Here is a 114328-nt window from a genome sequence, read left to right as displayed (position 1 = left end):
AGGTCGAGGTCGACATGCTGCATGCCGCGCTCGAATGCACGGCCTGGTACAGCGTCGACGGGCGGGTGCCCGACGCCTGGGACCCGTTCTCGGGCCTTTATCGCACGGCGGATGGTTGGGTGCGCATCCATGCCAACTTTGCGCACCATCGCGACGGCGCGCTCCGGCTGCTGGGGCTCGATCCGGCCACCGCCCAGCGCGCCGATGCCGAAGCGGCCATGCAGACGTGGAAGTCGATCGACTTCGAAGACGCAGCGGCCGCCAAGGGCTTGGTGGCAACCGCACTGCGCCGTTTCGACGACTGGGACGCCACCCCGCAGGGCAGGGCACTGGTGTCGCAGCCCTTGTTCAGCATCGAACGCATCGGCGATGCACCGCCGCTTGCGCTGCCGCCTCTCGCGGACGACGTACGGCCCTTGTCCGGTGTGCGGGTGCTGGACTTCACGCGCATCCTCGCCGGGCCCGTGGGCGGCCGTGCGCTGGCGGCCTATGGCGCCGACGTGATGCTGGTCAATTCACCGAAGCTGCCCAACATCGAGGCCATCGCCGACACCAGCCGCGGCAAGCTCTCGACGCATATCGATCTTCATGAAGAGGCTGGCCGAGACGCGCTGCATCGGTTGGCGAAAGATGCGCACGTCTTCCTCCAGGGCTACCGCCCCGGCGGCATTGCATCGCTGGGCTTCGGTCCGGAGGATGTCGCGCGGACTCGGCCGGGCATGGTCTATGTTTCGCTCTCGGCTTACGGAACGGTTGGCCCATGGGCGGCACGGCGCGGCTTCGATTCGCTCGTGCAGACCGCCATAGGCTTCAACCATGCCGAGGGCGAAGCCGCTGGGGGCGGCAAGCCGAGGCCCTTGCCGATGCAGATCCTCGATGAGGCGACCGGTTACCTCATCGCCATGGGCGCGGCCGCCGCGCTTTGGCGGCAACAACGCGAGGGTGGCAGTTGGCTCGTGCAGGTGTCGCTCGCACAAACCGGCCATTGGTTGCGAGGACTCGGCCGGGTGACCGATGGATTCCGTATCGAAGTGCCTGACAAGGCACCCTACCTGGAAATCTCTCCGTCAGGCTTCGGCGAACTGACCGGGTTCAGGCACAGCGCGCAGCTTTCGCGCACGCCTGCCGCATGGCCGCGGCCATCGATGCCGCCTGGGAGCCATCCGGCGGTCTGGCCCTGAGGTTGGAACGGCGAGTCGAGCCGCTTTTTCATCATCGCTTTGGATGATGACTCGCCAAGGGTGGTCGTCTAATCTCCTGCAGCACGTTGATGAGCGGGAGATTCCGGCCATGTTCAATCGCACACTTCACTACCTCCACGAAGGCGCCAAGAGGGCGTCGGTGCGCTTTTACGTCACGTTGATCGTGTTGGTTCTTCTGGCGCTGATCTGGAAGAGTCCGGCGGGGCATGTCGAGGCGGCCATACACCCGCAGCCTGCAAAGACAACCGGTTCGGTTCCGCCGGAGCCGTCGACTTTCAATTCGCTGCGCAATGCAGCGGCCAGCGGAGACGACTTCGCCAATCGCGAACTCACCGCTGCCTTGCTGGACAGGTATGACGTGAGCGGCAACTCGGATGATCTGTACGAAGCCGTGGTCTGGATCGACAGGCGGTGGGATGATGCCTCCAAGACCGAATTGGCCGCGCGCATCACCACCCAGTATTGCGGGCAGCGCGTCATTCGGTGGCACTGGCTGTGCGCATCCAACGAATAATGGGCTTTTTCGCCCGCGTGATTCTGCTGGCGGCATTGGCCGCCGTAGTCACCGCATGCTCGCGGCCCAATGACGAGCCGATGACCTATGACAAGGTCGTGAATGTGGTGCAGTCGATCGCCTACGAGCCGGATCACCTCGCCGATTTGCTCGGTCGCCGGGTCGCTCTCGATCTCCGGCGCTTTGGCACGACCACCGGCTACTACGTCGACCAGGTCCATCTGATCAGCTTCGGATGTCGCACCGAAGACGGCGATTTCGATGGCCATTTCACGGGCGGACTGCACGTGATCGCAAGGGTCGTCGACTTCGACGCACTGCCGAGCGGCGTCACGACGATCACGCTCGACAGGTGTTCCTCGACCAGGAGCCTGCCCTTCGATCGATATGCGATTTCCTCCGCTACGGCAGCAGCAACGTACGCTGCGCCTCCACGATCTCTCGCAAAAAGTCCCAGGTCGCCTTCATTCGGGCGAGATGGCGCGTCTCCGCCGGAACCGACATCCAGAACGTGCGCGTGAAGTTCGCCTCGTCGGGCAGCACGCGCCGCAAGGATTTGTCCCGTTCCGCAATGAAGGCCGGCAGCACCGCGATGCCGGCCCCCGCCACCGTCGCCTGGTGCTGCGCCAGGATGCTGGTGCTGCGCAGCGCGAAAGAGTCCGGGCGATAAAGCTCGTCCAGGTACTGGAGCTCCTTGCTGAAGAGCAGGTCGTCCACGTAGCTGATGAAGGTGTGGCCGCGCAGGTCGTCGCGCTTGCGGATGGCGCCATGCTTGGCCAGATACTGCCTGGAGGCATAGAGGCGCAGCACGTAGTCCGTCAGTTTGGTCACCACCACCGGCCCGCGCGCGGGGCGTTCGAGCGAGATCACGATGTCGGCTTCGCGGCGCGACAGATGAACCAGCCGTGGCATCGCCAAAAGGTCGATCACGAGCTTGGGATGCTGCTGCGCGAAGAGTGCCAGGTGCGGCGCCAGCACGATGGTGCCGAAGCCCTCCGTCGCGCCGATGCGTACCAATCCTGACAAGCCCTCATCGGAGGCCGGCGTCGTGCTCTCGACCGTGAGAAAGGCGCTTTCCATCGCTTCGACCTGGGGCTGCAACCGGCGGCCCGCTTCGGTCAGCCGGTGCCCGTCGGCCTCGCGCGAGAAGAGGGCGGTGCCGACCTGCTTTTCCAGCGTCTGGATGCGACGCGCCACCGTCGTGTGATCGACCGCCAGACGGCGCGCCGCCCCCACCAGGGTGCCCGAGCGCGCGAGCTCCAGAAAAAAGCGAAGGTTGTCCCAGTCCATGCGTTGCAATTATGCAGATCGGGGATGCGTATTTGTCTATTGCCATGGCAAAAGTGCAAAGCTAGCATCACCTCCTGCACCCCATTCAGGAGACAAGATTCATGGACGCCACCACCACACCCGCGACGAAGGTCGCCACCGTCAAGCTGCTCATCGGCGGCAAGTTCGTCGAGTCGAAGACCGCCGAATGGCGCGACATCGTCAATCCCGCGACGCAGGAAGTGCTCGCGAAGGTGCCTTTCGCGACGCAGGCCGAAGTCGATGCGGCGGTCGATTCGGCCAAGGAAGCCTTCAAGACCTGGCGCAAGACGCCCATCGGTGCGCGCTCGCGCATCTTCTTGAAGTACCAGCAGCTCATTCGCGAGAACATGGCCGAGCTGGCGGCGATTCTCACGGCGGAGCAAGGCAAGACACTGCCCGACGCCGAAGGCGACGTGTTCCGCGGGCTCGAAGTGGTCGAGCATGCAGCCGGCATCGGCAACCTGCAGCTGGGCGAGCTGGCCAACAACGTGGCCAACGGCGTCGATACCTACACGCTGCTGCAGCCGCTGGGCGTATGCGCCGGCATCACGCCCTTCAATTTCCCCGCGATGATTCCGCTGTGGATGTTCCCGATGGCCATCGTCACGGGCAACACCTTCGTGCTCAAGCCTTCCGAACAGGACCCGATGGTGACGATGCGCCTGTGCGAGCTCGCGCTCGAAGCCGGCATCCCGCCGGGCGTGCTCAACGTCGTGCATGGCGGTGAAGCGGTGGTCAACGCGATCTGCGACCACAAGGACATCAAGGCGATCTCTTTCGTCGGCTCGACCAAGGTCGGCACGCACGTCTACAACCGCGCGACGCTCGCCGGCAAGCGCGTGCAATGCATGATGGGCGCGAAGAACCACGCCATCGTCATGCCCGATGCCAACAAGGAGCAGACGCTCAACGCACTCGCGGGTGCCAGCTTCGGCGCTGCCGGCCAGCGCTGCATGGCGGTGTCGGTCGCGGTGCTGGTGGGCGATGCGCAGAAGTGGGTGCCCGATCTGGTCGCCAAGGCAAAGACGCTGAAGGTCGGCGCGGGCACGGAGAAGGGCGTCGACGTCGGCCCGCTGGTTTCGTGCGCTGCGTATGACCGTGTCAGCGGCCTGATCGAACGCGGCGTGGCCGATGGCGCGACGCTCGCGCTCGACGGACGCAACCCCACAGTGCCAGGCTACGAGAAGGGCAACTTCGTCGGCCCGACGGTGTTCGCTGACGTCAAGCCCGGGATGTCGATCTACGAGCAGGAGATCTTCGGCCCGGTGCTGTGCCTTGCGAATGCAGAGACGATCGACGAGGCCATCGAGCTCATCAACGCCAACCCGAACGGCAACGGCACGGCGATCTTCACGCAGTCCGGTGCGGCGGCGCGCCGCTTCCAGGAAGACATCGACGTGGGCCAGGTCGGTATCAACGTGCCAATTCCGGTGCCAGTGCCGATGTTCTCGTTCACGGGCTCGCGCGCATCCAAGCTGGGCGACCTGGGGCCTTACGGCAAACAGGTCGTCCTGTTCTACACGCAGACCAAGACAGTGACCGCGCGCTGGTTCGACGACAGCACCGTCTCGCACGGCGTCAACACCACGATCAGCCTCAAGTAAGCTCGTCCGCATGGACTTCGAGCTGACTGAAGAACAGCGCGCATTCGCGCAGACCGCGCGCGATTTCGCGCTGAGTGAATTCGCGCCGCATGCGGCCCGCTGGGATGCCGAGGCGATCTTCCCCAAGGAGGCGATCGCCAAGGCTGGCGAACTCGGCTTCTGCGGCCTCTATGCGCCCGAGAGCATCGAGGGGCTGGCGCTGCCGCGGCTCGATGCCGCTCTGGTGTTCGAGGAGATGGCCGCAGTCGATCCGTCGACGACGGCTTTCATCACCATTCACAACATGGCGACGTGGATGCTGGGCACCTGGGGCGGCCCTGCCGTGCGTGAGCAATGGGGCGCGGATCTGACCAGCGGCCGCAAGCTCGCGTCCTATTGCCTGACCGAGCCGGGCGCCGGATCGGACGCCGGCTCACTCAAGACGCGCGCCGAGTTGCACGGCAACGACTACGTCATCAATGGTGGCAAGGCTTTCATCTCGGGTGCCGGCGCGACGGACGTGTTGGTGCTGATGGCGCGCACCGGCGGTGGCGGTGCCGGCGGTATTTCGGCCTTCGCGGTTCCGGCGGATGCGCCAGGCATCAGCTACGGCAAGAAGGAACACAAGATGGGCTGGAACAGCCAGCCCACGCGCACCATCAACTTCGACAACGTGCGAGTGCCTGCGGCGAACCTGCTCGGCAGCGAAGGCGAAGGCTTTCGCATCGCCATGAAGGGGCTCGACGGCGGGCGCATCAACATCGCGACCTGCTCGGTCGGCGCGGCGCAGGGCGCGCTGGATGCGGCCCGGCGCTATCTGCATGAACGCCAGCAGTTCGGCAAGCCTCTCGCAAGCTTCCAGGCGCTGCAGTTCAAGCTCGCCGACATGGCGACCGAACTCGTGGCCGCGCGCCAGATGGTGCGCCTCGCCGCGAGCAAGCTCGACGCCGGCCATGCCGACGCCAGCACCTATTGCGCGATGGCAAAGCGCTTCGCCACGGATGCTGGCTTCAATGTGTGCAACGACGCCTTGCAGTTGCATGGCGGCTATGGTTACCTGAGCGAATTCCCGCTGGAGCGGCTGGTGCGCGATGCGCGCGTGCATCAGATCCTCGAAGGCACCAATGAAATCATGCGAATGATCGTCGCGAGAAAGCTCCTCGAAGGCGACAGCGACATCCGATGAACCCAACCCAGAACAAATGACAGATCCAGTCGTCCTCTTCAGCGAAATCAAGACAGCCACCGGCAAGCGCTTCGGCGTGGCCACCCTCAATGCGCCTGCTTCGCTCAATTCGCTCTCGGTGGCGATGGTGCGGTTGCTTATTCCCAAGCTGCAGGAATGGGCGAACGACGATGGCGTCGTCGGCGTGTTGCTCGATGCCGCGGGCGAGAAGGCTTTCTGCGCCGGCGGTGACTTGCGCCAGCTCTACCAGACGCTGCTCGAATGCGGGCCTGCGCGCAACACTTATGCGGAGTCGTTCTTCAGCGAGGAGTACGAGCTCGACTACCTGATTCACACCTTTCCGAAGCCCTTCCTGTGCTGGGGACACGGCATCGTCATGGGCGGGGGCGTCGGCCTGATGGCGGGCGCATCACACCGCGTCGTGACATTGCAGAGCCGCATTGCGATGCCGGAGATCAACATTGGCCTGTACCCCGACGTGGGCGGAAGCTGGTTCCTGCGCCGGGCGCCCGGTCGCATTGGCCTCTTCCTCGCACTGACGGCGGCGCCGCTGAATGCGGCTGACGCGATCTTCTGCGGCCTGGCAGACATCGTCGTGCCGCAGGAGCGCAAGGCGCAGCTGCTGGAAGCCGTTGCATCGAGTGCATGGAAAGGCGAGACGAAGGCAGACCGCGCGACGTTGTCACGTCTGCTGGCGCATGCCGGGGAGGGCACCGAAAAGCAGCATTCGAAGCTCAGGGAGCACTTCGACACGATCAATGCGCTGATGGCCGGCGACGATCTGCTCGATATCGCCAAGCGCCTGCGCGAGTTGAAATCGGACGATGCGTGGCTGCTGACCGCCGCCGCCACCTTCATGAAAGGCGCTCCGAGCACGGCGGCATTGTCTTTTGCGCTCTGGCAGCGCGTGCTTCACATGTCGCTGGCTGAAGTGTTCCGCCTGGAGTACTGGGCATCGCTCGGCTGCTGCGCGCACAAGGACTTTGCCGAAGGCATCCGCGCGCTGCTGATCGAGAAGGACCGCAATCCGCGCTGGAACCCGCCGACGCTCGAAGAGATCACGCCCGAGTTCATCGAAGACCACCTCCGCGTGCGCGCCGAAGGGCCGCACCCGCTGGCGGCGCTCGTCTGAGCGCCATCCAGTCCAATCATCCAAACAGTGGAGACAAGCACATGAAGATCGCATTCATCGGACTCGGCAACATGGGTGGCCCGATGGCACTGAACCTGCACAAGGCCGGCCACGCGCTCAGCGCGTTCGACCTTTCGGCCGAAGCATGCAGGAAGCTGGCTGGCGAGGGCGTGGCCATTGCCTCGTCGGCGGCCGAAACGCTCGCAGGTGCCGAAGTCGTGATCAGCATGTTGCCTGCGAGCCAGCACGTCGAAGCGCTTTACCTCGGCAGCGAAGGCAAGCCCGGGTTGATGGCGGCGATCCCCCCCGGCACGCTGGTGATCGACAGCAGCACCATCGCGGCCGCCACCTCGCGCAAGGTGGCAGAGGCGGGGGCGAAGCGCGGGGTGGCCGTGATCGACGCACCCGTCTCCGGCGGCACCGGTGGCGCGATCGCCGGCACCTTGACCTTCATGGTCGGCGGCGCGGAGGCCGATCTCGAGCGCGCGCGGCCCGTGCTCGAGAAGATGGGCGCCAACATCTTCCACGCAGGCGGCGCGGGCGCTGGCCAGACTGCGAAGATCTGCAACAACATGCTGCTCGGCATCCTGATGATCGGCACTTCGGAAGCGATTGCGCTGGGCGTCGCGAACGGGCTCGATCCGAAGGTGCTGTCGGAGATCATGCGGCGCAGTTCGGGGGGCAACTGGGCGCTCGAAAAGTACAACCCGCTGCCTGGCGTGATGGAGGCTGCACCGGCCTCGAAGGGTTATGCCGGTGGCTTCGGCACCGATCTGATGCTCAAGGATCTCGGACTGGCGCAGGAGAATGCCGCGGCAGTGCGCGCCGCGACGCCTCTGGGTGGCCTTGCGCGCAATCTCTATGCGGCGCACAGCCTCGCCGGCCATGGCGCGCTTGACTTCTCCAGCGTTATCAAGCTGGTGCAGGCCAAGGGCGGCTGAAGACCGCGCCAGCCTGGGGCTGACACGGTCGGCCTAGAGCCTTCGAGCTATTGCGAGGCAGGGGTCGCGCTTCTCACAATCGCGCCCCAGAGGATCGACAAGTAGGAGAAGGCACGCCATGGCCCAGGCAGCACGCACGAAGCCACGCGGCAACAAGAAGACCACGCCTGCAGTCGCCGCCGCGAACGAGATCGCGGCGGCGACGGCGATTCGCACGCCGGTGCCGGGCCGGCTTTTCGATGCGCGGCCCGACCGCCTGGATTTTCGCGACCTCCCTTACCGCGCCCCTTTGCGTTCGCTGCCGCCCAATTGGCCGCGCGAAACCAACGTCGCGCGCTTTCTCGGCAGCTATGTGCAAGCGGGCCTCGTGCTCGATCAGGGCCAGGAGGGCGCCTGCACCGGCTTTGGACTGGCTTGTGTCGCCAACTACCTGCTGTGGGTTGCGCACGTCGAAGTGGACCCTTCGCGGCCTTTCGACGAAGTCAGCCCACGCATGTTCTACGAGCTTGCGCGGCGCTATGACGAATGGCCCGGCACCGACTATGAAGGATCGAGTTGCCGCGGCGCCTTGAAGGGCTGGAACAAGCATGGCGTGTGCGGCCGCAAGTTCTGGCCGTATGACCTCGGCAAGGGCGGGGCCGTGAATTTCCAGCGGCCACTGGACGGCTGGCAAACCGACGCGGGCAAGCGGCCGCTGGGCGTCTACTACCGCATCGATCGCACTTCCGTCGTGGATCTTCAGTCCGCCATCTGCGAGATCGGCGCGGTGTATGTGTCCGGAGACGTACACGACGGATGGGACGACCTGCTTCGCGACACGCCGCAACCGCCCCCGATGAACCACGCCGGGTTGCCGGTCATTCCGCCGCCGGCCGATCCGATGAAGCTGGGAGGCCACGCCTTCGCGCTCGTCGGCTACAACGAGCACGGATTCGTGGTGCAGAACTCGTGGGGCAGGCGCTGGGGTGCCTCGGGCTTTGGCGTGTTGCCGTACGACGACTGGGTCGTGCATGGCACCGATGCGTGGGCCTGCGCCTTGGGGGTGCCGCTCGCACTGACCGATGCCGGCGGCAAGCCACGGCGGGTGAGCGTGTCGGGGTTTCGCGTGCCGAGCGGACAGTCGCTGGTCACTCTCGATCGTGCGACGCGCGTGCCGGACAACCCGGCGGACGATCCATGGCCCATCGACCATCCCTTCAAGGTGGCGGCCTACCAGCCATGGACGACGCCCCGCGCCTACGAGCACACGTTGGTCACCGGCAACAACGGCGAGCTCGTCGCCACGGATTTCACGCGCGGAGCGGCCGACATGACCGGGCTCGTCGCTGAAGTCGTGCATGACCGGCCCTTGGCCTGGCTCGCCAAACAGCCCGCCACCGCCAAGACCCTCAAGCTCGCCATCTACGCGCACGGCGGATTGAACTCGGAGGACGAGTCGATCCGCCGCATTCGCGTGCTCGCGCCGTACTTCGAGGCGAATGGGGTGTACCCGATCTTTCTGACATGGAAGACGGGCGCGGGCGAAACCCTCGCCGACATGACCCAGGACTGGGTTCGGAAGCTTTTCGGTGCCGACGCGGTCCGGGCTGCCGGCGTGCTCGATGCGCTGGGCGACGCCAAAGACCGGGCCATCGAAGCGCTGGCCCATGTGCTGGGCAAGGGCGTCTGGGGCGAGATGCGCGACAACGCTGAGGCGGGCGCTTCGCCGGGCAAGGGACTCGACCTCCTCTCGCGCCAACTCGTGGCGTTGGCGAGCGATCTCGCGGCCAAGGGCAGCGGGCTCGAGCTGCATCTTGTCGGGCACTCCGCCGGATCGATCCTCTTCGGGCATCTGCTGGATCGGATGGTCGCGTTGAACGCACGGGCGGCTGCCGCGCAGCAGGTTCGCGTCGCAAGCTGCACGTTGCTGGCGCCTGCATGTTCGGTTCGATTCGCCGTGCAGCACTACCTCGCTGCCGCGCAGGACGGCGTGATCGACCTGGGCGAGCTGAGGCTGCACGTGCTCTCGGACGAGAACGAAAAGAACGACGCGCTGCCTTCGCCTTCAGTGCCCGCTTACGGCAAGTCGTTGCTCTATCTGGTGTCGCGTGCGCTCGACGACGTACGCAAGATGCCGCTGCTGGGGCTTGTGCGTGCGCATGACCCCAAGTACGCCAACGACAACGATCAATGGGCGGACAGCGAACTGCCTTCGGTGCGGCAATGGCAGGCTGCATGGCCGCCGATCAGTGCTGGCGGCAAGGCACTGCTCGACGTCGTCGTCACGCCGCAGGTGGAGAACACCCGGGAGCACGGGCGCATCCAGGCGACACACGGCTCGTTCGACAACAACATCGTCGTCATGACGGAGCTTGTCCAGCGCCTTGCCGGGCGTCCGTTGGCCGGCGAGATCGAGTGGCTCGACTACTGAGGTTATTGCGGGGTCACGCGGGCGGCTTCGCCGTTGCCCTGGATGAAGACGCGCTGGCCCACGCGAAGCCCGGGAACCACCGGCTGCGTGATTTCGACCAGCACGCCGCTGTCGGTGCGAACGAAGACTTCCTGCCCTGGCATGGGCTGTGCGGCCCTGTTGGCGACCTCCGCGCCCGCCATCGTCCCGCCGATCGCCCCTGCGACCATCGCGACGTCGCGTCCCGTCCCGTTGCCGATCAGGCTGCCCAGGCCCACGCCCGTGAGACCACCGACGACCGCACCTACGCCCGTGTGTGCCGGGCTTCGGATGGTGGTCGGCGTGATCTGCTCGATGGTGCCCTGACGGATCGACATCGGCGCCGACTGTGGGCCGCCCGGTGCCGCGCATGCTGTCAGTACGAGCGCTGTCGCAATCGCCGCGATGCGGGCGTAGAGATTGAATGCCATGAAGAGTCGCCTCGTGTGTGTGACTGCTGAGGCCATAGTTTGGCGTTGATTTGCGCCCACACCAAGCATGTTCGGGCCGCTTCCTTCTTTGGACGGCATCTGCTAGCGCGTCAAATCAACGCAAGACCGGACGCTGTGCCCGCCAGTTCAGGAAGGCGCCGGCCGCCATCAGCACGCACGTCGCCAGGAACACGAACCGCATGCCGAAATGCCCGCCGACGAAGCCGCCCATGAGCGGACCGACCACCTGCCCCGTGTACTGCGCGGACACTGAATAGCCGAGCATGCTGCCCGCCGACCGCTCGGGAACGCTATGCCTGATCACATGCGCGATGCACGGCAGCAATCCGCCGAGCGAAAGGCCCATCAAAAACCGCAACACGACCAGTTGCCAGCTTGCGGTGACGAAAGCCTGCGGGATCAGCAGCGCGGCGGACACAGCAAGACAACCGACGATGACGTTCCATGCACCGACGCGGTCGGCAAGCTTGCCCAGTCGCGCCGCCGAAAGAATGCTCCCCAGCGCCGCGGCCGACATGACGAGGCCCGCCACCATGGTGGCGTGGCGGGGGTCGGCAACGAGCTGTTGCACATAGACGGTGATGATCGGCTCGATCGACATGTTGGCGAGCATCAGCAGCGTGCCCGTGATGAACATGACGACCACCGGCCGCTTGTCGTCGATGCTCGACCACCCGCCGCTCGACTTGGCCGTCTTCGCGATTCGTGGCCGCTTGTCTTCGCGAATGAGGAGGAGCGTCGCAAGAAAGGCCACGAAGATGACAGCGCCCGCAGCGAAGAAAGTCCAGCGGATGCCGATCAATGGCGGGAGGACGCCGCCGATGAGCGGCCCCGCGAGGCTGCCCGCCATGATGGCCGACGACAGCGTGCCGAGCGCCCAGCCGGAACGTTCCTTGGGCGTCTGGGTGGCAATGAGGAGAGTCGAACCCGACGCGTAACCGCCCAGGAGGCCCGCAAGCAGCCGCAGCCCCACCAACTGCCAGACGTTCTGCGCCGTGCCGATGAGCGCCATGGCCACGGCCATGCCGAGACTCGCGCGGATCAGCATCAGCTTGCGGCCGTACAAGTCGGCCAGGCGCCCCCAGAGCGGCGCAACGAAGGCCGCGGACAGGAAGGTGGCGCCATAGGCCGCGCCCGACCATTGCGCAATGCCCGCAGGGTCGGTCACACCGAGTTGCTCGACGAAGAGCGGCAGGAACGGCAGCAGCAGCGTCATCGCGACGATGGTCGTGAACGAGCCGAACATGCAGACGTAGAGATTGCGTCGCCAGTGCGAGTCTGCAGACGAGTCGAACGTGGAAGCGGAAGAGGGCGCAGAAGAGGGCGCGGAAGAGGAGATGGGCACGCAGGCATGTTAGGCCGATGGGCCTGAATCAGCCGTGCTCATGCGAGGGGGCGACCATCGTGCGGCGCGAAGGATGCTCCGACAAAAAGCCCGCCGCCTTCGGTCATTCGCCGCTGGTTCAGAAGCCCAGCGTCGGATTGCGGCGCGCTTCGTCGCGCTTGCGCTCCTCGCGCACGAGGTTGCAGCGCGGGTGTCGCGAGTATTCGGGCTTGTCGCAGTGCGCGGCTTCGCAGCGCGCGGCGAAGACGAAGTTGAGCGTCTCGCACCCGTGGCGCGGATCGAGCGCGACGGGCCGTTGCGGCGCCGCCGTGCGCGGAGGCGACCGGCGCTCGGGTGCCGGTTGATAGCTCGGAGCGGCCGGAGCTGTGGAAGCGACAGGCGGCGCCGGGGTCGGCGGCGCGACTGCGGCGGGCGGCTCCGCCGTGGGACGGGGATGAGTCGGCGCGAGCTCGAGTTCGCCCGGCGACAGCGAGGCCACCAGCGGAACGGAATCAGCAGGCGCCTGATTCGCCGGACGGGGCGGATCCGCCTTCACGGTTGCGACGGCGGAGGACGCCACGACCGTAGCCGGCGCAGTGCTCGCGACGCGCGCCGCCTTGTGGGAGCTGCGCGACGCTTGCACGTACCAGGCGACCGCCAGTGCGGCGACCAGAAGCGCCACGCCCAGCGGAAACAAGGGCTCGCGCACGGCCCGCCTGAGCATGGACGCAGCCTGGCTGGAGGGCCTGGCGGAGGCCGCTGCATCCCGGGCCCGCATCGTTTCGAGCACGGACGGCGCTGTGGGCGCAAAAGCTGGCAACTTGCGTGCGCATCCGTGACAGAACATCGCGGCATCGCGATTTTCAGTGTGGCAGGCGGCGCAGATCACGGGCATTCAAGACTCCGATGCAAGAGGCGGGATGATGATGCGTCACTTTCGATGCACGGCGCATCGATGTCTGCCAGCGGCCTCCTACTCTTTGGGGGCTGTTGGGGCGGCAGAATCGCTGGCAATAGAAACAACATTTGGAGACACTCATGCGCATGTCATCGTCCCGCCGCCTTTCGTTCAAAGAGGGCCTTGTGGCCGCCATCGCTTCCGCATTCGCGGCCGGCAGTGCGGGCGCGCAGACCTGGCCCACCAAGCCGATCCGCCTGGTTGTGCCGTTCTCGGCCGGCGGCGCCAACGACCTGATGGCGCGTGCAGCCGCCGAAGGAGCTTCCAAGGTGCTGGGCCAGCCCATCGTGGTCGACAACAAGCCAGGCGCTGGCGCCATCCTCGGCGCGGACGTCGTCGCCAAGAGCGCGCCGGACGGCTACACATTCCTCGTGAGCGCGGCGGGCGTGATCTCCAACAGCATGATCAAGAAGAGCATGCCGTACAAGGACAGCGAGCTGGTGCCGGTCGCGTTGATCGGACTTGCGCCCTCCGTGATCGTGGTGCCCGCGGACGCACCCTACAAAGACCTCAAGGAATTCGTCGCCGCCTCGAAGAAGGCGGGCAGCGGCTTCCATTGGGCGACTGCGGGCACCGGCAGCACGCCGCACTTCGTCGAAGGCATTCTCGAAACCAAGTACGGTGCCAAGCTGGACGTGGTGCCCTACAAGAGCGGTTCCGAATCCATCACCGCCGTGCTTGGCAGCCAGGTCGAGGCCACTTCGGAGGCCAGCATCGTGGTGCTGCCCTACATCAAGAGCGGCAAGCTGAAGCCGCTGGCCGGCACGTGGACCCAGCGCATTTCCGCCTATCCGCAGCTTCCGACCGCGAGCGAAGAAGGCTTCCCTGAAATCCGCATCGCGCACTGGGCCGGCGTGCATGCGCCGCGCGGCACACCCGACGCGATCCTCGACAAGATGGCCGATGCCATCGACAAGGCAATGAAGATGCCGGCCACCGTGGAGCGCCTCAAGAGCATGGGCATCGAGCCGATCGGCGGCAACCGCGCGTCATTCACGAAGTTCGTCGACGAAGAGCGCACGCGCCTGGGTGGCGTGGTGAAGGCCACCGGCATGAAGGAAGACTGATGCAGATCGTTTTGCGCGAAGACCTGCGCGGCGTCGCGACGCTGTGGCTGAATCGTCCGGCGCAATTCAACGCGCTGTCGGAAGCCATGCTGGACGCGTTGCATGAGCAACTGGATGCGCTGGCCGCCGACCCCCAAGTGCGCTGTGTGGTCATCGGCGCAAAGGGCAAGGCCTTTTGCGCAGGGCACGATCTTCGTGAGATGCGGGGCAAGCCTGAGCTTGCGTACTACCAGGCGCTCTTTGCACGGTGCAGCCGGGTCATGCAGGCGATCCAGGCGCTGCCCGTGCCCGTCATCGCGCGGGCGCACGGCATCGCGACGGCGGCGGGTTGCCAGCTGGTGGCCAGTTGCGACCTCGCCATCGCGGCGCAATCGGCCAGCTTTGCGGTGTCGGGAATCAACGTCGGCCTGTTCTGTTCGACGCCATCGGTCGCGTTGTCACGGAACGTGTCTGCCAAGCGTGCCTTCGACATGCTGGTGACGGGGCGCTTCATCGATGCTGCGACGGCGGCGGACTGGGGCCTCGTCAACCAGGCCGTTGCCGACGAGTCGCTGGACGCAGCCGTTGAACAGAAAACCGCCGAGATCATCGCCAAGAGTGCGACCGCGGTGCGCTACGGCAAGGCGATGTTCTATCGGCAGCGGCAGTTGGCGCTCGCGGAGGCATACGCTTATGCCGGGGACGTGATGGCGCGCAACATGATGGAAGAAGACGCGGGTGAAGGCATCGATGCGTTTCTGGGAAAGCGCGCGCCGAAGTGGACGTCTTGACAGGGCTCGACACCGGCCTTGCAGCGTAGAGCTGCGCGTTCGGGGCGGTGTGACTGTTTTTGCAGGCCTTCCGTGTTGTTCGCGAACGAGAAAGAATTCACGGGAATTCGTTGAATATCCTTTAGCGTCGGCGAAATAGTATTCAATGAATACTGAAAATTTGCCGCGGCAGCGCGTTGCTGCCGCTGGCGCCCCGCAGCATCAGGGGCAAGACAAAGTAGATGAATGCGAAAAAGATGCTGTGCCACGCGCTCTTGGCGCTGCCAGCTCTCCTGGGTGCTTGCGGTGGCAGCGGTGGAGGGGGAACGGACGCTGGCGGTGTTGCAGAAGGCTTGCCAATTGCGACGGTGACTGCGCATGCGCAGAAGCAAACAGGCCAAGCGAAGCCGCCTCCGGCTCCGATGGTGTCCTCCTGCTCCGTCGCCTTTTGGGGCGACTCGATCTCGGTCTTGACGGCGCCTCACTTGGGCGAGGGCCTGCAAGTCCAGCTTCGCGGCACCATTGGCGGAACCGCCGCAGCGACGGTGCCAACCTTTCTTCAAGATCCCCTCGATGCTCGCTTCGTCGTGCTGGAATACGGCACGAACGACAGCAACGGAAAGACGCTGTTCGAGTCTCCGATGCGCTCGATGTTGGAGTCGGTCAAGGCCAAGGGCCGCACGCCGGTCGTGGTGGGACTGTCGAACGCCACTCAAGGCGAAATGGCTTACCGCGCAGTGAACAACTTGAAGGGCAGCCAACTTGCGAACGAATACGGCGCTCTTTTCGTGGACTGGGCTGCTGTGCCTTGGTCGCCTTCCGACCTGATGGACGACGGTGTACATCCCGATGATGCCTATCAGCAACGCCTCGCAGGCCTATTGACGCAAGTCCTCGTAGACGCCGCGCCTGAGTGCGGGCAAAGTGGCGCGGCCGCAGCCTGAGCGGTGCGAGAACCGGCCGATCGGGCGCCGGTTCACCCTCAAGGATTCGCTGTCGTGAGTGAAAACAACCGTCCGCATCGCACGAAACCACTGTTGCCCGGCACGCCGTCTGTCCAGGAGATCAGGACCGCACGCCTGGATGCCGGACTCACTCAAGAGCATGCCGCTGCGCTCATCTGGTACAGCGAAATCACGTGGAAGCAGTGGGAGGGCGGTGTGCGCCGTATGCATCCCTGCACGTGGTGGGCGTTCCAACAACGGGCGAGCGTGCTGCGCGCGACAGCGAAGGTGAAGCAATGAGGGCAGCTACGAAGCGAAAGCCGATGGTGCGGGGCCCCTTCCACGTACGTGCATGTACGTGTGGGCCGGGATTTACGCGCTTTTGTCGACCGCCGAAGATGAAGTCGCTTCCGGCCGGCAAGTCGCATGACGTATGCGACACCGGACGGACGCAGCTTTCAGGAGGCAAGCATGAAGTCGAAGTTCATCCTCGCGCTGTGCGCAATGACACTGGTCGCCGGTTGTGTGTCGAAGCAGACCTACAACACCGAAGTGCAGAAGGCAAACACCTATGCGTCGCTCGACAAGCAACTCTCCGGAGAGCTGAGCAGCGACCAGGCACAGATCACGAATCTGCAGGACCAGCTGAAGGTGACGATGGTCAACGAAATTCTCTTTCCTGAAGGCGGCTGGAAGCTCAGTTCGAGGGGCGAGCAGACGCTCGGCAAGATCGCTCCGACGCTCTCCAATCTCCCGGGTCAGCAGATCATCGTGCAAGGATTCACCGACAACGTGCCGATCGGGCCTGAGCTGAAGTCGCGCTTTCCGTCCAATGTCGAGCTCTCGTCGGCACGTGCGGACGACGTCGTGCGCTTCCTGACGTCGAAGGGCGTGCCGCAGAACTCGATCTCGGCGCAGGGCTTCGGGGATGCGCGTCCGGTCGCGAGCAATGACTCGTCGCAGGGCAGGTCCAAGAACCGCCGCGTCGAGATCGTGATCGCGGCGGCCGGTCGTCCGTGAGGACTGCGCACGAGCGCAGGCGTCCGCCGATGGCGTGACGCAGTCATCAAACAATCCTCCAGGAGGTCGCATGGACCGTGTCGATGCGCGCAACAAAGTCGTTGCGATCGCCGCAGGCTTGGCGTGGCGAAAAGGCCATGCCCTTTGATCTCAACTTCGGAGCACACCGATGACTCTCGCCATGGATCAACTCAGTCGTCGTCTTGCCGTGTCTTTGCTTGCCGCAATGGCGCTGCTTGGCGCCGGACCAACTGTTCTCGCGCAGGACAACAAGCCCGCGCAAGAGGTGGCGCCCGCGAAGGACTTGAAGGACGAGCGCGCGCTCGCGCTGCTCAGAAGCATGAGCGACACGCTCGCGGGCGCGAAGACCTTGAGCTTCAAGGTGCGCGGCATCGTGCCAACACACTCGCCGACAGGGCAGTTCGTGAGCCTTTTCGCGTCCTCTCGGGTGGTGATGCAGCGGCCGGACAAACTCTTCGTGGAAGCGCGCGGCGACTTGTTTCCGAGCGACAGCTTCTATGACGGCAAGTCAGTCACCGTGATTGGGGTCGATCGCAAGTTCTATACGCAGCGTGACGCCGCTGGGGGCGCGATCGAGGCACTGATGAACGGCGTGCAGCCGGATTCCGACGCCACGGCGCCTTTCTTCGACTTGTTGGTTCCAGACCCGTACGCCCTCCTGACAAAGGATCTCTCGAGTGCACTCTTCGTCGGCCAGACGGTCATCGGCGGTGTGATGACTCAGCACTTGGCGTTCACCGCCCCGGGACTTGACTGGGAGATATGGATCGGTGCTTCCGACAAGCTGCCGCGCCAAATGGTCGTCTCGTACCGCACGGGCGAGAGGCAACCGACCTTCACGGTCGAAATCTCGGACTGGAAGCTCAATGCGCCGGTGCCGGCGAAGACCTTCATCGCCGCGATCCCTCCCGGTGCGGCGAGACTCGAGTTCAAGCAGATGGGTCAGGCCAAGTGACCGTGAAAAGGAGCGTAGCCATGAATCAGATCAAGACCCTCGCCCTTGCGGCCACTCTTGTGGCCGGCGTCCTGGCTCCGCTCTCCGGCGCGAATGCATGGATCGCCGCTGCGGGCGGCTGGCGAGGTGGTGCCGTGGCGGTAGGCGGCTACCACCCCTATCACCCGTACTACCGTCCTGCCGGTTGCTATGGCTGCGGCGCCGCTGCAGGTGCGGTCGCGGGCATGGCCGTGGGCGCAGCGATCGCGAGCCGCCCCGCCACCGTGGTGGTCCAGCAGCCTGTCGTGGCCGTGCAGCCTCTCCCGGTTGTGGTGCAGGGCGGCCCGCCGCTCGGTACGCAGATGGCTGCGCTACCCGGTGGGGCGCGCAGCATGGTGGTGAACGGCGCCAACTACTACCAGTCCGGCGCCACTTGGTACAAGCCTTACTTCGGCTCCAGCGGTGTGTATTACGAGGTCGTTCCGGCGCCGTGACGACGCTGGTCCGCGGCTCAGCTCAGCACAGAAGAAGCCTGAGTGACTTCGGGCGGCACATAACCCGGCGCTCCCCCGGTGTGTGGGACCAGTCGCTTCTTCGCGAGCTGCTCGCCGAGCACCTGCTTCATGCGCGCCAGCAACTCGCGTGAGTGCTCGTCAGCGTATCTCGGATGTGCGAGGTTGCGCGTCTCGGTGGGATCGGCGGTGAGGTCATAGAGCTCATACTCGTCAGCGGCGCGTTCGCTGACCTTCTCGACCTTGTTGCGGCGCATGAGACGCTCGTCGCGTACACCCGGCACTGTCCAGAACTGAGGGTTGTCGTAGTAGCGCGCCAGTTTGGCCAAGTGCTTCTGACCGTTCACGTCGACCTCGGCAACCACCATCTCGATGTGGTTGGGCTGGATGACGTTGAAGTAGGCGCCGGTCATGCGAGCCCAGATCTGGAATGGGCTCTTCGGGTGCTCGCTGCCCTCGGTGATCTCGTCGTCGGTCATGAAAAGTATCGGTTCGCGTGCCGGCGCCTGGCCGCTCCCGAGGACCACGCCCGACAAGTCGCGGCCCACGAGCGGATGCGCTTCCTTGTGCGTAGCCGCCACCTTCTTCAGTGCGGCGGCCGGATCGATGCCTGCAAGTCCCAGCAGGGTCGGAATGACGTCAGCATGGCTCGTCGGCGTGTCGATTGTCTTGGGTCCCTTGAGCAGGGGACTGGCGACCACGAACGGAATGCGGGTCGCCTCTTCGTAGGCGATGTGCCATTTCTGGTGCATACCGCCGTGGGCGCCGAGCATGTCCCCGTGATCGGTGCTGAACACCACGATCGTGTTCTCGAACTGCTTCGTGGCGCGCAGGGCCTCAAGCACGCGCGAGATCTGCTCGTCGACATTGCGCTGCATCTGGAAGTAGAACTTGCGCTGAAGCTCGACCCACGGCTGGGGCGCGAGCATCTTGCCCCAGACGTCGACATAGCTTTGCTGGGCGCTCGGCTTGGTCGACAGATCCTCGTCGTGCGTTGGCGAATTCGGAATCGAGGGAATTTCGCTGGTGTCGAAGCGCAGGCCCTGCGCCAGCCCGATTACGCCGAATATTGCGATGTCATGCGGATTGAGGAACGAGCACACCGTGAGCCAGGGTTGGTCGCTGCCGTCGGCATCAAGGCGCTTCAGCAGTGCGATGGTGTCGTCCGCCGTGAAGKGGTCGCGGAGCGTGCCGGTGTTCTGCGGCCCGAGCCCGTGGGGCTCCGGCCCGATCCACTCCGAAAAGCCGTACGGCTCCAGCAGGTCCGCCTTGAGGCAAGTGGCGATGTTCTCGGGAATCGGCGCGCCTTCCTTGGTCAGCGTCTGCAATTGTCCTTCGCCATCCGGCGCTGGCAGGTCCCTGTGGGCCACGTGCCATTTGCCCTTGTAGAAGGTCCGGTAGCCGCCAGCGCGGAACCAGTCGCCCATGGTCGGCACCGTGTCAGGCGCGAGCCAGTGCATATCCGCACTGTCCGGTCCTTTGCAAATCCCATCCGTCTGGGTGACGCCGTGCAGCGACGGATACTGGCCGGTGAACAACGATGCACGGCTGGGTGTGCAGGCTGCCGACATCGCGTAGTGGCGCTCGAACGACACACCCGCGTCGTGCAGGCTCTGCTCTCCCTTGAGCACTTCACGGCGGAAGGTCTTCAGGTCCTCGTTCTCATAGGACGGCGGAAATCGCTGCTGGTCGGTCAGGATGAGGAAGATGTTCGGCTGCTTTGGCATATACATCCCTTCGATCGATTGATCTCGCGGTCATTGACGAACCAGCTGCGCCGCGACAGAGCGCCGCATCTCGGATTGTCGAGAGGGCCGCACAGGCAGGCAATCCCGGCAGCTACCTATCTCCACGTACGGGCTCTCTGGCCAATGGGGGCTTTCGAGTTCGACTTGCTCTGACCCCGGCCTTGCTGCTGCGATCGGGCATCGGATGGATCGACGGACCGCGGCCCGTCGGATCTCGCTTCAGGCGGTCGGGCCGTCTGTCAGCGGAGTGAAGCGTGGAGCGCCGCGGGCCGTGAACTCGCCGGTTGGCCTGACGCTGTAGATGCTTCGCGCCGCGTTGTGCGGGTGCCGCGCCGCCTCGGCGAGACTCAGCACCGGTGCAAAGCACACGTCGCTTCCTTCGAGCAGCATCGACCAATGCGCCCGCGATTGGCTTGCGAACAAGGACGTGAATCGCGCCTTCAGCGTTGGCCACGTGGTCTTGTCGTACTGGGCGGACGGGTTCACATCGGCAAAACCGAGCTTCTCCAGCAGCAGTGCGTAGAACTGCGGTTCGAGTGCTCCCAGTGTGATGAAGCCGCCGTCGGCGCAGGCATAGACGTCGTAGAACGGCGAGTCGTGGAACGGGCTCGGTTCGGGTCCATCGATCTGGCCGCCGGAGCGCACCATCTGCGCGATGCCACCGAGCATGGCGAGCACGTCGACGATGGCGCCATCCACGACGCGTCCATGGCCGCTCGCACGCGCGTCGAACAGCGCGCAGGCAATGCCGAAAGCCAACCCGAGGGCACCGGCGGCATCTCCGACGACGGTCGGCGGCACCATCGGTCTTTCGCCGCGGCGGGCGGACAAGGACAGCAATCCCGTCAGCGCCACGTAGTTCAGATCGTGGCCCGCCGCCTGGGCCAAGGGCCCGCTCTGGCCCCAGCCGGTCATGCGGCCATAGACCAGCCGCGGGTTGCGCGTTGCGCAGTCGGCAGGGCCGAGCCCGAGTCGTTCCATGACGCCCGGCCGGTTGCCCTCGATCAGCGCGTCCGCGGCCGAGACCACCGCCATCGCCTCGGCGATCGCGCCCGGCTGCTTCAAGTCGAGCGCGACGACTGCCTTGCCGGCACGCATCGGGTCTTCGCCGCCGCCTCCCAACTGTGCGCGCACCGCGCCTCGCGCAGGGCGCGTGATCAGCGTCACCTCGGCCCCCATGTCGGCAAGCATGCGGCCGGCCAGCGGACCGGGGCCGATGCCTTCGAACTCGACGACGCGTACGCCTTGCAGCGGCGGGTTCATGGCGCCAGCTTTCGCGCGATCAGGTCCTTCATGATTTCGGTGGTGCCACCGTAGATGCGCTGGATGCGCGCATCCGCATACAGCCGCGCGATCGGATATTCGGCCATGTAGCCGTAGCCGCCGAACAGCTGGACGCACTCGTCGACGACCTTGCCCTGTTGTTCGGTGCACCACCACTTGGCCATGTACGCGGCCTCGTCGTCGAGCGTGCCATCGAGCATGCGCTGGATGCAGTCGTTGACGAAAGTGCGCACCACGTGCGCGAGGGTGGCGCATTCAGCAAGCTTGAATCGCGTGTTCTGGAAGTCGAACACGGTCTGGCCGAAGGCCTTGCGCTGCTGTGTGTATTCGACCGTGAGCTCGACCGCGCGCTCGATCACCGCCGCTGCCGGTACGCACAGCAGCATGCGCTCATACGGGAGCTGGCTCATCAACTGGATGAAGCCTTGGCCTTCTTTCGGGCCAAGCAACTGGTTGGCTGGCACACGCACGCCATCGAAGAACAGTTCGGCGGTGTCCGATGCATGCTGGCCCAGCTTTTCGAGGCGGCGGCCGACGCGGAAGCCCGGCAGGTTCTCGGTTTCCAGCACCATCAGCGACACGCCGCGGCTGCCCGCATCGCCGGTGCGTACCGCGACCACGAGCAGGTTGGCCGTGAAGCCGTTCGTGATGAACGTCTTGGCGCCATCGATCACGTAGTCGTCGCCATCGCGCCTGGCCCGGGTGCGCAGCGCCTTGAGGTCCGAACCGCAACCGGGCTCCGTCAGCGCAATGCCGGCCAGCAATTCACCACTGGCGAGCTTGGGCAGCCATCGCTTCTTCTGTGCCTCGGTCCCGTAGTCCAGGATGTAGTGCGCGGCAATGGTGTGAACGGCGGAGTTCGCCGGCACTTCGGCCTTGGCGAGTTCGTCTTGCACCACGAGCTGATAGGCCACCGATGCACCGGCCCCTCCGTACTCCTCGGCAAGTTCGGGCAGCATGAAGCCCATCTGCCCGAAGGGGCGCCAGACTTCGCGCGGGATGTAACCCTGACGTCGCCATCCTTCAAGGGATGGCACCAGTTCGCCGACGACATAACGGCGCACCTGGTCGCGAAAGGCTTCGATGTCTTCGTCCATCCAGCGATGGCGGTAGAGCTGTGGCAGCATGCTTCAGATCCCCGTCAGGCCGCCGCTGCACATCAGCGTCTGGCCGCTCACGTAGTCCGACTCGGGGATGCACAGCAGATACACCGCGCCCGCGGCCTCTTCGGGCGTGCCGCCGCGGCCCAGCGGGATGCTTCGCTCCATCATCGCCATCAACTCGGGGTTGACGCCGACCTTGATCTCGCGGCCCTCGATGTTGGCCGTGGACTCGCCGGCCGCACTGGTGGTCAGGCGCGTCTTGATGAAGCCATAGGCCACGCAGTTCACCGTGACGTTCATGCGCCCCCATTCCTTCGCCAGGGTCTGCGTCATGCCGACGATGCCCGCCTTGGCCGCGGAGTAGTTGGTCTGACCCGCATTGCCGAACAGCCCGGCGACCGACGAGATGTTGACCACCTTGCGCATCACGCGCTGTCCCGCCTCCGTTTCGGTCTTGCCGAGCGCGCGAATCACCGGTTGCGCGGCGCGCAGGATGCGAAACGGTGCCGTCAGATGGCAGTCCATCATGGCGTACCACTGCTCGTCGGTCATTTTCTGAATGACGTTGTCCCAGGTATAGCCGGCGTTGTTGATGATGATGTCCAGGCCCTTGTATTCGCTGACGGCAGTGCCGACGAAGCGCTCGGCAAAGTCCGGCGCCGTGACGCTGCCGACGCAGGCGACGGCCTGGCCGCCAGCCTCGCGAATGGCCTGCACGGTTTCCTGGGCTGGGTCGCTGTCGAGGTCGTTGACGACGATGCGCGCGCCTTCGCTGGCCAGCTTGAGTGCGATCGAACGGCCGATACCGCGGCCCGAGCCGGTGATGAGGGCAACCTTGCCCTCGAGTTTGCGTGTCATGTGGGATGTCTCCTGGGGTGAGGTGTTCAAGGCAATGCAACGAGTGCAATGCCCGCGATCTTGGTTTGTCCGAATTGGTTGGCGCTTTGCAGTTCGATGCGCACGCAGCGCTCGCCGTTGTGCTCGAGTTTCTCGATCACCCGACCGCTGCAGCGCATCGCATTGCCGAGGTGGGTGATGCCCTGGAAGCGCGCTTCGAACTGGCGCAAGCGGCTCTGCGGCGTCCAGCCGGTGAGCAGGCGGCCCAGCCAGGCCATGCCGAGCATGCCCTGCGCAAAGACGTCCGTCATGCCGGCACGACGTGCGACGTCGATGTCGATGTGGATCGGGTTGTGGTCGCCCGAGGCGCCGCCGAAAAGAGCCAGCGTGGTGCGATCGACAGGTGGAAGCTGCAGCGCGGGCAGCTCGTCGCCGACATGGACGGTATCGAAGGTAGGCAAGGTCATGTGAAGGTCCTTCAGTTGCGGCAGACAAGCACCGTGCGCAGTTCGGCCACGAGCTCATCGCGCTGGTTGGTCGCGCGCGCGGTCTTGACGACGAATTCGAGTGCGCCGTTCTTCTTGTCGTAGATGTCGCTGATGGATGAGCGCACCGTTACCGTGTCGCCCACGCAGGCGGCGCGGTGGTAGCTGAAGCTCTGCTCGCCATGCAGAAGCCTCGCGATGGGGATCTGCAAATCCGCGAGCATGCGCTCGGAGGCGCCGGAATCGAGTTCGGCCGCGAACAGAAAGGTCGGCGGCGCGGGCAAGTCCGGGTAGCCGGCATCGCGTGCGGCGGCCGCATCGGTGTAGACGGGATCGGTCTCGCCGATCACCTTGGCGAAGAACTGCAGCCGACTGCGCTCGATGGGCAACACCGACGCGGGCAGCTCATGGCCGATCCATTTCTTGTCGATCATGATTTCTCCCTCAGACGCGTTCGTACAGCGTGACCACGCAGGCGCCGCCCAGGCCGAGGTTGTGTTGCAGCGCCAGTTGGGCGCCTTCGACCTGACGTTGCTCGGCAGTGCCGCGCAGCTGGTGCGTCAACTCGAAGCATTGCGCCAGGCCGGTGGCGCCCAGTGGATGGCCCTTGCTGAGCAAGCCGCCCGAAGGGTTGGTGACGACCGTGCCGCCATAGGTGTTGTCGCCGTCGCAGATGAACTTCTCCGCGCCGCCCACCGGGCAGAGGCCAAGCGCCTCATAGCTCACCAACTCGTTCTGTGCGAAGCAGTCATGCAGCTCGACGACATCGATGTCTTGCGGTCCCACGCCGGCGGCCTCGTAGACCTGCTGCGCGGCCGAGCGAGCCATGCTGAAGCCAACCACTTCGCGCATGTCACCTGCCTTGAAGGTGATCGGCTGGTCCGTCGTCATGGCCTGCGCCTTGATGCGAACCTGGCGATTCAAACCATGGCGCTCGGCGAACTCGGACGAGCAGATGATTGCCGCCGCCGCGCCGCAGGTGGGCGGGCACGCCATCAGGCGCGTCATGACGCCGGGCCACATCATGGGAGCATTCAGCACGTCCTCTTCGGTGATCACGGTGCGGAAGAGGGCGAGCGGATTGTTGGCCGCGTGGCGGCTTGCCTTGGCGCGGATCTTGGCGAAGGTCTCGAGCTTCGTGCCGAACTCCTTCATGTGCGCGAGGCCCGCGCCGCCGAAATAGCGCAAGGCCAACGGCAGGTCGACGTCGGTCAGCGCCGCGGCCTGTTCGTCGAAGCGCTCGAACGGGCTCGTCCGGTCCGTGTACATCGAGCCGAGCGCGCCGGGGCTCATCTGCTCGAAGCCCAGCGCCAGCACGCACTCGGCGGCACCGCTGCCGACGGCCTGGCGCGCCAGGAAGAGCGCGGTCGAGCCGGTGGAGCAGTTGTTGTTCACGTTGACGACCGGAATGCCGGTCATGCCGACTTCGTACACGGCGCGCTGGCCGGCGGTGGAGTCGCCGTACACATAGCCGACATACGCCTGTTGAACCAGCTCATAGCCGATGCCTGCGTCGGCCAGGGCCTGGCGGGTGGCCTTGGCGGCCATCTGCGGATAGGGCTCGTTGGCGCCTGGCTTGGTGAAGGGGATCATGCCGACCCCGCTGACAAAGACGTCACGGTTCATGGAGGACTCCTGGAGGTGCTGAAGAGGGCAGCGGGATCGCGCCCTTTGAATGGTTCGATGGTAGGAATTCGTTGCCCCGCCGGCGATGACACATCGCATCGATCGCATGGCAAAAGGCATCGGCTTGCCGGGACATGCCCTGCTGTCAGGCCACTTGCCGGGATTGCGCTTGCCAGAAGGGCTCGCGCAGCTTGGTCTTGAGGACCTTGCCTGCACCGGACAGCGGCAGCGCTTCGGTGAAGACCAGGCTGCGCGGGCATTTGTAGCCAGCGATCAGCGACTTGCAGTAGGCGATGAGCGCTTCCGCGGAGGCTTCCTCGCCGGGCTTGAGAACCACCACCGCATGCACCGATTCGCCCCAGTCCGCGCTCGGAATGCCGATGACCGCGCAGGCCGCAACGGCGCGATGCTGGGCGAGGGCGTTCTCGACTTCGGCCGAGAAGACGTTTTCTCCGCCGGTGATGATCATGTCCTTCAGGCGGTCGGCGATGAAGATGAAGCCGTCCTCGTCCATCCAGGCGCCGTCGCCGGTATGCATCCACGCGTCGCGCACGGCCTGGGCGGTCATCTCGGGCTTGTTCCAGTAGCCTTGCATCACATTGGGGCCTCGCACCACGACCTCGCCGACGATTCCGCGGGGCACTTCGTTGCCCTGTTCGTCGACGATCTTGACCTGGGTGACGAAGCTGGCCCGACCGGCTGCGCGCAACTTGCCGCGTTTGCGGCCCTCCACCGTGTGAGTCCAGGCGGGGTTGATGGTGGCAACCGGCGAAAGCTCGGTCATGCCGTACGCCTGCACGAAGCTCACGCCGGGCAGCGCGGCCATGGCGCGGTCGACCAGGGCCTCCGAGATGGGCGCGGCGCCGTAGATGATGGTGCGCAGCGCGCTCAGGTCGCGCGGCTTCTGCATCGCCGCGTGGTCGACCATCATCTGGATCATGGTCGGGACCATCAACACATGAGTGGCGCGGTCGCGCTCCAGCACATCAAGGACCCCTTCGGGATTGAATGCCGGAATGATCGAATGGGTGTTGCCCTCCAGCCAGTGCGCCATGGCACAGCCCATGTCGGCAAGATGGAACATCGGGGCCGCATGGAGGTAGGTCCCCGCAGGCGAAGCGAGCCCTTCGGCCCGCGCGGCAAGCGCGGAGCTGCACAAATTGGTGTGGCTCAGCATCACGCCCTTGGGAAATCCCGTGGTGCCGCCGGTGTAGAAGATGCCGGCCAGGTCCTCGCCGCGTCGCAGGGCATCGGGCACCGGGTCCGTGATTGCGATCAGCGCTTCATAGCCGCGCATGCCCTCGGGCACCTCGCCATCGCCGCAATAGACCACTTCACGCAAGGTGCGCGAACTGCGCCGGAACTGCTCGGCCATCGGGCGAAAGGTCTCGTCGACCAGAAGGATCGTCGAGCCAGAGTCGTCCAGCGAATAGAGGATCTCTGCAGCAGTCCAGCGGATGTTGCAGGGATTGAGAACGCCACCGGCCCAAGGCACGGCCATCTGGTATTCGAGGTACCGATCGGAGTTGAGCGACAGCATCGCGACGCGATCGCCGACCTGCATGCCGAGCCCTTGCAAGGCACCAGCAAACCGCGCAACGCGATCGGCCATTTGCCCGAAGGTGCGATGGCGATCGCCACAGCGCACTGCAACGCGCTCGGGGTGTTGCTGCGCCGCCCGGTGCAGGGATTGCGTGAGATACATGGTGCTTGTCTCCATTCGGCCACGGAAAAACGTGGCCCATTGATATGCACCCGATCGTAGGAAGCGCCGGCCCCGCGCACGATTGCGCAATGCCCTGATCCGATGGCAAAAGACCTCACTCCCGCGAAGTCCGGATCACCTTCCGCTGCGGCGATAGGCTCCGGGCGCGCTGCCCGTCCATCCCTTGAAGGCCCGCTGAAAAGCCGCGCTGTCCGCAAACCCAAGCTCATAGGCCAGCGCCGCCAGCGAAATGCCGCTGGTGTTCAGCCGGACGATGGCCGTGTCGCGGCGGAGTTCGTCCTTGAGCGACTGAAACGAAGTGCCTTCGCTCGCAAGGCGCCTCTGCAAAGTGGAGGTCGACATATGCAGCGCTTCGGCCGTGGCGACAAGATCGGGCCATGCGGGCTGCGTGCCCTGCAAGTGACGTCGCACGCGCGCGCTCACAAAGTTATCGACTCGCCTGGGAACGATGATTTCGGCCTGCGCATAACGAAGTGCCGTGCGCACTTCGGCTTCCGTGCGTCGCACCGGTTCTTTCAACCAGGCAGCCTGGAACCAGAAGGTCGACCGCACGCAATCAAAGTGCAGCGGCGCAGGAAACGCCTGGCCGTAGCTACCGGCGTAAGCGGGCAATCCGAACGCGAAATCGAAGCGCTCCGCGGGGAGTTTGCCGCCGATCAACCAGGCAAGCTGGCGCCAGAACATCCGAAGAAAGAACTCGTGAAGAAAGTTCGGATAGATGACCGAAGCGTTCGTGAACTTCAGCGACAGGCCTGCCAATGCGCCGTCTTGCACAGGCTCCAGAAGCACATCGTCCTGCAGCAGCCAAAAGGCGCGAGCGATCCGGCGCATCGCCAGTTCGAGCGTTTCGGCCCCGACAGCAGACAGGGTGATCAAGCCGAGGCTGCCAGGCTTCAAGGGCCGCGACAAGAAGCCGAGGCATTCGTCGTCGAGGCGCTTCATCAGGATACGGAACAGTTCGGAGTACTGACTCGCTGTCACCCGGGCGCTGGCCTGTTGCATGAGCGAGGGAGCGATGCCGGCTTCGAGCAGGAATTCGTCGCAGCCCTGGCCGCGCGCGTGGACACCCGAAAGCATCCCCTGCACAAAGGTCATTGGAATGGTGACGGGCGGAGGCAGCATCGAATGGGGGAGGTGTCGACCTCGGTGCTCAGACGCTGGTCAATCGTCGAGTGGTGGGCGATCGAGTGGTCTGCAATCATCTTATCGCGATGAATATCACTTCCTGCAGAACGCGTCGCCGCTGCGCTTGCAGATCGCTGCGGCGGCCGCGGCGGCATCCTGGTCCATTGGACTGAGCTTCAGCGCGTTTTCCAGTGTTGCGAGCGCCAGTCGGTCCTGGCCATCGCGCTCGAGAGCCAGCGCATAGACATAAGCGAAGCGAGCGTTGTCCGGCGCAAGCTCTGCGGAGCGACGCAAGAGCACGAGTGCCTGGTCGAGACGGCGTTGGCGCAGCAGTGACAAGCCCAGGGCATGCTGGGCGGTGGCGTCGCCCGGAAACTTCGCGGCAACATCCCGCAGCAGAGATTGCGCATCGTCCTCTCGACCTTGGGCGCGATACACGTCCGCGAGATTCAACGAAGACGCCGCCATGTCCGGTGCCAGCTCGATCGCCTTGTTCAGCGCCGCCTCGGCCTCTTTCCACTTGCCCTGGTCCGCATAGAGGGTGCCGAGGTTGTCATAGGACTCCGGCCGATCGGCGTTGAACAACTGCACCTTGACGTATTCATCGACGATCGCGGAAAGCTGCGCCTGGTCTTTCGCGTCCCATCCTGCGACCGGCACACCGGCCAGCCAGCGGGCGACGGACATGCGAACGGCCTTGACCGGATCGGCGAGCATGGGGCGCAGCCATTGGGAGCGGATCTCTGGTGGCGCGGTAGCCAATGCTTCCACCGCCGTTCGCCGCACCAACGGATCGCGGTCCTGCAGCAGCTTGCCGATCTGGTTCAGCCCTTCAGGCCCCATCGCGGGCACGGCCCTCGACAACGCGCTGGCACGCGCAATCGACGATTGGCCGGCGTCCTCGAAGACCTTCGACAGCAGCGACAGCGCCTTCTCGTCGCCCTTGTCGAAGGCCGCGAATGCGGTCTGCAGCGGCGGGTGACGCGCTTCGATGCCCGGATACCAGCGCAGCAGCGCTTGCGAGGCCCACTCCGGCGACTTGTCGACATGGCATTTGTTGCAGGCGTTCGGAATGCCGGTGCCCACCGAAAGATCGGGCCGCGGCACCCGGATGCCGTGGTCGTGCCGCGGGTCGATGGACATGTAGGTCGTGGTCGGCATGTGACATGCGACGCAACTGCTGCCCTTGGAATTCAGTTCGTGGAAGGTGTGGGTCTGCGCCTCGTACTTGGCCGGCGCATGGCATTGAAAGCACACGGCGTTGCCCGGCGCGCGCAGCTGGAGCGAATGCGGGTTGTGGCAGTCGCTGCAGCTCACCCCCTTCTGGTACATCAGGCTCTGCTGGAAGGACGCGTAGTTGTAGACCTCGGCCTTCATCTGGCCGTCGGGCCAGAACAGGGACTTGTCCAGCAGCGAGGGCACGTGCGTGTCCAGCAGCGGCTTGCCATGCACGTAGTTGTCCGAGATCTGGCTGCGATGCGAATGGCATTGCGCGCACAACTGGACCTCGGCCCTGTCGGGCGATACGGCCGGGCTGCGCACCGCATTGCCGGTTTCCGCGCTGATGTTCCATTGGGCATCCTTGCGGTCCCGAAGCAGCTGCGCCAGTCCCATCGTGGCATCCGACAGCCGTGCTGCTCCTGACAACCCGGACCAGGCCACATGGCGCGACCCCGGGCCATGGCAGCTTTCGCAGCCGACATTGCCTTCAGACCACGTGCTGCCGTAAGTGCGCGTGACGACGTCGAAGTTCTTCTTGAAGTTGGTCGTATGGCATTCGGCGCACATGAAGTTCCAGTTGTTCTGGCGGCCCGTCCAGTGCAGCGGGTCGCCGGGCTTGACGTTTTGCCCTGCGTGCAGATCGAACCAGCGCTGGCCTCCCTTGCCCTGCGGGCGGGCATCCCAGGCCATCGTCAGCGCCTGCATGCCTTTGTCGGGCATCGGAACCAGGAACTGCTGCAGCGGATAGACGCCGAGTGTGTGGGTCACCTCGAACTCTTGTTCGCGTCCGTCGCGATCCTGCGTCTCGATGTAGAACTTGCCGTCGCGCTGCCGGAAACGCGACGTGATGCCAGCTTCGGTGAAAGCTTCTCCGCGGAAGGGCGCCAGCACGGTCGCGGGCGTCGCGTGCTGCATCGCCAGATCGTGGTGCGAACCTTGCCATGCCTGGCCTTGAGCTTGGTGGCAGCCCACGCAAACCTGCGACCCGACGAACCTGGCGGCTGACGAAGGCGCATCGGCGCCCGAGGCGATCTTGCGAGGCCCGGTTTGCGGCGAACCCAGCAGCCAGGCCAGCCAGGCCAGCACGAGCAACCCGGCGCCAACAGCCAGCGCAATCGCAACAAGCCGGCCTTGCTGGATGCGCACGGCGCGGGCCTCAGGTGTGAGCGTGGCGGGGGCGCGTCGTCACCCGTCCACCCGCCGCACTGCGCCTGCGCAACTTGCGCAATCCAAACACGATGGCGGCGACCAAGACGACGATCAGGAGCACCGCGGCGGCCAGAACGCCTGCCATCTGCCGAACCAGCACCGGCCAGTTGTTCTTCAGCAGCTGAAAGAGAGGGTTGTAGCCGGCGGGCGGATTGATCACGCCGTTCTGGCGGATGTAGTCGTCGTACTTGGCCAGCATGGTCTTCATCAGTTCAGGCTTCTCGGCGCTGAGATCGCGCGATTCGGTCGGGTCCGACTTGATGTCGTAGAGGTGCCATTGACCGTCGAAGAACGGCGCAACATTGCGGCTGATCTTGTAGTCGCCAAAGAACAGCGCGCCAGCTCCCGTCGCTTCGAAGCCGACCGAGTAGTCGGCGGGGTGGATCGACGGCGCATGTCCCTCCAGATAGGGCAGCATGCTCGTGCCGGTCGGACGGTTCAGCTTCTTGCCCTTGTACACGTCGCCGGGCATGGGGATGCCGGCGATGTCGAGCATGGTCGGCAGAAAGTCGGTGACGTAGGCGAACTGGTCGGTCATGCCGCCCGGCTTGATGCGCTCCGGATAGCTCACGATGAATGGCACCCGCATGCCTCCCTCCGCGGACGTGCCCTTGAAGCTCGCGAAGGGGGTATTGGACACTTCCGCCCAGTCCTGCCCGTAGTGGACATAGCTGCCCTTTTGCCCCAACGTATCGATGCCGAGTGCATAGTTCACGCGATACCAGAGCTTGAACGGCAGGTTGAGGTTGTTGAGCTCGAAGGGGTCCGCGCCGTTGTCCGACATGACCACGAAGACGGTGTTGTCCAGTTGGCCGGTGCGCTTCAGGTAATCGCGGAACCGGCCGATGTGCTGATCCGCGCTGTCCAGCATCGCTGCGAAGACTGACATCTTCTTGGCATAGAGCTTCTGGTCCTTGGCGTCCAGGCTGTCCCAGCTCTTGCGCAGCACTGTCTCGGGCAGCTTCAACCCGGCAGGCACCAGGCCCATGTCCACTTGGCGCTGGTAGCGCTCGGAGCGCAGGTTGTCCCAGCCCTGCGTGTAGCGATCCTTGTACTTGTCGATGTCCACTTCGGGTGCCTGCAGTGGCGAATGCACGGCCTGGAAGGCGAGGACCGCAAAGAAGGGCTTGTGGGTGTCCTTGCCGTCCTCGACATAGCTGATCATCCGGTCGACGTAATGCCGCGTCGAATAGAAGTCGGCGGGCAACACCGCGCGCTTGCCGTCTTCCCACCAGACGGCCTCCATGTTGAGCGGCGCGTAGACCTTGGCCTCGAAGTTGTCGGCGCCCGTCTGCTCCAGGGAGATGTACCGGTCCCAGCCTTTTGCGCCGGGCGCGTGCTCGAGTCCGTCGCCCATGTTCCATTTGCCGGCGAAGTAGGTGGCATAGCCGCCGTCGTGCATCAATTGCCCAAGACTGTGCGCGTTCGGGCTCAGGAAACCCTCGTACCCGGGCTGGCCCTTCTGGTTGTCGGCCATCACGGGGCGCAGCGAGCCTGCGCCGGCGCGATGGTGGTCAATGCCGGTGTGCATCATCGCGCGGGACGATTCGCAGGTCGATGCAGTGTGGAAGTTGGTGAACCGGACGCCGGATTTCGCGATGTCGTCGATGTTGGGTGTCTTGATCTCGCTGCCATAGGCGCCGAGGTCGCTGAAGCCGGCATCGTCGATCACCACGAACACGATGTTCGGGCGAGGCTGCGCTGGCTTGTCGGCGGGGTCGGCTGTCGCGCCGTGCACGCTCGACACCAGCAGCGCCGTGGCGGCGAGCGAACACGTCAAGCCTCGGACCTTGGCCCATCTTTTCGTCATTTGTCTGTCTCCGGTCTTTGTGCGGCAAAACGCCGGGCGGCGAACGCGCGAGATGGGAGTTTGAACACGCGGCAAAAATGTGTCCAACGCAAAAATAGCCCGAGTACATTGCGTTTCATGCAACCTGACCCGAAGCTCGCCACCGACCTGCGCCGCTTGACGCACTTGATCGCCTTGGCCGAAGAAGGTCGCTTCTCCCGCGCCGCGGTGCGCGTCCACCTGAGCGAAGCGGCCTTCGGCCGCAGCATCCGAAGCCTCGAGGATCAAGTCGGCATGCGACTGTTCGACCGTGATGCCCAGCGAGTTTCGCTGACCCAGGCCGGCCAGATGGTGCTCGAGCGTGCGCGCGCCCTGGTCTTCGACAGCAGTTGCCTGCAGCGCGACATCGAACTGATGAGGCAAGGCGATGCCGGCGAACTCGCGATCGGTGCCGCGCCCGTTCCCGCGGCCATCATCATGCCGAGCCTGTTGTCCGAGCTTGGCCGCAACAGCCCGCGGCTCGTCACGCGAGTTCGTCTCGGCAACCTGATGGCCCTGATCGAGAAGCTGGAAGCGCAAGAGCTCGATTTTTGCCTTGGCGAGCCCAGACTGCTGGCCCGTAGCAGTCGCTATTCGACCGCTTTGGTCGGTGTGCAAGGTGGGGCCCTGTTCTGCCGGCCGGGCCATCCCATCGAGCGCATCGGCAAGATCGACGTCGAGGTCCTGCGCCGCTATGGCATCGCCGGAATTTCTGCGACGCACTCCGTCATGGAGCACATTGCCGTCAGCTACGGCTTCGAATCGGTGCATGACTTTCCGCTGACGGTCGAATGCGATGACCTGAACCTGCTCGGCCGCCTTGTTGCCGAAACCGACGTGCTGGGCCTGTTGCCCGACGGGTTGACCGAGGCGAGCAGGCTGGACCTGCGCCGCCTCGACATCAAGGTGAAGGCGCCTTTGGCGGTCAACATCCACGCCATCTGGTTGAAGGGCCGAACGATGTCGCCGGCGGCGCTGCGTGCGGTGAGCCTGGCCCGGCAGATTGCGGCGAGGCAGAGCGCTTGATCCGCGCAACGGCCGTTACGGCGCAGTGTCTTCCGTTGAAGCGAAGAGTGGTCCATTACGATTGACGGTATGCGTACTGCGATCTACTACTTGCTGATGCTTCTGCTTGGATTCGCCTGGTACAAGTTCGGGCAGAGCCTGCTTCGGAAGGGCTATCGCGACGAGAACCGCGAACTCACGAAAGGACTCATGGGGCCGATGGGATTCCTCGTGACGGCCGTTGTGACGTGCGGCCTCCTGTTTGCCTTGTTGCGTGCGCTGTTTCGAGGTGAGGTGTCTTGCGTGGGCAGGGGTTGCAAGATGCAGATCTACACCTTGGCGGCACATGCTGGCGAGTACTGGGCCAACGTGTCATACCTCGCGTGGATGGTGCTCGGGCTTGGCTATGCGATGTATGTGACGTTCAAGATCTGGTTTCGAGCGCCTGAGGCCCTCGAGACAAAGCAGGGGACACGATGGCACTAGCTGAAGAACTTCCCGAGTTGTTCGAGCGCTTCGGGCGCGTGTCGGCCCGGCGCATGTTCGGCGGTCACGGCGTCTTCCATGAAGGGCGTATGTTCGGGCTGGTGATTGGCGAGCGCCTGTACCTCAAGACCGACGAGGCGAGCCGATCCGATTTCGAATCGAAAGGGATGGCGCCCTTCGCGTACATGCGATCAGGCAAGCTGACGCAGACCTCGTATGTCGAAGCGCCGCCCGAAATCTACGAAGACCGCGAGGAAGCGGCACGCTGGGCCCGCCTGGCCTGGGAGGCTGTCCTGCGCAAGGGCGGCGCGACCGTGCGACGCAAGACGGCGACTCGGAAGAAGTGATCAGAATGACGTTGTTGGCGCCGGCCTGCCAGCACAGCAGCAGAACAGCAGAACAAGAGAAGACTGCCTCACCACTCCACTGGAGTCGTTCGTGACCACCTCAAGCTGACGTCCTCATGGATGAATTGTCGAAGCTGTTCCAGGACCTGATGGCATTCGCTGCTGTCGTGGACGCCGGGGGATTCAATGCTGCAGGCGCGAGGTTCGGGGTTCCACCCTCGCGGCTAAGCCGCTCGGTCGCGGCGCTCGAAAGCAACCTGGGCGTCCATCTTCTTGTGCGCACCTCGCGGCGTTTCACAGTGACCGAAGTTGGCCGGCGAACCTACGAAGATGCGGTGAGTGTTCGCGCGCGGTTGCAAGGCGCTGCGGCCGCAGCGAGCGATTCACGCGGCGAACCCTCGGGCTTGTTGCGGGTTTTGTGTCCAATGGCGCTGGCTTCGGCCTTGGTCGGCCGTATCGCAATCGAGTTCATGATGCGATATCCCCGCGTGAAGATCGTGATCGAGTCGACCGATGGCAGGAGCCGTCCCTTCATGGCGCCAGCAGACCTGGCCATACAGCCGAGTCTGCAGCCACTTCGCGATTCGAGCCTGGTCGCACGCTGTCTGGCGAATGCGCACTACGTGGTCGTGAGCGCACCGGGTCTGGCGCACGAAATCCCGAGGATCCCGGACCGACAGACTTTCCTTGCTTTCCGGCGGTGGGATGGACGTTCTTCCCCGATCCTGCGCATTGGTCTTTGCAGCATTCCCGCCATGGCAGGCATGAGATCACCGTGGACGTGCGCTTCAGCACCGATAACCTGCTGCTCATTCGCGAAGCGGCACTGGCAGGCGTGGGTGTCGCACAGCTGCCGTATGTACTGTGCCGCCGGGACATCGAAGAAGGCCGCCTGCGCGTGATCGCGCCCGACTGGGCTGCACCTCAGGTCGGCATCTACGCGCTGTATCCCTCGCGGCGCGCCCTCACGCTGGCGGGTCGCCGGTTCATCGATGCTTTGGAAGAAGGCATGGCCTCGCTCGAACGCGATCCGCGCTGACCCGGATCGTTGCACCTCTGGAACGCTGCATTGCGGTGGCGGCCTTATGCGAAGTACGCGCGATGCCTAGCATTCTCCCTAGCCGCTCGCGCCCGGGCGGTGCATCCACAGGAGACATATGCAAACAGACGCGCTTCGCGCAGCGGCCACACGCCGGCGCTTCCTGCTCTCAAGTGCCGCACTGGCAGCCGCGCCCCTGGTGGGCTGCGGCGGTGGCGGTGATAGCGGCATCGGCATCGGTGTCGGCGGCGATGCCAATCTCGTGGCCGCAACCGCGTCCGGCAGTTTTCGCGGCCGACAGCAAGATGGCGTCACTTCGTGGTTGGGGATTCCCTATGCGCAGCCCCCTGTAGGGCCGCTACGGTTCCAGGCGCCGCGACCGGCCCAGCCTGCAACGGGAATCGTCGACGCCGCTGCTTTCGGGGCAGCCAGCCTGCAGACCGTCGGAGGCATGGTGTCCTGGATCTATCCATCGCCGGACCTTCAAAGCGAAGACTGCTTGACGCTCAACGTCTGGAGCCCATCAGGAGCTCAGCGCCTGCCGGTGATCGTCTGGTTTCATGGTGGTGGCTTCCGCACCGGCGCAACCGGTATGCCGCTCATGAACGGCAAGTTGCTTGCGCAGCGCGGTGTCATCGTGGTCACGGCCAACTATCGGTTGGGTGCTCTCGGCTTGCTGTCCCATCCGGACTTCGCCGATGCCGGCAATGGCTCGACGGCAAATTGGCAATTGCAGGACATGGACGCGGCGCTGCGATGGGTGCGCGACAACATTGCCGCGTTCGGCGGCGATCCAGCGCGTGTCTGCGTCGTGGGCCAATCGGGTGGCGCCATGCACACGGCGATGCTGGCCCAGAACCCTGCGTACCGCAGCACTTTCCACAAGGCGGTGCTGCTCAGTCCGCCGAACGTGACACCGCCGGCCTCGTTGACCATGACGGATGCAGCGGCCTACACCGAACTGCTCGCGACCAGGTTCGGTACCACGCCCCGCGGGCTGCGGGACCTGCCGGCAAAGGCGTTGCACGATGCCGAACTGGCTCAGAACGCGGTGCCTTTGCCGGCAGGATTCACCTCGGGTGCGTCACCCTACAAGCTCGCGCCCGTCGTCGATGGCAAGACCTATCTGGGCGACTGGACTCGGCGCGACTGGCCGTCGGACCTGCCTGTCGTCATCGACTACACGCTCGACGAAGGCGCTTTCTGGTGGGACCTCTACGATCCGGCGACCAACACCATGCTCACGCCGACACCTCCCGCCACGCTGCCCGCCCTGGGCGCCGCGCTGGCGGCCCAACTCGGCGGCCGAACCGACGCTGCCAATACAGTCATCGACGCGTATGTTCAAGCCGCGCTTGCGGAAGGACGGCCGACGACCCCATCGCTGCTGTGGACGGACATCTTCGGCGACCAGTTGCTGCGCAATTTCGGAACCCGCTATGCAGCGCGTCTTTCCACGGCCGGTGTGCCGGTTCGCTTTGGTTCCTACATGCACGCGGTCAAGGCGCCCGGGCGTGGCGTGCCGCACTGCGCTGATGTTCCCATGCTGTTCGGAACCTACGGACTGAACTACTACCGCGACAAGCTGGGTGCCGCACCGCAAGAGGCGCAGTTATCCAACCAATTCATGGCGGCCATGGTGTCGTTCGCCAGCGAGGCGCAACCCACGCTCGGCACAGGCGAGACCTGGCCGCTATATCGGCCCGGCACCGCCACTGCCGTGCGCTGGGGCGAAGGCGCAACAGGCGACACCGTGCTGGGTGCGGTGCCGAAGCTGAATCAATTGAAGGTCTGGGATGCTGTGTTGGGCTATTGACCTGCGGCTCTAGGGCCGGGCCTCGAAGACAAGGTTGAACGGCGTTTGCGCAGCGCGCCGAAAGCGACTGAACCCGCCTTCGCGCGCGACGGTGCCCAAGCGCTGCTCGCCGGCCTGGGCGCCAAGCCCGAGCCCCACTTCCTGCGACAGCGAGCAGGGCGTGCAGACCATCGTGGAGGCGCTGTAGTAGATGCGTCCGACCGCATTGAGGTTGTCCTCCAGCCGATCGTTGGCGAAAGGCTCGACGATCATCCACATCCCGTCCGGCGACAGCGTCTCGCGCACGTGCCTGGCCGCTCCCACCGGGTCGCCCATGTCGTGCAGGCAATCGAAGAAGGCGACGAGATCGAAATCGCGGCCAGGATACGTCTTCGCGCCAGCCACCTCGAAGCTGACGCGATCGGCGACGCCCGCCGCGGCCGCGCGCTCACGTGCAGCGTTGATCGAAGGCTCGTGATAGTCGTAGCCGATGAAGGTCGAAGCAGGGTAGGCCTGGGCCAGCACGATCGTCGAAGCGCCGAAACCGCAGCCGACATCGGCGACGCGAGCGCCTGCATGCAGCCGCTCGCTCATGCCGTCCAGCGCCGGAATCCAGCTCGGCTCCAGGTTCGCGTTGTAGCCGGCCCTGAAGAAGCGTTCCGTGCCTGTGAACAAGCTGGGGTGGTGTTCGTGCCAGGCGAGGCCGGTGCCGTCGCGAAATGCCTTTTGCACCTTGTCGATGTCGTAGAACATCGACATCAGGCATTCGAATCCGCCGCCCATGAAGGCAGGGCTGCTGTCGTCCGCCAGCACCAGTGCGGCTTCCGGCGAGAGTGCGTAGGTTTGCGCGTTCGGGTCGTAGTCGACGAAGCCGCTGGCGACCTGCGCGCTGAGCCACTCCTGTGCGTAGCGCAGACGCAGATGCGTGCGTTCGCTGAACTCATCCACCGATATCGGCCCGGCGCCCGCCATTGCCTTGTACAACCCGAGGCGATCACCCAGGATCACTAGCGGCGCACTGGCCAGCGCGCCGAACTCGGTGACCATCCTGTCGAGCAGGGCATTGAGCTTGTCGTTGTCAATTTGCTGCATGGCTTTGCTCCTCGAGGTTGCATTGGCTCTCTGTAATTCGGGCGCCGCGCTACTGCGGTTACGTCAGAAAAAAAAGCCGCAGATCGGCCCGCTGCGCATCATGGTCACTCGACCATCGCTGGCTATACTCCGGCCCGTCGCGCACACTCAGCGTGACCGGGTTTAGCAGCCCGACAAGCACCCCTGCGACGAAAGCCGCAGTGACTCTCGCAGGATCTGCGGCTCTTTCGTTCGCGCGCCATTTTTGGCGGCTCGGATGGGAGGGCTCACGCCCTGCCGGTTCTCGCAAGGGGTGCCCGGTCTGCTAACCCGTTCGAGTCGCCGCCTTCGTTTAGCAGCGGGAGCGACGGTTTTTGCAAATCGCACCCTTTGGAGGCCATTGATGGTCCACCCTACTTGCGCGCCCGCGCGCCACCCAGACGTTCCGACACAAGGCAATCTCGCCACGCTCACCCAACAAGCAGTCGGCGAAATCAACGCATTGAAGGAGGCCTATCGCGCTGCCGGATGCATCCACGGTCTTGTCGTGTCAGCGCGCACAGCACGCGACGATGAGTTCTTCACCACCCCGAACGATCTGCGCGCCCTGATCACGCTGGTCAATTCAGAATTCGAGCGTCGCCTTCAGATCGTCAAGGCAACCATCGCTTCGATGCCATTGCCTTGAACGCCGGGGCAGCTTCCTCAGATCTCCCTATCGAGTCCGCGCGCGCGCAGCACGGCCTTCAGGCGGCGCACTTCGTGCTCCAGATCGAGGATCAGCGCGGCGGCGTCGAGGTTGACGCCGAAGTCACGCTCCAGTCTTCGCGCGGCCAGCGCGCATTGCAGGTCCGTGCTCTGAAAGCGCCATTGCTCGGGGCTTTCGGCGGGTGCTTGCGATTCGATGATGCCGACCTCGACCAACTGCACCACCCACTCGATTTCCGCGCCGCAGGCATGGGCGAGTTCGGTGGCGGCGAGTGGGTGCAAGGCGCTGAGCGCCGTGGTCGTGACGGAAACTGTGGCCATGGTCGTCAAACTCCGAGATGGCGGCGCGGATTGAAGGGGGCCGCCTGTGCAAGTTGTTCGTAAGCCTTGCGGGCCGCATCGGTGTCGGCCGGGGGCAGCGCAATCTCGAGCAGCAGGTAGAGATTGCCGGGCGGCTTGCCTGGGAGCCCGCGTTCCTTCAACCGCAGCTTGAGGCCGTTGCGTGCATTGCGCGGCACGGTGACCTCGACGACCCCGCCCGTCGGCGTGGGCACCTGCACCTGTGCGCCCAGCGCGCCTTCGGTCGGCGTGATCGGCAGCGTCATGTAGAGGTCGCGGTCTTCGATGCGATAGAGCGGATGCGGCGCGATGCGCACTTCGAGGTAGAGGTCGCCGGCAGGCTCGCCACCATGGCCGGGCATGCCCTGGCCCGCCAGGCGGATGTACTGCCCGGGATGGACGCCGGCCGGGATCTTCACGCTCAGCGTGCGCGTCTTCCATTCGGGCATGCCTTGCGCGTTGATCTCCTGCGAGCGCAGCGTGATCTCGCGCTCCGCACCCTTGAGCGCATCTTCGAGCGCAATTTCGATCGCGGCGTGATGGTCTTCGCCGCGCGCGCGGTAGTTTCGGCGCTCGGCACCGCGGCGTTCGGCCGCGCCGAAGAGCGACGAGAAGAACTCGCTGAAGTCCGCGTGATCGGCCGGCCCGGCGTGCGGCCCGCGATGGAACTCGAAGCCTTCGTCCCAGTTCGGCGGTGGCTGAAAGCTGCCGTCGGGGCTGCCGCCGCGCGCGACGTGGTCGGCGAGTTGGTCGTAGGCCATGCGCTTTTCCTTGTCGCGCAGGACGTCGTTGGCTTCGTTGACGTCGCGCATGCGCGTCTCGGCGTCGGGCTCCTTGCTGACGTCGGGGTGGTATTTGCGCGCGAGCTTGCGGTAGGCCTTTCGGACCTCGTCTTCGGAGGCGCCGCGCTCGAGGCCGAGGATCTTGTAGTAGTCCTTGAATTCCATGTCGCTTGTTTCCTGAAGATCCGGCAGATACGAGGAGGAGGGTCAGGCCAAGGCTGCGCCGCCTTCGACCTGCTGCATCAGCGGTGTCATGCGCCAAATGGTGCCGCTGCGCTCGAAACGCAAGGGCTGCGCGTTGCCCAGCACACTGAGGTCGACGGGCACGCCGAGCAGCGCCGCGAGCGCATAGAGCGTGCCGCCGTGCGCGACCAGCAGCACCGGCCCGGGATGCGTCAGCGCGTGTTCGAGCGCGACGCGCGAGCGCTCGACGAACTCGGCCAGCGTTTCGCCACCCTCAGGTTCGCAGGCCCAGTCGATATGGAGCGACGACGTGCCGATCAGCGCACCGAAGTTGCGCTCGCGCAGACCTTCGAGCACCACGGGCGCAATGCCGTGCGGGCTCGATACGGTGTGCGCGGTGGTCAGCGCGCGATGCACGTTGCTGCTCACGATGCTGCGGATCAGCTCGCCGGCCAGCAATTCGGCGGCGCGCGCCGCCTGCTGCAGTCCTAGCGCGCTCAGCGGCTCGTCGACCGACTGGAAGATACGCCGCGCGTTGCATTCGGTCTGCCCGTGGCGCAGAAAGTAGAAGTGGTCGCACGCCGGTGCGAGTGGTCGTTCGGCCGCCAGGGCGGCGAGTTGTCGGAGGCCAGGGGCGGCAGTCATCTCAAAGAAGCCATTCAATAGGAAGAATTTCGAGGAAGTCGATCCAGAGACGCTGGAGGGCGTCCGAGCCTGGTTCGGTGGTGAGCGTGGCCTTGCTTTCAGGGTCGTTGTCGATCCATTCGATTTTCTCGCCGTCCGGCTGAAGGCGCACTTCATAGGCCTTCGACGGAATGACCGTTTCGAACTGATTGGTGAGCATTCCGGCGAATTCGGGACTGTCGATGACCACGCCCATCTCGGTGTTGAGGCGCGAGGAGCGAGGGTCGAGATTGAACGAGCCGACGAAGATGCGTTCGCGGTCCACCGCGAAGGTCTTGGCGTGCAGGCTCGATGCGGAACTTCCGCCGCTGCCGCTGCCGCCGCTGCCCGGAAAGCCGCGCTCCCGGTCGCCGCTGCCGCCGGCGGCGTTCTTGCCGCTCTTGTCCGGTGGAGGCACGGCCGCACCCGGCTTCAATTCGTAGAGCACCGCGCCGCTCTTGAGCAGTTCCTTGCGGTACTTGGAGTAGCCGGCATGCACCGGGCTGACATCGGTTGCGGACAGCGAGTTGGTCAGAATGCGCACCTTCACGCCGTTCTCGGCCATGGTGCTCAGCATCTTGGTTCCTTCCTTGCCGGGCACGAAGTAAGGCGACACCAGGTCGATCTCGCGCTTTGGATTGCCGAACAACTCTCGCAGCGCCGGGGCCATCTGGAGATCGGTGCGCGTGGTGGGTTGGAGCACCTTCTCGGGGTCGTCATGGATGACGTGCGCCGTCGTCCATCCGAAGCTGAGCTGATGCTCGGCCAGCTCGCGCATCAGCGGCGTCTGCCGCACCGATTCGGCGTAGCGAATCGCCTCGGGGTTCTGGCGTACCGTGTCCCAGCCCGCGCGCAGGGTTGCTGCGCTGCCGGCCGGAGCGGGTGCCATCAGGCTCGAAGCCGGGTAGGCCGATGCGCTGTTCCAGAACAGGTCGAACTGGTTGGACACTTCGCTCACGACCGGCCCGATCGCCAGGACGTCCAGATCCTGGAAACCGACTTCCATGTTGGCGCCGTAGTACTCGTCGCCCACGTTGCGGCCGCCGACGATCGTGGCCATGTTGTCGGCGGTGAATGACTTGTTGTGCATCCGCCGATTGACGCGCGAGAAATCGAGCGCAAAGTCGCCGACCCTGAAGCCGCGATTCGCGAAGGGATTGAACAGGCGGACCTCGATATTGGGATGCGCATCCAGCGCGGCGAGCGTGGGGTCGAGCCCACCGGTGTTGGCGTCGTCGAGCAGCAGGCGCACGCGCACGCCGCGCTCGGCCGCTTGCCAGACGGCTTCCCAGAGCAGTTGGCCCGTGGTGTCGGCATGCCAGATGTAGTACTGCAGATCGAGGCTTCGCTCGGCAAGCCGTGCCAGGACGATGCGCGCGGCAAAGGCGTCCTCCGCATTCGAGAGCGGATGGATGCCGGACTTGCCCGGATGGGCCGCGACGAGCGGAAGCACGTCCTTGCCGAGCCGGGTGTCGGCCGTCTGGGTAATGGCGGTGGACGGCGTTCGCTCGACATGGCCCGGCAGGCTGGCGCATCCGGTGATGAGAAGGGCGAGGGCTAAGGCGACGAATACACGTGGGGCAATCATGGGCTCGATGCTCAGAGCTTGGGGATGCGCAAGGTCTTGCTGATCATCAGCGTGCCGGAAAGCGCAAACAGCAGGCTCAACGGATGCAGCACCCAGGGGCCGAGCGTCCAGGCGCCGCCCCAGATCGCCTCGCCGATGCGTCCCTGCCAGGCCGCGAGTGCCAGCACGCCGACAAGCACGACACTGGTCGGGATGGGCGTTCCTTCGAAGTACTTGACCTTGTCGGCGCCTTCGGAGAGCGCTTCGGCGGTGACGTTGTAGCGTGCGAGCCGGCTGACGCCGCAGCACACGAAATAGATGAGGATGACGCAGTCCCAGCCGCCATTGAGTCCCGCCGCGAAGGCGAGGGCGGCAGGCAGCACCCCGAAGGAGATGATGTCGGCCAGCGAGTCGAGTTCGCGCCCGAGTGCCGAGTGCGTCTGCCGCCAGCGCGCGATGCGGCCGTCGAACACGTCGAAGATGAAGGCAGCGGGTGCGAGCGCTGCAGCCCAGAAGAAGTGCTCGACAGACCGGCTCGCGATATAGGCCATCGCAAGGAAAATCGCGCCGACACCGCAGGCCGCATTGCCGAGCGTGAAGAAGTCGGCCAGATGAAAGCCCCGGATCATCGAGAAATGCTTGCGGGGCGGGCGCTGGGCGGAGGCGGATGTGGCCATTCTGGGGGTCCTTGAGGGTCCTTGGGCGAACTTTTCGCCCACACCTTAGCGCATCCCGGGCCCGAAGTGGGTCAGCCTCGGCGCCATCTCGCGGGCGGCCGCCTTTGGGCGCGCTTTCACCATTCTTTTCACCATTCATCCGTTGCGACGTCCAACTCGTGCTGGATGCGCTTTCTCAACGCGAGCAGCGTCGGTGCGAGTTCTTGCACGACGGCAGCAAAGGGCTCCGCCGTCGACACGCTCATGTTCAAGGCATAGGGCGAGCCCCTGAACATCAGCGGCGCGGCGACTGCGACCACTTCCGGCTGCCACGCCGCTGCGCAGTAGCCTTCTTGTGCCACGCTGCGAATGGCCGCCGCGAGCGCTGTCCCCAGTTCGGCCCATTGCGCGCGGCGCACCCGGCGGAAATAGGCGAGCAACAGCTTGCGCTGCTCCTGCGGCGCGCTCGCGAGATAGGCGCGACCGAGCGAGGTCAACTCCATCGGCACGCGCTGGCCCGACACGACCTTGCGCAGGGACGGCCTGCGGTTGTAGCGGATCGATTCGAGGTAGACCATTTCGTCTCGGTCGGGAGCGGCCAGGCCGACGTTGACCCGATGCTGCTGCGCGGCATCGCGCATGTGCGGCGCTGCGATGGCGAGCACGGTCGAACCACTGCGCATCGCATGCGCCAGGCTCAACACCGGAGGCGCCAGCCGGTAGGCCCTGGTGCGCGGTTCCACCTGCAGGTATCCCGACCCGACCAGCGTTTGCGTGAGACGACTTACCGTGGCGCGCGAGAGCCCGGTGCGCTCGGCGATCTCGGCATTGCCCAGAAGCTCCGAGCCGGGGCGGAACGACCGCAGGATCTCGATGCCCCGCTCCAGAGACCTGTTCGCAGGGGATACGCCGGGCTTCCTGGCCCCCAGCGCGTGCGCGTTTGTCGGCGAATTCATGTGTGTGGCGAAGTCTAGCGAATTCCACTGCATGGAATCGCGGGGCTGCCAAACGGAGCAAGGCTTCCTAAGCTACTCCCGTTCCGTTCATTTGTTCGCATTACAGGAGACAAGCCGATGACCATGCTCTTCCGTTCCTTTCTGTGCCGTCTCGCCGGCTGCCTGGCCGTGACGGCGCTGGCAGCTTCCGCGGCGGTCGCCGCCTTCCCTGATAGGCCGGTGAAGCTGGTCGTCCCTTTCGCGCCCGGCGGCGGCACCGATGCCATTGCACGCGCGCTGGGGGTGGGCATGACCAAGGCACTGGGCCAGTCGGTCATCGTCGACAACAAGCCCGGCGCGGGCACCATCATCGGCAGCGATGCGGTGGCAAAGAGCGCCCCGGACGGCTACACCGTGCTGGTGTCGACCTTTGCACATGCGGTGAACCCGAGCCTGATGGCCAAGCTCCCCTATGACACGCAGAAGGCATTCGCACCGGTGATCCTGCTGGCCCGGGGCCCGAACGTCCTCGTGGTGCGCGCGGACAGTCCCTACAAATCAGTGGCGGACGTGGTCGCAGCCGCACGCTCCAATCCCGGCAAGCTCACCTACGCATCGCAAGGCAATGGCACTTCGGCGCATCTGGCAGGCGAGATGTTCACGAACCTGGCCAAGGTGCAGATGACGCACGTCCCTTACAAAGGCGCCGGGCCGGCCTTGACCGATCTGCTTGGCGGTCACGTCGACATGATGTTTGCTACTGCGGCAGCGGCTTCATCGCAGGTTGCAGGCGGCAAGCTGCGCGCCATCGGCGTCACCTCGCCTCAGCGCGCGGCGGCCCTGAAGGATGTGCCAGCCATCGCGGAGACCATTCCCGGCTACGCGGTCGAAAGCTGGTATGGCCTGTTCGTCCCGGCGGCCACGCCCCCGGCTGTGATCGGCAAGCTCAACGAAGCGGCGAAGAAGGCCACCGAGAGCGCAGAGTTTCGCAAGATGCTCGAACCCGAAGGCCTCACCGTGAGCGCCGGCGCTCCGGCCGAACTCGGCGATTTTGTGAACGGCGAGACCAAACGCTGGTCGCGGATCGTCAAGGAAAACAACGTCAAGATCGACTGAGCGAAGAAGGATGAACCCCATGGACTACGCCCTGATCCAACTCCAGGTAGAGCGCGGCATCGCGACGCTGACCTTCAACCGCCCGGAAAAGCGCAATGCGATGAGCGATGAACTGCGTGCCGAATTCATTCACGCACTGGAGCGCGTCGCCGCCGACAAGCGCATTCGAGCCCTGGTGCTCACGGGCGCCGGCAAAGGCTTCTGTGCCGGTGGCGACATCGCGGGCATGGAGCGCCGCATGAACGCGCCCGCCGGCGAGGTCGCATTCAACGGCTGGCACCGGCAGCAGCGCGTGCATCACACCCAAGCCCTGCTGCACACCATGCCCAAGCCGGTGATCGCCGCAGTCAATGGCGCTGCATCGGGCCTCGGCGCCGACACCGCGCTCGCATGCGACTTCATCATCGCGAGCGAGTGGGGCAGCTTCAGTTGGTCTTACATCCACCGCGGCATCATTCCTGATGGCGGCGGCATGTATTTCCTCCCGCGCCGCGTCGGTTTGCCCAAGGCCAAGGAACTGATCTTCACGGGGCGCAAGGTTGAAGTCGATGAAGCGCTCGCGCTGGGCATCGTCGATCGCAAGACCACGGCCGACCGGCTCGTCGCCGACGCCCAAGCCTGGGCTGCCGAACTGAGCCAAGGCTCCGCGACCGCCCTCGCACTGTCGAAGACCATCCTGAATCAGACCTTCGAACTGCCGGCCCAGCAGGTCTTCGCCCAAGGCAGCCAGGCGCAAGGCATTTGCTACACCAGCACCGAGCACCGTGAATCGGTCCGGGCCTTTCTCGCCAAGTCCTCCAACGCCGCCGGCACCACCAAGGGCTGATGGCCATGGAAGCTCTCTCTGCTCTGTCCAGATTGCTCCAGCCGCGAAGCGTCGCCGTCATCGGCGCATCGGGCGACCCCGCGAAGACCGCTGGCCGCCCCGTGTCGTACCTCCTGAAGCACGGCTTTGCCGGCAAGGTCTTTCCGGTGAACCCGAAGCTCGAGCGCATCGGCGACTTGCCCTGCTACCGCGACATCGCGTCGCTGCCCGAAGTCCCCGACGTCGGCATCGTCCTGCTCGGCGCCGAGCGCGCCCACATCGCCGTTCGCGAGCTTGCCGAACGCGGCGCCGCCGCAGCCATCGTGCTGGCAAGCGGCTACACGGAAACCGGCGACGAAGGCGCGCGCCGGCAACAGCAGTTGCTCGAAGCCGCAGGAACCATGCGCATCCTCGGCCCCAACACCATCGGCTTGGTCAACCTGACCGACGACATCGTGCTCTCCGCCAGTGGTGCGCTGGAGATGGACCACTTCCACGCAGGCGCCATCGGCGTGGTGTCGCAAAGCGGCGGCATCCTTGGCGCGCTCTTGTCGCGTGCTGCTGCCCGAGGCATCGGTCTATCGAAGCTGATCTCCACCAGCAACGAAGTCGATCTCGAACTCGCCGACTTCATCGACGCTTTGGTCGACGACCCCGCAACGCAAGTCATCGCGCTGTACATCGAAGCAATCCGCCATCCGCAGAAATTCCGCGCTGCCGCCCTCAGGGCCGCACGCGCAGGCAAGCCCATCGTCGCCTTCAAGATCGGCCGCTCCGAAGCCGGCGCCCAAGCCGCCGTGTCGCACACAGGTGCGCTCGCAGGTGCGGACCGCATGTACGACGCCTTGTTCAAGCAAACCGGCATCATCCGCGCGCAGACATTCGGCGATCTTCTCGACGTGCCGGCTGCTCTCGCCACACGACGCACCCTGCGAGGCAAACGCGTTGCCGTCCTCACCTCTACAGGCGGCGCAGGCACCCTCGTGTCCGACAGCCTCGGCGTCTGCGGCTTCGAGACCCCCGCCCCCGACGAACCCACAGCGTCCGCCTTGCGCGCCCTGCAAACCGGCGACCACGCCGCCCTCGACCGCAACCCCATCGACGTCACTTTGGCCGGCCTGCAGCCTGATCTGCTGCGCGGCGCCATCGAGGCGCTGCTCTCCAGTCCCACCTACGACGCCTTGGTCATCATCGTCGGCTCGTCCGGCGTCGGCAGACCCGAACTGATGGCCGGCGCCATCGAAGGCGGCCTTGCACAGTCCGACAAGCCCGTGCTCGCCTACGTCAGCCCCCACGCGCCCGAAGCCGCCACCTTGCTCACGCAACGCGGCGTCCCCGCATTCGTTTCCGCGGAGAGTTGTGCGGCAGCGCTCGCCGGCATGCTCCAGGCAAGCCAATGGTCCCCGCCAGGCATCGAGCCGCCGCGCGCATCCGTTCACGCGCCGACGCAAGACCTCCCCACGGGCTCACTGGATGAGGCGCAGGCCAAACAACTGTTCGCAAGCTTCGGCGTCCCTTGCGCAAGAGAAACGGTCGTTGAAAACGGCGCAGCCGCCGAACGCGCCGCGCGCGAACTGAGCGGCCGTGTGGTCCTCAAAATCCTCTCCAGCGAAATCACCCACAAGAGCGATGTAGGCGGCGTCGCAGTCAACGTAGAGCCCGCAGAGATCGCATCGCGCCTCCAGGCCATGGCCGATGAAGTGGAGCGAAACACAGGCGCGCGCCCCAAGCGTTTTCTGGTTCAGGAAATGGTCACCGGCGGCATCGAACTGATCCTGGGCATGCACCGCGACCCACTGGGCACGGCCATCCTGCTGGGCATGGGAGGAGTCACCGCCGAATTGTTCAAGGACACCACCATTCGCCTGCTCCCCCCAGAAGGAGCCCTGAGCAGCAGCGAAGCCTTGGACATGGCCCGTGAACTCAAAACATGGCCGTTACTGGACGGCTTCAGAGGACGCCCCAAAGCCGACGTCCCAGCACTGGTAGAGGCCATAGTCGCTTTCTCCCGCATGGCTGCAAAGCTAGGCGAACGCCTGATAGAAGCCGAAATCAACCCCCTCTTCGTGCTCCCGCAGGGCTCAGGCGTAAGCGCAGCCGACGCAGTAGTAGTCCTAGCCTAAGAGCACCCTCGTAGAACAACGACAGAGCCCGGTATGCGGTGCGGCTGTGGGCGACCCTTCTGCGCCGCCGAAGCGCGGAGACTCAGGCGGATCAGGGCTGCGTGTGTCTGAGCGAAGCGAGTTTCACGCGGCCCCCGCCTGAGTCGAGCACTGCAGGGAAGCCCGAAGGGCCGGCGCAGCGGGGTCGCCCACAGCCGCACCGCATACCGGGCGGCCCCACCAACGACAACGAACAGCCTTCAATAAGCCAACCGCAACGGCCCCCCCACAAGCTGCGCCTGCACATCAGCCCGATGAAACGGCAACGGATTCCACTTCTTGGCAGAGAACAGCGCCAACTGATCGTAGTAATAAGGCGAAGCAGGATCCGTACTCTGCCCATAAGTCAGCAACCCTTGCGCCACAGGCCCACGTTCATCAAACGTCACGGTCTGGATATAGCTGCTGCCGTAATTGATGTTGTACCCCTTCGGGTCGATATAAGACTGCCCCTGACTCTCCACCTTATTGAGCACCCCTTCGAACTCATCGCCCCCAGGAATAGTAATTTTCTGCCCGCGCACCGTGCGCGTCTGCACCTCCGCCAGCGGCACATCAGCCGCGAAGCCTGCAGTGCGAACCACACCCACAGCATCCCCGAGCGACTTGAACACAGCATCACGCGTCGCAGGCGTTGCCATATCGAGCCCCGCTGGCGTCACCACCGGACGGGCAGCATCGAAAGGCACGCGCCACACCTTCGGGATGTCCTTCGTCTTGCGCCAGAACTCACGGAAGAGCGGTGCGCCCTTCGAAGCACTGTTGCTCGTGCGGTCCCACGACGCCAACACCCGGCAGCCCAGCTTTTGATCTTGCGTCAGTGCCGAAGCATTCGCAGAGCATGCCGCAACCAGATCGTCCATCACCAGCATGCCCGCCAGGTTTTTGTCGCGGAAGATCACAGTGCGCAAATCTTGCGCGCCCATCTTGTTGCCGCTCAACCCATCGTTGCCCGCAAGCCGGCCTTCAATCTCCATGATCCCGCTGCGCGTGCGCAACCGCTGCGGCGTTCCGATGAAGCCTACCAACGGGGAAACACCCGCCATCGGCGCAATGTGCGGATTGCTCAGCCAAAAGCTGTCATTGCTGTTTTGTACCCAGTCCGGCGTCACCACCACAGGCATCCGCGCCGGCGGAATCGCGCCCGGCATCGCGGCTGCAGTGTCGCGATTCCATGCGCAAGCCGAACGCGAACCATCGAGCACCGGCAAACCTGCCGCATTCAAGAGTGCCGCAGCAGCAGGCGAGGGCGCGCACGTCTTCAGCATCTCCGCCGAGACATCGGGCACCACCGAAAGGTCCGCGTACATCGCATTGCCATCGCGATCCGCCGCAATCGTATTGATCCACGGCATCCCCTGATTGCCCATCGCCGCACGCAATTCTGCGACGTTGTGAGCTTGCGCCATCTTGATCCAGCTCTGCGCCGACCGCGTATTCAGCGTGTTCACATCACGAATCGCATAAGCCTTCGTCGCAGTCCAGTCGAGCCCCGCACGCGGTAGCGAAATCACCGGCCCCCATTCGGTGCTGTAGAACGTCTTCTGCGCCGGCGCCTTGCCTGCCTCCGCCGAGGATGCCGGCAGCGTGACAGTCTTCGCAATCATCTTGCGCGGCTTCCCATCGACGATGTAGACCGTCGGATCRCTCGGGTCGAGCTTCAGCTCATACAGCGTGAAGCGCTTGCCCGTCGACACCGTGTGCGTCCATGCCACGTCCTTGTTGAATCCGATTGCCACCACTGGGCTCAGGCCACCCGTCGCACCCATCACGTCGAGCTGCCCCGGAATCGTGAGATGCATCTGCCAGAACCGGTTCGTGCCCACCCACGGAAAGTGCGGGTTGCCGAGCACCAGCCCGCGCCCATCCGGCGTGGCATTGCGCCCGAAGGCCCAGCCATTGGAGCCGAGTTCGCCCCCTTCAGGATTCGCATTGAAACTGTGGCGCGAGATTTCAGCCACCGCCTCTTGCAGATCGACCGCCACCGACGAAGTCTTCGCGCCCGCGGCTGGCGGCGCCGCGGCCAGCTCCGCGCCGGCCAATGCACCGATGCCGCCCTGGATCATCGACATCTCGGTGGCCCGCGCGAGGTCGGCCATCGTCATCGGTCGTACCCAAGGCTTGCCACGGCACGCTTCGGGCAGGCCGTTCGGACCCGTGTCCTGCAAATACCGGTTGTAGCCCGCCACATAGCCGCGCAACGATGCCCGCACTTCAGGGCTCAGGTCGGCCGCGGCGCGCGCGAGTGCGGCGTCGTCCATGTGCGCGCGCACGAAGAGGTCGATCTGCGCATTCGGCATGCGCCCGAGGCCCAGTTCGCCCATGCCCTGCGGTCCGAGGAACTGCGCGCGCTCGCCCCGCACCGTGAGCAGATGCTCGGCCGTCTGGCAGACGTTGTCCTGCGCATGGGCGTAGCCGACGCCGTACGAGACGCCTTCGAAGTCCGGTGCGGTGATGTGCGCAATGCCGTAGGTGGTCCGCTCGATGGTCACGCTGCGCGTGCCTGGAGCGGGTGTGCTGGCGCAGCCCGCGAAGAGGGCGGCCAATGCGACGGCGCCGAACGCGAATCGCGTGGGGGTCAATGTCATGAACAAGGCTTTCGAAGAGAAAAGGGACGAGCCGTTGATTACAAGGTGCCCCTGCCCGCGAAGGCGATGCGGGCTAACCCTGAATCGCAGTCGCCAAGGTGCCAGCCGATGGGGCGTCATGCGCCTCGGCGATTTGCGCGAAGCGGGCAAGCAGACCCGACGCCGATGCAGTCGGCTTCACGCGTTCGCGCAATGCCGCCGCATCAACGCCCTCGGCACGCAGCGACTCGGCAAAGTGATCGACATAGCCGCGCATCGCATCGTCGTCGAACTCCGGGTGGAACTGCACGCCCCATGCGTTCTTGCCGACGCGGAACGCCTGCGTCGGCTCGAACTCGTTGCCCGCCAATCGCACCGCGCCATCCGGAAGCCGCAATGCGCTCTGCCGGTGAACCACGTGCGCATCGAAGCGCCTCGGCAGATCGCGCACAAGAGGATCGTCGGCAGCCTCGGGCCGCAGTTCGACCTCCACCGTGCCGAGCTCCAAGCCTGCCGGATGATCGCCAGCCTCACCGCCGAGGGCGTCCGCCAGCAATTGATGGCCAAAGCAGATGCCCAACACCGGTGTGCCGTGCGCCACCAGTTGCGCAAGCCATGCGCCCGTTGTTTCGCTCCACGGCTCGCGGTGCGAAACCATCGCGTGCGAGCCGGTCACGATAGCGCCCGAGATTGAAGCGGGGGACGGCAGCATGTCGCCACGACGCGGGTCCAACACCATCACAGGCAGCGAAGTGTCGCCGAGCCCTGCGGCGATCCAGTGCTCGAAATCGCCATGTCGATCGCGCAGCGCATCCAGCGTGTCGCCCGCCTTGATGATGGCCAGGGGACGGGGGGAGAGGTTTTCCATTTCGCGATCATGCCGCAGCAGCGTGGGCTCGTTCAACCGGGGTCGCCGGCCGCGATCGTGGCGCCGATACGGCGAGCCACCTCTGCCACGAGATCCTGCCGCTGAGGCGCATCGCGCCATCGAAGCCGCACGCCGGTCTCCCAGTCCGGATGGCTGCGTGCGGGCTGCGCCGCGCGAACCACGTCAACGAGCGCGCGTTGGTCGGTCGCGTTCGCGGTGCTCGTCGCGATCCTCTGGACGGCCGCATGGCCGCGATGTTCAAGCGCACCCAACAACCTGAGTTGCCATCCCATGAGCACGAAGAGCACGCGATCTTCCACCGTGAGCTCATGCACGTCGCGCAGTTTGTTGACGAGCTTGCGGCCCATCGGCCCCCAGCCTTGCGACATCGCGCCGCCGATCGCACCCCCGAGCGCAGCGCCTGTGCCGAGCGAAAGCCCCGCGAGCGCAATGTCGGCAACCACGCCCACGGCCGCCCCGACAGCCACGCCCTTGCCGAGCAGGATGCCGGCATCCTTCAGCGCCTCGGGATGGAAGAAGTCCATCGTCCAGCGGCCCTCCAGCAGCGGCAGCGACGCCTCGTCGGCATCGCCTTCGCGAAATCCGTACAGCCCGAGCAAGTCGTCGGCGCAACGCTGGGCCTTGTCGAAGAGCGACTTCTGCAGATCGGCGATCAGGCGCTTGCGGCCGCGCTCGTCGGCAAAATCGGCCGCCGTGGCGGTGCGCCTCATGGCGGTCGCATCGACCAGCAGTTCAGCGATGCGCCCGGACGCGGCCTCACGGCGCTGCGCGAACTCCGCTTCGAGCGATGCCGCGACGCCGTCGAGCGCGGCGCGCCGGTCGCGCAGCAGCGTCGAAAGATCGCGGTACAGCTCCCGTTCCGATCCCACGAAAGGCGCCGCCGCATCGAAACGCACCACCACGTGCAAGCCGTACGCCGAGAGCAATTCGCGCCAGGCCGCTTCGCGACTCGCGGGATGGCGCACGAAGTTCAACACCGGCAGCACGGGCCGCGCGCAGGCATTCAACAGCTCGATCTCGGCGCGAAACTTCGGCAGCACCGGTTCGCGCGCATCGATCACCAGAAAGGCGGCGTCGACCTCCAGCAGGGCGCGAAGCACCTTGGCTTCCTGCTCGAACACACCGTGCGCTTCGGGGCCTTGCAGGAATCTGCGAATGCGATCCGGGGGAGTCAGGTCCTTGTCGAAGGCCTGGAGATGCTCGCGCAACGCGACGGCGTCTTCGAGGCCGGGCGTGTCGAAGAAGCGCACCGCGGGAGCACCGTCGACGATGAGATCGATGGTTTCGACATGCCGCGTGGTGCCCGGCCGCTCTGACACCGCGCCGAAATCCACTCGCCGCGTGAGCGTGCGCAACAGCGATGTCTTGCCGGCGTTGGTGTGGCCGACCACCGCGATGCGGATCGGTGTGCCGGAGCTCATTTCCAGTCGTGGAGCAAAGGCTCCAGCGCATCGCCCGCGCGGAGCGTGTCCAGCCCGGCATGGGCCAACCACGCGTGCCAGCGCTGGCGAGCGTCGTCGTCGACGGTGGCACCGAAAAGCCACAGCCGGCAATCGCCGCACGATGCCATGACTTCGCGCAAGAAGCGCTCGGTGCCGCGGTCGGGGCTCGACGCCGCATGGCAACCCACGAGAACGCGTCGCGGCCGCAGGCGGGCGAGCGCATCGAGCACCCGGTGCCGTGCGTCGGCGCTCCCGTCGATGCGCATTGCGGTGGCGTCGCGCATCTCGAGCGCGGCCGGCGGCCACGGAAGTTCGTCCGGCAGTTCGAAGCCGATGGCCATCAGCGCGGCGGTGGTGTCGCCCGCCGGAAGGCTCTGCGTCATGAGATGCGGCAGCGGTCCGGGATCGGCATCGACGATCCTCGGCGGCGCGAGCGCATCGAAGCGCGCAAGCAGCTTGCGGTAATAAGGGTGCGACAGATCGGGCCGCAGAGCCTTGCTGCGCGCCCGGCAGACTGCGGCACTCAGCGCAGCGAACACCATGCGCGGCAGCAGTCCGTAGACGATGAGACAGCCCGTGAGCCACAGCGCGAGCTCGCGTTGACCCGAAGCCGCCGCCGTGGGCGATCGCACCACTTCGGCGGCGGGCACGGGAAAGCCCAATTGCGCCGGCAGTTGCCCGAGCCATTGCACGCCCTGCACAAAAAAATCGGGGTCCAGGATGGTGGTCTCCCAGTCCAGCGTGTAGTTGCGGAACGAAAGCGCAAAGAGCATCGCCACCAGCACCACCGTGAACGACAGCGACCAGATCGCGTGACTGACGAAGCCGAGCGCCCAATGCAGCATCCGCGCCCGCGTCAGCAACCGTGTGACGGCTCGCAGCAGCACCGGCGCCTGGCCGTGCCGCCCACCGGCAACACGCGCCGTGAGCGCCAGCCAGAGCCATCCGAACGAGGCGCTGAATGAACCCAGCGGCAAGAAAAGCCCGATGAGCCAGAACAGCAGTGTGACCAGGTGTAGCCCAAGGAGGCTGACCAGCGCGACCACCACGTTGATGCGCCGCTCTCCGCTGTCCAGCACGTTGCCCGCGAGCGACAGCCCGGCGAAGACGATGAGCGCGACCAGGCCGAGCAGCACCCACGGCGCCCATGCGCGGGCGCGGGAAATCTCGGGTTGAAGGCCGATGCGCTGACCCAGGACGCGCGCGCGTTCGGCAATGCGTCCGGCGCTGTCCGATCGAAGGAAGGAGGCTTCGCGCAGGGCCTGCGCGTCGTCGAGCGGGCCGGCCTCTTCGATCAACTGGATCGCTTCGGTGATCGCCGCGTCCTGCAACGAAGAGTGATGCGCCACTGAATTCAACAACTTCCTTTGAGCTATACGGGGCAATGCCGGCGCACCGGGTGAGTGCGCGAAATTATGCCCGTGCCAAGTCAGTCGATGCGGCACGAAAAAGGGGCCGTAGCGCGGCCCCGTCGTCCCCGCGCGCGGGGTTTCAGGCGGAAGGAATGAGGAGGGCGCGGCTTCAGCGGAGGCCGAAGAACGAAAGCACGGCGACAACGACCACGACCAGACCGACGATGTAAATGATGGAATTCACGGTGGAAACTCCTCTGTGTTGAAGACCCGTCCAGAATGCCCGCGGGTGGGTTTTGCGATGTCGGCGAGCGGCACGGGCCACTGTAGGACTCGCAGGTCAGACCGTCGATGCCTCGGCGCCGGCGTAGTCCTCGTCATCGCTGCCATCGTTGCCGTCCCCGAGGAAGCCGCCGCTCTGGTGCGACCACAGGCGCGCATAGAGGCCGCCTTTCGCCAGCAGCGTGCGGTGATCGCCTTCCTCGACCACGCGGCCTTCGTCGACGACGATCAGCCGGTCCATGGCTGCGATGGTCGACAGGCGGTGCGCAATAGCGATCACCGTCTTGCCTTCCATGAGGCGATAGAGGCTCGCCTGGATGGCGGTTTCCACCTCCGAGTCGAGGGCGCTGGTGGCCTCGTCGAGCAGCAGGATCGGCGCGTCCTTCAGCATCACGCGCGCGATGGCGACGCGCTGGCGCTGGCCGCCGGAGAGCTTCACGCCCCGTTCGCCGACATGGGCTTCGTAGCCGCGCCGGCCGTTCGGGTCGCCCAGCGTCTGGATGAACTCGTGCGCCTCCGCACGCGCTGCCGCGGCTCGGATGGCCGAATCGCTGGAATCGGGCCGGCCGTAGGCGATGTTGTCGGCCACCGACCGGTGCATCAGCGACGTGTCCTGTGTCACCATGCCGATGTGCTCGCGAAGGCTGTCCTGCGTGACGTGGGCGATGTCCTGGCCGTCGATGAGAATGCGCCCGCCGTCCAGGTCATGAAAGCGCAGCAGCAGGTTGACCAGCGTCGACTTGCCGGCGCCTGAGCGGCCGACGAGCCCGATCTTTTCGCCGGGGGCCACCGTCAGCGAGAGGTTGTCGATCACGCGCCGGCCGCCGTCGGCGTAACGAAAGCTCACATGCTCGAAGCGGACTTCGCCGCGCGGCACCTGCAGCGTGACGGCGTCCGGCGCATCGACCACGGTGCGTGGGCGCGACAGTGTCTTCATGCCGTCCTGCACCGTTCCGATGTTCTCGAACAGGCTGGTCATCTCCCACATCATCCAGTGCGACATGCCCTGCAGGCGCAGCGCCATCGCGGTCGCCGCAGCCACAGCGCCGATGCCGACCGAGCCTTGCGACCACAGCCACAGCGACATGCCCGCCATGCCCGCGGTCAGACCCATGCTGAGCGCATGGTTGGTGATCTCGAAGGCACTCACGAGCCGCATCTGGCCGTATCCGGTTTCCATGAATTCCTTCATGGCCGCGCGCGCGAAGCCGGCCTCGCGCTGGGTGTGCGAGAAGAGCTTGACGGTCGCGATGTTGGTGTAGGCATCGGTCACGCGGCCGGTCATGAGGGCGCGCGCATCGGCCTGCGCCTTGCCGATGCTGCCCAGGCGTGGCACGAAGAAGAACAACTGCACGGCATACAGCACCAGCCAGGCCAGGAAAGGCAGCATGAGCTGGCGGTCGAGCACCGCCGCGAGCACGATCATGGTCGCGACGTAGACGCCCATCGCCACCAGCATGTCGGCCAGCACGAAGATGGCGTCGCGCACGGCCAGCGCCGTCTGCATGACCTTCGCGGTGATGCGGCCCGCAAACTCATCCTGGTAGAAGGCCATGCTCTGGCCGAGCATCAGGCGGTGGAAGTTCCAGCGCAGCCGCATCGGCAGGTTGATCGCAAGCGTCTGGTGCTTGACGATGGTCTGCAGCGCGACCACGCCGACGCTTGCAAGCATCGCAAGGCCGAACCAGGTCAGCGTCGTGCCGCGGTCTTCCCACAAGCGCGATGGCGCCTGTCCGCCGAGCCAGTCGACGATGCGCCCAAGCACCGCGAAGAGCAGCGCCTCGAAGGCCGACACGGTCGCCACCAGCAGCGCCATGGCTGCGATTTTTCCGCGCAGGCCTTCGGTGCAGGCCCACAGAAAAGGGAACAGGCCGTTCGGCGGCAGACGGGGCTCGGGCGTCGGATAGGGGTGTAGAAGTTTTTCGAAGAAGCGGAACAAGGCGAACAGTCTCCAGTGAGCGAAACGCATTCTGCGCAGCACCGCGGCAGAGTATGGCCGCGACGCGAAAGACCTGCGACGTCACGTGCCAACACGGCGGAAATCCAGTTCCCTCAGCAGTTGGGCGGTCCCCCGCGTCAGTCTCGTCGCCGGCCCGGCCATAGGTTCCGCCAATGTCAAGGCATTCCATATGCTCGGAGGACCGAGCGGTGCGTGCGGAAGTTTGTCGCCGTACCCCCCCGCAGTGATGGCACTCTCGGGAACGATCGTAGAACCGATGCCGCTGGCCACCAAGGCCAGCAGCGTACTGACGGCGCCAACTTCCGCCAGGATTTGCAACTCCACGCGCCTGGGCAGCAGCACGGCTTCCACGAGGCTGCGGATCGCATTGGGCGCGCTCGGAAGGACCATCGGGTAGTTTGCAAGGGTGGACAGCCTGACGCGCGGGGGAAGCTTGTTTCCCGGCGGCGCGACCAGGAAGAGGCGCTCACGCATCAGCTGCGTATAGGTGAGTTGCGGTGAGGATGGTGGATCGAACAGCAGTGCCATGTCCATCCGCCCCGCGATCAACGACTCGTGCAGTGAAGAGCTCAGCCCTTCAAGTACGGTGATGACCGCCCGCGGGAAGCGTTCTCGAAAGCGCTGGACCAACGCGACGCTCAACCCATACGCAACGCGTGGCGGCAGGCCGACAATGACCCTGCCGCTGGGACTTTCCCCCATGTCGTGCAATTCCTCGCGCGCGCGGCGCGAGGCGTTGAGCATCACACGCGCGTGAACCAGCAGCGCGTCACCGGCCTCCGTGGCAGTCACGCCACGTCCATTTCGCACCAGGAGGCGCTGACCAAGCTCCGCTTCCAATAGTGCGACCTGCCGGCTCAAGCTCGGCTGAGCCAGATTCAGCACGACGGCGGCACGACTGAAACTTCCGTTCTCCATCACGTTGACGAAGTATTCGAGCTGGCGCAGATCCATAGAAGATAAGCATAGCTGGTATCGAAGCAATGCCGTATCGCTTTGTCCCGCCGAAGGCCACACTCCATCCTCTCCAACCACACCATAGAAGCAGGGATCATGAGACAAAACACTTCTCGCACACTTCTCGCCTTCGTCCTCGCCTTGTGCGCTGGACTGCCTGCCATCGCCATCGCGGCAGACGCAGCAAAGGCCGAACAACGCATCGTGACCAAGGGACCGGTGCAAATCGAAGTGACCTCCCAAGGCCAGGGTCCGTTGATTGTCATGCTGCCATCGCTCGGCCGATCGGGCCGCGACTACGACGTTGTCGCAGCACATCTGGCGGCCGACGGCTTCAGGGTGCTGAGGCCCGAGCCGCGAGGTATTGGCCGGAGTAGTGGCCCGATGCACAACCTCAGCATCCATGACTTTGCAGCCGATGTCGCGGCGGTCGTCGAAGCCGAAGGAAAGGGCCCGGTCGTCGTGGTCGGGCATGCCTGGGGCAATTTCGCCGCGCGCCAGTTGGCGGCGGATCGCCCAGACCTGGTGAAAGGCGTTGTCATCGCAGCGGGCTCCTCCGGCAAGGTGCCGCCCGGATCGAAAGAACTCCCGATCGGCCCGGAGATGCGCAAGGCCATTGATGGCTCCAGCGACCTGTCGTTGCCGGAGGCCCAGAGGCTTGAATACCTGCGAACCGCATTTTTCGCACCCGGCAACGACCCGAAGGTCTGGCTCAATGGTTGGTACCACGAGACCCATGAAGCCCAATCGCATGCCCGGAACACCACCCCGGTCGATGACTACTTCTCGGCCGGTGCGGCGCCCATCCTGGACCTGCAAGCCGGAGCCGACACAGTCGCGCCGCGTCGTTTCTCGCACGTCTTGAAGTCAATGCTGGGCGATCGCGTGTCCATCGTCGTCATTCCCGATGCAGGCCACGCACTCATTCCCGAACAACCGCAGGCGGTGGCCAACGCGATCTCGGTCTTTGCGCGCAGGGTGTATGGCGTCGGGCAGTAAGGCGCCATGAAACTTCTACTTCCGCCCGGCGCCTGCAATGCACATTGCCACGTGTTCGGTCCACGCAACCGGTTCCCGTATGCGCGAGGTGCGGCTTTCATTCCGGCGAAAGACGCACCGAAAGAAGCGCTTTTCAAACTCAACGATACGCTGGGATTGTCGCGCTGCGTGGTCGTGCAATCGGCTTGCCACGGCTTCGACAACAGCGTCAGCGCGGAGGCGGTTGCCGCACGCCCGGAGACATATCGAGCCATCGCGCTGCTCCAGACCGACGTGTCGGACGTGGAGCTTCAGAGGCTCGATTCGGCGGGATTCCGGGGCGTTCGATTCAACTACATGCATCACTTGGGGCACAGTACGCCGATTGACGACGTATTGAAGTTCGCGGCCCGCCTCGAGCCTCTTGGCTGGCATCTGCAAATCCATGGCGACCCGATGCTGTTGGCTGAAATGGCGCCGAAGCTGCAGCGATCCCCTGTGCCGGTTGTCATCGACCACCTCGGCCGTGTCGACGCAAGATTGGGCACCTCCCAACTCGCATTCGAAGCGCTTGTGAGCCTGATGGACGATCCGAGGATCTGGGTCAAAGTCAGCGGGATGGACCGCATCAGCCGCGAGGGGCCTCCTTATGCGGACGCGCAGCCATACGCCAGCGCGCTGATCCGCGAATTCGGTGATCGCGTGCTCTGGGGCAACGACTGGCCACACCCGAATCACGCAGGCCCGATTCCCGACGAAGAGGAACTGGTCGATCTGATTGCCGACATTGCCCCAACGCCCTTTCAACGGCAACTGCTGCTGGTCGACAACCCGCAGCGCCTGTACCGCTTTGCCGCTTTGGTGACCTCGCCGGAGGCCGGAATTGAACTTGAATGACAAGATCGGAGACGAATCATGAAATTGAAATCCACGGCCCTTGCGCTGATGATGCTCGTTGCGACCGCCACCACGCTGGCCCAAACCAAGGTCACCCGGATCGTGGTTTCCTTCACTGCCGGCGGGCCTGTCGATGTGGTTGCACGCGCGCTGTCGGAGCAACTGGGAAAAGAGTTGGGTGGAACCGTGTTGGTGGACAACAAACCGGGAGCCAACGGCGCCATCGGGGCGATGGATGTTGCGCGCTCCAAGCCCGATGGTTCGACGATCTGGCTGACCAGCGTTGGCGCTGCGGCGATCAACCCGTCTCTTTACGAGAAGCTGCCCTATGACATGAAGCGTGACTTTGCGCCCGTGTCACTGGTCGCGAACAACGTCGAACTGCTCGTAGTGAATTCCGCAAATCCCGCAAAAGATGCCGCGCAGTTCGTCGCCAATGCCAAGACCAGCAAGCTGCCTGTTGCAATCGCCTCGTCCGGCGTGGGCAGCATTCCTCATCTCGCCATCGAACAGATCTCCGACAGCACTGGCGTGAAGTTCCTGCATGTTCCGTACAAGGGCGCGGCACCGGCAATCTCGGACCTGATGGGCGGGCAGGTAGGCGCCTTCTTTGGTGACGTCGCCGGCCTCATCAATCAGGTGAAGGGCGGTACTCTCAGGCCGCTTGGCATCGCGTCGAACGAACGCCATCCTTCGCTGCCCGACGTGAAGACCCTGGAAGAACAGGGCATCAAGGGCGTAGACACGATCAACTGGTACGGGATGTTCGTATCGGCGAAGACACCGCCTGCCGTCATCGAGGCACTCAACAAGGCGGTCCGCAACACCTTGAACATCCCCGCCGTGCGGGACCGGATGCTGTTGATCGGTGCAGACCCGGCAGCGTCGTCGCCGCAAGAACTTGCCGCGCTGGTGAAGAGTGATTCCGAGAAATGGACCCGGATGATCCAGGCCAAGAACATCAAGGCTGAATGATGAATACCGAACAAATTCGTGTCCCCCTGGTTCAACCAGGCACGCGCCCCGAACTCGCGGAACTCGAAGGCCGTATCTTGGCGGAGCGAGGCCGCATTTCGTTGCTCTACCAAGTGCTTCTCAACAGCGAGCCTATCGCCTCCGGATGGGAACGCATGCTTACCGCCGTGCGCAACCAGACCCGAGTGGCGGCTGATCTGCGCGAGTTGATGATCCTGCGTGTCGCCGTGTTGAACGGTGCGCAGTTCGAGTTCGACGCCCATATCCCCCACGCCCGCGCCGCCGGTATCTCCGCGGCCAAGATCGCGGCCTGTCGCCAGCCGGCGCTTTCGACGGAGTTCTCGGCACTTGAGACCCTGGTGTTGGAACTCGCCGATGCGATGACACGGGACATCGCCGTGCCGGGCAAGCTGATGGATCGCCTGGGCGAGCACTTCGATCCCAGAGGCATCGTCGAAGTCGTCGCGACCGTCGCTGCGTACAACATGGTGTCGCGATTGCTCGTTGCCCTGAATGTCGTGCATCGGTCGGAAGAGGACATGAACGTTTCATGGACGTGCGACGTCGCAAAGACGGACTTGACCCACGTCGACGGGATCGACGTCTCGGATATCTGGTGGAGTCCCGACGGCACGTGGGCGCGGATGTACGGCGTCGGCGTGCCCCCCGCCAGCGCGACTGGGCTGACCTCTTTGCGATCCATTCAGGGCGCGTCGTGGCTGGAGAAGGCCACGTACCACTATGTCGTCGAAACCGACGTGGCGGAACAGGACGAGGCTGAATTCAATGCCTGGTACGAGCAGGAGCATCTACCCGGGTTGGCGCGGGTGCCGGGCACCGTCTTGGCCAGGCGCTTTCGTCGCAACTCCGGCGCGCCCCGCTACATCGCCTGCTATGACTTGACCACGCCGGCGACGCTGGAGCATCCGGCATGGCTCGAGGTGCGGCACACCTCGTGGAGCAGCCGAGTCAGGCCCCTGTTCCGAAATACCCGACGAACCATGTTCCGTGCCGAGCAAGCGTTGACCGCTGGATAGCAGGCTGCGCGCTAGGCCGTGCCCAATCGCGCGCCGAGGAAATCGATGAAGCTGCGCAGTTTGGGCGCCATATATTGCCGGCTCGTATACACCGCGAACAAGGTGACTGGCGGCGCTGCGTAGTCGGGCACCAGACGCACCAGCCGCCCCGCGGCCAGATCGTCGTCGATCAGCCATTCGGGCAGGAACGAGATGCCGACGCCCGCGTGCACCGCATGCAGCGTCAGGTTGGTGTCGTCGGACTTCATCACCGGCTGCAAGCGCAATGGTGCCTGCCTGCCGCCGGGGCCTTTGAGTGTGAAGCCCTCGAGGTTCACGTAGCTGGGGACGATGGCATCGAGCTTCGCGAGATCGGCCAGCGAAGCCGGGAGCCCGCTGCGCGCGATGCATGAAGGCGCAGCCACCAGATGAAACTGCAGCTTGCACAGCGGCCTTGCGATCAGCGCGGGCGAGGGCTCCTGCGTCGCGCGCAGCGCGAGGTCATAGCCGTCGGCCGCCAGGTCGACCTTGCGGTTCTCCAGATGCATGTCGACCACGACTTCAGGGTATCGGTCGCGGTAGCCGGCCAGTACGTTTGCGAAACGCGGCGTTGCGCACCACACGGGCGCGCTCACCTTGAGCTGCCCGCGCGGCGTGGCGCTGGTCTGGCCGATGGCCGCCTCGGCCGCATCGAGCAGGTCGAGCGCGCGGCTGCTTTGCTCGTACCAGGCTTGTCCCGCTTCGGTGAGGCTCAGATGGCGACTGGAACGGTGAAGAAGGCGAGCACCGAGGGACTTTTCCAGCTGTGCCACATGCTTGCTCGCCATCGGCGGCGAAATTCCGAGTCGCTCCGCCGCTGCGGCGAAGCTGCCGGATTCGAACACTTCGCGGAACACGCGAAGGCTTGTCAGGCGGTCCATGTCGATTTCCTGTGGAGAAACGAATCGGTGCATCGTAGCCCATCGATTTCTCATGCGGAAATCTCTAGACTCGCTCTCAAGGAGTGATCCATGAGCAACATCAACCCACGACTTCCCACCTATTTCATCTCGCACGGCGGCGGCCCCTGGCCGTGGATGAAAAAGGAAATGGGCCCCACCTACGACAAGCTCGAAGCCGCGCTGGCCGACATGCCGCGCCAGATCGGCCGCAAGCCGGCCGCGATCCTGATGATCTCGGCGCATTGGGAGGAACCGGCTTTCACGGTGATGGGCAATCCGCGGCCGCCGATGATCTATGACTACGGCGGCTTTCCGGAACATACCTATCGCGTGCACTACGACGCGCCCGGCTCGCCGGAACTTGCGCGGCGCGTGCAGGGCCTGATCGAGGCTGCGGGACTGCCTGCGCGGACGGATCCCGAGCGCGGCTTCGATCACGGCACGTTCTCGCCGATGGCGGCCATCTACCCCAATGCAGAAGTGCCTGTGGTTCAGTTGTCGCTGCGGCGCGGGCTCGATCCGGCAGAACATCTGGCGCTCGGCCGCGCGCTCGCGCCGCTGCGTGATGAAAACGTGCTCATCGTCGGCAGCGGGCTCAGTTATCACAACCTTCGCGCGTTCGGCCCGCAGGCGCGCGATGTGTCCAAGGCGTTCGACGATTGGCTGAACGAGACCGTCGTCCACGCGAAGTCGAGCGAGCGTGACGAAAAGCTGTTGCGCTGGGCGACGGCGCCGGCCGCACGCATTGCGCATCCGCGCGAGGAGCACCTGATTCCGCTGATGGTCGCTGTCGGCGCCGCAGAGGGCGAAGCCGGCGAGCGCATCTATCACGAGGATGAGTTCATGGGCGGCATTGCCGTGTCGAGCTTCAGGTTCGGATAGCCCACCCCCAGCCTCGCCCACTGCGTGTGGCTCAGCACCCCCTCAAGGGGGCGCACCCCTGCGGCCCGGCAAAGCCGGTTCCGCTGGTGCCTGCGAATAGGTCTCCTCGCGGCGCTGGGAGTGGCGGCGCGTCACAATGCGGCGGTGCCTTACTACTCGACCTTTGAACCGCAAGCCGAGGCCGATGCCGTCCGCTTGATCGAGCGCGTCGATGCGCTTTCCACCCACCACGATGTCGAACACGATGGCGTCCGTATTCGATGGCGCCGTTTCGGCACCGAAGATTCGCGTCCCCCGCTGGTGCTGCTGCACGGCGGCCACGGCAGCTGGATGCACTGGCTGCGCAATATCGAGGCGCTTTCGGCCGAACACACGCTCTGGCTGCCCGATCTGCCGGGCTTCAATGATTCAGGCACTCCGCCGGAGCCGGCGCCCGGCCAGTCATCGCTGGATGTGGTTCTCGGCGCGTTGGGCGCGACGCTCGACAGCCTTGTCGGTGCGGGCAGCGAGATCGACCTCGGCGGTTTCTCCTTCGGCGGCTTGGTCGCATCGAAGTTCGGCGAACGGCGCGGCGGCATCAGGCGATTGGTGCTCATGGGCAGCGGCGGGCACGGCACCCTGCGCCGCATGACCGTCGAGATGATCAACTGGCGCGCCGCGGAGGATCGCGACGAGGAACGCGCCGCGTTGCTGCACAACCTGGCCGCGCTGATGCTGCACGACAAGGCGGCCATCGACGCGCTGGCCTTTGCCATTCATGACATCTCCTGCCACGGCACGCGTTTTCGCAGCAAGGAGATCTCGCTCTCCGGAGGGCTGCAGGCGGCACTGGAGACCATTGGCGGGCCGCAGTTGCTGATTTGGGGCGAGCACGACGTCACGGCCGACGCGCGTCCTCTGGTGGAGCAGCTCGTTGCCGGTCATCCGTTGCGCGAAGGTGCGGTGGTCGAAAACGCAGGGCACTGGGTGCAGTTCGAGCGCGCGGCCGAGGTCAACGCGCTGCTGCTGCGCTTTCTTGCGTAGATCCGAGCTGCGGGCCCGGGTAGCTTGGGGGCCTACACCGATGCGGTCGCGGCGCCCTACACGCGCCGCGGATCGTCGGCCTAGAGTGATCGTTCGTGGCAGCGGAGTGCGAAGCCCTTCGCGCCGCTCCGGAAACTCCAACTGCAGGAGATCCACCATGCCCGAGAAGAAAACCATCGAGCGCGCCAGGCGCGACAAGCGCGAAGGCAAGGCGCCGACCACGCAGGCCGGCGAGTTCGTTCGGGAAGAGATCGAGCACATCCGTGAAGGCAAGCACGGGGCGCGTTCGCCCGAGCAGGCCATCGCGATCGGCTTGTCCAAGGCGCGGCGCGCCGGCGTCGACCTGCCTCCGCCCAAGAAGGGTGAAGCTTCCGAGAAAACGCGACACAGCGCGCAGCATGCGCTGGAAGCCGGCCGCAAGCCCGATGCCAAGGTGTCGCGCAAGCGCTCGCGCGCGACCATCGGCGCCCTGCAGCACGAGAGCCCGGCAGCGGCGTCGAAGCCGGCGCTGGCCCGCCATGCAAAGGCCGTGTCCAAGGAGCGCACCGCGGCAGAGCGCTCGGCAGCGGCGCGCAAGGCGGCTCGGACACGGGCCGCGCACAAGGCCGGCAGGTAACCGGGCGCTGCCCGGCCGGCGCATTGCATTCACCCGGAAGGAGCCCAGCCACATGGCCATCGAATCCATGAACCCCGCCACCGGCGAAAAGCTCGAGACGCATGCGCAGATGTCGCGCGCTGCCGTCGACGAGATCATCGGCAAGACGCACCAGGCGTTCCTGGCCTGGCGCGGCACATCGTTCGAGCAGCGTGCGCAGCGCCTGCGAGAGGCGGCAAAGATACTGCGCGCGAAGTCCGATACCTGGGCCCGCCTGATGGCGCGCGAAATGGGAAAGCCGTTGCGCGACGGCATTGCCGAGGCGCAGAAGTGTGCCGGCTGCTGCGAATTCTTTGCCGACAACGCCGCGCGGCTGCTGGCGCGTGAGCCGGTCGACACGGAGGCGCGCGCGAGTTTCGTCACCTTCAATCCGTTGGGTGTCGTGCTCGCCGTGATGCCCTGGAACTTTCCGTTCTGGCAGGTGTTCCGGTTCGCCGCTCCGGCGCTGATGGCCGGCAACGCGGCGGTGCTCAAGCACGCATCGAACACGCCGGGCTGCGCGCTCGCGATCGAGCAGATCCTGCGTGAAGCCGGCCTTCCCGAGCACCTGTTTCGAACGCTGCTGATCGGCAGTGCGCAGGTCGACGCGGCCATCGAGCATCCGCTGGTGCGCGCGGTCACGCTGACCGGCAGCGGCCCGGCCGGGAGCGCAGTGGCGCGCAAGGCCGGCGAGATGCTGAAGAAGACCGTGCTCGAACTGGGCGGCAGCGACCCCTATCTGGTGCTGGAAGACGCGGACATCGAGCTCGCCGCGAGCGTCTGCACCAAAGGCCGGCTGGTCAACGGCGGCCAGAGCTGCATCGCCGCCAAACGCTTCGTCGTCGTCGAGCCGGTGCGGCAGGAGTTCGAACAGCGCTTTGTGCAGAAAATGAAAGCGGCGCGGCAGGGCGATCCGCTGGACATGGCTACGGAAATCGGCCCGCTCGCGCGGCACGACTTGCGCGAGGCCCTGCACCGGCAGGTGGAGCAGAGCGTGCAGCGCGGCGCGCGGTGCCTGCTCGGCGGCAAGATTCCGGAGGGACCGGGCGCCTACTATCCGCCGACCGTGCTGACCGATGTTGCGAAGGGCATGCCGGCCTACAACGAGGAACTGTTCGGCCCTGTAGCGGCGGTCATTCCGGTGCGCAACGAGGAAGAGGCCATCGCCGCCGCCAACGACTCCTCGTTCGGGCTTGGCGCCGCTATCTTCACGCGCGACCTGGGCCGCGGCGAGCGCATCGCGGCCGAGTCGATCGAGTCCGGATGCGTGTTCGTCAACGACGCCGTCCGTTCCGATCCGAGGCTGCCCTTCGGCGGTATGAAGGACAGCGGCTATGGCCGCGAGCTGTCGGGCTACGGCATCAGGGAGTTCGTGAACATCAAGACGGTGTGGGTGGCGGCATAGGCATCACGCCTGCCGCCAGGACAGCGCCGACGCAGCAACCAGGCAGAGAGCGATGAACACGATGGCCGTATTTGCCGCATGGGAGTACTCCCACTGGCGTTTCAATGACTCCCAATGGGCTGGGACATCGGTCCAGTTCTGCGTCGCTTGATTGGCGGGCAAGGTCCAGGCGACGAAGATCGCGAACATGGCGACGATGCAGGCTGCAGCGCACAGCGCAAGCCAGAACGGTCCGGCTTGCGAGCGAACGACGATCGCCAGGACGATGTTCGCCACGAGCGCCGCAACCCAGAACAGCCCGAGCACCCACCAGCCGCGATAGATGCCTTGGACCAGAAAATACTCCGGCTGGTTAAGGCCGATCTTGTTCGGAAGCGCAGCCAGGTGCGCGCCTGAAGGAATCAGCGCGAGCGCGCCAATCAGGATGGCCAGGAACTGGACGATCCTCGTGCTCATCGCAAACTAGGCGAGCGACCGGACGAACGGCCTGATCTTCTCCAGAAAGACCTTGTGCCTCGCATCGAGCTCTTCCATGTCTTTCTGCAGCTCGGCCTTGTCGTACGGCTCGGCGGCCGCCAGCACCGTCATCCAGCGGTCGTACTTGTCGCGCTCCGCGCGCCACTCGTCGTACGCGGCCCGGAGCTCGTCCCATTGGATGGTCATGTCATGACTATTCAATCTTCAGCACGCCGCTCGCGCTTCCCTGCCGCTTTGTCGTTCTCGCTGATGTCGATGATTCATGATGATTGGCTCCCGCGAAGTTGGTTTGCGAAGGGGAGGGAACGGCGACGCTCCCAACGGACATGTTCGGCAATTGGCAAGCCCCTGAAAGGCGCGAGGAATTCGAGTGTGCTGCGACGGTGCATCTCTGGCTGCCATCCGTCGGATAGCCCAGTGCCTAGATCTGCAACGACGCCAGGTTCTTTTTCCAGAATGCCGCGTCCGGCAAGATCCCTGTGCCGGCCGCCGCGTTGTCGGCCATGTGCTCGGCTCGGCTGGTGCCGGGGATGGTGCAGGTCACGGCCGGATGGCTCAGCACGAACTTGATCAGCACCTGTGCCCAGCTCGTGCAACCGATCTCCGTCGCCCAGACTGGCACGGGTTTGTCGCGCAGCCTGCGCAGCAGCCCGCCGCCACCAAAAGGCAGATTGACGATCACCGCCACGCCGCGTTCGGCCGCCAGGGGCAGCAATCGTTGCGCGGCGCCTTGCGCATCGAGCGAATAGTTGATCTGCAAGAAATCGAGCTTCTGCGCACGCAGCACGGCTTCGACTTCGCCGTACGCTGATTCGGTGTAGTGCGTGATGCCGATGTAGCGCACGCGGCCTTTGTCCTTCCAGCCGTGCAGCGTGGCGAGATGGGTTTTCCAGTCGACGAGGTTGTGCACCTGCATCAGGTCGATGCGTTCGGTGCGCAGCCGCTCGAAAGATTTCTCCATCTGCGCAATGCCGGCCTCGCGGCCCGAGGTCCAGACCTTGGTCGCAAGAAAGGCCTTGTCGCGCTGCTTCGATTCGGCCAGCAATTCGCCGGTGGTTTCTTCGGAGCGGCCGTACATCGGCGAACTGTCGATCACGGTTCCGCCGGCCGCGAACAACGCTTCGAGCACGCCGGGAAGCTGCTGGTAGGCGGCGGTGCCGGGCCGCTGGTCGAATCCGATCCAGGTGCCGCAGCCGACCACCGGCAGGGCTTCCTTCGTGGAGGGAATGGGGCGAGTGTTCATCTTCGATCTGCCTTGCTGCGCGAATCCAGGGAGTGCGACGCCGGCGCAGAGCGCGATGCCCAACCGCAGCAACTGGGTGCGCGTGAGGAGAAGGTCATTGGCCATCATCGCCCGTTATCCCGGTCGTTGCCGGTTCAATGCGCTGAGAACATCGCGTTGATTTCTCGATGGCTCACCGCCTTGCTGGCGTAGGTGAAGGTGCCGTGCTCGCGTAACTCGTTGGCGGCGTTCAGGAAGGCGCCCATTGCGGCGCGCGCCAGCGAACCGCCGACGCTGATGCGGCGCACGCCGAGTCCGAACAGCGTCTTCGCGTCGAGCGTGACGGCGCCCAGGCCCATCAGCACATTCAGCGGGCGATCGATCTCGCGCAGTACGGTGGAGATGTCTTCGCGCGTGACCAGGCCGGGCGCAAAGAGCACATCGGCGCCGGCTTCCTGGTAGGCCTGCAGGCGCGCGATGGTGTCTGCCAGGTCGTTGCGCCCGTGAAGATGGTTTTCGGCGCGCGCGGTGAGGGTGAAGGGAAAGGGCTGCGCGCGGGCCGCTTCCGCGGCGGCGCGAATGCGTTCCACCGCAAGGTCGCGGGCATAGATGGGATCGTCGGCGCGGCCGGTGGCGTCCTCGATCGATCCACCGACGACGCCCGCCTCGGCTGCGAGCCGAATGGTCTGCGCGACTTCCTCCGGGGCGTCGCCAAAGCCGTTTTCCAGGTCAGCGCTCACGGGCAGGTCGATGGCCGAAAGACTTCGGAGATGCGCGAGCACGTGGTCGCGAGAGAGGGCGTTGTCAGGCCGGCCGAGCGAGAAAGCCAGGCCGGCGCTGGTGGTGGCCAATGCCTTGAACCCCATCCCCGCGAGCAGGTGCGCCGTGCCGACGTCCCAGGGGTTCGGGATGATGAAACCCTCGGTGGATTCGTGGAGGGCGCGGAAGGTCCTGGCCTTGTCGGCCTGGGAAAGCTGCGGGGATGAAGTCATGAAGAAATCTCCTTTTTGGCGCGCCAGTGTCTCTCTTTTCTCCTTTGTCCTTCCGGTTGCAGGGCTGAAAATACTGGATGAAAATACAGTTATTCACCTTTTGATCATGGGCCTTCCTTTCCTCGACTCTTTTCCCGCTGGCGCCGGCCGCGGCGTCTGGCATGCCGACGAACTCGGCAGCGCCGATGCGCAGGTCATCGGGACCGGTCACGCGGCGCTGGACGCCCAGTTGCCGGGCGGCGGCTGGCCGGTCGGCGCCATGACGGAACTGCTGCAGGCCGCGCCTGAAGACCCGCTCTGGCAGCTGGTGCTGCCCGGTCTGGTGCAGGCGGCGGAAGCGCGGGGCGGGCCGGTGGTGCTGATCGGCGCACCCTGCGAGCCCTTCGGCGCCTCGCTGGCCGCGCACGGCCTCAGGCCCGAGGCGCTGATGTGGGTCCGGAGCGAGGCCGCAGCCGCGCGGCTGTGGGCCTGCGAGCAGGCGCTGCGCTGCGCTGACGTGGGCGCCGTGCTGGCCTGGTTGCCGCAGGCCCGGGTCGGCGAATTGCGGCGGCTCCAGCTGGCTGCCGCGCAGCACGATGCGGTGTTGTTCGTCTGCCGGCCCGGGACGGTGGCACAAACGGCCTCTCCGGCGCGGCTGCGGCTGCAGATCATGCGCAGCGAGGCCGATGCGGCCCAGATCGAACTCCACATCCTCAAGCGCCGCGGCCCGCCGCTCGCTGCGCCGGTGATGCTGCCGGCACGCAGCGAGCGCATGAGCGCCTTGCTCGCCGCCGCCCGGCTGCGACGCAAGCTGCGCCTGCAACAGCAGGGCACGGCACCGGCGCACGATGCCGCCACCGTGGTGCACATCGAGGCCTGGAAGGAAGGACGCCATGCACTGGATCGCCTTGCAGTGGTTGCCTGAGTCCGCTGGGCCACCTCAAGCCGGCACGCCCCTTCCGCCCACCGAAGCCCTGGGCTGGTGGGCGCTGCAATTCACGCCGCACGTCGCCTGGCAGGACGAAGCGCTGATGCTCGAAGTCTCCGCCTGCGAAAGACTCTGGGGCGGTCGGCTGGGCCTGATGCGCCAACTCGCCAGCGCCAACCCTGCGCCCGACGCGGCCCTGAAAGGAGCGCAGGGCGCGACCAGCCTGGAGGCCTTGGCGCGGCTGCGTCTTTTCGTGCGCGGCGAACGCCGGCCCGACGACATGCCCGCCGGCCTGCCGCTCGACACATTGAGCGCCGCGCACGAGCACCTCGAACTGCTCGCGCGCCTCGGTTGCCGCACCTGGGGCGATGTGGCCGCCTTGCCGCGCGGCGGCTTGTCCCGGCGCTTTGGAACCGGCTTGCGCAATGCACTGGACATCGCCTGGGGCTCGCGCCCCGAAAGCCATGCGTGGCTCAGCCTGCCCGACGTCTTCGAGCAGAAGCTCGAACTGCCTGCGCTGGCCGAAGGCGCCAACGAGCTCATGTGGTCGGCCAACCGTCTGCTGGCGGGGCTGCAGATCTGGCTGCGCGCGCGCCAGCGCGGGGCACGCGCGCTCGAACTCGAATGGACGCTCGACCTCAAGCGCTTCAACGGCGTGAACCTGCCGCCGCACCAGAACATCACCGTGCGCACTGCCGAGCCCACGCAGGACATGGCGCACCTGCGCCGGCTCCTGGCCGAGAAACTCGCGCTCACCACATTGGCAGCCCCCGCAAGCTGGCTGCGCCTGCGTTCGCTCGAAACCGATCCCTGGGCCGGCGCCAGCACCAGCTTCTTGCCCGAAGACAACCGCAAGGGCGACAAGCTCCACGAAATGGTCGAGCGCCTCAGTGCACGCCTGGGCCCCCAGCAAGTCCTGGTGCCCAAGCTACAGCCCGACCACCGCCCCGAACGCATGCAAGTGTGGCAACCCGCCCTGCAAGCCCCAAAACAGCGCCCTTCCAGAAACACCGTGGAACCGGCTCCGCCGGTCCACCAGTGTTGCCCCCTGCAAGGGGGTAGGCAAAGCGACACGAAGTGCGCGAAGCCTGGGGGTGAGTCCATCTACCCGGGGTGGTTGTTGCCGGAGCCGCTGCCTCTTGAGATGGATGGCGAGCGCCCCTGCTACCAAGGACCGCTGCGCAGGCTGATCGGCCCCCAGCGCGTCGAAGCAGGCTGGTGGGGCGGCGTGGAAGAGGGCGGCCAACCCGCAGTGCGCGACTACTACGTCGCCGAAAGCCCCAAAGCCGGCCTGGTGTGGATCTTCCGCGAGCGCTCGACCGCCTGCTTCGCCGAAGGCGAGGTCCGCTGGTACTTGCAAGGCCTCTATGCCTGAACTCAGCGGCAAGAAAACCCGTGCGCTGACGCTCGCCGAGGTACACGCTTTGCCGCAGCCGGAGCGGCAACCGCCCGCGCCCGGACTGCCGGGCTATGCCGAGCTTCATTGCCTGACCCACTTCAGCTTTCAGCGCGGTGCCTCCACGCCCGAAGAACTGGTGGAGCGCGCCTATCAGCTCGGCTACTCGGCGCTTGCAATCACCGATGAATGCTCTGTGGCCGGTGTGGTGCGTGCGCACGTCGGCCTGCGCGAACTGCCCGCCAAGCTCGATGTCTACGAGCGCGAGCATCCTGACGAGCCGCCCATTCCGCGCAACCCTGATTTCCGCCTGCTGTTCGGCAGCGAATTCCGCTTCGATCGCTTCAGGCTCGTGGTCATCGCGAACGACACCGAAGGCTGGGGCAACCTCTGCGAGTTCATCACCGCCGCGCGAACCACCGAGCTGCCCAAAGGCCAATACCGGGTGACCTGGGACGGCAGCGACGTCGCTTCGCTGAAGCACTGCCAGATTCTTTTCGTGCCCGACCGAAAGCCCGGCGGCGCCATCGACATCGAGCAATTGCACGAAGACCTCTCGGCCGCGAAGGCGTTGTTCGACGGCAACCTGTGGCTGGCGGTGGAGATGCTCAATGAACTCGATGACGACCTCTGGTTCGTCACGCTGTTCCAAGCCGGCGAGCGGTCCGGCGTGCCGCTCGTGGCGGCCGGCGACGTACACATGCACGCACGCGCGCGCAAGCCGCTGCAGGACGTGCTCACTGCCGTGCGCGAAGGCAAGACGGTGGCTGAATGCGGCTTCGCATTGCAGTCCAACGCCGAGCGGCATCTGCGCCAGCGCGTGCGGCTGGCCGCGCTCTACACCGACGAGATGCTGGCGAACACGCTCGAAGTGGCGCGGCGTTGCCGTTTCGATCCCGAGGTGATCCGGGAGAACTACAAGTACCCGCTCGAAAGCGTCGGCAATGGCGAGACGCCGGCGCAGACGCTGGTGCGCAAGACTTGGGAGGGCGCGCGCGGCAAATATCCTTCGGGCATCCCGGAGAAGGTGTCGCTGCAAATAGAGCGCGAGCTTCGATTGATCCTCGAGCTCGAATATGAGATGTTCTTTCTCACGGTCGAGGACATCGTCCGCTTTGCCCGCTCGAAAGACATTCTTTGCCAGGGACGCGGCTCCTCGGCCAATTCGGCGGTTTGCTTCTGCCTGGGCATCACTGCGATCGACCCGGACAAAGGCCATCTGCTGTTCGAGCGATTTCTCAGCCGCCATCGCCGCGAGCCGCCCGACATCGACGTCGACTTCGAGCACCAGCGGCGCGAAGAGGTCATCCAGTACATCTATGAAAAATACGGGCGCGAACGCGCAGCCATTGCTGCTGTCGTCATCTGCTATCGCGCCCGCAGTGCGCTGCGCGACGTGGGCAAGGCGCTCGGCATCGATGCGCGGCTCGTCGACGAATTCGCCAAGGACCACTACTGGTTCGACGAAGCCGTGCTGGGCGAGCAACTGCGCGCCGCCGCAGAGCGCGTGGGCGTGCAGGAGGACGAGCTCAAGCTGCTGCAATGGATCGAGCTCACGCGGGAGCTCAGGGGTTTTCCGCGCCACCTGAGCCAGCACGTCGGCGGCTTCGTGCTCACGCACACGCGGCTCACGCGCCTGGTGCCGGTGGAAAAGGCGTCCATGAAAGACCGCTCGGTCATCCAGTGGGAAAAGGACGATCTCGAAGCGATGGGCATGCTCAAGGTCGACGTGCTCGCGCTGGGCATGCTCAGCGCCATCCGGCGTGGGCTCGAACTCATGAACCATTGGCGCGGCACGACGCGGCAGATGCACCAGATCCCCCATGACGATGCGGTGTTCGACATGATCTGCGACGCGGACACTGTCGGCGTGTTCCAGATCGAGAGCAGGGCGCAGATGTCGATGCTGCCGCGCCTGAAACCGCGCACCTATGAGGACCTGGTGATCCAGGTGGCGATCGTCCGGCCCGGGCCCATACAGGGCGGCATGGTGCATCCCTACCTCAAGCAGCGCGATCGATTGCGCCAGGGGCTGCCGATCAAGTACGAGAAGGAAGAACTGCGCGTCGCACTGGAGCGCACGCTGGGTGTTCCGATCTTCCAGGAACAGGTGATGCAGATCGCCATGATCGCGGCCGAGTTCTCGGCCGACGAGGCCGATCAGTTGCGCCGCGCCATGGCGGCCTGGAAGCGCAAGGGCGGTCTCGACAAGTTCCACGACAAGCTGGTCGACGGCATGGTCAAGCGGGGCTACGAACGCCCGTTTGCCGAGGCGATCTTTCAGCAGGTGCTCGGCTTCGGCGACTACGGCTTTCCTGAAAGCCATGCGGCCAGCTTTGCGCTGCTGGTATCGGTGAGCTCGTGGATCAAGTATCACGAGCCCGCCTGCTTCCTGGCCGCATTGCTCGATGCCCAGCCGATGGGCTTCTACAGCCCTTCGCAGCTCGTGCAGGATGCGCGGCGCCATGGCGTCGAGGTGCGGCCGGTCGATGTGACGACGAGCGAATTCGACAGCAGCCTCGAAGCTCGCGCGCCCGATGCGCCGCGCATGCCGACTGGCACCGAGGCTCGCTATGCCGATCGGCTGGGGCGCGCGCCGCAGCCAGCCGTGCGCCTGGGTCTGCGCCGCGTCTCGCGCCTCAGCGAGGCGGGCGCCAAACGTCTTCTGGCCGCGCGTGCGCAGGCGCCTTTCACCAGCACCGAAGACCTTGCACTTCGCGCCGAACTTGATGGCAAGGACATGGCGGCACTGGCCGCGGCCGATGCGCTGATGGCGCTCTCCGGCCATCGTCGACAGCAGGTGTGGGATGCAACCGCGCAGCGCCGCGCGCCCGCGCTGCTCAAGGGTGTGCCGATCAACGAGCCGGCGTTGCAACTGCCCGTTGCGTCCGAAGGCGAGGAGATCGTCGGCGACTACGCATCGTTGGGCCTCACGCTGCGGCGCCATCCGCTGGCGCTCCTGCGCTCGCGGCTGGCGCGCATGAACCTCATGAGCGCGGAGCAACTGCGCTCACTGCCCAGCGGCCGGACCGTGCGCGCCTGCGGCATCGTGCAAGTCCGCCAGCGTCCGCAGACCGCCAACGGCACCATCTTCGTCACGCTCGAAGACGAGACCGGCAACGTCAACATCATCGTCTGGAGCCACGTGGTCGAGACTTGGCGCGAGCAGGTGCTCAAGGCGAAGCTGCTGGCTGTGCAGGGCACCTGGCAGCGCGACATGGACACCGGAGGCGAGGTGCGGCATGTGGTGGCGACCGGATTCAAGGATCTGACGCCGCTGCTGGGAAGGCTCGCTCAAAGCAACAGCAGCCGCGACTTTCATTGACTCAGGCTTGCTCGCTTTTGCGTGAGGTCCCTGGCTTATAGTGGCCGCGCCGACGCGCAGTTGCGCCGGTAAAAAAAAGATTCAGGGAGATTCAATATGACGAACCGTTCGCGGTCGGCGCAGCGCCGATCGCATTTCCGCGCGTGCCCCGCCCGGGGCTTTGCCTTAAGCAATGCCGGCCTATTGCGCAGATGGCTCGCAGCAGCCAGCACGCCAATATCCTTGGTGGTTCTGGCATTCGTGGCCTTCCTAGCATTGCATGGAACTGCCGCCCATGCGGCTCCAGTGACATGGCCGGCCAGATATGGCGAAGTATTGGACCTCTACGAGGCCGATAGGCAACAAAGACCACCCGTGTTCAACGTCGCCACGGAGGCAGAAGCCTGTCAGGCGGAAAACCAGAATCTCATTCGTGGGTTCCGCGGTGCTTTCAAGTACTGCAATCCGCCCACCGCTGCGGACGTGGCGGCACAACTTCAAAAGCTCAGGGGCTTGGCCGACGAAGACTATTCCTTCGCGCTCATCGCGCATTCGCAAGGCAATCTGTTCGTGAACAGCGCTTATGACGGGCTTCGCGGCAGTCACCCGGACACCAAGGCCGGTGTGATTCACGTTGCCCCGGCTTCGCCGACGCAGAGAGGCGAACACCTGTTGGCCGATATCGATCTCGTCATCAATGGTCTGCGTGTTCAGGGCATCAGCGCTGTGGCGCCAATCAACATCAATCTGCCAGCAAGCAAGAGCGACCTGAGCGGACATACCTTGGTTGACACCTATCTTGACCCGACCCGTGCGGCGCGGGAAAAGATCAACGGGATGGTTCAGGCCGTGCTCGGCAAGCTCTAGGTTCTATACGGGGAGAAAAAATGAAAATGGCAGGATTTTTGAAATCGCTCATCGGTGGCGTTCTCTTGGCAGCAATTCTTGGGGCCTGCGGCGGCGGTAGTGGCGGTGGCTCAGGCTCCTTCGGAGCGGGCACAGGTTCGTCCACGTCATCGACCGGTAGCTCGTCCGAACCGTCGTCTGGCTCGTCATTCGGTTCGTCGCCCACTGCGCCGGGAAGTCTCACGCTCGCCCAGCAGAGCGAACAGCTGGAGCGCAAAGGGGGCTATCCCACACTGGATCGTTCGTCCGACATTGCAGGGCCGGACGCCAACAAGAATGGCGTACGCGACGATATCGAGACTTGGATCGGCACGCTCGACGTGACCGAGCCGCAGCGCAAGGCGCTTACGCAGAATGCGAGCGCTATTCAGCAAACTCTGATCATTGACCTCACGGACAAGGCTGCAGTGCAACTAGCGGGAGAAAAAATCATGGCTGCGGTCAACTGCGGTGGAGACAGATTTACTCCCCATGCGCAGTTCTCCAAGTTGGGGGGAAAGATCGAAGCCATGACCGCAAATACCCGGCAGCGCGCGGAGCGCTACATGCAATACAACAAAGCACGTTCCGGCAGCAGCACGACTCTCCCCAACTACGACACCTGCGAACCGTAAACGGCGGCGTCTTCCGGGCACCGCCATCCGGCATTTCGCGCACCACTCCCGCGATGCCTCACGCTCGCAAAGCAGCTTGAATGACTAAAAAGGAAGGGTAGTTGCGGCGAACCGCTCCGAGTTCAACGCGATTCGAAGAAGCGCAGCGGCGGGGAACGGTTGCCGTCTTCACGAAAATGGCGGCGCCGGCCGCTCGTGCGCGGTCACCGTGCGCTTGATGAGCTTGCCTTCGCGAAGCAGCGACACCTGAACAGGTCGCCCAACGCGCTCGGCACCCAGCAGCCGCAGCAAGTCGTCCGCGCCCCGCACGACGACATCGTCGAGCGCGATGAGGATGTCGCCGACGCGCAAGCCCGCCAGATCGGCTGCGCCGCCGGCCTGCACTTCGCCGATGCGCACCGCGTGCGCGTCCGAATGAATCGCCAGCGCCACCCGCCGTGACATGGGCACAGTCTGCGCCGCAATGCCCAGATGCGCGCGCCGCACGCGGCCGTGGGCAATGAACTCGCCGATCACGAAGCGCGCCGTATTGCTCGACACCGCGAAAGCGAGACCCTGCGCACCGGCGATCATCGCCGTGTTGATGCCCACCACCAGCCCCGAGGCAGCCACCAGCGCACCGCCGGAGTTGCCGGGATTGAGCGCTACATCCGTCTGGATGACGTCGTCGATCAGGTGTCCGCTCTGGGAGCGCAGCGACCGGCCCAGCGCCGAGACGATGCCCGCGGTGATCGTCGATTCGAAACCCAGCGGATTGCCGATGGCCACCACCAAGTGCCCACGTTTCAGCACCTTTGAATCGCCCAGCTTCGCCGTTGCCGCGCCGCGCGGCAGTTCCACGCGCAGCAGCGCGAGATCGGTTGCGGGATCGTCGCCCAGGACTTCCGCTTCCCGGTCGCCCGCCTCAGTAAGCCCGATGCGAACCCGGCGCGCACCGCCGACGACATGGCTGTTCGTCAACACCAATCCGTCGCCGGCAATCACCACGCCGGAGCCGAGACCGCTGCGGCGCCCGGAACCGCCCTGTACGCGCACGACAGCCGCACCCACACTGTCGGCCACGCTTGCGACCGCGTGCGAGTAGGCATCGATGAGCGCGTCCTGGCCCGCCTCGGCCTCTTCGCCGCTGGTGAGGATGGAAGGTGTGTTGTCGTCAAACATGATGACCTCATGACCTCAGAGATGGATGACGCCTTGCCGGACGGCCTGTGCCACTGCGTCCGTGCGGCCGGTGGCGTCGAGCTTGTCGAGCAGCGAGCCCACGTGGAACTTGGCCGTGTGGACGGAGATGCCCAATCGCCGCGCGATGCCTTTGTTCGATGCGCCTTCGGCCATGAGCGCCAGCACTTCGAGTTCCCGCCGCGTCAGGGAGCTGTCTGCATTCGAGTCGGTCTCGGGGTTGGCGTTGGCCACAACCAGAGCGACATCCGCGGGCTCGCCACGCCGCGCGATGCGCACACCGGGAGCGTCCGCAAGCGATGCCAGCAGCCGTTCGGACAATTCGGCGTCTTCGACATCGACCGCGATCACGATCGCATCCGTGGTGCTCGTCTTGTTCAATCGGCCGGCCTTTCGCCGATGGTGATTTGTGCTTCTGTCGGCTGCCCGGCGCGTTGCAGCGACAACTTGACGATGGTGCCTACACTGGCGGGTCCCAGCGAGCGCAACAGCGTCTGCACGCTGCGCAGCGGTTCGTTGTTCCAGGCGAGGATCACGTCGCCTTGATGCAGTCCTGCTGCCGCAGCGGGGCCGTCGCGGTCGACGCCCATGACCATCGCGCCGATGCCCTCCGGCCCGGCCTTCACTGGCTGGAGCGCTACGCCGAGATAGCCGCGCGGCACTCTCCCGTGGGCGGCAAGCTGTGCGGCGACGCGGTCGATCGTTGCGCCTGGAATGACGATCACGCGCCGGCGCGGCCCGAACACGCTCATGCCGATGGCACGGCCCAGCGCATCGAGCGCCAGTCCGCCTTCGGCGCTGCGGCGCATCGTTAGCCCGAGTTCGATGCGTGCGTCGATTTCGCCGCCGCGCAGGCTGCGCCATGCGGGGCCGGAGAGCGCAACCAAGCCAGCAGCCGCGGTCGGCGTGCCGTCAAAAGACCCGATTGCAAGCGCGATCGAACCGACGCGCACCGTCGCTGCATCGAACGTGACCGGGGAAGGCGCAGCACTTTCGAGACGAAGCAGCGCAACGTCAGTGCCGGCATCGCGCCCGACGAGCGTAGCTTTGGTGCTTGCTCCGCCTGGCAGGCGCACCGTCAGGTCCGTCGTGCCCGTCAGGTCGTCAGGCAGTGCTTCTTCGCTGGTGACGACCAGCCCGTCGCGCCACGCAATGCCGGTGATGCGCGCGCGCCCGGCATGCACTGCGACCACGCTGCCGGCTGCGGCGGCGACGACGTCAGCCATTGCTGCCGACAGTTGTTCGAGAGAGAAAGAACGGGGGGTTTCGCGGATATCGGCCATGGGAGCTCCTTAGATGGCTTCATTGTGTGAAGCCGCAAGGGCTTGCCGCTACTGCCCTGTTGGGCAGGGTCAGGGTCGGCCGGGGCACACCACCCGGCTTGCGGACGCCATCAAGCGCCATCGTCCGACAAACCTGGTTACGAAATCGGGGTTAAAGACGAGGGCAGCCAGCCCAACGTTAAGAAATAACGTTTAAAAACAACGCGACAAGAGCAAGTCACTGGCTGATCCGCTGATCCAGACCCTTGAGGGAGGTGCCAGATGTCCGTGCGCGGCAAAGACAATTTCATGGTTTTCGGCTCGCCGAGGATCGAGGAAGACGAGATTCGTGAAGTCGAAGCCGTGATGCGCTCCGGCTGGCTGGGCACTGGCCCTCGGGTTGCGCAGTTCGAACGGGAGTTCGGCCGCTACCGCGGCGCGCCGCATGCCGTGGCACTGAATTCGTGCTCCGCGGCATTGCATCTGTCGCTCTTGGCTTCGGGCGTCCAGCCTGGCGACGAAGTCATCACGACGCCGATGACCTTCTGCGCGACGGCCAACGCGATCATTCACGCAGGCGCAACGCCGGTGCTTGCCGACATCGATCCGAAGACGCTGAACATCGATCCCTCCCAAGTGCGCGCCAAACTGACTTCTCGAACGCGCGCCATCGTTCCGGTCCATTTCGCAGGCCGTCCTTGCGAGATGGACACGCTGATGTCGATGGCACGCGACCAGAACCTCAAGGTCATCGAAGACTGCGCTCACGCCATCGAAACCGAGTACCGCGGGCGCAACGTCGGGACGATCGGGGACTTCGGCTGTTTCTCTTTCTACGTGACCAAGAACCTCATGACGGGCGAGGGGGGCATGGTGTTCGCGCGCAGGGAGGAAGACGCAGCCACCATCAAGGTCCTCGGTCTTCATGGCATGACCAAGGATGCATGGAAGCGATTCGGTGACGAAGGCTACAAGCACTATCACGTCGTCGCGCCGGGCTTCAAATACAACATGATGGACTTGCAGGCTGCCATCGGCCTGAAGCAGCTCGCACGCGTCGAGGCGTACTGGCAGCGGCGCAAGGCGATCTGGGAACGCTACATGGAAGAACTGGCCGACCTGCCCATCGAGCTGCCACCGGAGATTGCACCCGATACGCGTCATGCCCATCACCTCTTCAGCATCCAGGTCGACAAGGCGCGATGCGGCATTGCGCGCGACGAGTTCCTCGACGCGATGACCGCGCAGGGCATCGGCATCGGCGTGCACTATCTCGCCTTGACCGAGCACCCGTACTACCAGCACACCTTCGGGTGGCGGCCTGAAGATACGCCGCACGCCACGCGCGTGGGCAGGCAGACGGTTTCGCTGCCCCTTTCCGCCAAGCTGACCGATGAGGATGTCGACGACGTGATCGAGGCGGTGCGACGGGTCCTGCAGTGACGCGCTCGGGGATGTCGCATCGTGCAGATCTCCATCCTCATTCCGGCATACGCCCGACCCGAGCAGCTCGGCGAAGCGCTTCAAAGCATCGCGATGCAAGACCGCGCGCTGATCGGCGAGATCATCATCGGCGACGACAGTCCGCCTCGCTACTGGCCCGCGAACCGGGCGGCCGTTGCCGCGAGCGGGCTGGCAGAGCTCATCGAATACGTGCCGAGCGATCCGCCCAAGGGGATCTATCCCAATCACTGGTTTCTGGCATCGAAGGCGCGCTTCGAACATCTGCTCTTCCTGCACAACGACGATCTGCTCCGCCCCTTCGCCTTGCGAGCGCTGGCCGATGCCTGTGCCAACGAGAGCGACCCGCGCGTGAAGCTCTGGTTCGGCAAGCAGCAGATCATCGACGAGTCCGGTGCGGTGGACACGTGGAATTCGGCGAGCAACGACTTCTGGTACGGCAGGGACGGGCCGGGCGGTGCCCGCCCTGTGTGGGAATGGTGCCTCACGGAGTCCATCCCCGCGGACGCCTATCTGGTGGAGAAGGCCACGTATCTGCAACTCATGCGAGGTGAGCGCGACGGCAATGTCGGGGATTGGGCCTTCTCGGTGAGGCTGGCCAACAGCGGCAACTGGGCGCGTCTGGTTGCGGAGCCGGTCTCGCGCTACAGGGTGCAGAAAGGGTCGGTCACCAGCAGCGGACGTGGCGTCGACGCGCATCGGGCGTTCGAACTCGCCCGCGAGTTGCGCGTGCCGGCCGAGTTCGAAAAGGCGAGGGCCAAGCGCCTTTATCGCCACATGCTGGTCGTGGCAAGCCGCTATGTGCGGGACGGAGAGCGGATGAACGGATGGCGCGCGTTCCTGTCGCCGCACATTCCATGGTGGCAGCGGTTCACGCTGCGCTCGGCCTGGGTGCTGGTGATGCTGTCCACGCCGCGTTCGCTGTGGCATTGGGCCCTGCGCTACAAGGAGTGAGCCGCAACGCGTCGCAGTCTGGAGGCGGTAGCATGCCGCCTCGAAAAAAACTCATCGCGACGCAATCATGGCCACTTTCGAATGGATCATCATGCTGCTGCTTGGCGCGGCGCTGCTCGCCGCGCTCGCACGCAAGGTGGGCGCACCGTATCCGACCTTTCTTGCGCTCGGTGGTGCCGCGCTCGCGTTCGTTCCCGCCAGCCCGAACTGGACGCTCGATCCGCAACTCGCGCTGACGCTCTTCGTCGCGCCGGTGCTGCTCGATGCGGCATACGACACCTCCTTGCGCGACCTGCGCCTGAACTGGCGCCCGATCGCCGGGCTTGTGCTTGCGGCGGTAGGCACCACGGTGCTGGCAGTCGCACTTGTCGCGCGTTGGCTGGTGCCCGAGATGCCGTGGCCGGTGGCCATTGCATTGGGCGCGATCGTCGCGCCGCCTGATGCCGCCGCCGCAACAGCGGTTATGCGGCAGGTCAAGCTGCCGCACAAGCTGCTGAAAATCCTCGAAGGCGAGAGCCTGTTGAACGACGCGAGTGCGCTGCTGGTCTACCGGCTCGCGATCATGAGCGTGGTGGCGGGCCATCTGGGCTTCGGCAGTTTCGCGCCGGTGTTCCTGCTGACGGTGTTCGGCAGCCTCGCGGCCGGCGTCGGTTGCGCGTTCGTGTTGCGGCCGCTGACGAGCGGGCTTCGTGAGGTGCCCATTGCGCTGATCATTCAGTTCTCGCTCACGTTCGGGGTCTGGATTGCCGCCGAGGCGATCGGTCTTTCCGGCATCTTGACGCTGGTGGCCTATGCCATGACGGTGGCGCGCCGCGGTGGCACGCAAATGCCGGCGCACATGCGCGTGCCGATCTTCGCTGTGTGGGAGACGGTGGTCTTCGTTCTCAACGCGTTTGCGTTCGTGCTGATCGGCATGCAGTTGCGGCCTATCTGGCAGCGTCTTGAAGCCGGTGGCTCGCGCAATGATGCGGTCGTCACCGCGGCGGTGGTGCTCTGCGTCACTATCGCCGCGCGCTTTGCATGGGTGATGAGCTACAAGGTGCTGACGCATCGCCGTGCAAGCCGCGAGGATGTTCCGGCCCGGCCCGTCGTCGGCAGTGCGGTGGTGCTCTCGTGGGCGGGGATGCGCGGCATCGTCACGCTGGCGGCGGCCTTTGCCATTCCGGAGACGCTTCCGAACGGTTCGCCCTTTCCCTATCGCGATCTCATCTTGCTGTGCGCGTTTGCAGTGGTGCTCGGCACGCTGGTGCTTCAGGGACTGACCATCGGCCCTCTGATCAAGCGCCTGGGCCTGACGGACGACGATCCCGTCGGTCGCGAAGTGCGCCTGGGGCGCGCGAATGCGTACGGCGCGCTGCTCGATGCAATCAAGGACGACGAGACGTTGCCTGCGAAGCTGCTTCGCAAGGAATACGGCGCGGTGGTCGAACTGAACACCAGCGAATCTCGCGAGGCGACGATCGACGAAGTCCCCGGCGGGCCGCTCAGGCGTCGCGCCATCGCGGTCGCCCGGCAGCGTGCCTTCGAGATGCGGCGCGATGATGTCATCGGCGACGATGCGTTTCGGGTGCTGGTGCAGGAACTCGATTGGGCTGAATTGAGCGCGGGCGGCGGCAGGCGCGATTGATGCCGCGTCAGGCGCCTTCTGGTGGGCGCCTTCTTCTTTCATTGATGTCCAGTCCGCATCAATGCTGCCCGCCGTTTTCATCGAAGCAAGCGCCGCCCCGGCCCTACGATGAAGCACGAGGTGGCAGTCATGACAATGGACTTTCAACGTGCAGAGGTCGCGGGCGACAACAAGGGCGGCGACGCGATCGCGGAATTCTTCGCCCACAGCGCCGAGGACAGGTACTGCGGCTGGGATCTGTTCGCGAACCTGGCTCACTGGGCAAGCGTCTCGGCCGGCATTGCATTCATGGTGGCAGCCGGCCTCGATCTCTTCTAGCCCGCTTCAGGAAGCCGCGCGGCAGACTCCCGATGCTGCGAGCGCCGCTGGCCGATTGAGGCGCGCGGACGCAGCGGCTGTGCGGGTGCTCGCGGGATGGATCAGAAGTGCAGCAACGACCATGGACATTCCCAGGAGTTCGTTCGCCGAAGGCAGCTTGCCGAGCGCGACGCTCATCAACAGCGCCGAGACGGGGACGAAGTTCAGGAAAGCGGTGCCGGTGACAGCGCCCATGGTGCGTACGCCGTAGTTGAAGGCAAGCACGGCCACCGCCGAAGAAATCAGGCCCACGTAGGCCAGCGCGTGCCACGACAGCATCAGTCCGGAGGCGCTCGGAACATCGGCCACTCCCGTGGCGGTGGCGACCACGGCACCCAGCGCAAGCAGCGGCCATGAGGCGACGACGGTGAGTGCGCTGTATTCGACGACATCGAGCCTGTCGGCAAACTGCGCGGCGCCGCGTGTGTACCAGACCCACCCGAGCGTGCCGAAGAAGGCCATCGCATCGCCGAAGGCAGTGGACTCGCCGGTGCCCGCGCCATGCGGCGACAAGACGCCGGAGACGATGACGACACCGGCCAATGCGAGCAGGCTCGTCAGGACGGTGACCCTGGAGGGGCGAATGCCGTCGAGCGCCCAGCGCAGCAACTGCGTCGTCATCGGCGTGGTGGCCATGATGATCGCCCCGTGCGACGGTACCGAATGCGCGAGCCCGGTCAGCAGCATCACGCTGAAGACCCCGAAGCCCGCCAAGCCTCGCATTGCAAGCGGAACCGCATACGCTTGCAGCTTGATCCACGGCGCGGCGCCGCGTGGCGCCAGCAGCGCGACAAAGAGCATCGCTGACAGGCTGTAGCGGATCAGCGTGAGCCAGAAGGGGTCGACGTGGTGCAGCACGCCCTTGCTGACGAGGAACATGCCGCCCCAGGCGGATGTGGCAAGCAGCAGTGCGGCAATGCCGAGCGTACGGGGATGATTTGTCATGGAGTGCCTCAGGCATTGAATTCGATGCCTGGAGCATGGGCGCGGAAGCGGCCGGCGACCATTCGTTTCTTTGGACCGGGGCCTCAGGAAAAGCGAATGGCCGAAGGCCCGCGATGCACGCACAATTTGCCGCATGGAGCTCTACCAACTCAAGACCTTCGTCGCCATCGCGCGCGAAGGCAGCCTGACGCGCGCTGCCGAACGCGTCTTCACCAGTGCGCCGGCGGTGAGCGCGCAACTCAAGGCACTGGAGGACGAACTGGGCGTGAAGCTCTTCGACCGCACCCCGCGTGGCATGACGCCGACCGAAGCCGGCGTGGGCCTGCTCGAAGAAGCCGAGCGCACCTTGGCCTCGGCAACGCGCATGCGGTCGACGGCGGAGCAGATTCGCGGCGCCGCGCAGGGCGTCGTTCGCTTCGGCACCGTGGTCGACCCAGTGGCGCTGCGGCTGGGCGATGTGCTGGTGAAGCTGGCCGAGCGACATCCGCAGGTCACGCTGCAACTGCAACAGGGGCTGTCGCACCAGACGCTGGAAGGCGTGCGGCGCGGCGAGCTGGACTGCGCCTACGCCCTGAGTGACAGCGAAGAGATCGAGGGCCTGGTCGTGCAGCGCCTCGGCATCGTCGACTTGGTCGTCACGCTGCCGCCGCCGCTTGCGAAGGCGCATCCGGCGCTCACCCTCGAATCACTCACCACCCTGCCGTGGGTCGGCACGCCGGCCTCGTGCATCCTGCGCGCGCATCTGGACGGCCTCTTCGCGAGCATTGGCCGCGAGTACCGTCCGACGCAGACGGCCGACAGCGAAACCGCCATGCGCGCGATGGTCGCCAGCGGACTTGGCGCCGGGCTCTTGCGTCTCGATCAAGCCGAGCAGGGCGAGCGACAGGGTGAGCTCTCCATCTGGCAAGGATGGCGTTCGCACACCTGGCTATGCTGGGTTGCGCCTGCCGGCGGCAAGCGCACCGCGGCGGTCGACGCGGTCAGGGGCGCGGTGCTCGAAGCCTGGGCTTGACGACCGGCGCTTCAAACGCGCGCTCCGCAGCGTTAACCTAGCGCCATGGACGCTCTTGCTTTGCAGCGCAATCTTGTCGGCGCACCGATCGGGCCCCCTCCACCGGCACCCGACCTGCCCACGCCATTGCCACCCGCCCCACCTCCGCCGCCGCCGCCCGTGGTCGATCCACCCGCGGCAGATCCTCCACTGGTGGAGCCCGGCGCGCCGGCGCCGGTGGCCGATCCGCCGCCCGGCGCGTCCGCCATCGGGGCGCTCGGGGTGCTCGGACGCGTACACGCGCGACGGTTGCGCGAGGTCTATCGGTCGGCCGGCTGGCCGTGCTGCGATGCGATCGAGATCGACCTGCTCGCCGCTGGGCTTCTGGAACGCGTGCGGTCCGCGCACGGCCACGAAACGCTGCGCGTGACCGACGCAGGCATCGCGCACATCGCGACTTCGCTGGTCATCCATCGCGGGGCGCTCTCGCGGCACGAGGCGCTCGTGGAGCGGATCGCACGCGAGATGACGCGGGCAGGGCGCATCGCATGGCGGGGACTCAGCCTCCGCGCGCGGCTCGCGCCCGTTCCCGGAGACGACAAGGCCCGATGGTGCATTGCGCGACCGGATGTGTTTTCGATCCGCAACACCAGTGTGGAGGCTTATGCGCAACCTGTCGTGCATGAGGTCAAGGTGAGCCGGGCCGATCTTCTGAGCGACTTGCGCAAGCCCGACAAGCGTGCGGCCTATCTCGACCTGGGCGGCGAATGCTGGTACGTGCTGGGCTGCGATGCGCGCGGGAGGCCGATCGGCGAGCCGGACGAGATTCCGGCGGAATGCGGCGTGCTGGTCGCGCAGGCGGAGCGGCTGGTCGTGGCGCGTGCGGCCGTCCACCGTGCCCTCCCGCGCATGCCTTTCGGCATCTGGATGGCGCTTGCGAAGGCGCAGCCTGTGGCGGGGTTCGAGGACGAAGTGCAGGATTCCCTGACCGGCATCGACGGTCATCCATCATTGACCGGCAACGACGGTCATCCATCATTGACCGACCACGACGGTCAACGCGCGTGAATCGATCGCGCCTCCAGCACCTTCGCGAGCACTTCCACCCCGGCCGAGATGGCCGCCGGCGGAACACTGCCGAAGCCCAGCACCAGTCCGTTGTCATTGACCTGCGTCAGCGCGAAGCGCCCGATGGGCGACGTGCTGATGCCGTGCAGTTCGGCGTCGCGGGCGATCGCGCCCTCGGAGACATGACGGGGTAGCTGCGCGATCGTGTGCAGCCCGCCATGCGTGGGCACGATGTCGAGCAGTCCGCCCAATCGCGCGCGGCAGGTGTCGACCAGGGTTTCATGCCGCTCCAGATAGAGTTGCCGCATGCGGCGCAGATGGGCCGAAAAATGGCCCTCGTCAATGAACTCGGCGACCACCGCCTGCGTGTGCGAAGGCACGCCCTGCAGGAAGTGGCTCATGATGATCCTGAAGGTGTCGACCAGCGCGGGCGGCGCCAGCAGGTAGCCCAGCCGCAGCGCCGGAAACAGCGACTTGCTGAAGGTGCCCACATAGATCACGCGGCCGGTGGTGTCCACGCTCTTGAGCGTCGGCGGCGGACGCCCGCGGAAGAAGAACTCGCCGTCGTAGTCGTCCTCGATGATCCAGGCGCCCGCGCGCTCCGCCGCATGCAGCAGCCCGAAACGGCGCTCCAGGCTCATCACATTGCCCAGCGGCTGCTGGTGCGAAGGCGTGACGAAGGCCAGCCGGAAGCGCGGCGCCAGGCGAAGGCCCTCGCTCACGCGCAGGCCTTCGTCATCGACGGGCACAGGCACCAGCTCGGCGCCGGTCGCGATCAAGCTGTTGCGTGCACCGATCGCGCCCGGGTTCTCGAACCAGACCTTGTCGCCCGGATTCAGCAGTGTCGAGCCGATCAGGTGAAAGGCCTGCTGGGCGCCGCCGACGATGAAGAGTTGCTCGGGGTCGCAGGTAATACCGCGGTTGGCGCGCAGGTGCGAGGCAATCGCGCGGCGCAGCTGCGGCGATCCGTTGGGGTCGCCATAGCCCATGAGCTCGTCGCGCCCGCCACGCAGGTACTTGGCGGACAGCCGCGCCCACTGGGCCTGCGGGAAGGCGTCGAAGGCGGGCAGCGCAGTCGTGAAGGCGCGGGTCACGTGCGGGAGCCGCTGGCGGGTGCCGAAGCGCTGCACCGCCTGCTGCATCACGGTCGAGAGCACCGGCGGCTCGGGCCGCGGGGCGGCCTGCGTCGACTTCGATGCCGGCTTCAGGGGCAACGGGCGAGCCGCGGCCAGCACGGCACTCACGAAGGTGCCGGCGCCGGTGCGCGACTCGACCAGCCCTTCGGCGCCAAGGCGGTCGAAGACTTCGATCACGGTGGTCCGCGAGACGCCGATCTGCTTGGCCAGGGTACGGCTGGCGGGCAATCGGTCGCCGGCATTGAAGCCGCCGCTCAGGATCATCTCGCGCAGCGCGACGCACAGGCGAGTGCTGATCGGCTGCTGCGAACCAGGGTCGATGCGCAGCGAAAGCAGCAATGATCCGCCGGCGCGTTTGACCATGGAATCTCCTCGTTGTCGTTTTCAAAATGGTATCAGTCAAACATCAGAATGGACCTGTCTTGCAGGCCACTTCGCGCCCAACATGGAGGCCTTGCTTCCATCGGTTCCACCGGTTCCGCCTCATGAAGATCCTGAAGATCGAGACCTTTTCCAATCGCCATGTCGGTTTCGTGCGGGTGACCGGCGAAGACGGTCGCCAGGGCTGGGGCCAGGTCTCGCCTTACAACGCCGACATCAGCTCGCAGGTGCTGCACCGCCAGGTCGCGCCCTGGTCACTGGGCCAGGACGATGAGGATCTGGATGCGCTGGCCGACCACATCGCCGAGCGCGAACACAAGTTCCCGAGCGCCTATCTGTACCGGGCGATCGGCGGCCTCGACACCGCCTTGTGGGACTTGCGTGGCAAGCGCGCAGGCAAGAGCGTGTGCGAACTGCTGGGCGGCACGCCGGGGCCGCTGCGCGCCTATGCCTCGTCGATGAAGCGCGACATCCAGCCGCAAGACGAAGCTCGCCGTCTGCTGGCGTTGCGCGACCGGGATGGCTTCGACGCCTTCAAGTTCCGTGTCGGCGCCGAGTGCGGCCACGACATCGACGAATGGCCGGGCCGCACCGAGGAGATCGTGCCCACGATGCGGCGCGCGCTCGGCGGCGCCGCGCTCCTTGTCGATGGCAACAGCGGCTTCTCGCCGGCCCGGGCCATCGAGGTCGGCGCCCTGCTGCAGGACCAGGGCATCGAGCACTTCGAGGAGCCGTGCCCCTATTGGGAACTCGACCAGACGCGGCAGGTGCGTGAGGCGCTCACGCTGGACGTCACCGGCGGCGAGCAGGACTGCTATCTCCCGATGTGGAAGCACATGATCGCGAGCCACACGGTGGACATCGTGCAGCCCGACGTCTGCTATGTGGGTGGCATCTCGCGCACCTTGCGCGTGGCGCGGATGGCGGCCGAAGCCGGCCTGCCGTGTACCCCGCACAGCGCCAACCTTTCCATGGTCACTGTGTTCACCATGCACATGCTGCGCGCCATTCCGAATGCGGGGAAGTACCTCGAATTCTCGATCGAGGGCGCCGACTATTACCCATGGCAGGAAGGCCTGTTCGTGCGCGCGCCTTATGCGGTGCGCGACGGCCATGTCACAGTCCCGGACGAACCCGGGTGGGGCGTGGAAATCGACCCGGAATGGTTGGCGCGCTCCAGCTACCAGCTCTCGGAGTTGGGCCGATGAACGCCGAGCTTCAGGCACTCGTGCGCGAGGCCCAGGCCACGGGCCGCATCTCAGGCCTGCCGGGTGAACACTTCATCGACGGCCGCTTCACGCCTTCTGCGCAAGGCGCGCGCATGGAGACTTTCGACCCGGGCACGGGCCAGGCTTTTTCGAGCTTTGCCGTGGGCGATGCCGACGATGTCGATGGTGCGGTGCGTGCCTCGCAGGCTGCGCTGCGGGGCCCGTGGCGCGCACTCGCACCGGCGCAGCGAGGGCGCCTGTTGTCGCGCATCGCCGAGCGCATCCGCGCCTCGGCCAACCGGCTCGCGGTGGCGGAGACTCTCGACTCGGGCAAGCGCCTGTCGGAGGCGCAGGCCGACGTCGCCGGCGCGGCCGCTACCTTCGAGTACTACGCGGGTGCCTGCGACAAGCACCAGGGCGACAGCATTCCGCTGGGCGCCGATCACCTGGCCTACACGCTCAACGAGCCGGTCGGCGTCACGGCCCACATCATTCCCTGGAACTACCCGCTCTCGACCGCTGCGCGCGGCATGGCGCCCGCGCTCGCTGCCGGCTGCACGGTCGTCGCCAAGCCGGCCGAGCAGACGCCCCTCACGGCGCTGATGCTGGCCGCGCTGTGCGGGGAGGCGGGCCTGCCCGATGGCGTCTGCAACGTGGTTACCGGCACCGGCGCCGGGGCCGGTGCGGCGCTGGTGCGGCATCCGGGCGTGCAGCACATCAGCTTCACGGGATCGGTGGCGACCGGCATTCAGGTCATGCAGGCGGCCGCGGCGCACGTCACGCGACTGGTGCTCGAACTCGGCGGCAAGTCGCCCGTGGTGGTGCTTGCCGATTGCGACGTGGATGCGGCGATCGAGGGCGTGCTCGGCGCGATCTACGAGAACGCGGGCCAGATCTGCTCGGCCGGCTCGCGGCTGGTCATTGCGCGCGAGATCCATGAGGCCTTCGTCGAGCGCCTGCGGGCGCGGGTCGAGGCGATGACGTTGGCACATGGCCTGCGCGACACCGGCATGGGCCCAGTGAATTCGTTCGCACACCGGGAAAAGATCGCGGGCTACGTCGATAGAGCGCGTGAGCGCGGCGTGTGCGTGCGCACCGGCGGCCAGGCCTGCGCCGATCCGCTGACTGGGCGCGGCTGGTTCTACCAGCCCACCATCCTGGACGACCTGGAGCCGCAGGACGAGGCGGTGCAAGAAGAGATCTTCGGTCCGGTCCTTGCCGTGCAGGTCTTCGACGACCTGGAGGAGGCGGTGGCGCTGGCCAACGGCACCGCCTTCGGGTTGGTCGCCGGCATCTACACCGGTAGCTTCTCGGCGGCGCATCGGCTCGCACGCGACATCGACGCGGGGCAGGTCTTCATCAATGAGTATTTCGCTGGCGGCATCGCGGTGCCCTTCGGCGGCAACAAGCTGTCGGGCTTCGGCCGCGAAAAGGGCATGGAGGCGTTGCGCAGCTACAGCCGCATCAAGTCGGTGGCGGCACGTATCGCATGATCGGAATCGGCGACGCCGGACCTCGCCGCGTTGGGAATGACTGTGCAAGATGATTCGACAAGGAGTGAATCCATGAAGAGACTTTCGATCCGCAGGCGACTGACGCTGGGAACCCTCGCCGCGTTGAGTGTGTTGCTGGCCGGGCATGCCGCCGCGCAGCAGCAGTTGACCATCGTGTCCTTCGGCGGCGCTTTCCAGGAGGCGCAGATGAAGGCCAAGTGGGCCCCGGCAGCAAAGGCATTGGGCATCACGCTCAAGGAGGAAACGTACACCGGCATCGCCGACCTGCGCCTGAAGGCCAAGGCCGGCGCGGTGAGTTGGGACATCGTGGGCAGCGGCGCCGGCAGTGCCGCACGCGCGGGCGCTGAAGGTCTGCTGGAGCCGATCGACTACAAGACCGTCGACGTCTCGACCTTTGGGCCCGGACTGGCCACCGAATACTGCGTGGGCGGCACCGTGTTCTCCAACGTCTTTGCCTACAACACCAAGACCTATCCGGAGGGTCGTCCGCAGCCGCAGACCTGGGCCGATTTCTGGGACGTGAAGAAATTTCCCGGCAAGCGCTCTTACCGAAACGCGGTGGCCGGCTCGCTCGAGCCAGCGCTGATGGCCGACGGCGTGCCGCCCGAGAAGGTCTACGAAGTGTTGTCGGCTCCCGGCGGCATCGAGCGTGCGCTCAAGAAGATCAAGGACCTGAAGCCCAGCATCGCAGTGTGGTGGTCCTCCGGCGCGCAGCACGCGCAGCTCATGAAGGACGGCGAGGTGGACATGGTGACCGGCTGGAACGGCCGCTTCGACGGCGTCATCAAGGACGGCGGAAACGTCAAGTACGGCTACGACCAGGCGATCCTCGACGTCGATTGCTACGCCGTGCCCAAGGGCGCGCCGAACCAGGCGCTCGCCATGAAGTTCCTGAACGAGATCGGCAAGCCGCAGTACCAGGCGGAACTCGTGAAGTACATCAACTACGGCCCGACCAACAAGAAGACCTTCGAGGGCAGCGCCATCGACCCGGCAGTGGCCAAGGGCCTGCCCACTTATCCTCAGAACGCCGCGAAGCAGATCCTGCTGGATCCCGCCTGGTACCTGAAGAACGAAGCCCGTGCGGCCCAGATGTACCAGAACATGCTGACGGAGTAGCCCGCGCAGGGCGGGCTCCTCGATACTTGGCGGCCCGCGCGGCGGACTGCACAAACTTTCCAGAAAGCAGGTTGATGCATGGTGCGCAATTCGTCGCTGCCGATCTCGATGCGCCAGGTGACCAAGAAGTACGGCAACGTCTTTGCGCTCGACCATGTCGACCTGGACATCCGCAGCGGTGAATTCCTGACCCTGCTCGGGCCCTCGGGCTCGGGCAAGACTACGCTCCTGACCGTGCTGGCCGGCTTCACCCGGCCCGACCATGGCAGCCTGAAATTCGGCGATGCCGAGATGATCGCCACGCCGCCGCACAAGCGCGGCGTGGGCATGGTGTTCCAGAACTACGCGCTTTTCCCGCACATGAGCGTGGCGGACAACGTGGCGTTCGCGCTGCGGCTGCGCGGGGTGAGCCGCCGAGAGAGCGCAGAGCGCGTGGAAAAGGCCCTGGAGATGGTGCGACTCGGCGGCTACGGCGCGCGTGCCATCGACCAGTTGTCGGGCGGCCAGCGCCAGCGCGTGGCGCTGGCCCGCGCAATGGTCTTCGAGCCGCGCATCATGCTGATGGACGAACCGCTGTCGGCACTCGACAAGCAATTGCGCGAGCACATGCAGATCGAACTGCGCCAACTGCACGACAAGCTCGGCATGACCACCGTCTACGTGACGCACGACCAGCGCGAGGCGCTTACGATGTCGGACCGCATCGCCGTCGTGAATGGCGGCCGCATCGTGCAGCTCGACACGCCGCGTGCCATCTACGAGCGCCCGTCTCATCGCTTCGTGGCCGAATTCATCGGCGAATCGACCTTCGTGCCGGTGACGGTGGAGCAGGGGCGGGTCATGCTGGCCGAGCGCACGCTGCGTGCGGCCGAGCATCCTGGCGCCGATGGCGCGCGGCTGTTGATGTTGCGTCCTGAGCGCTTGCGCTTGCTGGCGGCGGGGCAGGCCGACACCGACCTTGAGCTGAATGTCTTCGATGGCAGGCTGGTGGCGCAGGTGTACCAGGGTGACAGCGCCTTGCTGAACGTAGCGCTCGACGATGGCACGATGATCTGGCTGCGCCATGCCATCCATGCCACCGGCCAATCGCCACCCGAGCAGGGCGCTGCAGTGCGGCTGGGCCTGAGTGCGCAGGACACCGTGCTGCTGCCGCCCGAAGGAGTGGCGTCGTGACGGCGCTGGCCGCCGCGTGTGCGGATCCGCTGCCTGCACAAGGCCGCGCCGAGCCCAACGCGCAGACACTGCGCCGCGTCGCGCAATGGGAGCGGCTGGGCCTGCTCGGGCTGGTCGCGCCGGCGCTGGTACTGATCGCGGTCACGATGCTGGTGCCGGTCGCCTGGCTGTTCTACCTGTCGCTGTTGTCCGATAGCGGTCAGTGGACTCTCGAGAACTACCAGCGGATGTGGGAGCAGCCCTCGTACTGGCGCACCTTCGCGACCACCTTCCAGGTCAGCCTGATGACCACCGGCCTGTGCATGCTGATCGGCTATCCGCTGGCCTATTGCCTGTCCGAGTTGCCGCGGCGGGCGGCCAACCTCTGCATGATCGCCGTGCTTCTGCCACTGTGGACATCGTTGCTGGTGCGCACCTACGCGTGGCTGGTGCTCCTGCAGCGCAAGGGGCTGATCAATGAATGGGGGATTGCGCTGGGCTTGTGGGAAGAGCCGCTGGCACTGGTGCACAACCTCACCGGTACGCTGATCGGCACGGTGCACGTGATGCTGCCTTTCCTGATCCTGCCGCTGTATTCATGCATGCGCGCCATCGACCGCGACTACCTCAAGGCCGCTGCCAACCTGGGTGCTTCGCCGGCACGCACCTTCTGGCTGGTGTTCCTGCCGCTGTCGCTGCCGGGCCTGAGCAGCGGCGCAGTGATCGTCTTCATTCTGTGCCTGGGCTTCTACATCACGCCGGCGGTACTCGGAGGCGGCAAGGTGATCATGGTGTCGAGCCGCATCGCCAACGACATTGAAGTGTTCTTCAACTGGGGAGCGGCCAGTGCGCTGGGTGTGGTGCTGCTGGTGCTCACGGTGGCGGTCATCATGCTCGCATCGAAGCTGATGGGTGCGCGCGGCCTGTTCGGCGGGCAGGAGGCCCGATGAGCATGCTCGATTGGCTCAGGCGGCCGGTGACGCAGACCCAGGTCACGCGCGGCGGGCGGCTCTGGCTCTACGCGCTGGCGGGGCTCGTGATGCTGTTCCTGGTGATTCCGACCTTGATCGTGATCCCGATGTCGTTCTCAGCCTCGCAGTACCTCGAGTTTCCGCCGCGCGAGTGGTCGCTGCGCTGGTACACGAGCTACTTCGCTTCGCCGTCCTGGATGCAGGCAACCGCGACCTCGCTCAAGGCAGCGGCGCTGACCACGCTGGTGGCGACGCCGCTCGGCACGATGGCCGCCTATGGCTTGCATGCCTCGCGCTGGCGTTTCGCGGGGCTGATGACGATGCTGCTGCTGACGCCGATGGTGGTGCCCGTGATCCTGATCGGCATCGGCGTGTTCTACGCCTACGTGAAGCTCAAGCTGGTGAACACGCTGCTGGGCCTGGCGCTCGCGCACAGCATGCTCGCGGTGCCGGTCGTCATGATGGTGGTCGCGTCGGCGCTGAAGTCTTTCGACCTGAACCAGGAGCTGGTCGCCCGCAGCCTGGGCGCCTCGCGGCTGCGCGCCTTCTGGCTGGTGACGCTTCCGCAGATTCGCTTCGGCGTGGTGACCGCTGCCGTGCTGGCTTTCCTGACCTCTTTCGACGAGGTGGTGGTGTCGCTTTTCGTCTCGGGCGGCGACCATTCGACCTTGACGCGCAACATGTTCAATGCGCTGCGCGATCAGGTCGATCCGACCATCGGCGCGATCTCGACGTTGATCATTTCCGTGTCGTCGCTGCTGCTGGTTTTCACCCAGTTCATCGGAAAACGGGATGTGCGCTGAAGGCCCGCCCGCGCCGTGACGGAATTCGACTTCATCGTCATCGGCGCAGGGTCGGCGGGCTGCGTGCTGGCCAATCGACTCACCGCTTCGGGGCAGCATTCGGTACTTCTGCTCGAAGCGGGCGGCAGCGACCGGCGCTTCTGGCTCAAGGTGCCGATCGGCTACGGCACCTCGTTCTACAACCCCGCCGTGAACTGGATGTACCGCACCGCGGCAGATCCGGGCCTGGCCGGACGCCAAGGCTATTGGCCGCGCGGCAAGGTGCTCGGCGGATCCAGCAGCATCAACGCCATGGTGTTCGTGCGCGGCCAGCCGGCCGATTTCGACGAGTGGGCCGCGATGGGCAACGGCGGTTGGGGCTGGGATGACGTCTTGCCGTGGTTCAAGAAGCTCGAGGACAGCGACCATGGGCCCAGCGCATCGCGCGGTGCGGGCGGTCCGCTGCACGTCAGCGATGTGAGCGGCTCGGTGCATCCGCTGTGCCAAGCCTATTTGCAATCGGGCGCGGAGCTTGGGCTGACGGTCAACGACGACCTCAACGGCGCCAGCGCGGAGGGCGTCGGCATCTACCAGATCACGACCCGCAATGGACTGCGCGAATCGGCCAGCACGGCGTATCTTCATCCGGCGATGAAACGCGCGGCACTCACCGTGCGTACCGACGCACAGGTCACGCGGATCCTGTTGTCCGGCACGCAAGCGACCGGCGTCCGTTTCCGGCTCGGTGGTCACGTGCACGAAGCACGTGCGCGGCGCGAGGTGATCCTGTCCGCCGGGGCGATCAACTCGCCGCAACTTCTGATGCTCTCGGGGATCGGCCCGGGCGCGCAATTGCAGGCACACGGGATTGCCACCGTTGCCGAGCGGTCCGCGGTGGGGCAGAACCTGCAGGACCACCTGTGCATCGATCACCTGTATCGATCGCGAGTGCCGAGCCTCAACACCGAGCTGGGGCCATGGCACGCGAAGCTCTGGGCAGGCATGCGCTATATGGCCGGCCGGCGCGGACCGTTGGCGCTCAGCGTGAATCAGGGCGGGGGCTTCGTGCGTTCGCGTCCGGGCCTGGAGCGGCCCAACCTGCAGCTCTATTTCTCACCCTTGAGCTATCTGCGTGCGCGCACCGGCAAGCGGGAATTGATGCGGCCCGACCCCTATCCCGGCTTCCTGCTGGGCGCACAGCCGTGCAAGCCCACCAGCCGCGGTGAGCTTCAGTTGCAAGGCGTCGATCCCCTGCAGGCGCCGCTCATCATGCCGCGCTCGCTGGACACCGAGAGCGACCGCCAGGACATGCTCGAAGCGACGCTGTTCCTGCGCAAGCTCGCGGCCACGCCGGCGCTGCGCTCGGTGATCGAGAGCGAGCTGGTTCCGGGCCCGCAGATCGAGTCGCGCGAACAACTGCAGGAGGACATCCGCCAGCGCGCATCGACTGTCTTTCATCCTGTCGGGACTTGCCGCATGGGTCCAAGAGCCGAAGACTCGGTCGTCGATTCGCGACTGCGGGTGCACGGCATAGAGCGGTTGCGCGTGATCGATGCCTCGGTTTTTCCCACCCTCCCTTCAGGCAACACCAATGCCCCAACTCTCATGCTCGCCGAGAAGGGCGCAGCGGCGGTCCTCGCCGACCATGAGCCAACGAGCCTTCGATGAAAAATCCCGACGTTGACCTGCTGGCCGATTGCAAGCTCGCCCCGTACTGGTGGGACGACGTGCCGCGCCCCGTCATCACCGACACGCCGCTGCCGCCAAGCGTCGACGTGGCGGTCATCGGCGCCGGCTACACCGGCCTGCATGCGGCGCTGCAGACCGCGCGCGGCCAGCGCTCGACCCTCGTTCTGGATGCCGAGGAGGCCGGCTGGGGCTGCAGCACGCGCAATGGCGGCCAGGTCTCCACCAGCATCAAGCCCAGCTTCGACCAACTGGCGCGCCGCCATGGTTCCTCGCTGGCCTTCGAGATCCTGCGGGAAGGGCAGCGGTCGCTGGCTTTTGTCAGCGATTTCATTCGCAGCGAAAAGATCGACTGTGATTTCGGCGCGGTCGGCCGCTTTCACGCCGCGCACAACCCCGCGCAGTACGAGGCGCTCGCCGCCAGAGTCCGCAATCAGCCCCCTGGCCTCGAGGTCGATGCCCACATGGTGCCGCGCGCCGAGCAGCGCAGCGAACTCGGCACCGACGCGTACTGGGGCGGGGCGGTCTACACGCAGCATTGCTCCGTGCATCCGGCCCGATACCACCAAGGACTGCTGGAGCGCGCACTGGCAGCCGGCGTGCAAGTGGCGCCGCGCACGGCCGTGACCCGCGTCGACAAGCGCGGCGACGGCTTCGTGGTGCAGACCCTGCGAGGTGCGGTCTCTGCGCGGGACGTGGTCGTGGCGACCAACGGCTACACCGGCGGAGTCACGCCGTGGCTGCAGAGGCGCGTGATTCCGATCGGCAGCTACATGATCGCGACCGACCCGTTGCCGCCTGGGCTGATGGATCGCCTGATCCCGAAGAACCGGATCGTCAGCGATACGCGCAAGGTGGTCTATTACTACCGTTCCTCGCCGGATCGCACGCGCATCCTCTTCGGCGGCCGTGTCTCGCATCAGGAGACGGATCCGCGCGTCAGCGGACCGAAGCTGCACGCGGACATGGTGAAGGTTTTCCCGGAACTGGCGGGTACGCGAGTCAGTCATTCGTGGTGCGGCTTGGTGGCCTACACCTTCGACGAGCTGATGCACGTCGGCAAGCACGACGGCATGCACTATGCAATGGGTTACTGCGGCGCTGGAGTGGGGACTTCCAGCTACTTCGGCATGCGCGTCGGCCAGCAGGTGCTGGGCCTGGCCGAGGGCCGCACGGCGCTCGACGGGCTGGCCTTTCAGACACGGCCTCTCTATACCGGGAATCCGTGGTTCCTCGCGCCTTCGGTTCGGTACTACCGGTGGCGGGACAGTCGGCCCGTCTGATCCTCTTCGACTCGCTCTCTTCGACTCGCGATCAAGCCAAGGGCCGCCGACCGTTCGCGATTCCGCGCGGGATTTCCCCAATTTTCGGCGCGCTGTCTCAAATTACAGTGCCGTAACTTACGTATTTGTAAGTTCTTTCCCCGCCTCATGCATCGCTGCGCGTGAAGGCGGTACGGCCGGTCAGCAATTCTGGAGAGACAGATGAACAGACAATCAACCCTCCGACTGCGGAAGGTTTCGCTCGCCGCAATCCTGGGGTGCATGTTGATAGGTGGACTGGCGTCTTGCGGAGGGGGCGGCAGCGCGAGCGGCTTTCCCATCGGTGGGTCGGGCAACGCAGGTGCCTCAGGGAACGCAGGTGCATCAGGCAACGCAGGCACGCCGGGCGCACCGCAGACGCCTGAACCGGCCCAACTCAAGATCGCAACGCTGTCCAGCCGCGCCGACCTGGTCAGCGGCGGCGACACCTTGGTCGAGGTGAGTCTGCCCACCGGATTCGATGCCAAAGACGTTCGACTCACTCGCAACGGAGATGACGTCACGGCGGGCCTGACAGCCAGCGGCGACGGGCGCAACTTGCGTGGCCTGGTATCGGGACTTTCCATCGGGGACAACAAACTGGTCGCCACGATCGGAACGAACAGGGCCCGCGGCGAGCTTGTGATCACCAATCACTCGATAACCGGCCCGATGTTTTCCGGCGCGCAACTCGCGCCATTCGAATGCCGCACCACCGAATCCGGCCTCGGCGCACCACTGGATGCCAACTGCTCGGTTGCCACGCGTTATGACTGGTTCTATTTCACGAGTGCCGGTGTGCGCAAGGCGCTGACCGATCCCCTTGGCCCCAGACCTGCGGACGTTGGCACCACGACGACGATCGACGGGAAGACCGTGCCGTCCATCGTGCGCGTGGAGTCCGGCACCATCAATCGCTCCATCTATCGCATCGCTGTTCTGGATGACCCGTCTGTCGCCGGCCAATGGAACGGCACAGGCTGGAATCAACGGGTCGTCTTCCGATTCGGCGAATCGACCGGCGCGCAATACAACCAAGGCTCCAACTCGCTGAGTGACGCGTTCAAGTCGGACGCCATCGACCAGCAGAGCATCACGGCGCTTCAACGGGGCTTTGCCTACGTCGTGTCAACGCTCAACATCAACAAGGTGAACGTGAACGACGTCGTGGCAGCGGAAACCGCCACCATGATTCGCGAGCACATTGCCAAGGCTTACGGCCTGCCGCGCTGGATGGTCGGCATGGGAGGCTCCGGCGGCGCGATTCAGCAAATGATGATTGCGCAGAACTACCCCGGCGTTCTTGACGGCATCATGCCGGACTCCGCCTTTGCCGATGTGTTCGGGACAGCGATGGAGGTGTCGGATTGCCGCCTGCTCAACCGGTACTTCGGCGCAAATCCTGTGACGTCGGCCGTTCGCCAGGCCTTCGAAGGCCACATGAACACGCCGCTGGGCACCACCTGCGCCACATGGGACGCAGGCAACGGCGACGCGGTGGTGGCCACCAGCGGTTCGGTGTCGCCTGCATGCGGGCTCATCGACTCGAGCAAGGTCTACAACGCAGTGACAAATCCGGCGGGCGCGCGCTGCAGCGTCTACGACATGAACGTCAACACCCTCGGACGTGACGCGACCAAGGGATTCGTTCGCCGGCCGCTGGACAACATCGGTGTGCAGTACGGTCTCGACGGATTGCGCAAGGGCATCATCTCGACGACACAGTTCCTCGATCTCAACGAGAACATCGGAGGCTACGACGGCGACGGCAACATCATGAAGCCGCAGCGCACCCAGGCCGACGCCGAGGCCCTTGCGCGCAGCTACGCCATGGGGCGCATCGGCTCGGGCAGTGGCGGCCTGGCCACCGTGCCGATCCTGAGCGTGCATCCGTACGCTGAACCGGGAGGCGACATCCACACCATCTTCAACGACATCAAGATTCGCGAGCAACTGACGAAGGCAAACGGGCGCGCCGACAACCAGGTGATCTGGTTGTTTCCGAACCCGCAACTGGCGCAGGTGCTGGGCAAGCCCGCCCAAGTGGCGCCACTGTCGCAGTTGCTGCGCGACGTGACGTTGACGCGCCTTACCCTCATGACGAACTGGCTCGATGCAATCGCCGATGACCCCGCCCCACTCACGCTCGACAAGGTCGTGCAGCACAAGCCGGTCGACGCGGTCGACTCCTGCTGGGACGTCAACGATGGCGCGCGCTACAAGGAAGTCGCAACGCTGAACGGCAGCGGCAAGTGCAACACCCTGTACCCGAAGACTCCCTCGCCGCGCATGGTGGCCGGTGGACCGCTGTCCGATGACGTGCTCAAGTGTCAACTCAAGCCGATCGACCCCGCGGACTACGCGCCAGTCGTGCTCACCGACCCCGAAATGCAGCGGCTGCGGGGCATCTTCGCGCAGGGCGTGTGCGACTTCTCGAAGACGGGCGTCGGGCAGTCGAAAGTGAAGGGCGTGTGGCTTAGCTATTGAGGCTCGCGGCTCTCCTCAGGCCACAGGGGTTTTCGGTTCGCACCTTCGCAGGGATTTCCCCGATTCTCTCGGCATTCCGCCAAATTACAGTTATGTAACTTACATGGTCGTAAGTACGTGGGTACGAAAACAACTGAAGCGGATTGCTCGAATAGCGAAGGAGACAAACGTGTCGAATCGGATATCCATTACTGTTGCCGCAGTTGCGGCGACCCTGCTCTATGGCTGTGGAGGAGGAGGGGGCTCTGGCACTTTCCCGAGCGTGCCCAGTGCCGCTGCCCCGGCACCAAGTGCACCCGCTCCCGGCGCACCTGTCGCGGGCGACCCTGGCCCGAGCGCACCTGTTCCCGGGGCTCCCTCCGACTATCCTGTGCAGTTGGGCAAGGTCGGTCCCATTGCTTCGGACAACCCCCGTCAGCAGCCCTTTGCGTGCGTCACCCAGCAGATCGGGCTGGGGCAGCCGGTCGTCGACAACCAGAACGGTATCGGCCTGCCAGTGACAGACACAAACGGCAAGGTCGTCGGCTACAGCGCCGACTGCGGCATGGCGATGCGGGTCGACTACTTCTACCGGAAGGTGGGCGCTCCGAATGACAATTCGAACTTCACGCCTTACGACCCTGCCAATCCACCGAACGACGTCGCAGCAATCAACGTCAATGGCAAGGACGTGAAGTTCATCGTCCGCTACGAGCGGGGATCGATCAATCGCTTCCTGTACGGCATAGCGATGCTGGCGCCCAATCCGGACCCGAAAAATCCAGGCGCCATCGATTCGTCGGCCTGGAACAAGGATCTGGTCTTTCAGTTTATTGGCGGAACGGGCGTCGGCCATACGCAAGCCCATATCGGCAATGCAACGCGCGGCCTGGTGAACCCTGCCCAGCAGGAACAGCTGCCTTACTTGCTGCAGCAAGGCTACGCGGTTGCGCTGTCGTCCGGCATGGCCACTTCCACCACGTACAACCTGATGCTCACCGGTCAGACCGCATCGATGATCAAGCAGCAGTTCACGGCTGCCTACGGCAAGCCGCGCTTCACGTTCGGGGTCGGCTCCTCCGGTGGCGCCGTGCAGCAGTCGATCTACGCGCAAAACTATCCGGGGCTCCTGGACGCCGCGATTCCGATCCAGAACTTCCCGGACATGATCACTCAGTTTGCACCTGTCGGCGACTGCGAACTGCTGCACTACTACTTCGACAAGGTCGACGCGCAGGTCAACGGGACCGGCGTGGTCAACCCCAAATGGACGTCATGGGCCAATCGCGCATGGGTCACCGGCCTGCACGCTATTGACGGCTTTGCCAAGCCCACTTCGGCGATCCTGCCGGGCACGACAACCGCAGTCAAAGGCTCGGATGTCTGCATGGAGGAGTGGCGTGGTGCCATTCCAATGTTCATGGACCCGTACTGGAGCCAAGTCAGCTACGCCGACGGCAGTGTGAAAGTTCTGGGCGCCAAGGGCATCGCGTCGACCTTCTGGGGGTACTTCAACGATGTAGTGACGGTTCTAACCGGCGACCTCTCCGCGAAGCCTTCGAACACGACGCCGACGACCTATGACAACGAAGGCGTGCAGTACGGCCTGACCGCACTCAAGGCCGGCAAGATCACCGTCGACGAGTTCCTGTCACTGAACGCACACGTCGGCGGCTGGAAGGCCGGTCAAGACTTCCTGCCAGAAGGTTTTCCATACCTGGGCGACGGCAGCAACACGAGCGACTGGGATCCATGGAGCGCGCGCAACGCGTCCGCCATGAGCCATGCCAGCAATCCGAACGACATCGCGCCCCGTACCGTCGCAAGCCCGGCCAGTCTGGCGGCTATCCAGAATGCGTACAAGGCGGGCCTGGTCTTCCGTGGCAAGGTCGACATTCCCTTCATCCACATTCAGCCTTACCTGGAGGCCGAACTGAACGAGCATGCGACCCGCGAACCATTCGCATCTCGCCAACGCCTGATCGAAGCCAGAGGCAATGCTGACAACCAGGTGATCTGGATGACGGCCGCGGGCGACGATGACTCCAAGGAGGCGCCCATCGTGCAACAGGCGCTGCAGGCCGAGACGCAGTGGTTGCTGACCGGCAGCCGCCCGAGCAGCGTCCAGGACCAGTGCTATGACAGCAACGGCAGCGTCATCGCATCGGGCCCGCACGTCTGGGACGGCCAACTCTCGGCAGACGGCACCCAGATCGTGGCCGACACCCTGAACGGCGGTGCCTGCACGAAGCAGTTCCCGATCTACTCGGATGCGCGCTTGGCATCGGGCGCGCCCGTGTCGGGATCGATCTTCAAGTGCGCGCTCAAACCGGTCGTCAGCGCTTTGCATGACGGCACCTATGGCGGCGTGTTCTTCAGCGTCGCCCAGGAACAGCGCCTACTGCAGATCTTTGCTACTGGCGTGTGCGACTACAGCAAGCCGGACCAGGGCCGCCCTGCTGGCATATAGGCCGAGCATCGGCTGAGCATCGAACGGCCATGAGGCCCGGCCGGTTTCGGATGGGTCCATCCGAAACCGGCCTTTTCTTTTCTGGTGCACTTGCTCGGCACCGACGGGTTCCGTAGCGCCGCCCGGACACAATACGGCCCACCCCACCCAAGACGAAAGCGTCAACTTGACTCCTCCCATTCCGAAAAAGCTCAGGATGCCCCGGCCCGAGCGTGAGCGCCAGATCCTGGGCGTTGCGCTCGACTTGTTCATTTCGAAGGGATACCAGGGGACGACGATGGAAGACATCGCCGAGGCTGCCGGAGTGACCCGGCCCGTTGTCTACAACCTCTTTGGCGCGAAAGACACGATTTATCTGGCATGCCTTCGGATCGCCCGCGGACACCTCGATCAACGCCTCAGCGAAGCGTTCGGCGCAAACACCCATACCACCGGACGTGAACGCTTGCGAGCCGGCATCGAAGGCTATTTCCAATTCGTGGAACAAGATCGCGCAGCGTGGCGTTTGCTGTTTGGTGGTGGTGTGGCGGTGGCAGGATCCGCTGTTGACGAGGCCCGGCGGATGCGCTTCGACACGGTCGATGGAATCGCAGGACTCCTCACGCCATTCATGCCCGGAGTCGCCCAGCCGTTTGTCGTCATGCATGCTCACGCCCTCTCGGGTGCCGCCGAGCAGTTGGCCAAGTGGTGGGTTGAGAATGAACAGGTCGAACGTTCGGTTGTCGTGGATCTCTTGATGAATCTGATGTGGCGAGGATTCGAGGCGCACTTCACCACTTGAATCCGCGGCCTAGAAGCTGTGCTTCATGCCGAAGTCGTACCCATGAGAGCTTTGGTTCGGCGCTGTGATCCCGCCGTTTACCGCGACGGTCGAGAAGCCCGAGTTGCTCACGTGTGCGAACGTCGCGTAGAGGGCCGTGCGCTTCGAGAAGTTGTAGACATAGCCGATGGCGAACTTGTCCGCACGGGGATCGCCGATCGCGTTCGTGCCGTATGAAGAATAGGAAAGCTTCAACTGGTCGTACGCAAAGACCGGAACGACGGCGCCCACGATGTACCCGGTGCCGGTCACCGGGATGAACTGGTCGACCTTGTCGTGGAAGTAGCCCGCAGTGACCTTCACGACCTTGAAGTCGTAGGAGGCGCCGACGTTGACCACCGGAATGTCGCCTGTGGTGAGCGTCCGGGCATACAGCGTCTTGCCTGTCGATACCGCAATACCGAAGGGGCCGGCGCCCCAGCCGATGCGAGCGGCATAGCCGTTGCCATCACTCACGTGCGGCAACCCGGTGGTGTTGTCGTTCTCGCCCATGAAGTACTGAACTTCGCCGAAGAATCCGGCGAGGTTGCCCGGCAGGAAATAGCCGACCATGTTCGATACCCGCGTGGCGGTCGTCCCCGCGATCGAGCCCACGTAGGGTTGCGAGGCGCCGACGCCATTGGTCGAGAAAGGATCGGTCTGGTCGCGGTTGCGATAGGTGGCCGAGAAATCCCGCCCCAATCGCATTTCGCCCCAGAAGTCCATCAGGCTGACCGTCGAGCGACGATTCGGGCTGAAGCCCGCCACAGAGCCATTGGGCTGGTTATTGATGTTGGTGCTGCCGCCCGTCCCGTCGTCGACGTTGTAGCCGAACTCCAGCCAGAAGCCCGCTGCGAGACCACCGCCCAAGTCCTCCACACCGCGAAAGCCCACGCGCGAAGACGTGTTGCCGCCGCTCGTCAGGGCGGTCTTTGTGCCGATGCTGCCGGTGCCGTAGGAGATGGCCGCATCGGCAACTCCGAATAGCGTGACGCTGCTGCTGGTCGCCGGCGCCTGTACGACGCTCGATTGCGCGAAAGCGCCGGACGTGACGAACAGACCGGCCGCAACAACTGCCCCGAGATCCCTCATGTCGTTCTCCTCATCTTCTGGCGCCAGTTCACGGCCCTCGGTTTTTGGGGCTACGCGAAATCGTCCCTCTTCTTGCGCTTGCCGAGCGCCTCCGGCTTCAGCAGCTTCAAGCCCAGGCTCGCGTTGTAGCCGTGAATCTCCTTCACGTCGAGCTTTCGCATGAACTGGATCGTGTCGGCCGCGATCACCTGACCCGGCACCATGATCGGAAAGCCTGGCGGGTAGGGAATGACGAAGTTCGCCGCGACGAGGTCCGGGCCCTTCTTCAATCGATCGTCGATGGCCTTGTCTCCGAGCTTGATGTGTTCGCAGTCCTCTTCCCGATAGGCCGTGTAGAAGGCCGCGCGCATATGGCCTTCGGTGGTGGCGCTCTTCGCGTCGTCGCGGAACACGTCATGAAAGCGGCTGAAGTTCGGCAGGTCGGGGACGTCCTCGATGAGCGCCTTGACGCGCTCCGCGAACACGGCCTGTACCGCCTTGCCGCCTTCTTGAAGGCTGCGCTCCTTGTCGCGCGAAATATCCGCGAGCACCTTCAACAGGTGGGCGACGTCACTGCGCGTGTTGTTGATGTTGATCTGCACGAGGATCGAATTGCGCGAAGTCTTGTTGATCTGCACGTCGTACTTGGAAGCCAGCAGTCCCTTGAACTCGGTTCCGTCGTAGCCGGCGCGACCGGTGACCAGCGTGATGCGCGTGGGGTCGAGCGCGAACTCGTCGGTGTCCCAGGCGGCAAGAATCTCGATCCACGTGGCGTGCGGCTTCGCATAGTCCTCGACACCGGAGGCGCGGAATTCCTTGGGCACCATCTCGCCGGGTGTGAGGATATGAAAGTACTTCGAGATCAGGGGATGCGTGTTGACCTGCCGCCGCAGGTCGATGGAGAGCGCCACCGCTTGCATGACGAGTTCGTAGCCTTCGAGTTCCATCTGCCTGCGCGCGACGTCCAGCGACGCGATGATCTGCTGGTTCGGCGAGGTGGACGTGTGCGTGTAGAAGGCCTCGTGGAACTGCTCTTCGACGTGATGGAAGTCCTGGTCGCGCACCAGCATCATCGAGCCCTGCCGCAGGGCCGACATCGACTTGTGCGTCGAATTGGTCTGGTAGACACGCACCCGCGCACGGTCGGGGTCCGGCATCAGGCGCATGTCGAGCAGCGCCGGATCCTTGGGATCGAGGTCGTCGCCGACCTTGCCCTTGAGCTTCGATTTCCAGCTTTCGTATTCGGCGCGGTAGGCCGGCGTCAGGAGCCGCTCTTCGAGATCCTGCGCAGCGCCCATGCCCGTGCGGCGCCGGTGGAACGGCGAGAAGCGCGCAAAGGCAAACCACGCCTCGTCCCACAGGAAGATCAGATCGGGCTTGATGGCGAGGCATTCCTCCATCACGCGGCGGCAGTTGTACATGTGGCCGTCGAAGGTGCAGTTGGTGAGGTCGACGAGGCGGGCCTTGTCCAGCTTGCCTTCGGCCTTGAGCGTCAGCAGCGCCTGCTTGATGCTTCGCAGCGGGACGGCGCCGTACATCGAATAGGCCACCATCGGATAGGCCTCCAGATAGAACGGCTGCGCCCCCGCCAGCACCAGACCGTAGTGGTGCGACTTGTGGCAGTTGCGATCGATCAGCACGATGTCGCCGGGCCGGCACAGCGCCTGCACGACGATCTTGTTGGATGTCGAAGTGCCGTTGGTGGCGAAGTAGACGTGGTCCGCACCGAAAGCCCGCGCAGTCATGTCCTGCGCATCTTTGATGTTGCCGGTCGGGTCGAGAAGACTGTCGAGGCCGCCCGTGGTGGCGGACGATTCCGCCAGGAACAGGTTGGCGCCATAGAACTGGCCCATGTCCTTGATCCAGTTCGACTTGAAGATCGACTTGCCGCGCGCGATGGGCAGCGCGTGGAAGGTGCCGATCGGGCGGGCTGCGTACTTCTTCAGGTTGTCGAAGAAGGGCGTCTCGTAGCGTTCGCTGACGCCAGCGAGGATGCTCAGATGGATCTCCATCAGTTCCTCTACCTCGTAGAACACGCGCCTGACTGCCTTCGCGTCCGTGCTCGTGGCGGCGGCATCGACGCCGCGTTCGGTCACGAGATAAACGTCGATTTCGGGCCTGATCTTCTTCAGGAAGTTGGCGAGCACCAAACCGTAGTCCTGCGGCATTCCGTCCGGCTCGAGATGGCCGAAGCGCTTGATCAACTCGTCGAGCGCGGGCAACGAGTGCCGCGATTCGTAACGAAAGCCGTCATAGATGACGACGGCTTGCAGGTTGAAGTTGACGATGGTCGCGACGATCGCATCTTCGAGGCTGAAGGTCTGCACCGCCTCGTAGGTGAAGGGGTCTTCCGGCCGCCGGAGCTTGCGCAGTTCGCGCTGTTGATTGCTGCTCCTCGAGATCTCGGGGGCGACGGTCAGCACTTCGAAGTAGGGGCGATGGGGCGCGTCGGCCGCGAGTCCCGGAGGCATCCGGTCGCCCAAATCGACTTCCGTTTCTTCGTCGATGTTCCAGGCTGACGGATCGCGTCGGTAGGAGCCTGAGAAGATCGATGTCTTGATGCGATGCACGGCGTTCGAGAGCCCGGTCGCGTCTTCTGCCGCCACCAGGTCGCGAAGGGCGCGCATGAGCACCGCGCCTGGGTAGGCCCAATAGCCCTCGAGCGGCTCGATCTGATCGAGCAGGGTACGAACTTCAGTATCGAGCTTGTCCTTCTGCCCGCGCCCGCCGGCCAGCGCTTCGGTGCAGACCTGGAGCCTGCTCCAGCGCTCCCGTCTCGCTTCGGCGGCGGAAAAGAAATCCGCCATCGACATGTCGTCAGTCTGACTTTCGGCCTTGTCTCGGGACATGCTGCACCTCCAGGTGGACGTTGCAAAACGGGCTTTGCTCGCGCGAAACCGCCTGATTGTCCTGACGTGCGGCGGGCTTGATTTGATGGTTGTCAATAGTCGCCCCCGTGCGAGTTGCTCTCCGAGCCTCGAACGAGGCTTAATGTCAGCGCCCGTCCCACGGCATGCGGAGTGACCATGCAACAAAGTGAATCCGGAGCACCCTTCTTCCCGCTCATCGCGACACTTCGCGACGGGCGCAGCGTCACGGTGCGCTCGGTCGAGCCCGGAGACGAAGGCGCGTTCGAAGCCGCATTCAATCGCCTCTCGTCCCACTCGCGCTACACGCGCTTCATGGCGGCAATGCGACAACTGCCGCCGAAGATGCTTCATGCCGCAGTGCATCCATCGGCGGACCACGAGATCGCACTCGTCGCCATTGCCGCCGACCGCGCAGCCCCGCGGATCGTCGGTGGCGCTCGCTTCATCTGGACACCAGGGGCGGACGCCGGCGAGTTCGCCGTCACCATCGCCGACGACTGGCAGGGCATCGGGCTTGCGCGGCGCATGCTCGAAACCCTGATCGTGCTCGCGCGTGCGCGCGGCCTTCAGCGCATGGAAGGCTTCGTGCTGTCGGAGAACACGGGCATGCGCCGGCTGGCCGGCCGGCTCGGCTTTACCGACAAGCCGTACCCCGGCGACGCCACGCTCCGACTCGTCGATCTGCAATTGCAAAGAAGCGCAAGCGGCTCCTGCGCTTGACGGATATCAATTGCCCGGGCGATGCCTGCTGCAAGAATCGTTGTGAGCGTGTTCGCGATCCTGGAGATTTCGTCATGAATGCAGGAGCCCGGTTGGCGCGGAGCCAGATCGTCGGAACGAAGGTTGCGGCGGTGTTCAGCAAGCGCATGCAGACGGCGAACGAGAAGTTCGCCCTGCGCGTCACGCATGCGTTCGCCGCGACCGCACCTTTGAGTGCGCTGTCGGGCATGCCCTCGCTCATGGATCCGGTCGGCTGGTACAGCTATGCGGCCGATGCCGCGCAGCGTTCGATCCTCTTCTGGGACACCTTGCGCCAGCGCGGGGACAATTTTGTCGAGAACACCTCCCAGGGCCTCAAACCGGTTCTGCATTTCGAGTCGGAGACCGTGCTCGACGGCCGGCAGTTCGAGCGGCCAGTCAACTATGCGCTGCTGCGCATCGTCGCGCCGGCCGGCGTGACGATCGATGGGGCGAAGCGGCCGTACATCATCATCGACCCGCGAGCGGGCCACGGACCGGGCATCGGAGGATTCAAGGACGACTCGCAGGTTGGCGTCGCCCTGCGCGCCGGGCATCCGGTGTACTTCGTCATCTTCTTCCGCGACCCGGAGCCCGGCCAGACGCTGCTGGACGTCTGCGAGGCCGAACAGAAGTTCGTCAAGAAGGTTCGCGCGCTTCACCCACGCAGCGCCAAGCCCGCGCTGGTCGGCAACTGCCAAGGCGGTTGGGCGGCCATGATGCTCGCGGCATCCGATCCCGACGACACTGGCCCCATCGTCATCAACGGCGCGCCGATGTCGTACTGGGGTGGCGCATGGTCCGAGGGCGAGGGCGACAACCCCATGCGCTATGCGGGCGGCATGATGGGCGGCTCCTGGCTGGCGTCCTTTGCAGCCGACCTGGGCGACGGCAAGTTCGACGGCGCCCATCTGGTGCAGAACTTCGAGAACCTGCACCCCGCCAACAGCCTCTGGGACAAGTACTACCACCTGTTCGACAAGGCCGACACCGAGCCGCCGCGCTTTCTGGAATTCGAACGCTGGTGGGGCGGCTACTACCTGATGAATCGCGAAGAGATCGAGTGGATCACGCGCAATCTCTTCGTCGGCAACAAGCTCTGGAAGGGCGAGGTCAAGGGCGCGGACGGCAAGAGCTTCGACCTGCGCGAAATCACCTCGCCGATCATCTTGTTCGCGTCCATGGGCGACAACATCACGCCACCGCAGCAGGCGTTCAACTGGGTGGCCGACGTGTACGGCAGCACCGAGGAGATCAAGGCGCGCGGGCAAGTCATCGTGGGGCTTCTGCACGAGGACATCGGCCATCTCGGCATCTTCGTCTCGGGCAGGGTGGCGAAAAAGGAGCATGCGCAGATCGTGTCTGTCCTCGAAACGATCGAGGCGCTGCCGCCTGGGCTCTATGGGATGGCGATCACCGACACGCACAGGAAGGGCGGCAAGGTCGAGTACGAAGTCGAGTTCCAGGAGCATCGGCTCGAAGACATTGCGGCGCATTTCAATCGCTTCGAGCGCCTGGACGAGAAGCCGTTCGAAGCGGTGGCCAAAGTGTCGGACTTCAATCAGAGCGCCTACGAACGCTTTGCGCGGCCCTTTGTGCAGGCGATGTCGAACGAGCAGACGGCGAAGGCGTTGCGCGCGTTCCATCCCTTGCGGGTCCAGAACTGGGCCCTGTCGCAATTCAATCCTTGGATGGCGTGGCTCGCGCCGGCGGCCGAGACGGTCAAGAGCCATCGGCGGCCGCTCGATGAAAGCCATCCGCTTCGGAAGGCGGAGAACCGCAATGCCGAGTTGTTCAGCGCCATGCTGGACCACTACCGCGCAGTGCGCGACGCGATGACCGAAGCGGGTTTCTTTGCCACTTACGCCAATGCCGATTCGCCTGAATCCACCGAGGCGTCTCGCCCACCATCGAAGAACAAAGCCGATGCGGAAGACGCGCGGTCCACGCCGGTGGTGCGCGAAGCGCTGGCCTCCATCGAGCACGGGGGCTACGTCGAAGCACTGGCGCGCGTGGCCTTCCTGTTGAGCAGAAAGGGCGAGCCGCTGCCCTTGTCGAGGCTGGAACTCAAGAAAGAACTGATAGCAGAATACGCGGACTACTTGCCCGGCATGTCGCCCCACGACTGGCGCCGGGTGCGCGGGGAGCAGGAAATCATCGTGCGCTATGAAGCGGAGAAAGCCATCGAGTCGCTGCCTCTGCTGCTCGAAGAGCCGACAGCGCGCGAGCGGCTGATGACGCTGCTCCAGAAGCTGGTTGCCGACAAGCGAGTGCAGGGCACCTCGCCCACAGCCGCTCAGGCAGCCATGCTGCGGCGGATTCGCGAGACGCTCGCCATCGAGCCCAAGCACAAGCCCAAAGCCGAACCCAAGCCAAAACCGAGGCCGAAGCGCGTGCGCGCCAGCCCGGCAGCGGCGCGCCGTGCCTAGCCGAAACAGGTGCCACATGGACGCAAGACACGCCAAGTACCAGCGACTGATCGACTACTGCAAGACCTTGCCGCCTACGCCGACTGCCGTGGCGCACCCGTGCGACCAGAGTTCGTTGGAGGGCGCCGTGGAGGCCGCACGGCTCGGCTTGATCGCACCCGTCCTTTTCGGGCCACGCGCGCGCATCGAGGCTGTGGCGGCCGCATCCGGCATTGATCTCTCGGGGGTGCCGATCGTCGACACACCTCATAGCGAGGCGTCCGCCGCCGCGGCCGTGCAGAGCGTGCGCGAGGGCAAGGCTGAAGCCCTCATGAAAGGCAGCCTCCACACCGACGAGCTGATGGCTGCCGTGGTCAAGCGCGAGACAGGCTTGCGCACCGCGCGTCGCGTCAGCCATTGCTTCGTGATGGATGTGCCGGGGCACGAGCAGGCGCTGATCATCACGGACGCGGCCGTGAACATCTCCCCGACGCTCGCGGAAAAAGCCGACATCCTGCAGAACGCGATCGATCTTGCGCATGCGTTGCGCGCGCCGGAGGTCAGGGTGGCGATCCTCTCGGCCATGGAGACTGTCAACCCGAAGGTGCCGTCCACCGTCGACGCCGCGGCGCTCTGCAAGATGGTGGACCGGCACCAGATCACCGGCGGCCTGGTCGACGGGCCGTTGGCGCTGGACAACGCGATCAACCTCGAAGCCGCGAAGATCAAGAAGATCGATTCGCCGGTGGCCGGACGTGCGAACGTGCTTCTGGTGCCTGACCTGGAAGCAGGCAACATGCTCGCCAAGAGCCTGACCTTTCTGGCGGGCGCCGACGCTGCAGGCATCGTGCTCGGCGCGCGCGTTCCGATCATCCTCACGAGCAGGGCCGATTCGATCATGACGCGACTCGCGTCGTGCGCCGTCGCGGCACTGGTGGCGAATGCCCGTCGCGAAAGCGGCAAGGCGATCGGGTGACGGCATGGCGGATGTAGTCCTCGTGCTCAATGCCGGTTCTTCCAGCATCAAGTTCAGCGTCTTCGACGCCCGTGCGGACGACGGACACGCATTGATGCAGGGCCAGGTCGAAGGTCTCTATACGGCCCCGAAATTCATTGCGCGCGACGCGCATGGTGCCGAGATCGGGTCCAAAGCCTGGGGCGAGGGCGCCGGCCTGGGGCACGACGGCGCGGTGGGGCATCTGGTCGGCTTCCTTCGCGATCACTCTGCCAACCACAGCTTGGTCGCGGTCGGTCATCGCGTGGTTCACGGAGGTCTGGATTTCACGCAGGCCGTTCGTGCAACGCCCGAAGTCGTCGCGGCGCTGCAGAAGCTCAGTCCCCTCGCACCGCTGCACCAGGTGCACAACCTCAAGCCCATCGAAGTGGTCGCGAAGTTGCGGCCGGACATCATCCAGGTCGCCTGCTTCGACACGGCCTTTCATCGCGCGCAGCCGGAAGTGGCGCAGGCCTTTGCACTGCCGCCGTCCATCACCGACCTTGGAGTGCGGCGCTACGGATTCCACGGGCTTTCGTACGAGTACATCGCCAGCGCGCTGCCCAACATCGATGCGAAGGCCGCCGCTGGCCGCGCGATCGTCGCGCATCTGGGCAACGGCAGCAGCATGTGCGCGATGGTGGGGGGCCGAAGCGTGTGCAGCACCATGGGGTTCACGGCGGTCGACGGCCTGCCGATGGGCACGCGATCGGGCACGCTCGACCCGGGCGTGATCCTCTACCTGATCGATGAACGGGGCATGGACACCCGGGCGATCGAAGACTTGATCTACAAGCAATCGGGGCTGCTCGGTGTTTCGGGTGTGTCGAGCGACATGCGTGCGCTCCTGGCGAGCGATGACGAGCGCGCACGTTTCGCGGTCGACCTTTACACCTATCGCATCGGGCGTGAACTGGGCTCGCTCGCGGCTGCCGCTGGCGGCGTGGACGCTCTTGTCTTCACGGCGGGAATCGGCGAGCACGCGAGCGCGATTCGCGAGCGTGTGTGCCGGGACGCTGCATGGCTCGGCGTCGAACTCGATGCCGAGGCCAACCGGGCCGGCGCCGAACGCATCAGCACTTCGGGCAGTCGCGTGGCGGTCTGGGTCGTGCCGACGAATGAAGAGCTGATGATCGCGCGCCACACGTTGAGGGTGGCAGGCATGCAAGGAGCCGCATCGTGACCGTCGAGATTTCTCGCCCGCTCCTCAAGGGTGCCAAGGTGCTGGTCTGCGGCATCGCGAATGAGCATTCGATTGCGTACGGATGCGCCAAGGCGTTTCAGGAGCTTGGCGCGGACCTTGCCGTCACCTATCTCAATGAGAAGGCAAAGGCGCACGTCGAACCGCTCGCCAGACAACTGAACGCCGGCATCTTCATGCCGCTGGACGTGTCCAAGCCGGGCGAGCTGGAGGCCGTCTTTGCGGAAATAGAGAAAGAGAAGACCTGGGGCCGGCTGGATGTCGTCGTGCATTCCATCGCCTGGGCGCCCAAGGACGACTTGCAAGGTGGTTTGCTCAACTGCTCTGCCGAGGGCTTCGCCAAGGCCATGGACGTGTCTTGCCACTCGTTCATCCGGATGGCCCGCCTCGCCGTGCCACTGATGACGAGCGGCGGCACGATGTTCGCGATGAGCTATGTCGGTGCCAACAAGGTGGTGCCGAACTATGACGTGATGGGCCCCGTGAAGGCTGCCCTCGAGTCGACGGCGCGCTACCTCGCGCACGAGTTGGGGCCGAAGGGCATCCGCGTGCATCCGATTTCGCCTGGGCCGCTGAAGACACGCGCGGCTTCGGGACTCAAGGATTTCGATCTGCTGCTTACCGAGGCTGCGCAACGGGCGCCCATCGGTGAGCTGGTCGACATCATGGATGTGGGATTCACGTGCGCTTTTCTGGCGACGCCGTATGCGAGGCGGCTCTCGGGGCAAACCATCTATGTCGATGGCGGCGTGAACATCATGGCCTGACACAAAGAAGGAGATCCCCCATGGATTGGCTTGTGCAAACGCTGAAGCAGTATCCGGAACTCGGTCTCTTTGCCGCTCTGGCGTTCGGTTTCTGGCTGGGGCCGAAGAAGTTCTTCGGGTTCAACCTGGGCGCTGTGACGGCGACGCTGATCGCGGGCGTGGCGATCGGGCAGTTGGGGCTGTCGATCCCCGGGCCGATCAAGTCCGCCTTCTTCCTGCTGTTCCTGTTCGCTGTCGGCTACGGTGTCGGGCCGCAGTTCTTTGCGGGTTTGGGCAAGGACGGTCCCAAGCAGATTGCGTTCACGCTGATCGTGATGATTGCCTGTCTGGTCGTGCCGATTGCCTGCGCCTATTTCGCGGGTCTCGACGTCGGCTATGCGGTGGGTCTGTATGCCGGCTCGCAGACGATCTCCGCTTCGATCGGCGTAGCCACCGACCAGATCAACAAGTCCGGCCTGTCGCCCGAGGCCACCAAGAGCATCCTGGGGGCGATTCCGGTCGGCTATGCGGTGACCTACATCTTCGGCACCGTCGGCTCGGCGCTGCTGCTGTCCAAGCTGGGGCCGAAGTTGATCGGAGTGAACCTGGTGGAGGCCTGCAAGGACTATGAGACCCGGCTTGGCGGCGGCGCGGCATCGACGCAGCCCGGTATCCTCTCCGCTTATCACAGCTTCGGCCTGCGCGGCTATCGCATCACCGAGAAGAGCGGTCTTGCGGGCAAGCGCTGCCAGGACACCTTTCCGGGCGTGCGTGTTTTCTTCGAGCGCATCAAGCGCGGCAACCAGATGATGGTGGCGCAGGGGGATTCGGTGCTTCAGGTCGGCGATCTCGTGGCGATCTCCGGTGCTCGCAAGCTGCTGGTAGACAACGTCGAGGCGGTTCTCGAAGAGATCGATGACCGCGATTTGCTGGACATGCGCGCGACGGTGGTCGATGTGTTCATCACCAACAAGGCGATCAATGGCAAGACCATCGCGGAGCTTGCCGAGATGCCGGCGGCGCGTGGCGTGTATCTCGCCAAGATCACCCGGCAGCTGGTCGACATTCCGCGGCTTCCGGGGACCGAGATCCTCCGAGGCGATGTGATCCGCATCGGCGGCAGCATCGACCACGTGAACGCGGTCGTGAAGGTCCTCGGCTATGCGGACCGCCCGACCGACGCAACGGACATCTCCTTCATGTCGGCCGGCATCCTGATCGGTGGCCTGATCGGCGTGCTGAGCGTGACGATCGGCGGCGTGCCGATCAGCCTGTCGACTTCGGGCGGTGCGCTGCTGGCGGGTTTGTTCCTCGGCTACTACCG

The 114328-nt window shown here is 65.1% G+C and carries 98 protein-coding genes and 2 pseudogenes (2 of these 100 cut by a window edge); 60 read left to right on the top strand and 40 right to left on the bottom strand.

Going from position 1 to position 114328, the window contains the following annotated elements:
- A protein-coding gene (locus tag AC1DSF_RS07655; protein ID WP_478182564.1) for a CoA transferase crosses the window boundary here: on the top strand, window positions 1–1181 show its 3' portion. Its footprint begins 199 nt before the window's first position; 1181 of the gene's 1380 nt are visible here — the last part of the coding sequence; its start codon lies off the left edge, out of view; its stop codon occupies window positions 1179–1181.
- A gap of 109 nt (window positions 1182–1290) precedes the next feature.
- On the top strand, window positions 1291–1716 hold the full coding sequence (locus AC1DSF_RS07650; RefSeq protein WP_478182563.1) for a hypothetical protein: 426 nt from the start codon (window positions 1291–1293) through the stop codon (window positions 1714–1716).
- A gap of 402 nt (window positions 1717–2118) precedes the next feature.
- Here AC1DSF_RS07650 and AC1DSF_RS07645 read toward each other — a convergent pair whose 3' ends face one another.
- Window positions 2119–3006: a LysR family transcriptional regulator gene (locus tag AC1DSF_RS07645; protein WP_478182562.1), complete on the bottom strand. Its 888-nt coding sequence runs from the start codon at window positions 3004–3006 to the stop codon at window positions 2119–2121.
- Between the two features lie 101 nt (window positions 3007–3107).
- Here AC1DSF_RS07645 and AC1DSF_RS07640 point away from each other — a divergent pair, with 101 nt between their 5' ends.
- The 5 genes from AC1DSF_RS07640 to AC1DSF_RS07620 all read left to right on the top strand — a co-directional run bounded on the left by AC1DSF_RS07640 (window position 3108) and on the right by AC1DSF_RS07620 (window position 10279).
- Window positions 3108–4631: a CoA-acylating methylmalonate-semialdehyde dehydrogenase gene (locus tag AC1DSF_RS07640; protein ID WP_478182561.1), complete on the top strand. Its 1524-nt coding sequence runs from the start codon at window positions 3108–3110 to the stop codon at window positions 4629–4631.
- Between the two features lie 10 nt (window positions 4632–4641).
- Window positions 4642–5796, top strand: a complete 1155-nt coding sequence (locus AC1DSF_RS07635; RefSeq protein WP_478182560.1) for an acyl-CoA dehydrogenase family protein — start codon at window positions 4642–4644, stop codon at window positions 5794–5796.
- A gap of 16 nt (window positions 5797–5812) precedes the next feature.
- Window positions 5813–6928, top strand: a complete 1116-nt coding sequence (locus AC1DSF_RS07630) for an enoyl-CoA hydratase/isomerase family protein (RefSeq protein ID WP_478182559.1) — start codon at window positions 5813–5815, stop codon at window positions 6926–6928.
- Window positions 6929–6969: 41 nt separating this feature from the next.
- The gene (gene mmsB / locus AC1DSF_RS07625; protein WP_478182558.1) at window positions 6970–7869 is read left to right on the top strand and encodes a 3-hydroxyisobutyrate dehydrogenase; all 900 of its coding nucleotides are present in this window, start codon (window positions 6970–6972) and stop codon (window positions 7867–7869) included.
- A 118-nt stretch (window positions 7870–7987) separates the two neighbouring features.
- Window positions 7988–10279: a C1 family peptidase gene (locus tag AC1DSF_RS07620; RefSeq protein ID WP_478182557.1), complete on the top strand. Its 2292-nt coding sequence runs from the start codon at window positions 7988–7990 to the stop codon at window positions 10277–10279.
- 2 nt (window positions 10280–10281) lie between these two features.
- On the opposite strand, the gene AC1DSF_RS07615 is transcribed toward AC1DSF_RS07620, so the two are convergent.
- The 3 genes from AC1DSF_RS07615 to AC1DSF_RS07605 all read right to left on the bottom strand — a co-directional run bounded on the left by AC1DSF_RS07615 (window position 10282) and on the right by AC1DSF_RS07605 (window position 12968).
- Window positions 10282–10728: an outer membrane lipoprotein gene (locus AC1DSF_RS07615; protein ID WP_478143251.1), complete on the bottom strand. Its 447-nt coding sequence runs from the start codon at window positions 10726–10728 to the stop codon at window positions 10282–10284.
- A 115-nt stretch (window positions 10729–10843) separates the two neighbouring features.
- Window positions 10844–11995: an MFS transporter gene (locus AC1DSF_RS07610; protein WP_478182556.1), complete on the bottom strand. Its 1152-nt coding sequence runs from the start codon at window positions 11993–11995 to the stop codon at window positions 10844–10846.
- A 217-nt stretch (window positions 11996–12212) separates the two neighbouring features.
- Window positions 12213–12968 (bottom strand): hypothetical protein, encoded by a 756-nt coding sequence (locus tag AC1DSF_RS07605; RefSeq protein WP_478182555.1) that lies wholly within the window; start codon window positions 12966–12968, stop codon window positions 12213–12215.
- A gap of 149 nt (window positions 12969–13117) precedes the next feature.
- Here AC1DSF_RS07605 and AC1DSF_RS07600 point away from each other — a divergent pair, with 149 nt between their 5' ends.
- From AC1DSF_RS07600 to AC1DSF_RS07570, 7 genes are all read left to right on the top strand, one after another.
- Window positions 13118–14098, top strand: a complete 981-nt coding sequence (locus AC1DSF_RS07600; RefSeq protein ID WP_478182593.1) for a tripartite tricarboxylate transporter substrate binding protein — start codon at window positions 13118–13120, stop codon at window positions 14096–14098.
- On the top strand, window positions 14098–14868 hold the full coding sequence (locus AC1DSF_RS07595) for an enoyl-CoA hydratase (RefSeq protein ID WP_478182554.1): 771 nt from the start codon (window positions 14098–14100) through the stop codon (window positions 14866–14868). Before AC1DSF_RS07600 ends, AC1DSF_RS07595 begins: the two co-directional genes overlap by 1 nt.
- A gap of 221 nt (window positions 14869–15089) precedes the next feature.
- The gene (locus AC1DSF_RS07590) at window positions 15090–15791 is read left to right on the top strand and encodes an SGNH/GDSL hydrolase family protein (RefSeq protein ID WP_478126615.1); all 702 of its coding nucleotides are present in this window, start codon (window positions 15090–15092) and stop codon (window positions 15789–15791) included.
- Between the two features lie 54 nt (window positions 15792–15845).
- Entirely contained in the window at window positions 15846–16091 is a 246-nt protein-coding gene (locus AC1DSF_RS07585) for a hypothetical protein (RefSeq protein ID WP_478126614.1), read from the top strand.
- A 171-nt stretch (window positions 16092–16262) separates the two neighbouring features.
- Window positions 16263–16811: an OmpA/MotB family protein gene (locus tag AC1DSF_RS07580; RefSeq protein WP_478143248.1), complete on the top strand. Its 549-nt coding sequence runs from the start codon at window positions 16263–16265 to the stop codon at window positions 16809–16811.
- 169 nt (window positions 16812–16980) lie between these two features.
- Entirely contained in the window at window positions 16981–17787 is an 807-nt protein-coding gene (locus tag AC1DSF_RS07575) for a DUF2092 domain-containing protein (protein ID WP_478182553.1), read from the top strand.
- Between the two features lie 20 nt (window positions 17788–17807).
- A complete protein-coding gene (locus AC1DSF_RS07570; protein WP_478126611.1) occupies window positions 17808–18260 on the top strand; it encodes a hypothetical protein in 453 nt (150 codons plus the stop codon).
- Window positions 18261–18277: 17 nt separating this feature from the next.
- Here AC1DSF_RS07570 and AC1DSF_RS07565 read toward each other — a convergent pair whose 3' ends face one another.
- The 11 genes from AC1DSF_RS07565 to AC1DSF_RS07515 form a co-directional block, all read right to left on the bottom strand.
- Window positions 18278–20005, bottom strand: a complete 1728-nt coding sequence (locus AC1DSF_RS07565; RefSeq protein WP_478182552.1) for a sulfatase-like hydrolase/transferase — start codon at window positions 20003–20005, stop codon at window positions 18278–18280.
- Window positions 20006–20245: 240 nt separating this feature from the next.
- Window positions 20246–21289 carry a CaiB/BaiF CoA transferase family protein gene (locus AC1DSF_RS07560; RefSeq protein ID WP_478182551.1) on the bottom strand — a complete coding sequence of 348 codons (1044 nt, stop codon included), beginning with the start codon at window positions 21287–21289 and terminating at the stop codon, window positions 20246–20248.
- The gene (locus AC1DSF_RS07555; protein WP_478182550.1) at window positions 21286–22437 is read right to left on the bottom strand and encodes an acyl-CoA dehydrogenase family protein; all 1152 of its coding nucleotides are present in this window, start codon (window positions 22435–22437) and stop codon (window positions 21286–21288) included. Before AC1DSF_RS07555 ends, AC1DSF_RS07560 begins: the two co-directional genes overlap by 4 nt.
- A gap of 3 nt (window positions 22438–22440) precedes the next feature.
- On the bottom strand, window positions 22441–23271 hold the full coding sequence (locus AC1DSF_RS07550) for an SDR family NAD(P)-dependent oxidoreductase (RefSeq protein ID WP_478182549.1): 831 nt from the start codon (window positions 23269–23271) through the stop codon (window positions 22441–22443).
- 26 nt (window positions 23272–23297) lie between these two features.
- Entirely contained in the window at window positions 23298–23717 is a 420-nt protein-coding gene (locus AC1DSF_RS07545; RefSeq protein WP_478182548.1) for a MaoC family dehydratase, read from the bottom strand.
- Window positions 23718–23728: 11 nt separating this feature from the next.
- Window positions 23729–24169: a MaoC family dehydratase N-terminal domain-containing protein gene (locus AC1DSF_RS07540; protein ID WP_478182547.1), complete on the bottom strand. Its 441-nt coding sequence runs from the start codon at window positions 24167–24169 to the stop codon at window positions 23729–23731.
- Between the two features lie 10 nt (window positions 24170–24179).
- The gene (locus AC1DSF_RS07535; protein ID WP_478126604.1) at window positions 24180–25361 is read right to left on the bottom strand and encodes a lipid-transfer protein; all 1182 of its coding nucleotides are present in this window, start codon (window positions 25359–25361) and stop codon (window positions 24180–24182) included.
- Between the two features lie 145 nt (window positions 25362–25506).
- A complete protein-coding gene (locus AC1DSF_RS07530; RefSeq protein WP_478182546.1) occupies window positions 25507–27081 on the bottom strand; it encodes an acyl-CoA synthetase in 1575 nt (524 codons plus the stop codon).
- A gap of 120 nt (window positions 27082–27201) precedes the next feature.
- Window positions 27202–28182, bottom strand: a complete 981-nt coding sequence (locus tag AC1DSF_RS07525) for an AraC family transcriptional regulator (RefSeq protein WP_478143238.1) — start codon at window positions 28180–28182, stop codon at window positions 27202–27204.
- A 123-nt stretch (window positions 28183–28305) separates the two neighbouring features.
- Window positions 28306–30579 carry a tetratricopeptide repeat protein gene (locus tag AC1DSF_RS07520; protein WP_478182545.1) on the bottom strand — a complete coding sequence of 758 codons (2274 nt, stop codon included), beginning with the start codon at window positions 30577–30579 and terminating at the stop codon, window positions 28306–28308.
- A 10-nt stretch (window positions 30580–30589) separates the two neighbouring features.
- Entirely contained in the window at window positions 30590–32452 is a 1863-nt protein-coding gene (locus AC1DSF_RS07515) for an arylsulfatase (RefSeq protein ID WP_478182544.1), read from the bottom strand.
- A 117-nt stretch (window positions 32453–32569) separates the two neighbouring features.
- Here AC1DSF_RS07515 and AC1DSF_RS07510 point away from each other — a divergent pair, with 117 nt between their 5' ends.
- The 6 genes and pseudogenes from AC1DSF_RS07510 to AC1DSF_RS07485 all read left to right on the top strand — a co-directional run bounded on the left by AC1DSF_RS07510 (window position 32570) and on the right by AC1DSF_RS07485 (window position 37163).
- Window positions 32570–33496 (top strand): LysR family transcriptional regulator, encoded by a 927-nt coding sequence (locus tag AC1DSF_RS07510; protein WP_478182543.1) that lies wholly within the window; start codon window positions 32570–32572, stop codon window positions 33494–33496.
- A 69-nt stretch (window positions 33497–33565) separates the two neighbouring features.
- Entirely contained in the window at window positions 33566–33961 is a 396-nt protein-coding gene (locus AC1DSF_RS07505; protein WP_478182542.1) for a hypothetical protein, read from the top strand.
- Window positions 33952–34308, top strand: a complete 357-nt coding sequence (locus AC1DSF_RS07500) for a TfoX/Sxy family protein (RefSeq protein WP_478126596.1) — start codon at window positions 33952–33954, stop codon at window positions 34306–34308. The genes AC1DSF_RS07505 and AC1DSF_RS07500 overlap by 10 nt, the downstream gene beginning before the upstream one ends.
- Before the next feature lie 116 nt (window positions 34309–34424).
- A pseudogene (locus tag AC1DSF_RS07495) lies at window positions 34425–34913 on the top strand (LysR family transcriptional regulator); the annotation flags it as partial.
- A gap of 170 nt (window positions 34914–35083) precedes the next feature.
- Complete coding sequence (locus AC1DSF_RS07490) at window positions 35084–35347, top strand: LysR substrate-binding domain-containing protein (protein WP_478182541.1); 264 nt, start codon at window positions 35084–35086, stop codon at window positions 35345–35347.
- Between the two features lie 118 nt (window positions 35348–35465).
- Window positions 35466–37163 (top strand): carboxylesterase/lipase family protein, encoded by a 1698-nt coding sequence (locus AC1DSF_RS07485; RefSeq protein WP_478182540.1) that lies wholly within the window; start codon window positions 35466–35468, stop codon window positions 37161–37163.
- Window positions 37164–37172: 9 nt separating this feature from the next.
- Here AC1DSF_RS07485 and AC1DSF_RS07480 read toward each other — a convergent pair whose 3' ends face one another.
- Window positions 37173–38234, bottom strand: a complete 1062-nt coding sequence (locus AC1DSF_RS07480; protein ID WP_478182539.1) for a class I SAM-dependent methyltransferase — start codon at window positions 38232–38234, stop codon at window positions 37173–37175.
- Between the two features lie 382 nt (window positions 38235–38616).
- Here AC1DSF_RS07480 and AC1DSF_RS07475 point away from each other — a divergent pair, with 382 nt between their 5' ends.
- On the top strand, window positions 38617–38901 hold the full coding sequence (locus AC1DSF_RS07475; protein WP_478182538.1) for a hypothetical protein: 285 nt from the start codon (window positions 38617–38619) through the stop codon (window positions 38899–38901).
- 17 nt (window positions 38902–38918) lie between these two features.
- Here AC1DSF_RS07475 and AC1DSF_RS07470 read toward each other — a convergent pair whose 3' ends face one another.
- The 6 genes from AC1DSF_RS07470 to AC1DSF_RS07445 all read right to left on the bottom strand — a co-directional run bounded on the left by AC1DSF_RS07470 (window position 38919) and on the right by AC1DSF_RS07445 (window position 44067).
- The gene (locus tag AC1DSF_RS07470; RefSeq protein ID WP_478182537.1) at window positions 38919–39242 is read right to left on the bottom strand and encodes a chaperone modulator CbpM; all 324 of its coding nucleotides are present in this window, start codon (window positions 39240–39242) and stop codon (window positions 38919–38921) included.
- A 5-nt stretch (window positions 39243–39247) separates the two neighbouring features.
- Window positions 39248–40207: a DnaJ C-terminal domain-containing protein gene (locus AC1DSF_RS07465; protein ID WP_478126590.1), complete on the bottom strand. Its 960-nt coding sequence runs from the start codon at window positions 40205–40207 to the stop codon at window positions 39248–39250.
- Between the two features lie 42 nt (window positions 40208–40249).
- Window positions 40250–40870 carry a histidine phosphatase family protein gene (locus AC1DSF_RS07460; RefSeq protein WP_478182536.1) on the bottom strand — a complete coding sequence of 207 codons (621 nt, stop codon included), beginning with the start codon at window positions 40868–40870 and terminating at the stop codon, window positions 40250–40252.
- 1 nt (window position 40871) lies between these two features.
- Window positions 40872–42476 (bottom strand): phospholipase D family protein, encoded by a 1605-nt coding sequence (locus AC1DSF_RS07455; RefSeq protein ID WP_478182535.1) that lies wholly within the window; start codon window positions 42474–42476, stop codon window positions 40872–40874.
- 11 nt (window positions 42477–42487) lie between these two features.
- Window positions 42488–43132, bottom strand: a complete 645-nt coding sequence (locus AC1DSF_RS07450; RefSeq protein ID WP_478126587.1) for a CDP-alcohol phosphatidyltransferase family protein — start codon at window positions 43130–43132, stop codon at window positions 42488–42490.
- Between the two features lie 128 nt (window positions 43133–43260).
- Entirely contained in the window at window positions 43261–44067 is an 807-nt protein-coding gene (locus tag AC1DSF_RS07445) for an IclR family transcriptional regulator (protein ID WP_478182534.1), read from the bottom strand.
- Window positions 44068–44184: 117 nt separating this feature from the next.
- On the opposite strand from AC1DSF_RS07445, the gene AC1DSF_RS07440 reads away from it, so the two are divergent.
- The 3 genes from AC1DSF_RS07440 to AC1DSF_RS07430 are packed head-to-tail and all read left to right on the top strand — an operon-like array spanning window position 44185 to window position 48090.
- Entirely contained in the window at window positions 44185–45162 is a 978-nt protein-coding gene (locus AC1DSF_RS07440; protein ID WP_478182533.1) for a tripartite tricarboxylate transporter substrate binding protein, read from the top strand.
- A gap of 19 nt (window positions 45163–45181) precedes the next feature.
- The gene (locus AC1DSF_RS07435; RefSeq protein WP_478182532.1) at window positions 45182–45988 is read left to right on the top strand and encodes an enoyl-CoA hydratase/isomerase family protein; all 807 of its coding nucleotides are present in this window, start codon (window positions 45182–45184) and stop codon (window positions 45986–45988) included.
- Between the two features lie 5 nt (window positions 45989–45993).
- The gene (locus AC1DSF_RS07430; RefSeq protein WP_478182531.1) at window positions 45994–48090 is read left to right on the top strand and encodes an acetate--CoA ligase family protein; all 2097 of its coding nucleotides are present in this window, start codon (window positions 45994–45996) and stop codon (window positions 48088–48090) included.
- Between the two features lie 239 nt (window positions 48091–48329).
- Here AC1DSF_RS07430 and AC1DSF_RS07425 read toward each other — a convergent pair whose 3' ends face one another.
- The 6 genes from AC1DSF_RS07425 to AC1DSF_RS07400 all read right to left on the bottom strand — a co-directional run bounded on the left by AC1DSF_RS07425 (window position 48330) and on the right by AC1DSF_RS07400 (window position 57575).
- Window positions 48330–50717 carry an acylase gene (locus AC1DSF_RS07425; protein WP_478182530.1) on the bottom strand — a complete coding sequence of 796 codons (2388 nt, stop codon included), beginning with the start codon at window positions 50715–50717 and terminating at the stop codon, window positions 48330–48332.
- Window positions 50718–50790: 73 nt separating this feature from the next.
- On the bottom strand, window positions 50791–51564 hold the full coding sequence (locus AC1DSF_RS07420) for a glutamine amidotransferase (RefSeq protein ID WP_478126582.1): 774 nt from the start codon (window positions 51562–51564) through the stop codon (window positions 50791–50793).
- A gap of 32 nt (window positions 51565–51596) precedes the next feature.
- A complete protein-coding gene (locus tag AC1DSF_RS07415) occupies window positions 51597–53006 on the bottom strand; it encodes a GTPase/DUF3482 domain-containing protein (protein WP_478126581.1) in 1410 nt (469 codons plus the stop codon).
- Window positions 53003–54376 (bottom strand): DUF2868 domain-containing protein, encoded by a 1374-nt coding sequence (locus AC1DSF_RS07410; RefSeq protein ID WP_478182592.1) that lies wholly within the window; start codon window positions 54374–54376, stop codon window positions 53003–53005. Before AC1DSF_RS07410 ends, AC1DSF_RS07415 begins: the two co-directional genes overlap by 4 nt.
- A 343-nt stretch (window positions 54377–54719) precedes the next feature.
- On the bottom strand, window positions 54720–56600 hold the full coding sequence (locus AC1DSF_RS07405) for an ABC transporter ATP-binding protein (protein ID WP_478126580.1): 1881 nt from the start codon (window positions 56598–56600) through the stop codon (window positions 54720–54722).
- An 81-nt stretch (window positions 56601–56681) separates the two neighbouring features.
- The gene (locus tag AC1DSF_RS07400; protein WP_478126579.1) at window positions 56682–57575 is read right to left on the bottom strand and encodes a LysR substrate-binding domain-containing protein; all 894 of its coding nucleotides are present in this window, start codon (window positions 57573–57575) and stop codon (window positions 56682–56684) included.
- Between the two features lie 99 nt (window positions 57576–57674).
- On the opposite strand from AC1DSF_RS07400, the gene AC1DSF_RS07395 reads away from it, so the two are divergent.
- The 4 genes and pseudogenes from AC1DSF_RS07395 to AC1DSF_RS07380 form a co-directional block, all read left to right on the top strand.
- A complete protein-coding gene (locus tag AC1DSF_RS07395; RefSeq protein WP_478126578.1) occupies window positions 57675–58577 on the top strand; it encodes an alpha/beta fold hydrolase in 903 nt (300 codons plus the stop codon).
- Window positions 58578–58583: 6 nt separating this feature from the next.
- Window positions 58584–59453 (top strand): amidohydrolase family protein, encoded by an 870-nt coding sequence (locus AC1DSF_RS07390; protein ID WP_478126577.1) that lies wholly within the window; start codon window positions 58584–58586, stop codon window positions 59451–59453.
- 18 nt (window positions 59454–59471) lie between these two features.
- Window positions 59472–60428, top strand: coding sequence for a Bug family tripartite tricarboxylate transporter substrate binding protein (locus tag AC1DSF_RS07385; protein WP_478143220.1), 957 nt, complete (start codon window positions 59472–59474; stop codon window positions 60426–60428).
- Window positions 60428–60952: pseudogene (locus tag AC1DSF_RS07380) on the top strand (carboxymuconolactone decarboxylase family protein); the annotation flags it as partial. The gene AC1DSF_RS07385 and the pseudogene AC1DSF_RS07380, both read left to right, overlap by 1 nt.
- A 524-nt stretch (window positions 60953–61476) precedes the next feature.
- On the opposite strand, the gene AC1DSF_RS07375 reads toward AC1DSF_RS07380, so the two are convergent.
- Complete coding sequence (locus AC1DSF_RS07375; protein WP_478182529.1) at window positions 61477–62364, bottom strand: LysR family transcriptional regulator; 888 nt, start codon at window positions 62362–62364, stop codon at window positions 61477–61479.
- A 90-nt stretch (window positions 62365–62454) separates the two neighbouring features.
- Between AC1DSF_RS07375 and AC1DSF_RS07370 the strand changes: the two genes are divergently transcribed.
- The 4 genes from AC1DSF_RS07370 (at window position 62455) to AC1DSF_RS07355 (ending at window position 66329) form a co-directional block, all read left to right on the top strand.
- Window positions 62455–63267, top strand: coding sequence for a DODA-type extradiol aromatic ring-opening family dioxygenase (locus AC1DSF_RS07370; protein ID WP_478182528.1), 813 nt, complete (start codon window positions 62455–62457; stop codon window positions 63265–63267).
- A gap of 144 nt (window positions 63268–63411) precedes the next feature.
- Window positions 63412–64290 carry an alpha/beta fold hydrolase gene (locus AC1DSF_RS07365; protein WP_478182591.1) on the top strand — a complete coding sequence of 293 codons (879 nt, stop codon included), beginning with the start codon at window positions 63412–63414 and terminating at the stop codon, window positions 64288–64290.
- A 157-nt stretch (window positions 64291–64447) separates the two neighbouring features.
- Window positions 64448–64906 (top strand): DUF6496 domain-containing protein, encoded by a 459-nt coding sequence (locus AC1DSF_RS07360; protein WP_478126572.1) that lies wholly within the window; start codon window positions 64448–64450, stop codon window positions 64904–64906.
- A gap of 52 nt (window positions 64907–64958) precedes the next feature.
- Window positions 64959–66329, top strand: a complete 1371-nt coding sequence (locus tag AC1DSF_RS07355; RefSeq protein ID WP_478182527.1) for an NAD-dependent succinate-semialdehyde dehydrogenase — start codon at window positions 64959–64961, stop codon at window positions 66327–66329.
- 3 nt (window positions 66330–66332) lie between these two features.
- Here the strand turns inward: AC1DSF_RS07355 and AC1DSF_RS07350 are convergent, their stop codons facing one another.
- From AC1DSF_RS07350 to AC1DSF_RS07335, 4 genes are all read right to left on the bottom strand, one after another.
- Window positions 66333–66785 (bottom strand): DUF1772 domain-containing protein, encoded by a 453-nt coding sequence (locus AC1DSF_RS07350; RefSeq protein ID WP_478182526.1) that lies wholly within the window; start codon window positions 66783–66785, stop codon window positions 66333–66335.
- A 6-nt stretch (window positions 66786–66791) separates the two neighbouring features.
- Window positions 66792–66992, bottom strand: coding sequence for a hypothetical protein (locus AC1DSF_RS07345; protein ID WP_478126569.1), 201 nt, complete (start codon window positions 66990–66992; stop codon window positions 66792–66794).
- Between the two features lie 235 nt (window positions 66993–67227).
- Window positions 67228–68157, bottom strand: coding sequence for an aldo/keto reductase (locus tag AC1DSF_RS07340; protein ID WP_478182525.1), 930 nt, complete (start codon window positions 68155–68157; stop codon window positions 67228–67230).
- Between the two features lie 26 nt (window positions 68158–68183).
- Entirely contained in the window at window positions 68184–69020 is an 837-nt protein-coding gene (locus AC1DSF_RS07335; protein ID WP_478182524.1) for an isocitrate lyase/PEP mutase family protein, read from the bottom strand.
- Window positions 69021–69126: 106 nt separating this feature from the next.
- Between AC1DSF_RS07335 and imuA the strand changes: the two genes are divergently transcribed.
- From imuA to AC1DSF_RS07310, 5 genes are all read left to right on the top strand, one after another.
- Window positions 69127–69924, top strand: a complete 798-nt coding sequence (gene imuA / locus AC1DSF_RS07330; RefSeq protein WP_478182523.1) for a translesion DNA synthesis-associated protein ImuA — start codon at window positions 69127–69129, stop codon at window positions 69922–69924.
- Window positions 69893–71302, top strand: a complete 1410-nt coding sequence (locus AC1DSF_RS07325; protein ID WP_478182522.1) for a Y-family DNA polymerase — start codon at window positions 69893–69895, stop codon at window positions 71300–71302. The genes imuA and AC1DSF_RS07325 overlap by 32 nt, the downstream gene beginning before the upstream one ends.
- Window positions 71295–74648 carry an error-prone DNA polymerase gene (locus tag AC1DSF_RS07320; RefSeq protein WP_478182521.1) on the top strand — a complete coding sequence of 1118 codons (3354 nt, stop codon included), beginning with the start codon at window positions 71295–71297 and terminating at the stop codon, window positions 74646–74648. The genes AC1DSF_RS07325 and AC1DSF_RS07320 overlap by 8 nt, the downstream gene beginning before the upstream one ends.
- Before the next feature lie 96 nt (window positions 74649–74744).
- A complete protein-coding gene (locus AC1DSF_RS07315; protein ID WP_478182520.1) occupies window positions 74745–75494 on the top strand; it encodes a hypothetical protein in 750 nt (249 codons plus the stop codon).
- 20 nt (window positions 75495–75514) lie between these two features.
- Window positions 75515–76147 carry a hypothetical protein gene (locus AC1DSF_RS07310; protein WP_478126562.1) on the top strand — a complete coding sequence of 211 codons (633 nt, stop codon included), beginning with the start codon at window positions 75515–75517 and terminating at the stop codon, window positions 76145–76147.
- Window positions 76148–76315: 168 nt separating this feature from the next.
- Here AC1DSF_RS07310 and AC1DSF_RS07305 read toward each other — a convergent pair whose 3' ends face one another.
- Genes AC1DSF_RS07305 through AC1DSF_RS07295 form a run of 3 tightly spaced genes read right to left on the bottom strand, consistent with a single transcriptional unit; the run spans window position 76316 to window position 78609 of the window.
- Window positions 76316–77308 (bottom strand): S1C family serine protease, encoded by a 993-nt coding sequence (locus tag AC1DSF_RS07305; RefSeq protein ID WP_478182519.1) that lies wholly within the window; start codon window positions 77306–77308, stop codon window positions 76316–76318.
- Window positions 77309–77323: 15 nt separating this feature from the next.
- Window positions 77324–77707: a helix-turn-helix transcriptional regulator gene (locus AC1DSF_RS07300; RefSeq protein WP_478126560.1), complete on the bottom strand. Its 384-nt coding sequence runs from the start codon at window positions 77705–77707 to the stop codon at window positions 77324–77326.
- The gene (locus AC1DSF_RS07295; protein WP_478182518.1) at window positions 77704–78609 is read right to left on the bottom strand and encodes a S1C family serine protease; all 906 of its coding nucleotides are present in this window, start codon (window positions 78607–78609) and stop codon (window positions 77704–77706) included. The genes AC1DSF_RS07300 and AC1DSF_RS07295 overlap by 4 nt, the downstream gene beginning before the upstream one ends.
- A 267-nt stretch (window positions 78610–78876) precedes the next feature.
- On the opposite strand from AC1DSF_RS07295, the gene AC1DSF_RS07290 reads away from it, so the two are divergent.
- The 4 genes from AC1DSF_RS07290 to AC1DSF_RS07275 all read left to right on the top strand — a co-directional run bounded on the left by AC1DSF_RS07290 (window position 78877) and on the right by AC1DSF_RS07275 (window position 82948).
- Window positions 78877–80031 carry a DegT/DnrJ/EryC1/StrS family aminotransferase gene (locus AC1DSF_RS07290; RefSeq protein WP_478182517.1) on the top strand — a complete coding sequence of 385 codons (1155 nt, stop codon included), beginning with the start codon at window positions 78877–78879 and terminating at the stop codon, window positions 80029–80031.
- Between the two features lie 21 nt (window positions 80032–80052).
- Window positions 80053–81003 carry a glycosyltransferase family 2 protein gene (locus AC1DSF_RS07285; RefSeq protein WP_478126557.1) on the top strand — a complete coding sequence of 317 codons (951 nt, stop codon included), beginning with the start codon at window positions 80053–80055 and terminating at the stop codon, window positions 81001–81003.
- A 67-nt stretch (window positions 81004–81070) separates the two neighbouring features.
- A complete protein-coding gene (locus AC1DSF_RS07280) occupies window positions 81071–82630 on the top strand; it encodes a cation:proton antiporter (protein ID WP_478143208.1) in 1560 nt (519 codons plus the stop codon).
- Window positions 82631–82759: 129 nt separating this feature from the next.
- Window positions 82760–82948: a hypothetical protein gene (locus AC1DSF_RS07275; RefSeq protein WP_478182516.1), complete on the top strand. Its 189-nt coding sequence runs from the start codon at window positions 82760–82762 to the stop codon at window positions 82946–82948.
- Between the two features lie 6 nt (window positions 82949–82954).
- On the opposite strand, the gene AC1DSF_RS07270 is transcribed toward AC1DSF_RS07275, so the two are convergent.
- The gene (locus tag AC1DSF_RS07270; protein WP_478182515.1) at window positions 82955–83932 is read right to left on the bottom strand and encodes a DMT family transporter; all 978 of its coding nucleotides are present in this window, start codon (window positions 83930–83932) and stop codon (window positions 82955–82957) included.
- A 133-nt stretch (window positions 83933–84065) separates the two neighbouring features.
- Here AC1DSF_RS07270 and AC1DSF_RS07265 point away from each other — a divergent pair, with 133 nt between their 5' ends.
- Both AC1DSF_RS07265 and AC1DSF_RS07260 read left to right on the top strand, forming a co-directional pair.
- On the top strand, window positions 84066–84944 hold the full coding sequence (locus AC1DSF_RS07265) for a LysR family transcriptional regulator (protein ID WP_478182514.1): 879 nt from the start codon (window positions 84066–84068) through the stop codon (window positions 84942–84944).
- Window positions 84945–84989: 45 nt separating this feature from the next.
- Window positions 84990–85991, top strand: coding sequence for a hypothetical protein (locus AC1DSF_RS07260; protein WP_478182513.1), 1002 nt, complete (start codon window positions 84990–84992; stop codon window positions 85989–85991).
- On the opposite strand, the gene pdxR is transcribed toward AC1DSF_RS07260, so the two are convergent.
- On the bottom strand, window positions 85979–87490 hold the full coding sequence (pdxR, locus tag AC1DSF_RS07255; RefSeq protein ID WP_478182512.1) for a MocR-like pyridoxine biosynthesis transcription factor PdxR: 1512 nt from the start codon (window positions 87488–87490) through the stop codon (window positions 85979–85981). The genes AC1DSF_RS07260 and pdxR overlap by 13 nt on opposite strands.
- Window positions 87491–87612: 122 nt before the next feature.
- On the opposite strand from pdxR, the gene AC1DSF_RS07250 reads away from it, so the two are divergent.
- The 11 genes from AC1DSF_RS07250 (at window position 87613) to AC1DSF_RS07200 (ending at window position 102958) form a co-directional block, all read left to right on the top strand.
- Window positions 87613–88716 carry a mandelate racemase/muconate lactonizing enzyme family protein gene (locus AC1DSF_RS07250; RefSeq protein WP_478182511.1) on the top strand — a complete coding sequence of 368 codons (1104 nt, stop codon included), beginning with the start codon at window positions 87613–87615 and terminating at the stop codon, window positions 88714–88716.
- Complete coding sequence (locus AC1DSF_RS07245) at window positions 88713–90209, top strand: aldehyde dehydrogenase family protein (RefSeq protein ID WP_478182510.1); 1497 nt, start codon at window positions 88713–88715, stop codon at window positions 90207–90209. Before AC1DSF_RS07250 ends, AC1DSF_RS07245 begins: the two co-directional genes overlap by 4 nt.
- A 72-nt stretch (window positions 90210–90281) precedes the next feature.
- On the top strand, window positions 90282–91349 hold the full coding sequence (locus AC1DSF_RS07240; protein WP_478182509.1) for an ABC transporter substrate-binding protein: 1068 nt from the start codon (window positions 90282–90284) through the stop codon (window positions 91347–91349).
- Between the two features lie 78 nt (window positions 91350–91427).
- Window positions 91428–92522: an ABC transporter ATP-binding protein gene (locus tag AC1DSF_RS07235; RefSeq protein WP_478182508.1), complete on the top strand. Its 1095-nt coding sequence runs from the start codon at window positions 91428–91430 to the stop codon at window positions 92520–92522.
- The gene (locus AC1DSF_RS07230) at window positions 92519–93451 is read left to right on the top strand and encodes an ABC transporter permease (RefSeq protein ID WP_478182507.1); all 933 of its coding nucleotides are present in this window, start codon (window positions 92519–92521) and stop codon (window positions 93449–93451) included. The genes AC1DSF_RS07235 and AC1DSF_RS07230 overlap by 4 nt, the downstream gene beginning before the upstream one ends.
- Entirely contained in the window at window positions 93448–94275 is an 828-nt protein-coding gene (locus AC1DSF_RS07225) for an ABC transporter permease (RefSeq protein ID WP_478182506.1), read from the top strand. The genes AC1DSF_RS07230 and AC1DSF_RS07225 overlap by 4 nt, the downstream gene beginning before the upstream one ends.
- A 15-nt stretch (window positions 94276–94290) precedes the next feature.
- Window positions 94291–95922 carry a GMC family oxidoreductase gene (locus AC1DSF_RS07220; RefSeq protein ID WP_478182505.1) on the top strand — a complete coding sequence of 544 codons (1632 nt, stop codon included), beginning with the start codon at window positions 94291–94293 and terminating at the stop codon, window positions 95920–95922.
- Complete coding sequence (locus tag AC1DSF_RS07215) at window positions 95919–97223, top strand: NAD(P)/FAD-dependent oxidoreductase (RefSeq protein WP_478182504.1); 1305 nt, start codon at window positions 95919–95921, stop codon at window positions 97221–97223. Before AC1DSF_RS07220 ends, AC1DSF_RS07215 begins: the two co-directional genes overlap by 4 nt.
- Before the next feature lie 201 nt (window positions 97224–97424).
- On the top strand, window positions 97425–99728 hold the full coding sequence (locus AC1DSF_RS07210) for a DUF6351 family protein (protein WP_478182503.1): 2304 nt from the start codon (window positions 97425–97427) through the stop codon (window positions 99726–99728).
- A gap of 169 nt (window positions 99729–99897) precedes the next feature.
- Window positions 99898–102177: a DUF6351 family protein gene (locus AC1DSF_RS07205; RefSeq protein WP_478182502.1), complete on the top strand. Its 2280-nt coding sequence runs from the start codon at window positions 99898–99900 to the stop codon at window positions 102175–102177.
- Between the two features lie 166 nt (window positions 102178–102343).
- Complete coding sequence (locus tag AC1DSF_RS07200) at window positions 102344–102958, top strand: TetR/AcrR family transcriptional regulator (protein WP_478126540.1); 615 nt, start codon at window positions 102344–102346, stop codon at window positions 102956–102958.
- Window positions 102959–102967: 9 nt separating this feature from the next.
- Here AC1DSF_RS07200 and AC1DSF_RS07195 read toward each other — a convergent pair whose 3' ends face one another.
- Entirely contained in the window at window positions 102968–104068 is a 1101-nt protein-coding gene (locus tag AC1DSF_RS07195; RefSeq protein WP_478182501.1) for a porin, read from the bottom strand.
- Between the two features lie 50 nt (window positions 104069–104118).
- Window positions 104119–106896, bottom strand: coding sequence for a decarboxylase (locus tag AC1DSF_RS07190; protein ID WP_478182500.1), 2778 nt, complete (start codon window positions 106894–106896; stop codon window positions 104119–104121).
- A 177-nt stretch (window positions 106897–107073) separates the two neighbouring features.
- On the opposite strand from AC1DSF_RS07190, the gene AC1DSF_RS07185 reads away from it, so the two are divergent.
- The 6 genes from AC1DSF_RS07185 to aspT all read left to right on the top strand — a co-directional run.
- Window positions 107074–107637, top strand: coding sequence for an N-acetyltransferase family protein (locus tag AC1DSF_RS07185; protein ID WP_478126537.1), 564 nt, complete (start codon window positions 107074–107076; stop codon window positions 107635–107637).
- 74 nt (window positions 107638–107711) lie between these two features.
- Entirely contained in the window at window positions 107712–110084 is a 2373-nt protein-coding gene (locus AC1DSF_RS07180) for a DUF3141 domain-containing protein (protein WP_478182499.1), read from the top strand.
- A gap of 16 nt (window positions 110085–110100) precedes the next feature.
- The gene (locus AC1DSF_RS07175; protein ID WP_478182498.1) at window positions 110101–111039 is read left to right on the top strand and encodes a phosphate acetyltransferase; all 939 of its coding nucleotides are present in this window, start codon (window positions 110101–110103) and stop codon (window positions 111037–111039) included.
- 4 nt (window positions 111040–111043) lie between these two features.
- The gene (locus AC1DSF_RS07170) at window positions 111044–112240 is read left to right on the top strand and encodes an acetate/propionate family kinase (RefSeq protein WP_478182497.1); all 1197 of its coding nucleotides are present in this window, start codon (window positions 111044–111046) and stop codon (window positions 112238–112240) included.
- The gene (gene fabI / locus AC1DSF_RS07165) at window positions 112237–113025 is read left to right on the top strand and encodes an enoyl-ACP reductase FabI (protein WP_478143188.1); all 789 of its coding nucleotides are present in this window, start codon (window positions 112237–112239) and stop codon (window positions 113023–113025) included. Before AC1DSF_RS07170 ends, fabI begins: the two co-directional genes overlap by 4 nt.
- A gap of 20 nt (window positions 113026–113045) precedes the next feature.
- Window positions 113046–114328, top strand: partial view of an aspartate-alanine antiporter gene (gene aspT / locus AC1DSF_RS07160; RefSeq protein ID WP_478143187.1) — the 5' portion only. Its footprint extends 412 nt past the window's final position; the window shows 1283 of its 1695 coding nt (coding positions 1–1283); its start codon is at window positions 113046–113048; its stop codon lies beyond the right edge, outside the window.

The sequence above is a fragment of the Variovorax sp. 01N429 genome (assembly GCF_056399425.1).
Note: the sequence above shows the minus strand (reverse complement) of the source record. Positions and strands in the feature narration are given on the sequence as shown.

What these genes read in the sequence shown, in the direction of transcription:
- AC1DSF_RS07650 (WP_478182563.1), top strand. Translation starts at nt 1,291, where the DNA reads ATGTTCAATCGCACACTTCACTACCTCCACGAAGGCGCCAAGAGGGCG.
- AC1DSF_RS07645 (WP_478182562.1), bottom strand. Translation starts at nt 3,006, where the DNA reads ATGGACTGGGACAACCTTCGCTTTTTTCTGGAGCTCGCGCGCTCGGGC.
- AC1DSF_RS07640 (WP_478182561.1), top strand. Translation starts at nt 3,108, where the DNA reads ATGGACGCCACCACCACACCCGCGACGAAGGTCGCCACCGTCAAGCTG.
- AC1DSF_RS07635 (WP_478182560.1), top strand. Translation starts at nt 4,642, where the DNA reads ATGGACTTCGAGCTGACTGAAGAACAGCGCGCATTCGCGCAGACCGCG.
- AC1DSF_RS07630 (WP_478182559.1), top strand. Translation starts at nt 5,813, where the DNA reads ATGACAGATCCAGTCGTCCTCTTCAGCGAAATCAAGACAGCCACCGGC.
- mmsB (WP_478182558.1), top strand. Translation starts at nt 6,970, where the DNA reads ATGAAGATCGCATTCATCGGACTCGGCAACATGGGTGGCCCGATGGCA.
- AC1DSF_RS07620 (WP_478182557.1), top strand. Translation starts at nt 7,988, where the DNA reads ATGGCCCAGGCAGCACGCACGAAGCCACGCGGCAACAAGAAGACCACG.
- AC1DSF_RS07615 (WP_478143251.1), bottom strand. Translation starts at nt 10,728, where the DNA reads ATGGCATTCAATCTCTACGCCCGCATCGCGGCGATTGCGACAGCGCTC.
- AC1DSF_RS07610 (WP_478182556.1), bottom strand. Translation starts at nt 11,995, where the DNA reads ATGTTCGGCTCGTTCACGACCATCGTCGCGATGACGCTGCTGCTGCCG.
- AC1DSF_RS07605 (WP_478182555.1), bottom strand. Translation starts at nt 12,968, where the DNA reads ATGCCCGTGATCTGCGCCGCCTGCCACACTGAAAATCGCGATGCCGCG.
- AC1DSF_RS07600 (WP_478182593.1), top strand. Translation starts at nt 13,118, where the DNA reads ATGTCATCGTCCCGCCGCCTTTCGTTCAAAGAGGGCCTTGTGGCCGCC.
- AC1DSF_RS07595 (WP_478182554.1), top strand. Translation starts at nt 14,098, where the DNA reads ATGCAGATCGTTTTGCGCGAAGACCTGCGCGGCGTCGCGACGCTGTGG.
- AC1DSF_RS07590 (WP_478126615.1), top strand. Translation starts at nt 15,090, where the DNA reads ATGAATGCGAAAAAGATGCTGTGCCACGCGCTCTTGGCGCTGCCAGCT.
- AC1DSF_RS07580 (WP_478143248.1), top strand. Translation starts at nt 16,263, where the DNA reads ATGAAGTCGAAGTTCATCCTCGCGCTGTGCGCAATGACACTGGTCGCC.
- AC1DSF_RS07575 (WP_478182553.1), top strand. Translation starts at nt 16,981, where the DNA reads ATGACTCTCGCCATGGATCAACTCAGTCGTCGTCTTGCCGTGTCTTTG.
- AC1DSF_RS07570 (WP_478126611.1), top strand. Translation starts at nt 17,808, where the DNA reads ATGAATCAGATCAAGACCCTCGCCCTTGCGGCCACTCTTGTGGCCGGC.
- AC1DSF_RS07560 (WP_478182551.1), bottom strand. Translation starts at nt 21,289, where the DNA reads ATGAACCCGCCGCTGCAAGGCGTACGCGTCGTCGAGTTCGAAGGCATC.
- AC1DSF_RS07555 (WP_478182550.1), bottom strand. Translation starts at nt 22,437, where the DNA reads ATGCTGCCACAGCTCTACCGCCATCGCTGGATGGACGAAGACATCGAA.
- AC1DSF_RS07550 (WP_478182549.1), bottom strand. Translation starts at nt 23,271, where the DNA reads ATGACACGCAAACTCGAGGGCAAGGTTGCCCTCATCACCGGCTCGGGC.
- AC1DSF_RS07545 (WP_478182548.1), bottom strand. Translation starts at nt 23,717, where the DNA reads ATGACCTTGCCTACCTTCGATACCGTCCATGTCGGCGACGAGCTGCCC.
- AC1DSF_RS07540 (WP_478182547.1), bottom strand. Translation starts at nt 24,169, where the DNA reads ATGATCGACAAGAAATGGATCGGCCATGAGCTGCCCGCGTCGGTGTTG.
- AC1DSF_RS07535 (WP_478126604.1), bottom strand. Translation starts at nt 25,361, where the DNA reads ATGAACCGTGACGTCTTTGTCAGCGGGGTCGGCATGATCCCCTTCACC.
- AC1DSF_RS07530 (WP_478182546.1), bottom strand. Translation starts at nt 27,081, where the DNA reads ATGGAGACAAGCACCATGTATCTCACGCAATCCCTGCACCGGGCGGCG.
- AC1DSF_RS07525 (WP_478143238.1), bottom strand. Translation starts at nt 28,182, where the DNA reads ATGACCTTTGTGCAGGGGATGCTTTCGGGTGTCCACGCGCGCGGCCAG.
- AC1DSF_RS07515 (WP_478182544.1), bottom strand. Translation starts at nt 32,452, where the DNA reads ATGACGAAAAGATGGGCCAAGGTCCGAGGCTTGACGTGTTCGCTCGCC.
- AC1DSF_RS07510 (WP_478182543.1), top strand. Translation starts at nt 32,570, where the DNA reads ATGCAACCTGACCCGAAGCTCGCCACCGACCTGCGCCGCTTGACGCAC.
- AC1DSF_RS07505 (WP_478182542.1), top strand. Translation starts at nt 33,566, where the DNA reads ATGCGTACTGCGATCTACTACTTGCTGATGCTTCTGCTTGGATTCGCC.
- AC1DSF_RS07500 (WP_478126596.1), top strand. Translation starts at nt 33,952, where the DNA reads ATGGCACTAGCTGAAGAACTTCCCGAGTTGTTCGAGCGCTTCGGGCGC.
- AC1DSF_RS07485 (WP_478182540.1), top strand. Translation starts at nt 35,466, where the DNA reads ATGCAAACAGACGCGCTTCGCGCAGCGGCCACACGCCGGCGCTTCCTG.
- AC1DSF_RS07480 (WP_478182539.1), bottom strand. Translation starts at nt 38,234, where the DNA reads ATGCAGCAAATTGACAACGACAAGCTCAATGCCCTGCTCGACAGGATG.
- AC1DSF_RS07475 (WP_478182538.1), top strand. Translation starts at nt 38,617, where the DNA reads ATGGTCCACCCTACTTGCGCGCCCGCGCGCCACCCAGACGTTCCGACA.
- AC1DSF_RS07470 (WP_478182537.1), bottom strand. Translation starts at nt 39,242, where the DNA reads ATGGCCACAGTTTCCGTCACGACCACGGCGCTCAGCGCCTTGCACCCA.
- AC1DSF_RS07465 (WP_478126590.1), bottom strand. Translation starts at nt 40,207, where the DNA reads ATGGAATTCAAGGACTACTACAAGATCCTCGGCCTCGAGCGCGGCGCC.
- AC1DSF_RS07460 (WP_478182536.1), bottom strand. Translation starts at nt 40,870, where the DNA reads ATGACTGCCGCCCCTGGCCTCCGACAACTCGCCGCCCTGGCGGCCGAA.
- AC1DSF_RS07455 (WP_478182535.1), bottom strand. Translation starts at nt 42,476, where the DNA reads ATGATTGCCCCACGTGTATTCGTCGCCTTAGCCCTCGCCCTTCTCATC.
- AC1DSF_RS07450 (WP_478126587.1), bottom strand. Translation starts at nt 43,132, where the DNA reads ATGGCCACATCCGCCTCCGCCCAGCGCCCGCCCCGCAAGCATTTCTCG.
- AC1DSF_RS07445 (WP_478182534.1), bottom strand. Translation starts at nt 44,067, where the DNA reads ATGAATTCGCCGACAAACGCGCACGCGCTGGGGGCCAGGAAGCCCGGC.
- AC1DSF_RS07440 (WP_478182533.1), top strand. Translation starts at nt 44,185, where the DNA reads ATGACCATGCTCTTCCGTTCCTTTCTGTGCCGTCTCGCCGGCTGCCTG.
- AC1DSF_RS07435 (WP_478182532.1), top strand. Translation starts at nt 45,182, where the DNA reads ATGGACTACGCCCTGATCCAACTCCAGGTAGAGCGCGGCATCGCGACG.
- AC1DSF_RS07430 (WP_478182531.1), top strand. Translation starts at nt 45,994, where the DNA reads ATGGAAGCTCTCTCTGCTCTGTCCAGATTGCTCCAGCCGCGAAGCGTC.
- AC1DSF_RS07420 (WP_478126582.1), bottom strand. Translation starts at nt 51,564, where the DNA reads ATGGAAAACCTCTCCCCCCGTCCCCTGGCCATCATCAAGGCGGGCGAC.
- AC1DSF_RS07415 (WP_478126581.1), bottom strand. Translation starts at nt 53,006, where the DNA reads ATGAGCTCCGGCACACCGATCCGCATCGCGGTGGTCGGCCACACCAAC.
- AC1DSF_RS07400 (WP_478126579.1), bottom strand. Translation starts at nt 57,575, where the DNA reads ATGGATCTGCGCCAGCTCGAATACTTCGTCAACGTGATGGAGAACGGA.
- AC1DSF_RS07395 (WP_478126578.1), top strand. Translation starts at nt 57,675, where the DNA reads ATGAGACAAAACACTTCTCGCACACTTCTCGCCTTCGTCCTCGCCTTG.
- AC1DSF_RS07390 (WP_478126577.1), top strand. Translation starts at nt 58,584, where the DNA reads ATGAAACTTCTACTTCCGCCCGGCGCCTGCAATGCACATTGCCACGTG.
- AC1DSF_RS07385 (WP_478143220.1), top strand. Translation starts at nt 59,472, where the DNA reads ATGAAATTGAAATCCACGGCCCTTGCGCTGATGATGCTCGTTGCGACC.
- AC1DSF_RS07375 (WP_478182529.1), bottom strand. Translation starts at nt 62,364, where the DNA reads ATGGACCGCCTGACAAGCCTTCGCGTGTTCCGCGAAGTGTTCGAATCC.
- AC1DSF_RS07370 (WP_478182528.1), top strand. Translation starts at nt 62,455, where the DNA reads ATGAGCAACATCAACCCACGACTTCCCACCTATTTCATCTCGCACGGC.
- AC1DSF_RS07360 (WP_478126572.1), top strand. Translation starts at nt 64,448, where the DNA reads ATGCCCGAGAAGAAAACCATCGAGCGCGCCAGGCGCGACAAGCGCGAA.
- AC1DSF_RS07355 (WP_478182527.1), top strand. Translation starts at nt 64,959, where the DNA reads ATGGCCATCGAATCCATGAACCCCGCCACCGGCGAAAAGCTCGAGACG.
- AC1DSF_RS07350 (WP_478182526.1), bottom strand. Translation starts at nt 66,785, where the DNA reads ATGAGCACGAGGATCGTCCAGTTCCTGGCCATCCTGATTGGCGCGCTC.
- AC1DSF_RS07345 (WP_478126569.1), bottom strand. Translation starts at nt 66,992, where the DNA reads ATGACCATCCAATGGGACGAGCTCCGGGCCGCGTACGACGAGTGGCGC.
- AC1DSF_RS07340 (WP_478182525.1), bottom strand. Translation starts at nt 68,157, where the DNA reads ATGATGGCCAATGACCTTCTCCTCACGCGCACCCAGTTGCTGCGGTTG.
- AC1DSF_RS07335 (WP_478182524.1), bottom strand. Translation starts at nt 69,020, where the DNA reads ATGACTTCATCCCCGCAGCTTTCCCAGGCCGACAAGGCCAGGACCTTC.
- imuA (WP_478182523.1), top strand. Translation starts at nt 69,127, where the DNA reads ATGGGCCTTCCTTTCCTCGACTCTTTTCCCGCTGGCGCCGGCCGCGGC.
- AC1DSF_RS07325 (WP_478182522.1), top strand. Translation starts at nt 69,893, where the DNA reads ATGCACTGGATCGCCTTGCAGTGGTTGCCTGAGTCCGCTGGGCCACCT.
- AC1DSF_RS07320 (WP_478182521.1), top strand. Translation starts at nt 71,295, where the DNA reads ATGCCTGAACTCAGCGGCAAGAAAACCCGTGCGCTGACGCTCGCCGAG.
- AC1DSF_RS07315 (WP_478182520.1), top strand. Translation starts at nt 74,745, where the DNA reads ATGACGAACCGTTCGCGGTCGGCGCAGCGCCGATCGCATTTCCGCGCG.
- AC1DSF_RS07310 (WP_478126562.1), top strand. Translation starts at nt 75,515, where the DNA reads ATGAAAATGGCAGGATTTTTGAAATCGCTCATCGGTGGCGTTCTCTTG.
- AC1DSF_RS07305 (WP_478182519.1), bottom strand. Translation starts at nt 77,308, where the DNA reads ATGTTTGACGACAACACACCTTCCATCCTCACCAGCGGCGAAGAGGCC.
- AC1DSF_RS07295 (WP_478182518.1), bottom strand. Translation starts at nt 78,609, where the DNA reads ATGGCCGATATCCGCGAAACCCCCCGTTCTTTCTCTCTCGAACAACTG.
- AC1DSF_RS07280 (WP_478143208.1), top strand. Translation starts at nt 81,071, where the DNA reads ATGGCCACTTTCGAATGGATCATCATGCTGCTGCTTGGCGCGGCGCTG.
- AC1DSF_RS07275 (WP_478182516.1), top strand. Translation starts at nt 82,760, where the DNA reads ATGACAATGGACTTTCAACGTGCAGAGGTCGCGGGCGACAACAAGGGC.
- AC1DSF_RS07270 (WP_478182515.1), bottom strand. Translation starts at nt 83,932, where the DNA reads ATGACAAATCATCCCCGTACGCTCGGCATTGCCGCACTGCTGCTTGCC.
- AC1DSF_RS07265 (WP_478182514.1), top strand. Translation starts at nt 84,066, where the DNA reads ATGGAGCTCTACCAACTCAAGACCTTCGTCGCCATCGCGCGCGAAGGC.
- AC1DSF_RS07260 (WP_478182513.1), top strand. Translation starts at nt 84,990, where the DNA reads ATGGACGCTCTTGCTTTGCAGCGCAATCTTGTCGGCGCACCGATCGGG.
- pdxR (WP_478182512.1), bottom strand. Translation starts at nt 87,490, where the DNA reads ATGGTCAAACGCGCCGGCGGATCATTGCTGCTTTCGCTGCGCATCGAC.
- AC1DSF_RS07250 (WP_478182511.1), top strand. Translation starts at nt 87,613, where the DNA reads ATGAAGATCCTGAAGATCGAGACCTTTTCCAATCGCCATGTCGGTTTC.
- AC1DSF_RS07245 (WP_478182510.1), top strand. Translation starts at nt 88,713, where the DNA reads ATGAACGCCGAGCTTCAGGCACTCGTGCGCGAGGCCCAGGCCACGGGC.
- AC1DSF_RS07240 (WP_478182509.1), top strand. Translation starts at nt 90,282, where the DNA reads ATGAAGAGACTTTCGATCCGCAGGCGACTGACGCTGGGAACCCTCGCC.
- AC1DSF_RS07235 (WP_478182508.1), top strand. Translation starts at nt 91,428, where the DNA reads ATGGTGCGCAATTCGTCGCTGCCGATCTCGATGCGCCAGGTGACCAAG.
- AC1DSF_RS07225 (WP_478182506.1), top strand. Translation starts at nt 93,448, where the DNA reads ATGAGCATGCTCGATTGGCTCAGGCGGCCGGTGACGCAGACCCAGGTC.
- AC1DSF_RS07215 (WP_478182504.1), top strand. Translation starts at nt 95,919, where the DNA reads ATGAAAAATCCCGACGTTGACCTGCTGGCCGATTGCAAGCTCGCCCCG.
- AC1DSF_RS07210 (WP_478182503.1), top strand. Translation starts at nt 97,425, where the DNA reads ATGAACAGACAATCAACCCTCCGACTGCGGAAGGTTTCGCTCGCCGCA.
- AC1DSF_RS07195 (WP_478182501.1), bottom strand. Translation starts at nt 104,068, where the DNA reads ATGAGGGATCTCGGGGCAGTTGTTGCGGCCGGTCTGTTCGTCACGTCC.
- AC1DSF_RS07190 (WP_478182500.1), bottom strand. Translation starts at nt 106,896, where the DNA reads ATGTCCCGAGACAAGGCCGAAAGTCAGACTGACGACATGTCGATGGCG.
- AC1DSF_RS07185 (WP_478126537.1), top strand. Translation starts at nt 107,074, where the DNA reads ATGCAACAAAGTGAATCCGGAGCACCCTTCTTCCCGCTCATCGCGACA.
- AC1DSF_RS07180 (WP_478182499.1), top strand. Translation starts at nt 107,712, where the DNA reads ATGAATGCAGGAGCCCGGTTGGCGCGGAGCCAGATCGTCGGAACGAAG.
- AC1DSF_RS07175 (WP_478182498.1), top strand. Translation starts at nt 110,101, where the DNA reads ATGGACGCAAGACACGCCAAGTACCAGCGACTGATCGACTACTGCAAG.
- AC1DSF_RS07170 (WP_478182497.1), top strand. Translation starts at nt 111,044, where the DNA reads ATGGCGGATGTAGTCCTCGTGCTCAATGCCGGTTCTTCCAGCATCAAG.